We start from the raw sequence: 114401 nt of genomic DNA, 5'->3' as shown, positions 1-114401 counted from the left end.
CGTCCTGGCCGCTCAGGGCGAAGCCGCGCATGCCCGTTTCCATATTGGTGAGGGCTATCAGGGCGTCGCTGGACGCGTCCATCACCTGGTAGGTATGGATGGTCCAATTCACGCTTTTGTCAGCCTCGGAGAAGCCGTGGCGAGCCACCAGCACCAGACCGAGGATAATCAGGATGATCGCGCCGAACGCGGCGCTGAGCTTCTGGGTGAGCGAGAGGCGCGACAACATGGCAAGTCCTCAACGAACGGCCCCAAGGAGGATGGGGCACGCAGTACCGGTCGACAGAACCCGTGCCCTGGCACATAGGATTCGAGGCCGCCTAGTTGCCGGGCTCTGTCATGCCGGGATCATTTCTGATCGCGAATTTCCTTGATCACCGCGTTTTCGCGGTTGACCATCACATACTTTCCGCTGATCTCGACCCACTGGGCATTGTCCTCGGGCGCGGGCAGGCCTTTGGCTTTCCAGTCGCGAATCGCGGTGTCATCACGGGTATAGGGGTCTGGCGCCTTGTCGCCATGGGTGTAGCAGCGGCCGTGGCCGAGGAAGTCCGTCCAGACTGCGTCTGGCTTGCAGTCGCTTTTCTTTTCATCGGTGGCCTGGGCCAGCAAGGGGGTCAAGCACAACAGGGCAGCCAGGGCTGCCGCGGATGTTTTGTTTCGCATCGCTCACCTCTTTTTCAAGCGGGCCCACGGCCCGCGCTTCGGGGGCCCGAGCCTTATCCAGGCCCCTCAGGTTATGGAAGCCTGACAACCAGGAAAGTTTCCTTTATCCGTGTCGGTGGGCCGTTCGTAGCCTGGGTATATCGCCCCGCTTCCCCGCCCGCTAGAATTGCGGGTCGCCCGTCATTACAGCCATGCCCTACGCCATGAACGCTTCCATGCCCGGACCTGCCCTGAACGAGCTGAGTGACGAAGGCAGCCGCTACCGCCTGTTGCTCGACGCTGTCACCGATTACGCTATCTACATGCTCGGTCCCGGCGGCGAGGTGACCAGTTGGAACACCGGCGCCAAGCGCTTCAAGGGCTATGAGGAAGCGGAGATCCTTGGCCAGCATTTCTCCCGTTTCTACACTGAGGAAGACCGCGCCGCCGGCCTGCCCCAGCGAGCCCTGAACATCGCCGCCCAGGAAGGCCGCTTTGAAAACGAAGGCTGGCGCGTGCGCAAGGATGGCTCGCGCTTCTGGTGCCATGTGGTCATCGACCCCATCCTTTCGGGTGAAGGCGCTGTGCTCGGCTATGCCAAGGTCACCCGGGACCTGACCGAGCGACGCTTGGCCGAGCAGGAACTGCGCCGTACCGAGCAGCAGTTTCGCCTGCTTGTCCAGGGTGTGGTGGATTACGCCATCTACATGCTCGACCCCAACGGCATCATCACCAATTGGAACCAGGGTGCCCAGCGCATCAAGGGCTATACCCCCGCCGAGGTGATCGGGCAGCACTTCTCGATGTTCTACCCCGCGCCGGAGCGCGAGCGCGGCGATCCGGAACGTGGCCTGCGCACGGCCATGAGTGAGGGCCGCTTCGAAAACCAGGGCTGGCGGGTACGTCGGGACGGCACGACCTTCTGGGCCAACGTAGTGATTGACCCCATCCGCGACGATCAGGGCCAGTTGCTGGGATTCGCCAAGGTGACCCGGGACATCACCGAGGCGCGGGAAAAGGAGCTTGCCTTGGAACAGGCGCGGGAAGCCCTGTTTCAATCCCAGAAGATGGAGTCGCTCGGCCAGCTGACCGGAGGCATCGCCCATGACTTCAACAACCTGCTCATGGTGGTGCTCGGAAGTCTGGAGATCCTGCGCAAGCGCCTGCCCGGCGACCCCCGCATCACGCCCTTGCTCGACAATGCCCTCCAGGGCGCCCAGCGCGGCGCGTCCCTGACCCGCCGCATGCTGGCCTTCGCCCGGCGTCAAAAGCTCACGCTCGAGCGGGTGGACCTGAGTGGGGTGATCCGCGGGATGTCGGAGCTGTTGCAGAGCTCGCTCGGGGCCAAGGTCCACATCGAAACCCGCTTCCCCTTGCGCCTTCCTCCGGTAATGGCCGATACCAACCAGCTGGAGCTGGCCGTGCTCAACCTGGCCGTGAATGCACGGGACGCCATGCCCGAGGGCGGCACCTTGACCATAGAGGCGCGGGAGCATGAGTTGAACGCCAATGCGCTGAACCTTCCAGCCGGCGCCTACATTTGCCTCTCGCTGAAGGACTCCGGCGAAGGGATGGATGCGGCGACCCTGGCGCGGGCCGCCGAGCCTTTCTTCACGACCAAGGGCATAGGCAAGGGAACCGGCCTGGGCCTGTCCATGGTCCATGGCCTGGCGGAGCAGACCGGCGGCAAGTTCCACCTGCGTAGCAGCCGGCCCGGCGGCACCACGGCAGAGCTGTGGTTGCCCGTGGCCCAGGGTACCGCCAGCGGCTCGCCGTCGCAGGCGTTGACGGGCGCGGACCTGCATGCCCCGCCGGGACGGTCGCGCACCCTGCTGGTGGTGGATGATGACCCCCTGATCCTGCTCAGCACCCGGGCCATGCTCGAAGATCTTGGCTATGCAGTGCTCCAGGCCACCAGCGCGGAACAGGCCTTGAACTGCCTGGCCCAGCATCCTGGACGTATCGATGCACTGGTGACCGATAACGAACTGCCCGGCTTGTCGGGTATTGAATTGATCGGCCGCGCCCGGGAACAGCAGCCGGCCCTGGGTTTTGTGCTGGTCAGTGGCTTCGGTCATCAACCAGAAGCGCGCGGCCCGGCGCTGACGCGCATCGACAAGCCCTTCGATCAGCGGGTACTGGGCCAGGCTCTGCTCGACCTATGGAGCGAGTGCCGCTGAGGCCGGCGCCTGCGCGGAGGTGTCCACGCTGACGACTACCGACATGCCCGGGCGCAGCCTGGGCAGGTCAGGCTGGTCAGCGTCCAGGACGATCTTCACCGGAATGCGCTGGGCGATCTTGACGAAGTTGCCGGTCGCGTTGTCGGCCTGCAACAAGCTGAACTCCGAACCGGTGGCTGGGGCGATTTCCAGGACGTGGCCTCGCAACCTGGCATGGTTGAGCGCGTCCACGGTAAAGGTCGCCGACTGGCCAATACGCATGTGGGCCATCTGGGTTTCCTTGAAATTGGCAATCACCCATACCGTTTCCGGAACCAGGGCCATCAGTTGGGCCCCGGAGTTGACCCAGGCGCCAAGGCGCACGCCGATCTGCCCCAACTGTCCGTCCCTGGGCGCGACCACCCGTGTATTGGCCAGGTCGATGCGGGCCAGTTCCACTGACGCGGCGGCGTTATCGACCGCCGCTTCGAGCGCGGCCCGGTTGACATCGACGGTACGCACGTCTTCCTCGGCGATTCGCACCGCGGCCCTGGCCTGGGCCAGGCTGGCCTTCGCCTCGGCCGCCGCCGCCCGGCTCATATCCAGTTCGCTACGGGAAATCGAGCCGTCAGTGATCAATGCCTGGCTGCGCGCCAGGTCTGCCTCAGCCTTGCGCGCTTGGGCCTCGGCGCTGCCGATAGCGGCGCGGCGTTGTTCCAGGCTGGCCTGGGCGCTGCGTTTCTGCTGTCGATTGTTGGCCAGGTTCGCCCGCTGGGACGCCAGGTTCGCCTGGGCCTGGGCCAGGCGCTGGGTGTAGATTCGATCATCGAGCCGCACCAGCAGCTCTCCCGCCTTCACATACTGGAAATCTTGCACAGGCACTTCGAATACATAGCCGCTCAGCTGAGGGCTGATGACCGTGACCTGGCCGCGCACCAGAGCGTTCTCGGTACTTTCAACGGCGCTGGCGAAAGGTGGCAGTTGCCAAGCGTAGAGGACGATGAGCACTCCCAGCACCGCCAGCCCGCCGAAGGTCAACGCAGAAAAGAACTTGGCACGACCGCTACGGCCCTGGACGATGGGGTCGGCCGGCGGAGACTGCCCCTCAGGTGTGGCCGCGATCGCTGTGGTGGTGGTCTGGGTCGGTTCAGTCATCAGGGTTTGCCGGAAGTGGAATCTAGAGCCGCCTGGGCGCGGGCATTACTGGCCAGCCAGAGTACCCGCACCGCCATCCAGATGAAGGTCAGGATGGCGATAATGGCAATCAGCATGAATACATCGTTGTAGGCCATGACGTTGGCTTCCCGGGTCGCGGCGGTGGCCAGCGCCCGCAGCCCCTGTAGCGTGCGCGCCTGGGTGTCGGGAAGCAGGCTGCTGTAGTTGGCCGCGCCGTTGCTCAGCCGCGCGGCCACCCGAGGGTCGGCGCCCACCAGTTGTTCGACGATATGGCTGGAGTGGAATTTCTCCCGGATGACCTGCCAGGTACCCAGCAGGGCCGAGCCCAGCAACCCGCCCAGGTTCTGGGCAATACCGAACATGACGGAGAAACTCACCAGGTTGCGCGGGTTGGCAATGACGTTGCGGGTGCCGAGCACCATGGTGGGGCCCAGGAAGAACGTACTACCGAACGCGAGCAGGAACTGGCTCAGGTAAAGCTGCGGTGGCCGGGTCAGATTGCTGGAGAAACTGTCCATCAAGGCGCCCGCGGCCATCAGCGCTACCGAGAGCAACAATGGACGGAACAGATGTTCAGGGTCGATCGTCAAGGCGCTGACCAACAGCCCCGCCGCGCTGCCGATGAGCATCACCACATACAGGCTGAACAGTTGCTCGCTGCCCATGTTCAGGTACTGCATGAAGCCGACCGCGCCGGTGGACTGTTCGGACGTCACCATGCGAATCAACACCACCGCCAGGCCCAGGCGCAGGATCGGTCCGCTGCCCAGCCAGCGCGTCATCAGCAAGGGGTTGCGTCTGTTGTGCTCGATACACAGCCCGAGCGAGATCAATACGATGGCAGCGGCCAGGGCGATGCCGATCGAGGGCGCTTCCAGCCACCAGTCGATGCGTCCCAGGGACAGCACCGCCACCAGTAGGCCGACGCCTGGAGCGAGAATGGCAAAGGTCAGGAAATCCATCGGCTCGAAGGTGCGAAAGCGATCTCCAGGTGGAAGCTTCAGCCAGAGCACGCAACCCAGCGCGGTGATCGCCAGGCCGAGCTCGAACAGGTACAGCCCGCGCCATTCCGCGATCTGCAGGAGGTCTTCGGACACCAGGCGCGCCAAGGGCAAGGCCAGCTGTGCCGTACCCAGCCCCAATACCAATGCCTTGAGCCGCCACTTGGCCGGCAGCGCCTGGATCATGTAGTACAGCCCGAGAGAGCTGAGCGCGGCGCCCACCATGCCGTGGGCAGCGCGCACCGCGATGGCCGAACCGAGGTCGTTGACGAACAGGTGGGCCAGGGTCACCAGCACATAGAGGGCCAGGAATACCTCTGTGAAGGCACGCAGGCCGAACTGCTGGCGAAACTTGACCAGCAGCAGGTTCATGGTGACGTTGGTCATCACATAGGCCGCCGGCAGCCAGGCGATTTCGGCGCTGGTCACACCCAGCGCGCCCTGCAGATACACCAGATTGGCAGTGACCAACGCATTGCCCAGCCCGCCGGTGATGCCCACCAGTAACCCGGTGAGGGCATAGGCCACACGCCGGTGAGTGGGATGCAGGGGCGTGGAGGGCGATCCGGGGAGGTTCGGCCGCTCGTGGGGCTGCCAGTCGCGAGGGGCGTAGCGATCCATTCATTGACTCGTCTGCGGCGATTTGGCCGAGCCAGGCCGGGCGCTGTCGATACAGCCCGGCATGACATCTGTGCCTTAGTAGCAGCGCGGCGGCAAAAGTTTCTATGCACCCTCGATTCAAGGCTCGCTGCAACCGGAGCCGGGCTGGCAACCTGTTTATTCTTCGCTCGCGGCCCGAGAAAGAATTTTTCTCCGCCGAAGGCGGGCCGCGCTCTAGCAAAAGAGAAAAACTCTCCAGCGGGACAGGCCTAGAATCAGTATCGACAACTCCCCAATAAACACAAGATCGAGGGTTGTGACACGTGAACGCCCAAGAACCGCTTCGCCTGCATGTGCCGGAACCCACGGGCCGCCCGGGCTGCAAGACCGATTTCAGCTATCTGCAGCTGCTCCCCGCTGGCGCGGCTCGCAAGCCGCCCCTGGACATCGACCCTCGAGACACCGCCGACCTGGCCGTGGGTCTGGTGCGCGTGCTGGATGAGCAAGGCCAGGCCGTTGGCCCTTGGGCCGAGGCCATACCGCTCGAGCTTCTCCATCGTGGTCTGCGCACCATGGTCAAGACTCGGGTGTTCGACAGCCGCATGGTCAAGGCCCAACGCCAGAAGAAGATGTCCTTCTACGTACAGAGCCTGGGAGAGGAAGCCATAGGCACGGCCCATGCCCTGGCTCTGCGCGGCGATGACATGTGTTTCCCGACCTACCGCCAGCAGAGCATCCTCCTGGCCCGCCAGGTGCCGCTGTTCGAGATGATCTGCCAGCTGTTCTCCAACGAGTGCGACCCGCTCAAGGGCCGGCAGTTGCCGGTGATGTACTCCAACAAGGCTGCTGGCTTCTTCAGTATTTCCGGCAACCTGGCGACTCAGTTCGTACAGGGCGTGGGCTGGGCCATGGCCTCGGCCATCCGGGGCGATACCCGCATCGCCTCGGCCTGGATAGGTGACGGCTCCACAGCCGAAGCCGATTTCCACACGGCCCTCACGTTCGCTCATGTATACCGCGCGCCCGTCATCCTGAACGTGGTGAACAACCAGTGGGCGATCTCCAGCTTCCAGCATATCGCCGGGGGCGAGGCCACTACCTTCGCGGGGCGAGGCGTAGGCAGCGGCATTGCCTCGCTGCGGGTGGACGGCAACGATTTCCTGGCAGTCTATGCCGTCTCGCGCTGGGCCGCCGAGCGGGCCCGGGCCAACCTGGGGCCCACCTTGATCGAGTGGGTGACTTACCGGGCCGGCCCCCATTCCACCTCCGACGACCCTTCCAAATACCGCCCCGCCGATGATTGGGCCAATTTCCCCCTGGGGGATCCGATCGCTCGGCTCAAGCAGCATCTGATTGCCGAAGGGCACTGGTCCGAGGCACAACACGAGGCGCTGGTGGCCGAGCTCGAGCAGCAAGTACTGGAGGCGACCAAGCAGGCCGAAAGCCACGGGACCCTGGGTGGCAGCGCCTATGCCAGCGCGGCGACCATCTTCGAAGACGTCTATCACGAGATGCCCGCGCACCTGCGGCGTCAACGCCAGCAGATGGGGATCTGACCATGACTACCGCACACCAGATCCAGCCTTCGCAGGCTGTCGAAGCGACACGGGACATGACCATGGTGCAAGCCATTCGCTCAGCCCTGGACGTGATGCTGGAGCGAGACCCCAACGTAGTCACTTTCGGCGAGGACGTGGGCTATTTCGGCGGCGTGTTTCGCTGTACGGAGGGCCTCCAGGCCAAGTTCGGCAAGACCCGGGTTTTCGATACGCCGATCTCCGAGAGCGGCATCGTTGGGGTGGCCGTGGGCATGGGCGCCTATGGCTTGCGGCCGGTTGCCGAAATCCAGTTCGCTGACTACGTATACCCGGCGTACGACCAGCTCACTTCCGAAGCGGCGCGGCTACGCTTCCGCTCCGCCGGCGACTTTACCGCGCCGATCACGGTACGCATGCCCTGCGGCGGCGGAATCTACGGCGGGCAAACTCACAGCCAAAGCCCGGAGGCGATCTTCACCCAGGTTTGCGGCTTGCGCACGGTGATGCCATCGAACCCCTACGACGCCAAGGGCCTGCTGATCGCTGCCATCGAATGTGATGACCCGGTGATCTTCCTGGAGCCCAAGCGCTTGTACAACGGCCCCTTCGACGGGCATCACGATCGCCCCGTAACGCCTTGGGCGGGCCACCCCGACAGCCAGGTGCCGGAAGGCTATTACCGGGTACCGCTGGACAGCGCTGCCGTGGTGCGCGTAGGCAGCGATGTCACCGTGATCACGTACGGCACCACTGTCCACGTGGCCTTGGCCGCGGCCGCGGAAACAGGCGTGAATGCCGAAGTGATCGATTTGCGCAGCCTCTGGCCACTGGACCTGGACACTCTGGTGACATCGGTGAAGAAAACGCGGCGTTGCGTAATCGTGCACGAGGCCACCCAGACCTGCGGCCTGGGCGCCGAATTGCTCGCCCTGGTACAGGAGCATTGCTTCTATTGGCTAGAAGCCCCTATCGAGCGGGTAGCCGGGTGGGATACCCCTTACCCCCATGCCCAGGAATGGGCCTATTTCCCCGGCCCCGCCCGGGTCGGCGCTGCCTTGCGCCGTGTCTTGGAGGTGCGCTGATGGGCGAGCATGTGATCAGGATGCCCGATATCGGCGAAGGCATCGCTCAGGTGGAGCTGGTGGAATGGTTCGTCAAGGTGGGCGACACCGTCAGCGAAGATCAGGTACTGGCTGATGTCATGACTGACAAGGCAACAGTGGACATTCCCAGTCCGGTACAGGGTCGGGTGTTGGCCCTGGGCGCCTCGCCAGGGCAGACCGTAGCGGTGGGCAGCGAGCTCATTCGCCTGGAAGTCCAGGGCCAGGGCAATGAGAAACCGGTCGTCTCGTCCGCCAGCATGGAAGCAGACGCGCGGCCACCGGCACAGGAACAGATCACCGTGTCGCCGGCCGCCGCCATCACGGAGCCGAGGCTGGCGCCTGTGGCGTCCACCTCCGTCTGTGCCCCGGCGTCAGTTGACGAGTCAGGACGCCCGCTGGCCTCGCCCGCCGTGCGCAAGCGTGCCTGGGACAACGGACTGGACCTCGCTGCCATCGCCGGGAGCGGGCCGGCTGGCCGGATTCTCCAAGAGGATCTGGATCATGCCCTGGCCCGCGGCGCCCTTTCCCCGACCGCTGCTGGACCTGACGGGCGCCATGCTTGCCCCCTGGCCATCGAAGAAGTGCCAGTCATCGGCCTGCGTCGCAAGATTGCCGAGCGCATGCAGGAAGCCACCCGCCGTGCCGCGCATTTCAGCTATGTGGAAGAAATAGATGTCACCGCCCTGGAAGCGCTGCGTCAGCAGCTCAACAGCCAGTGGGGCGAGCATCGCGGCCGGCTTACGCTCTTGCCGCTGCTGGTCAGGGCGCTGGTAGTGGCCCTGCGAGACTTCCCGCAACTCAACGCGCGTTACGATGATGAGCGCCAGATCATCGAGCGGCACAGCGCGGTGCATATGGGCATCGCCACCCAGGGCAGCCAGGGGCTGCTGGTGCCCGTACTGCGTGACGCACAGGCCGGGGATCTCTGGAGCAACGCGCGAGAGATCGCTCGTATCGCCGAGGCGGCGCGGCAAGGCAAGGCCGAACGGGCGCTGCTTTCAGGCTCGACCATTACCTTGACCAGCCTGGGCGCGCTTGGCGGGATCGTTTCTACCCCTGTGCTGAACCTGCCCGAGGTAGCCATCGTCGGGGTCAATCGCATGGTCGAACGCCCGATGGTAGTCGACGGCCAGATCAGCATCCGCAGGATGATGAACCTTTCCAGCTCCTTCGACCACCGGGTGGTCGACGGCATGGACGCGGCCCGCTTCATCCAGGCCGTGCGTCAGTTGCTGGAGCAGCCTGCTACCCTCTTCATCGATTAAGGTCGGAACATGCAGAGTCTTGAAACGCAACTTCTTGTCCTCGGTGGTGGCCCAGGGGGCTACGTCACCGCCATCCGGGCAGGCCAGCTTGGCATCCCTACCGTGCTGGTAGAGGCCCAGACCCTGGGAGGCACGTGCCTGAACGTGGGCTGCATCCCGTCAAAAGCCCTGATCCATGTGGCGGAGCGCTTCCATCAGCTGAGCGAGCCCAACGAATTCGGGATCAGCGGCGGTCAGCCGCGACTGGACCTTGGCCAGGCAATCGCCTGGAAAGACCGGACCGTGGATCGGCTGACGTCCGGCGTGGGCGCGCTGCTGAAAAAGCACCGCGTGCAGGTCATTCATGGACATGGCCAGATCGTGGATGGCAAGACGGTACAGGTGGGCGATACCCGCATTCATTGCCAGCATCTGGTGCTGGCTACCGGCTCGCGAGGGATGAGCCTGCCGGGTCTGGCCATTGGCGGGCCGATCGTGGATTCCACCCAGGCCTTGTCCCCTGAAACGCTGCCGCGGCACTTGGCGGTGATCGGCGGGGGTTATATCGGCCTCGAGCTGGGCACCGCCTATCGCAAGTTGGGCGCTCAGGTGACCATCGTCGAAGCCCAGCCTCGCCTGCTGCCGGCCTATGACTCCGAGCTGACGGCCCCTGTGGTCACGCGCCTGCGGAATCTTGGCATAAAGGTGCTGACCGAAAACCGCGTCGAAGGTTACGACGCAGCCGGGCAGCGCTTGCGGCTACGCTCCGGCAGCGGCGATACCGCGAGTCTGGAGGTTGATCGCGTTTTGGTGGCCGTGGGGCGCACGCCCCATACCGGGGGCTATGGTCTGGAACGCCTGGACCTTGACAGCGCGGGCAAGGCCGTAAAGGTCGATGGGGGGTGTCGCACCAGCATGACCGGAGTGTGGGCTATCGGCGACCTCACGGGAGAGCCAATGCTCGCCCACCGAGCCATGGCTCAGGGGGAAATGGTGGCTGAGCTGATCGCTGGCAAGCGCCGAAGCTTCGCCCCCGCGGCTATCCCCGCCGTGTGCTATACCGACCCGGAAATTGTCGTTGCCGGGCTTACACCGGACCAGGCCGGCGCCGACGCCAAGGTGGCCAGCTTCCCCTTCGCGGCCAATGGGCGGGCCATGACCCTGGGGGATACCTCCGGCTTCGTACGGGTGGTCGCACGGCCAGGCGACCATCTAATCCTCGGCTGGCAAGCGGTGGGCCCAGGCGTCTCGGAACTGGCCGCGGCCTTCACCCAGTCATTGGAGATGGGTGCCCGCCTCGAGGACATTGCCGGGACCATCCACGCGCATCCGACGCTTGGTGAAGCGGTACAGGAAGCGGCCTTGCGGGCGCTGGGCCAGGCGCTGCACATCTGACCGGAAACGGGTTAAAGGCCCGGAGCCGGGACGCTCCGGGTGAACTATCAAAAGCATCGATTCCGGACAACAAAGCGTTCAATTTCTCGGACAGCGCGGTTAGCGGTTTACTGAACTCAACCAGAAACCCAACCCGCTGCAAACGAGGAATCCATCATGAAAGCTGCATTCGCCATCGCCGCCCTGACTGCTGTGTTCGCCACCGGTGCCTTCGCCCAGGACGGCGCCGACCGTGCCGTCACCAGTAACCTGCCGGTGGAAACCTACCATTACGGCATGAAGCTGGATGTACAGAAAATCATCTCCAGGACCGACGTGAGCACCAAGCGAGGTGTGGTACCGGTGACCATGGTGTACCAGGATAGCCAGGGCGCGCTGCACAAGCTGCAATTCCTGCAACTGGGTGGCTACGACGACAACGCCAACGGCTGATCCGGCCGTGACCTTGTCGAGCGAGGCGACTAGGCCTGGCAGGTCTGCTGCCGGGTCGCCTCGATGAATTCTCGCTTTCCTTTGCAAAGGTGTCACATGTCATCCGATCGCATCATGTGCGTAATAGGCAGCGCGGTACCCGAGCACCTTCGCGACCTTGGCTTGCTGGCCTGCTGGTACGTGGTTCGCGACGGCGAGCCGGTAAGCCCGCCCCTGCTTTCCCGCGCCGCGGCCCAAGACTATCGGCTCCGCGACTTCGCCGCCTGACCCCAGCCAGGCCAGGGCCTGCCGGGCCCGCCCTTATGGTCGTCGCTATGCCGCGCCATGCTACCGCCTCGCACCCATCAGCGACCTTGCCAGCTGACGGCCCAGGTACTCCTGGCCGCTCCTCCTGCACCTCCATTTGACGCCCTGCGCCCGACGTGCTTTGCTTGCGTCTTTCGTTCGGGTGCCCCTCACGGGGTGAAACGGGAAACCGGTGCGCCTTCGGGCCAGTCCGGTGCTGCCCCCGCAACGGTAAGCGAGCGTGCTTCCAGGCAAGGCCTGAACCACTGTGCACGGGCATGGGAAGGTATGAAGCGGATCGGTGGCCTGTATTGTCCGCCCCTCGCGAGCCCGGAGACCGGCCCGAGCGTTCTCGATGACACACCTGCGGTGGGCGGGCGGTCGGCCATGCCCTTCTAGGGGCGGTCCCCGCGCGCCTGCCTCATACACTGGAAGGAAGCGCCATGACCACCCACATCGCAAGTCAGACTCAGAGCCAGCCCGCCGTCACGCTCGGCGCGCGTATCACAACCGCCTGCGTGGCGGGCGTCCTGGGCATGGCACTGGTTTATCTCGCCGGCTTTTCTCATGTTCCCGCGGTTCATAACGCGGCACACGATACTCGGCATAGCGCTGCCTTCCCCTGCCACTGAGGGCTCACCATGTTCACTCGTATCGCCCGGACCGCGGGCTTCGCGGGGCTACTGGCCGCGCTGCTGCTGACGCTGATGCAAAGCATCTGGATCAGCCCCCTGATTGAACAGGCGGAAGTTTTCGAAAGTGCCGCCGCCGAGAATTTGCACCAGGATCATGCCGCGCCTGACGGCCATCACGAACATGAGGTCGCAGCCTGGGAGCCGGAGCCTGGTTGGCAGCGGCTGCTTTCGACCACCGGTGGCAACCTGGTCGTCGCCTTAGGCTTCGCCTTGATGCTGGCCGGCCTGTATACAGTGCAGGCGCCCAGTCGCACCGCGGCCGGCCTGCTCTGGGGGCTGGCGGGTTATGCAGTATTCACCTTGGCGCCTACCTTGGGACTTCCTCCGGAGTTGCCGGGCACAGCCGCCGCGGACCTCAGTTCCCGCCAACTGTGGTGGGTAGGCTCTGCCGCCAGTGCCGCCGTCGGCCTTGGGCTGATCGCGTTCGCCGGCTCCTGGCCCCTGAAGCTGGCTGGCGCCGCACTGATGGCCATCCCTCATGTGATAGGCGCGCCGCAACCCCCGGTGCATGAAAGCGTTGCGCCCGAGGCCTTGCAGGCGCAATTCCGCTGGGCAGCCCAGACGGTGAACCTGGCGTTCTGGCTGGTGCTTGGCCTGGTCAGCGCCTGGTTGTTCCGTCGTGCTTCCTGACGCTGCCGCACTCCAATCGCCACCCGCTTGCCTGGTGGCCGGCTTCGGCTGCCGCCAGGCTTGCAGCGACGCTGAATTGCGGGCACTCCTGGACAGAGCCCTGGCCGTGATAAAAGCGCGGCCGTGTCAGCTCCTCGGTCTCGCTACCCTGGACAGGCGCCTCGCCGTGCCAGGGTTACAGGCGCTGGCCCAGGAGCTCGGCCTGGCTCTGGCCGGTTATGACGCCCAGGGCCTGGGACATTATGATGGCGAACTCAGCCACCGCTCCGCTCTCACCTGGCGCTATACAGGCTGCCATGGTATCGCGGAGGCCAGCGCCCTCGCTCACTGCCGGGCACTCGTCGGCAGAACGCCACGCCTCTGCGTCAGCCGTCTTGCCAGCGCCAATGCCACGGTCGCTCTGGCCTGCCCTGCCCCGACTTGAAATCCCTTCACGCTCCGCCTCGAAAGGCCATTCAATGACTGTCTATTTTATCGGTGCCGGCCCCGGCGACCCCGACCTCATTACGGTCAAAGGGCAGCGGCTCATCCAGCGCTGTCCGGTGATCATCTATGCCGGTTCACTGGTACCCGCGGCGGTGCTGCAGCCCAACCAGGCCGAACGCGTGGTCAATAGTGCGCAGCTGCACCTGGAAGCGATCATCGAGGAAATGGTCACCGCCCACGAGGCCGGCCTGGACGTGGCTCGGGTACATTCAGGCGACCCTTCCCTGTATGGGGCCATCGGCGAGCAGATCCGCCGCCTGCGAGTACTGGGCATACCGTTCGAGATCGTGCCCGGGGTCACCGCGGTCGCCGCCTGCGCCGCCCTGCTCGAGTCCGAGCTGACCCTGCCTGGCGTGGCGCAGACGGTAATCCTTACACGCTATGGGCACAACAGTCCGATGCCTGAAGGTGAAGAACTGGCTGACCTGGCCAGGCACCGGACGACCCTCGCCATACATCTGGGGGTGGGCCATGTCGGCGCGATTGCCGCGCTGCTCCAGCCCCACTACGGCGCGGACTGCCCGGCGGCGGTGGTTCACCGCGCGAGCTGGCCGGACCAGGATTGGGTGTCAGGGACGCTGGAAAACATTGAAGCCAAGGTGGCCGCCAAAGGGTTCAGGCGCACCGCGCTCATCCTTGTAGGGCGGGTACTGGGAAACGAGCCCTTCGAGGATTCGACCTTGTATCGGGCCAGCCATGCTCACCTCTATCGGCCCGGCAGCGACTGAGGCCTGCCGTTCGCCGAGCTCGCGCCTGTTTTCAGTAATAGGCGTTCTCGCGGTTGGTATGGTCGGTCACGTCGCGGACACCCTTGAGTTCTGGAATCCGCTCCAGCAACGTGCGCTCGATGCCTTCCTTGAGGGTGACGTCGGCCTGGCCACAACCCTGGCAGCCTCCGCCGAACTGCAGGACAGCGATGCCCTCTTCCACCACATCGATCAGCGTCACCTGGCCACCGTGGCTGGCCAGGCCGGGATTGATCTCGGTCTGCAGGTAATAGTTGATGCGCTCGTTCAACGGGCTGTCTTCGTTGACCATCGGTACCTTGGCGTTGGGCGCCTTGATAGTCAATTGACCACCCATTCGATCAGTGGCGTAGTCCACCACCGCGGCGTCGAGGAACGGCTCGCTCACTGCGTCGATCCAGGCAGTGAAATGCTTGAGCCCCAGCGCGGTGTCGTCCGGTTTTTCCTCGCCTGGCTTGCAGTATGCGATGCAGGTTTCAGCGTATTGGGTACCCGGCTGGGTGATGAACACACGGATACCGATGCCGGGGGTATTCTGCTTGCTGAGCAGGTCGCCAAGGTAATCCTGGGCCGCGTCAGTTATGGTAATGGTGCTCATGGGGGCTCCTCACAGACTAGCGCGCAGTTTACGGCAAAGCTTGCCGGGGAGAAAGTCCTAGTAATTTTGTCGGGTTAAGCCGGAGTCGGGCCTCGCGCGAATCAGCGAAGCTTTCATGCGGTAGTAGAGCCGCTTTTCCAACAGTTCGTAGCTGAGCCAGGACATTGCCAGGATCGTGGGCACGCAGAAAAATGCGAACACCATATAGGCATTGATGCCCAGCCGCTCGGTGATGAACCAGCCGGCGTAAAGCACGAGCAGATGCACCAGGTAGACCGAGTAGGAACAGTCTCCCAGCGCCTTCAGCGCCCGGCTGTGGGCGAACCGTGCCTCCAATGCCAGGCACCCGGCCACGATACCGGCGCTGGGCAGGCCCCAGTTGAGCAGGCGATTGGTCGGTTCCAGGCGATAGATGATCGTCGAACAGACGGCTATCAGTGCCAAGGGCAACCACAGGCCGCTGCGCACCCAGCCCCGACGCCAGGCCACCCCCAGCGCGATACCCAGCAGGAATTCATAGACGATATTGTTGGCGTAGAAGCGCCCCGACCAGCCCAGACGGCTGAAGGCCTCGCTGCTGAGCAACAGTGCCCCGGCGACGAACAACGCCCGCCACGCCTTCGGCACGATGAAGGCCAGGGAGAATACCAGGTAGAAGAACATTTCGTAGTTCAGGGTCCAGCCCACGTTGAGTGTGGGGTACAACCCGTATCCTCCCGGGTTTTCCGCGGGGATGAATAGCAACGAGAGGATGAAGGTAGGCCAGTTCACCACGCCGTGGGGCATATGACTGCCTACTGTGTAGAGCAGCAGCCCCATGGCCATCGTATAGAACCAGTAGGCAGGAATGATGCGGATGGCTCGATTGAGCAGAAACTCTCGCGGCTGCAGGGGCTTGCCCCAGGTCGACAGGTAGATCACCAGGCCGCTGATGACGAAGAAGATGTCTACACCGACCGCGCCCCGTGCCGCGAAAAAGTGACCGATAAGCCCCCCGCCCTGGAAGTTGAAAAACACCTGCATGAAATGGTGGCATACCACCATCCACGCCGCCATGGCCCGCAAAGCCTGAATCGAGATCAGCATTCAAGGTTCCCGCGTTACGCTCTCACTACCGTGCCCAAGAGCACGAACTCATAAGTGGGACCGACCTCCCAAAGTTATGTTTCATGACAATGCCGTTCAGCTGTCAACATGAGCCGGATTCATGCAAAGCCGGGGCGGGGTATAAACCCGTTCAGCTTTGCTATCATCCTCGGCTTTCGCAGCCGCACCAGAGTGCCCTTCCATGACCGACCGCCTCGCTCGCCAGACCGCCCTACAAGAAGCTCTCGCTTCGCGCATCCTGATCCTCGACGGCGGAATGGGCACAATGATCCAGAGCTACAAGCTCGAAGAAGAAGACTATCGCGGCGAGCGTTTCGCGGACTGGCCCAGCGATGTAAAGGGCAACAACGATCTGCTGCTGCTGAGCCGGCCTGATGTCATCGCCGAGATCGAGGCAGCTTATCTGGACGCTGGCGCGGATATCCTGGAAACGAACACCTTCAACGCCACCCGAGTGTCCCAGGCCGACTACGGAATGGAGCACCTGGTCTACGAACTGAACCTGGAAGGCGCTCGGGTCGCGCGCCGAGTGGCCGATGCCAAGACCCTGCAGACGCCCGACCGTCCACGTTTCGTGGCGGGAGTGCTTGGGCCGACCAGCCGCACCTGTTCTCTGTCGCCAGACGTGAACAACCCTGGCTATCGCAACGTCACCTTCGACGAACTGGTGGAAAATTACACCGAGGCCACGCACGCCCTGATCGAGGGCGGCGCTGACCTGATCCTGATCGAAACCATCTTCGACACCCTGAATGCCAAGGCCGCCATCTTCGCGGTGCAGGGCGCCTTCGACGAATTGGGCTTTAGCCTGCCGATCATGATTTCCGGCACCATTACCGATGCCTCCGGACGGACACTGTCCGGCCAGACCACCGAGGCCTTCTGGAACTCCGTGCGCCATGCCAACCCGGTATCCGTGGGCTTGAACTGCGCGCTGGGCGCCAAGGAACTGCGGCCTTATCTGGAGGAGCTGGCGACCAAGGCCGATACCCATGTATCGGCCCACCCCAATGCGGGCCTGCCCAACGCCTTCGGTGAATACGACGAAAGCCCCGAGCAGATGGCCGAGACGGTAGAGGAATTCGCCCGTAGCGGCTTCCTGAATATCGTAGGGGGCTGCTGCGGTACCACGCCCGCGCATATCGCGGCCATCGCCAAGGCCGTGGCGCCCTACCCGCCGCGGCCTATCCCGGCGATTCCCAAGGCGTGCCGGCTGTCCGGCCTGGAGCCGTTCACGATAGACCGCCAGTCGCTGTTCGTGAACGTGGGCGAACGCACCAACATTACCGGCTCGGCCCGCTTCGCCCGGTTGATTCGTGAAGAAAACTACACCGAAGCCCTGGAAGTCGCGCTGCAGCAGGTCGAGGCCGGCGCTCAGGTGATCGACATCAACATGGACGAGGGGATGCTCGACTCCCGCAAGGCCATGGTCACCTTCCTCAACCTGATCGCGGGCGAGCCGGACATTTCCCGGGTACCGATCATGATCGACTCCTCCAAGTGGGAGGTGATCGAGGCGGGGCTCAAGTGCATCCAGGGCAAGGGTATCGTCAACTCCATCAGCATGAAGGAAGGCGTGGACGCTTTCATCCACCATGCCCGCCTGTGCAAGCGCTACGGCGCCGCCATCGTGGTCATGGCCTTCGATGAGCAGGGTCAGGCCGACACGGAGCAGCGCAAGGTCGAGATCTGCGCCCGCTCCTACGACATCCTGGTGAACCAGGTGGGCTTCCCGCCGGAAGACATCATCTTCGACCCGAACATCTTCGCCGTGGCGACCGGCATCGAAGAGCACAACAACTACGCTGTGGATTTCATCCGGGCCTGCGCCTGGATTCGTGACAACCTGCCCTATGCGCTGACGTCCGGCGGGGTATCCAACGTTTCCTTTTCCTTCCGGGGCAACAACCCGGTACGTGAAGCCATCCACTCGGTCTTCCTGCTCCACGCCATCCGCAATGGCTTGACCATGGGCATCGTCAATGCCGGGCAACTGGAGATCTACGACGAAATTCCGGCCGCGCTGCGCGACCGCGTCGAGGATGTGGTCCTGAACCGTAGTGCCGAAGCCACCGAGGCCCTGCTGGCCATCGCGGACCAATACCGTGGCGATGGCGCCGCCAAGGAGGCCGAAACCGAGGAATGGCGTGGCTGGGACGTGAACAAGCGCCTCGAGCATGCGCTGGTCAAGGGGATCACCACCTACATCGTCGAGGACACCGAGCTGTCCCGGCAAGGCTTCGCCCGGCCCATCGAGGTCATCGAGGGGCCGCTGATGGCAGGAATGAACGTGGTAGGTGACCTCTTCGGTGCCGGCAAGATGTTCCTGCCCCAGGTCGTCAAGTCCGCCCGGGTGATGAAGCAGGCCGTGGCGCATCTGATTCCCTTCATCGAAGCTGAAAAAGGTGACAAGCCGGAAGCCAAGGGCAAGATCCTCATGGCTACCGTCAAGGGCGACGTGCACGACATTGGCAAGAATATCGTCGGCGTGGTACTGGGCTGCAACGGTTATGACATCGTCGACCTTGGCGTGATGGTTCCGGCGGAGCGGATCCTGCAGGTGGCCCGCGAAGAGAAATGCGACATCATCGGCTTGTCCGGTCTGATCACCCCTTCTTTGGATGAAATGGTCCATGTCGCGAGGGAAATGCAACGCCAGGACTTTCATTTGCCCTTGATGATCGGTGGCGCGACCACCTCCAAGGCGCATACCGCCGTGAAAATCGAGCCGCGCTATAGCAACGACGCGGTGATCTATGTGACCGATGCCTCCCGCGCCGTGGGCGTAGCCACCCAGTTGCTGTCCAGGGAGCTCAAGCCAGGTTTCGTGGAGCGCACCCGTCAGGACTATGCCCAGGTGCGCGAGCGTACAGCCGCGCGAGGGAGCCGCAGCGAACGCCTGACCTACGCTCAGGCCGTGGCGGCCAAGCCCACCTGGCATTTCGAACCAGCCAAGCCGAGCTTCACCGGAGTGCGGGTGCTGGAAGATATCGACCTGAATGTGCTGGCCGACTTCATTGACTGGACGCCCTTCTTCATTGCCTGGGACCTGGCCGGCAAGTATCCCCGGATCCTGACCGACGAAGTGGTGGGGGAAGCGGCCACGGCACTGTTCAGCGATGCCCAGGTCATGCTGCGCAAGCTGATCGACGAAAAACTGATCAAGGCCAGGGCCGTGTTCGGGTTCTGGCCGGCCAATCAGGTCGCCGACGATGACATCGAAGTGTATGGGGATGATGGTCAACCCCTGGCTCGCCTGCACCACCTGCGTCAACAGACGATCAAGCCCGACGGCAAGCCGAACCTGAGTCTGGCGGACTTCGTGGCGCCCAAGGCCAGCGGCGTCATCGACTATATCGGCGGCTTCATCACGACCGCGGGCATCGGCGCCGAGGAAGTGGCCAAGGCCTATCAGGATGCTGGCGACGACTATAACTCGATCATGGTCAAGGCCCTTGCCGACCGCCTGGCCGAAGCCTGCGCCGAATGGCTGCACCAGCAGGTGCGCACTACCTATTGGGGCTACGCCCCTGATGAATCCCTAGACAACGAAGACCTGATCCGCGAGCAGTATCGCGGCATCCGACCGGCGCCAGGCTATCCAGCCTGCCCGGATCATACCGAGAAGGGCACCCTGTTCAGCCTGCTGGACCCGGAAGGGACCAGTGGGGTGACCCTGACGGAGCACTATGCGATGTTCCCGACCGCGGCCGTGAGCGGTTGGTATTTCGCGCATCCACAAGCGCAGTATTTCGCGGTCGGCAAGATCGATAGGGACCAGGTGGCCAGCTACTCCGAGCGCAAGGGCCAGGACCACAGCGTGACCGAGCGCTGGCTTTCGCCCAACCTCGGTTACGAGGCCTAGCTGAGTACTGTCTTTTCAACGGGTTGGATTCATCACCTCAACCTTTTTACAGCCCGCCCGCGTTGGACACTGGTATGGGAGTGATCTGGCTGGCCAAGGCTCGAGCGGCTGTTATCGAGAAAGCTTGATGACAGGGTTGATTCGCCCGCTTCGCAGCGGGCTTAACCCTAAATCCATTGGCACCAGCGAGTTGAAGGCCAAATCCCGACCAGCGCGGTCAGTGCGTGCTGGTCCAGAAGACCAGTGCGGCAATCACCAGAACCACCATGAAGGCGGTTGCCCAGGCATCGATGTGACGGGAAGGCTTACGGGTTTTCACGGATAGATGGCGCATGGTGCATACCTTTATTGTTGTAGGCGCGGCTTGGCCAACACACGGGTCCAATACCTTGGACGTTCGTGCCAGTAAAGCTCATGTTCGAGCACGCTGCCAATCCTCCTATCGGGCTTGGACTGGAAATCTCCATATATCGATTTTGGTTATTTCCTTATATAAAAACTTCGCTTCAGTGGATAAGGCAAAAGGGGTATCTTCCGTCGGCTGAAAATTAGAGTGCGCGACCGTGAGCGCAGACCAGCCTGAAGCAGGACACCTATGTACGTTTACGACGAGTACGATCAAAGGATCATCGAGGACCGCGTCAAGCAGTTCCGTGACCAGACCCGCCGCTACCTTGCCGGCGAGCTGAGCGAGGAAGAGTTCCGGCCGCTGCGCCTGCAGAATGGTCTCTACATCCAGCGCTTCGCCCCCATGCTGCGGGTAGCCGTGCCCTACGGCCAGCTGAGCTCACGTCAGGCCCGCATGCTCGCCCGGATCGCTCGCGACTATGACAAGGGCTACGCGCACATCAGCACCCGTCAGAACGTGCAGTTCAACTGGCCTGCCCTGGAGGACGTCCCAGACATTCTGGCGGAACTGGCGACGGTACAGATGCATGCCATCCAGACCAGCGGCAACTGCCTGCGGAATGTCACCACCGATCAATTCGCCGGCGTAGCCGCTGACGAGCTGGTCGACCCGCGCCCATGGTGCGAGATCGTGCGGCAATGGACCACCTTCCACCCCGAGTTCGCCTACCTGCCGCGCAAATTCAAGATCGCCGTCAACGGTGCGCGTAGCGATCGGGCTGCCATCGAGGTGCATGACATCGGCCTGGAGCCGGTGCGCAATGAAGCCGGCGAGCTGGGCTTCCGGGTACTGGTCGGCGGCGGCCTCGGGCGCACGCCCATCGTGGGCGCCTTCATCAATGAATTTCTCCCTTGGCGGGATCTCATCAGCTACCTGGATGCGATCTTGCGGGTGTACAACCGCTACGGCCGCCGAGACAACAAATACAAGGCGCGGATCAAGATCCTGGTCAAGGCCCTGACGCCGGAAGTGTTCGCCGAGAAAGTGGAGGCGGAGATGGCTCACTTGCGCGGCGGGCCGACTACCTTGACCGAAGCGGAAGTGGAACGCGTGGCCAAGCACTTCGTCGACCCCGCCTATGAAGCCTTGGAAGACATTCCGGCGGCACTGGCTCAGCTGGACGCCGAGCATCCAGGATTCGCCCGCTGGCGCCAGCGCAACGTGTTCGCCCACAAGCGGCCCGGGTACGCCGCGGTCACCTTGTCGCTCAAACCCACGGGCACCGCGCCCGGCGACCTCACCGACAAGCAGCTCGATATCATCGCTGACCTGGCCGACCGCTACAGCTTCGGCTTCCTGCGCACCTCCCACGAGCAGAACGTGATCCTGGCGGACGTCGAGCAGAGCCAGCTGCACGCCCTCTGGCTGGAGGCCCGGGAGGCCGGGTTCGCCACGCCTAACATCGGTCTGCTCACGGACATCATTTGCTGTCCGGGTGGCGACTTCTGCTCTCTGGCCAATGCCAAGTCCATCCCCATCGCCGAGTCGATCCAGCGTCGCTTCGACGACCTTGATTACCTTTTCGATATTGGGGAGATCGACTTGAACATCTCCGGCTGCATGAATGCCTGTGGCCACCACCACGTTGGCCACATCGGCATTCTGGGTGTAGACAAGAAGGGCGAGGAGTTCTACCAGGTCTCATTGGGCGGTAGCGCCAGCCGCGATGCCAGCGTCGGCAAGATCCTCGGCCCATCGTTCGCCCAGGACGACATGGCTGACGTGATCACTCGGCTCATCGATGTATATGTGGAAAAGCGCACCGAAGATGAGCGCTTCATCGATACCTACCAGCGTATCGGCATCGAACCCTTCAAGGAGCGCGTCTATGCAGCGAATCATTAAGAACAACGAAGTGGTGGACGAAACCTGGCATCTGCTGCCCAAGGAAGCGTCCTTCGATGAACTGACCAATTGTGATGACTACATCGTGCCACTGGCGCTATGGCGTGATCACGGTCACGCCTTGAAGGCTCGGGACGGCGGCCTGGGCGTATGGCTGGATTCCGATGAGGAAGCCGAGGAAATCGGCGATGACATTGCTCATTTCCAGGTCATTGCGCTCAACTTTCCGGCTTTCACCGATGGCCGCAGTTATTCCAACGCGCGCCTGCTGCGCGACCGTTACGGTTTCAAGGGAGAATTGCGTGCCATTGGCGACGTGTTGAGGGATCAGCTGTTCTACATGCGCCGTTGTGGTTTCGATGCCTTCGCCATCCGCGCCGATAAAGACCCCTATGAAGCACTGGAAGGCTTGAAGGACTTCTCGGTAGCCTACCAGGGGGCGAGCGACGAGCCGCGCCCCCTGTTCCGCCGCCGTTAAGTTTTCGGTGTCGCCGGCCGGGCCTGATCCAGCCCCAGTAGTTGCCGGGTCAGGCGCAGTGCCAGGGCGTCGAGGGATTCCTCTCGCCGACGGCTGACCCAGTCATAGGCGACCCGGGTCTGCTGGTCGTTGAGCGCAGGCAGCCGCTGGCTGTCCCAGTTCAATTCAGGCAATGCCTCCCGCAAGCCTTCCAGAGCCGAAGGGACCCGCCGGGAGGCGTCGGGCCGCGCATCGTCGTACAGGGCATCCGCCGCTGCCTGCCATCTGTCCTGCTCAGGCTCGAACTGAGCGGAATATGCGCGTTCCAGATACAGTCGGAAGCCAGGCTGGCGCGCCACCCATTGCGCGAAAGCCTCGTCGGTATCCCTCTGCAAGACCTGCGCGCCTACTCGATGCGCGGTGTTGCCGCTCACGCGCGCGTTATATTGCATGCCCCGACTGGGCGGCAGGCTCAAGCCACCTTCAAGTAGCTGGAACAGTCGAAAACGTACCTCTACCTCATCCAGCCCCTGTTCGAGCACCGCGTCCGATATGTCGTCCATCGCATGCAGGGAAGGCGGCGGCAAGTCATTGGCGAGCGCCGTATGCCTGGCAATGCGGCCGCGAACGATGGCCCGGGCGATCTCATCCACCAGGGCTCGTCGCCACAACCCGCGCTGATAGTCCAGCAGTGCACGCATCGGTGCCTCGCCGCCACCTTGGGCATCGATCATCCTGCGCCAGGCCTCGACCTCGAACTCCATTTCGTCCAGCGTAAGAGCGACCCCGTCGCCGCAGGTGCCCTGGGTATCCTGAGCCAATGAAAACAGCCGTTCGCGCAGTTGACTCAAGCCCGGCGGACTGTCTGTGCCTACCTGCAACCAGGTTTGCACGAGGGTCCACGCGCGTCTGCGAGTACTGCCCGGATCGGCGCGGTAATCCGCGGTGTGCACGATGCGGCTAAGCAACCCATAGAATTCCGCCGCCTCCTGTTCCCTGCGCTCGGCACGGATCGAAGCCGCCAACGCTTCAGGACACCCCGTGAGCCATTCGTCCGGGTGCGGGCCCAGGCCTTCATCATCGGAAGACGGGTCGGTGAAGAATTCGATGCTAGCCTGGCGCAGCATGTCGCGGCTTTCTTCGTCCAGCGGATTGCCGTCCAGATTGATCCCACTGCCGTAGTGCGGGGACTCGATATCATCCAGCGCCTGGCGAGCGATGTGGACGAAACGGGTTTCGGACAGGTCTGGCAAGTGAGTCAGCGAATTGGACGATAAATCGATTTCCAATATTCTCGGCGGTTCGCGATTCATCAAGTCGATGAGCCCGGGTGGAAACTCGGCGATCCCGGCGCTGCTCAGGTCCAGGCGGACCAGGCCCTGCATCTGACTCAGCTGGGGCGCCCGTTGCAGCGGGTTGCCGCTGAGATTGAGCTCTTCCAGCGCCGTCAACTGATTGAAAGCGCTGGCGGTAGCCTCATCCAGTGTGATGAGGTTGTAATCGAGTGCCAATGTTCGCAGGCGCGGCAGTTGCCCCAGCCGCTGAATGTCTTCCACAGTCAGGCTCAGACTATTGCCCGCCGCTTCAAGGTGCTCAAGGTCGGACGCCAGGGGCGCGACAGCATCGAGAATCTCGCTCATGGCGTTACGCCCCGTGGCATCGAGAGTGAGCCGCCTTAGCCGCGGGAACTGACCTATGTTGCTGGGCAAGCGGGTGAGTTCGTTGAAGCTCAGATCCAGCCACTGCACATTGGGGAAGCTGGCGAGGAACGCCTCACTGACCTCGCTCAGGTGAAGGTTGACCAAGGCAAGACGGTGCACGTGGTCGAGCCTGACACTCAAGATGGGCAGCTCACTGACGGGCCAGTTGCGCAGGTTCAGGCCATAGCCCGGCCAGCCCATGGCATAGGTGCTCTCGCGCCGTTGCCAGGCTCGCGTGATTTCCCGTGCGATGGCGGTTCTGTGCTCTCTCTCGATATCGGCCTGCTCCGAAGCGGAATCCAGGGCGCGGTTTACCCAGGTATCCAGGTCCAGGCGCAGCCTGGCGAGGTCCGCATTGAGCCGAGCCAAAGCCGTAGTGGCCGCCTCGCCATCACCGAGCGAGGCACGAATCTCCAGCAGCTCCACTTGGGAAACGTCCGGATACAGGCCACGAAGCGCCGCGAGGATCGGACTGATCGCGCCGAGGGGTGTCTCCAGGGAGCGCCCTCGCCCGCTAAGCTCATAACCCACTGCCCCATTGGCCTGGTGGCTCGGTGGGCGGAAGAACGGACGCCGGTCCGCGATCATTCCCAACTGAAGCCGCAGCGCCTCCCGATCAGCGACTGCCAGCTCTACCAGACGGTGACGCAAGCCATCCACGTCTGCGACGCGGACCTGGAATTCCGGTCGATAGGCATCCGGCACTGTCGCGAACAGGGCCTGTTCCAGCGAACCGACCGGGGACAGTTCCAGGCCCTGTGCATCCAGCGCCTGGTAGGCCCGGCCCTGACGGACGATCACCCAATGGGGCAAATCACTGCTTCCGGTGCTATTGAGCAGGGGGCCCGCAAAATGCCCTTCGCGTAGTTCAATGCGCATCGCTGCCGTACCTTCGACAAGATGGGGCCACAGGCCGAAGACCAGACGTTCGCGGTCGGGACTGAAACGCCCTTGCGCCAGCGCGTCGCAGACACGTGTCAGGCGCAATTGTCGCAGGCTCTCAGCCGCCAGCTCGGCGATGGGTAGCGGTACTCGCCCTTCAGCGAGCATCTGGTGCTGCGCTGCGGTTCGACCCGTGAGCAGCGCGTCGAGGGCTTCATCCACAAGGCCTGGAAAGTGACGCCTGAGGGTCTCGCGCGCACTGTCTGTTCCGGTCGACTCCAGCAGCCAACGGTCGATCAGCTGATCGCGAGCCTCCTCCATCGCCTTGGCCCAATGCTGGCCGAGCATCTGACGAACAGGCTCGGCGGGTACCAGCGAAGTGTTTTCCCCAAGCAGGCGTTCGGTGGCAGCAGAGCCCAAGTCTGACAGCACGCGCTGCGCCCAACTGCCATCCTCCATCCGTAGATCGCTGAGCCGTACCGGTCGGGCATCCTCGGTAGAGCCGAAGCGGTGCTCGGTTCCCTGATATTCATAGAGCAGCCCGCGATCCGTGGGCCATCCCGGGGCGGTGGCCAAGCGTTCTACGAATCGGGGTTCCAGCGTGCCAAGGCGCCTGTGGCTGCGCAGGGCCCGGACGGTGGCATCCAAACGCCCCTCCAGCATACGTCTTCTCAGCAAATGAGCGAGAGGGGCCGGCGCCGGCTGATGATCCAGATGAGCCTGGCGCAGTTGACCATCACTGATTCCAGCCAATCGCTGGGCTTGCAGCAAGACAGAGTCCGCGAGGGCCTCGTATGCCGGATCGAAACGCCGCAACAGGGCCGCCCCGGTCCAACGCAGCGGATCTTCATGAGCGAGGCGCCATCCCCCGCGACCATTCCCCTGCACCGTCGGCGCGAAGCCAACCTGTCGGTGGGCGATCAGCCGGGCATGACGAGGGCTGGCGTCGTGTTCAACCTCATGGAATCGCCCCTCGACTTTCACCCAGGCCCGCCCCCGGTGGCGGTAGCGACCGGCCTCATCTGCCCGGACATGTGCCGGCGGCTCCTCAAGGGCCTGATAATCTTCGGGCTCCGGGCGCCACAAGCGGACCTGACCATCCGCGCTGACGACCGGCAGCAGGCGTTCTGCGAATATCCTCGTTTCCGGGCTGGGTTCCGGGCGCTTGCCAAGACCGAGGAAGGTTGCGTTTTCCACGGCACCGAACAGATGGTCCAATGCCGCCTGGGAATCACCGGCGCGCCACGCCTGCACGCCTTCGTAGATGCTATAGATGCCCTGCGCCAGCATGATGCCATCCACTATCAGGTTCACCCCGGGAATGGCCGACCCCACCAGCATCGCCAGGGTAAGACCCAACTGCTCGCCCAGCGCGACCCAGTGGGCATAGCGATCGAGTGTATCGCGACGATCGAGCATGTCCGTGGGTACCGCGGCCCGTGCCGCTTGCGCCAGGCTTTGCTGAGCCCAGAGGCGGTAACAGTCGACGAAGGGGTCCCCGGCCAAGGGCACGGGTGTCCATCTGAGGTGGGGCGCCAGCCAATGGCCGCCCTTGAGTGAATCGTTCAGTCGCTCGACGAATTCAAGCCGGCGTGCCACCGGCACGAAAGTGGCGAAGCGCTTTACCTGCGCAGGGTCTCGCAGCTTTTGCCCAAGCGCCAGGGCCAGGGCCTGAGCGTTGGCGTATTCTGCTACCGGAGCGGTTGAATCGCCGGGGAAATAGACCACCACAGGCCCGATCTGGCCATCGTCCAGCGGCTGAAATACCAGCGGTCCGGCCAGAGGGAAATCCAACAGCTCCAGCCGACAGGCCTGGGCGGGCCTCGCCGGCCCGCTTACAAAGTTCCACCCCGCCAGCAGTGCCCGCCCCGCTGAGCGGAGCTGGCCCTTCAACAGAGCCGTATGGGCCTCCAGCATGAACGCCTTGCGCTGGGCGTCGAAGACGCGCCAACACAAGGACGGCTCGGCTTCCACTGGCTCTGCCCGGCTCGGTAGCGATGCCGGGATCTGTTCCAGAAGTTGCAGACGATAGCGGCCGCCGATGTCCAGTTCGCGGCAGCGCCGAGCGAAGGCGGCAGGCGTTAGCGCAAGCGGCTGAGCGGCATCAGGTTCACCCGTCGCCAAAACGCGAGCGAAGAGGCCGGACCCTGGTGCGTAGGCCGCCTCGTCAGCGTCAGAGGCATGGAAATTCAGTAGCGCGGCCTCAAGTAGCGAGCGCTGACTGGGCGAACGTTGGCCGGCGGGGTCTACCCAATGCAGCACCGCCTTCTCAAGATCGATGCCTGTGCTCAGTTCAGGCGCGAATTCGCTTCGTAATAGCGCCAAGGCGTACTGACGTAGCGTAGGGAGGCTTTCCTGGGCCTGTCGCAAGGCCTGGCGGGCTGAATCGGCGGCTAAGGCAAGACGGTGCCGTTCTTGACGCTGCTCCGGGCTGGCATTCAACAGCCAGTCGGGTAGCCGCGAGACAATGAATGCATGATGAGGGAGGGTGGGGGACGCATGGGTTTCGATCATCGAGGGGCCTCCTTGTGGAAGGCCCTATCCTAGGGCGCCGCGCCTGATGCCGGCGGTAGATAGCGCTTACCAGAACCGTGCGGCCGTCAGCTTGCTCCAGGCGCGGGCGAAGCCGTGTTCCAGCGCACCGCTCGCTGCCAGGCCTACCCGCTCCGGCAGGCTTTTGCGCTCGGCATAGTGCAGATGAAATACATCCGCGGCCCGGGCTCGTTCCGCCAGGTATTCATCGCTGGTCTTGATCTCGTCCACCAGCTTGCGTTCCAGGGCAGAAACGCCCAGCCAGACTTCGCCGGTAGCGACCTCATCGATGTTCAGCTGGGGTCGATAGTGAACGACGAAATTCTTGAACAGCTTATGGGTGACGTCCAGGTCCTCCTGGAATTTTTCACGGCCCTTCTCGGTGTTCTCTCCGAAGACAGTCAGGGTGCGCTTGTACTCCCCCGCGGTATGCAGTTCTACATCGACGTCATGGTTGCGCAGCAGGCGATGCAAGTTCGGCAATTGTGCCACCACCCCTATGGAACCAAGCACGGCGAAGGGGGCGCTGAGAATCTTTTCACCAATACAGGCCATCATGTAGCCGCCACTGGCGGCGACCTTGTCGACACACACGGTCAGCGGTACGCCAGCCTGGCGGATACGCGCCAACTGCGAACTGGCGAGGCCGTAGCTGTGGACCATTCCGCCGCCACTCTCCAGACGCAGCACCACTTCATCGCGCGGCGTGGCCAGGGTCAGCAAGGCAGTGACCTCATGACGCAGGCTCTCGTTGGCGGATGCCTTGATGTCGCCATCGAAGTCCAGAACATAAACCCGGCCCTTGGTCTCAGTCGTCTTGGCCTTTGCCCTTGCCTTACGTTTGGCCTTCTCGTCTCGGGACTGCTCCTTGCGCAGGCGTTTGAGCGCGTCCTTGTCGAATAATGCGCTTTCCAGGCGTTCGCGTAGGCCTTTGTAGAAATCGTTCAAGCGGGTGACCTGTAGCTGGCCACCACCCTTGCGCCGCCCCTTGGCGCGCAAGGAGGCGATGCCGGCCAGTACGATGAGAACAGCGACGACAAGGGTAGCGGTTCGGGCAAGAAAGCCCAGGTATTCGGAGAGAAACTCCACGATGACTCCTGCAGCGGATGGAAAACGTTCACCAGCATACCGATGCGCGTTGCCGGGGCATAGCAGGCTACAAGGGGGGAAGCCGCAGGGAATGAAACGCCCTTTTGAAACGGGCGTATGAAATCACGTTGACACCTGTCGAGATCGCCCCTAACCTGCCGAGCACTCGTTTTGCACGGCAGTGTCACCGCGGGGGACATTCAGCTTGGGAAACCTTTATCTGATTCGGCACGGTCAGGCGTCCTTCGGCGCCGCTGACTACGATGTATTGTCCACCGTGGGTCAACGTCAGGCGGAACTCCTGGGTGACTTCCTTGCACAGGCGGACATACAGCTTCATCGCTGTGTCAGCGGCGGTCTCAGGCGCCAGCAGGACACCGCGCGGCACGCCCTGGCCCGCCTTCCCTACCCTCCCCGATTGGAAACCGACCCCAGGTTCGATGAGTTCGACGCCCAGGGCCTGATTCGCGCCTTGTTACCCGGTTTACTGGATACTGAGCCCGAAGCCGGGCAGATCATGCGTAATGCCGCGCACCACCCCCGCGAGTTCCAGCGCCTTTTCGAGCGCCTGGTCTCCCAATGGCTCGAAGGCGACGTCCCAAGTGCCAGCGAGTCCTGGGGCGCGTTCCTGGCGCGAACCGTCGACGCCGTTACCAGCCTCCTGCGCGCCGCCGCGCCCGGGGAAAACATTGCCGTCTTCACCTCGGGCGGCGTGATAACCGCGCTGCTCCACCGCTATACCGGCCTGGCTCCCAGCGAGGCCTTTCGGCTGAACTGGCAGATCTACAACAGCTCCTTGAATCATCTGCGCTTCAAGGGCTGCGATGTAACCCTGGTGTCTTTCAACGGCCATGCCCATTTGCAACTGGCCCAGGCACCAGAATTGATAACCTGGCGCTAGCGCCATCCTCAGCACTCCTGACAGGACACCCCAATGAGCGACGCAACGAAAGCCATCGAAAGCATGAAAGCCAAGTTCAACCCGGCCGCCGCGCAGGGCCTTGATCTGGTCTTCGGATTCCGCATCGACGAGGACAAGCACTACAACCTGATCGTCAAGGATGGCACATGCGACATCCAGGAAGGCGAGAATCCCGATGCGAACGTTACCCTGGTGATGGACAGCGAAACCCTGGAAGGCATCGTCAGCGGTAACACCGACGGCATGCAGGCCTTCATGCAAGGCAAGCTGCGCGCCGAGGGCGATATGATGCTGGCCATGAAACTGAGCGAACTGTTCCCGGTTTGATGTACTGGCCCGGTCGAAACGCGCCTGAGACGCGTGGGCGTGTTTCGACCGGGGCACCTGGGTATCAGCGGTCAAGGGAATCGGCCCGCTCGACCAGGCGCCTTACGATGTGCAGGCGCAACGCAGCCACCGCAGTATTGCACGCTTCGGCCAGCCGATTGCTGAGGTCGTAAGCTTGTCGTTCGGTCAAGGCAGGATGCGGGGTTTCAGCACTGCGCCAGTCCATAGCGGGCTCCGCCGCTTCCAGCACGGTCGCGCCCTGGGCGCTCAAGGGTTCCTCGGGCTCTTGCGCAGCGGCACGTGCGAGCACATAGGCCAGCGCTTGGTCATAAGGCTCACGCGCGCGTTCGAAGCTGTCCGCGTAACGATGTTCCACCGCCTGCCGCAAGGTAGCTTGGTGGTTGACCAGCCATTGGGCGAAGGCCTCGTTCGAATCCAGCACCTGGACGCGGCTCGCCACCCGCTGCAGCGTCTCTTCCCCGATGATTGCGTCATACAGGCGCTCACTTACCGGTGGAAGGTCCAACCGCGCCTGCAGGCGCTGGCGAAGCAACAGCCGAAGCTCGACCTCATCTACGCTCATTTCAAGCAAGTGATCGGCGATGTCGTCATCCAAGTCAGTGGCTGAGTCTGTCGGTTCCGTTCGGTTGAGTCGCGCCTGTCGCGCGCGAATCAATCGCTGCGCCTGACCATCGAGCAGGGCCTGGCGGAATACCTGCCGCGCCGGACCCAGCGCGGCTATCAATGGCCCTTCTTCTGTCTGATCGGTGGAACGCGCGATGGCCTCCCAGACCCTGACTTCGCTTTCGAACTGGTCGAGCGTCAAGACCACGCCATCGCCACAGGTCGCCCGTGCGTCGGTGGCCATCTGGTAGAGACGCTCACGCAGTTCATCGAGGCCCGGCAGGGCATCCTCCGGCCTGAGGAGTCGCTCCGCCAAATGCCAGGCCCGCTCCCTGACCTCCAGACGTTGTGCCTCGTTGTCGGCTCGAAGGTAGGGCGCCGTGCGTACCACCTGACTCAAGACATCATAAAACGGCTGTGCGGCGCGCTCCTCCTGCGCGGTCAGGATCCGTTCGGCCAACTCCTGCGGACAGCCGTCGAGCCAGGAGGACCGCGCCGGCTCAAGCGCAGCGCCAGGCGCCTGGCGGCCTATGAAGCGAAAACCTGAGTCATGCAACAGGCTGACCGAGCGCGGGTCGAGCGGGTTTTCGTCCAAGATGAACTCCGGGGTACTGCCACTGGCGTCGGCCTGGGCTCGACGAAAAAACGTCGAATCGCGCAGGTCAGGCAGTTGGTGGATGTCATTGCCGCTGAGGTTCACGTAGGTCAGCCGCAGGTCATTGCGTTGCATCAAGGACACGAGCCCTGGGGGAAGCGCCTGCAAGCCGGAGCTCTGGATCGATAGCCAGTTGAGCTGGGTCATGCCTTCAAGGTCCGGAGCGAACGCTAACGGATTGCGGTTCAGTGAGAGCGCTTCCAGGTTTGGCAAACCACGAAAGACGCCCCGGGTCGCGGCGGTCAGTTCCAAGCCAATGCCGGTAAGCTCGAGCAGCCGCAACTGCTGAAACTGCTCGAGCCTGGCAAGCAGGATGTGGTTCGGTACAGCGGGGTTGGACGACAGATCGAGGCAGCGCAAGGTTCCAGCACTGGGCTGCAGCCAATCGAACACCTGCCCCGCTGCGTCCGGGCCAATGTCGCGCAGGTAGATTTCGCGAAGCTGGCCCAACCATGCCGGACCGTGGGGAAGCTCATGCAGGGGATTCTCTTCGATGCGCAGTATCCTGGCATTGGGAAAGCAGGCCAGGAACTCCGGATCGATGCGCTGCAGCCCCATGTCGCTCAGGGACAGCTCCAGGATGTGAGGAAAGCTGACGCTCAAACGCGGCAGCGAGCCGCCGGTATTGAGATAGCTCAGATTCAGGCCGTAACGCACGCCTCGGTCGGAGGGCATGGCGCGAGTGGAAGGAAAACGTCGCTGCCACGCCTGTACGATCAACCAGATGGCGATCTCGCGCGTGGGGGCGATTGCAAGCGCGCCCGCGGCGCCAGCTGAACCACGCCAGCTGTCCAATTCCGACCGCAGCCTGACCAGGTCGGCCTGGCGCCGCGCGAGTTCAGCGCTGGCCATCGGGCCGCTTCCGATTTCCAGACGCAGCCGGCGCAGCGTCTCGCCGTTGGCCTCGGGATAGAGCTCGCGTAGCAGCTGCCCGGTGAGGTCATCCTCGGTGATCGGGGCGCCTCGACCTCGGCCGCTCAGTGCGTAGCCTCGCCGACCATCCAGCAGCCGCGTCGGCGGCCTGAAGTAAGGTCGGGTGTCTGCCGTCATATTCAGGTATCGCCGAACGCGCCCAGAGTCGCTCATGGCAAGCTCAGATAGCTCCCCTCGAAGAGCCGCTGCGTCTTTCCAGGGCAGGCGAGCGCTCTGCCATTCACGACGGACGAGCGCCAGAACAGCCTCCTCCAAGCGATTGTCCACCGGGCCACGCCAATGGTCATGCACTGCCTGATAGCCGCCGGGACGGCGAACGACGATCAACGGCTCACTGCCTACGGCACCGACCCGGTGGACCAGCGGCCCGTCGGGCTGTGCCTCCCTAAGCTCCAGCGCCAGGTTGGCGGGCCACTGCGGGAGGTCGGCGAGGAACCCACACAGCAAGGCATCTCGGTCAGGCGTTACATAGCCTCGGTCGAGCGCTTCCCGCGCGCGGGCGATACGCAGATGCCGCAGCTGTTGCACTGCCTGTTCGGCCAAGGCCACCGGTACTCGGCCGAGCGCCAGACGCTCGCGCTGCGGCGTGGTGCAACCCTGGATCAGCGCTTGGACCATACTGCCCGGCAGCTTTGGGAATTGCCGGGCTAATGCTCCATGAGGCCCATCCTGCGCCCCTGGAGCCGCGGGCGGCTCACTCAACTCATCCAGCAATGCGGCGATGTCGCCAGAAAGCACATCGGCCCAGTGAGCGGCCAGCCGGTGTACACCGCTGTCGGCGTTGGCGCCCAAGCCCAGGCCGGCTATGTCTTGCGAGCTCATTTGCCTGAACAGTGACTCTACCCAGTCGCCGCGCGCCAGCGCCGATGCGCTGAGCTTCACCGAGCGCAGGCGCTCAGGATGCAGTTGCAGCAGGTCGCCGGCGGCAGACCGCAGCTCGATACCCAGCTGCGCGGGCCACCCGGGTACGTTCGCCAACAGACGTACCAGGCCAGGGTCGGCCTCGGGCAGGGAACCTTCCGAGCGCAAGCGACTGGCGAAGCGCTGGAGCCGCAGCGCGCACTGCCGCCGGCGCAATAGGTATCGGGACAGGGCCGGCAGGGGCTCACCCCTTATTACCAGACCCTGCAAAGCGGTATCTTCCAGACCGCTCAGGCGATGGACCAGGTCCAACGCCTCGTCGGGCAGATCCCGGGCAGGCCCCCAGGCCCGCCGGAGCAACTGGACGGGGGTCCATTGGCTGGGTCGCTCATAAGCGGCCCGCCAGCCGCCCTCGCCATTGCCCAACAAGCAAGGCATGTAGCCTCGCTGAGTGGCGGCGGTCAATGGCCGCGCAATATAGGCGGTCGCGTTCGGCCGTACCGGTACCGGCTGGTTATCGAGGTACACCCAGGCCTGGCCGCCCTCGCGCATGAGTCCATTGTCGGCCAGATGACCTGGCCCGAAGGGAATATGAGCGCTGCGCGGAAGATGCGGTGGCCAGAGGCGAACCTGCCCATCATCACAGGCTACCAGCTGCAGGCGAGCGAGAAAGGCTTCGTTCTCCGCTTCCGTCGTGCCGCCCGAAGCGGGCACCATGAATCGCGCATTCTCTGCCGCCCCGATCATGAGCGCGCGGATTCGCCGCTCATCATCGGCCGCCCAGGCCGCTGAAAGTTCGCAAAAACCGCGCACGGTCTGAACCATCGAATAGACAGCGACGATCTCCCCTACACCGGGGATAACCGAAAGGACCAATAGGCCCAACTGCTCAGCTGCATCGATCCATTTCTGGTGCCGCGCCAGGCTAGCCTGACGGTCGATGCGTTCGGTGGATACCGCGGTCACCTGCGCATCGTCCAGGGTCTGTCGAGCCCAGGCCGAATAGCGTTGAGTGAACACGTGCTCCAGGGGCGAGATTTCAATGTACATTTCATCGCGCGCAATGACCGGTTGCCTTTCGAGCAAGCGCTCGGCCAACTCCAGCGCTCGTAGCGGATTGGCGGGCAGGTCCCCATAGTGGTCAAGCAACGTGGTGGGGTCGCCTTCGATGGCCTTGATGAAGGCATCTTCGTACGCCAGGCCCACATAACCCGCGAGAAAGCGTACGTAAGCGGGATGCCCGAGGCGGCTGTCGAGCGCCTGCCACAGCGATGCCAGGTTGGGAAATTGCGCCAAGGGCGCGTAGGGGTCATTAGGAATGTAGAGCAGGCACGGATCGTTCGCCGTCTCGTTTGGTCTGGCGGTGATGACAAGCGCGCGGCTCACGCTGAATCCGCAAATGACCAAGCGCTGCGCCTTGGCCGGTAAAGGCGACTTGGGTCCCACGAAGATCCAGTTAGCCAATAGCTGTTCTCCGGCACCGTCGATACGCCCTTGGAGCTTGGCGATACAGGCTTCGGTCGTCAGGTTGGCTCGATCTGCCCGCATGAATGCATGGGCAAGACGGTCGGCCGGGCCCGCAGGCACGTCAAGCGGCAGTGCAGCGGCCAGAGCTTGGGCAAAGTGCTCGCCCACGTTGGCAACGCGGCAGGCCGCCGCGAAGGTGTGGGGGGCGATGCTCAATTGGCTGCCTGCAACGGGCTGCCCTTGCGCATCCACTCCCCGAAACAGTCCTGAGCCTGGCCCGAAAGCTTCTGCTTTCGCATCCTGCTCGCTGAAGTTTCTTAACACCGCCTGGACAAGGGTGCAAGTGCTCGGTGCGCGCGTACTATCGGGATCGACCCAGTGCAGCACAGCGGTCGCGGGATCAGCGGCGTGCTCGCCAAGATCCATAAGAATGGCGCGCAGACGCTCGGCGGCAAAAAGCTCGTATTGAGGCAAACCCTCCAAAGCCAGCTGCAGTGTTCTTCGCGCCTGCTCTGCTTCAGCATTCAGCGCCTCGAACCGCTCAAGCTCTGGAGCGCTGGCTGTGGCCAGCCAAGTTGGCAAACGCGATCTGATGAAATCCAGCTTTGCGGTGTGGTCCGCGGAACGGCTTAGGCTCATGGTCGGCTCCTGGTGGCTAATGAGCCGTTGAGCCTAATTGTTCCTTAACCCAAGAGAGCGTACATAAGGCAAAGCGGCGCCCGCCTGAAGGCGCCGCTGGAGACTCGTGTCAGAAATGGCGGGCTGGTTGAACGTGCCGATAGCGAGGCTCGACAGCGCTAGGCGTGGCCTGGCTATTCTCCAGACGGCCCCGCAGATCGGCGATCAGGGCGCAGATTTCGCGGCTGCTGGCGAAGCGGTCGGGCGATATGCCTTCAGCTGCCAGCATCAGTTTTCCGCTATGCAGGTCTTCGATGCGGATGTTGAATTCATCGTCGCCGGCGTGTTCGCAGGTGCAAGCGAGCGGTAAAAAGGCCTGCTCGACGATGCCACGGATTTCCAGCGGGCTTAAACCTATGGTTTTCATGAAGCGACCTCCTTGGGCAGTGGCCCGGGTCGCAAAGGCGCAGAAGCGGAATGGACGCATCAATTTTCCCAGGCTTACCTTTCATTTATAGACTTCGAGTCGCATCGCGGCAACGACCTCTAGCGGCGCGCTGCCATGCCGGGCGGCCGCATAGGGGACATGGATAGCGACTGCTCCACGAATTGCCCAGGCGGAAAGCTTTCAGCGACGCAATACCGAGGCCTTTGACAAGCGCATCCGCCCGTCGTATAAGCCGTCCGCCAAATGAAACAGAACGTTGCGCCCGGCTTCGACATGTTCAGTAGCCACTGAACAGGAGCCCATCATGGCAACCGGCAATCAGTACCAGATGCAAGACCCTCGCACTCAATACCCTACCCCCGAGTTCGAAGAACAGCCACAGCCAGCCCCTGGCCTTGACTCGAAAATGAAGCCCGAGCCAGACCACGGCGAAGCCACCTATGAAGGCGCCGGCCGGCTGAAAGGTCGTAAAGCGCTGGTGACCGGCGGCGACTCTGGCATCGGTCGCGCCACCGTCATCGCTTACGCCAGGGAGGGCGCCAGCCTGGTCATCAACTACCTCCCCGAGGAAGCCTCGGATGCCCAGGCCGTCATCGATCTGGTCAAGGCTGAAGGTGGTGAAATCGTCGGCATCCCGGGCGACCTCAAGGATGAAAGCTTCTGCCAGAGCCTGGTGCAAAAAGCCCATCAGGCCCTGGGCGGGCTGGATATCGTTGTCAACGTGGCCGGCAAGCAGACGGCCAGGAAGACCATCGCCGAGATCGATACCGAGCAATTCGACGCTACCCTCAAGACCAACCTTTACGCGCTGTTCTGGATCTGCAAGGCGGCGCTGCCGCTACTGCCTGCTGGCGCTGCCATCATCAACACAGCGTCGATTCAATCCTATCAACCATCGGCCACCCTGCTCGACTATGCCACCACCAAGGCGGGCATCGTCGGGTTCACCAAAGCCCTGGCCAAGCAAGCCATCGAACAGGGCGTCCGGGTGAATGCCGTGGCGCCGGGGCCGGTGTGGACGGTCCTGCAGCCCAGCGGCGGCCAGCCGCAGGAGAAGATCCCGCATTTCGGTGAACAGACTCCTTACAAGCGTCCAGGCCAGCCGGCCGAATGTGCGCCGCTCTATGTTTTCCTGGCTTCGCAAGAGTCTAGCTATATCACCGGCGAGATCTTTGGCGTAACCGGCGGCAATCCCCTGCCGTGACCCACTCGCTGCCAGGTCAGTCGCCGATCATGGCACCTGGCCTGGCAGCCTATCGTGCTGTACCTGCAGCGTGTCACTCAGGCCGAGCCGCTCCAGCAACGCTTGCGCGTCATAAGGCGCGTGCACCTTTACGTCGTTGTCGAAAAAGCAAAAGACATCCCGGCTCTTGCGCCTGCGCCCTTGTGCCGGGCTGAACGTGATAGGGTCCGGTACCTGCCTGCCTTGACTCCAGCATGCAATGCGGGCTTGCCAACGGTCGAGGGTTTCGCCGCCATACCCACTTTCATAAAGCTTGGCGTCTCCGTGCAAGCGAATGTAGACGAAATCGGCGGTCAGGTCCTCCGCGTAGGGCCACCTACCTGCCGTATCCGCCACCACCAGCGCGACGCCATGGCGGCGTAGCAGATCGATGAACGCTGGCGTGGCAAAGCTTTCATGACGAATTTCAACGGCATGACGCAGGCGAATGCGCTGGGGTATATCCAGGTAGCCTGGTTTGCGCAGGCGCTCCTCACCCTGCTCGGCCAGGGCTCGGGCTTGAGCCCCGGTGCGCGGTAAAAGGGTCAGGAAGGCTTCGAACAGCTTCGGCTCGAAGCGGAACGTGGCCGGGAACTGCCACAGGAAGGGCCCAAGCTTTTCCTTGAGTTGAAACATGCCTGAGGCGTAGAAGTTCGCCAACGGGCCTTCGATATCCTTCAAGCGCCGGGTGTGTGTGATATAGCGCGGCCCTTTGACGCTGAACATGAAACCTGGCGGCGTAGCGGTGTACCACTGCGCGTAGCGCGCCGGTGCTTGCAGGGCGTAGAAGGATCCATTGATCTCGATCGCCCGCACCGCTCGCGAGGCAAAGGCCAGCTCATCGGCCTGCACAAGCCCCTTGGGATAGAACTCCCCTCGCCAGGGCGCATAACGCCAGCCTGAGATACCAATGCGAATGTCACCCATGAGTGCCGTTCCCGCGTCGAGGACTGGTGATCGGACCAACGGGGTGGCGGGCGGTTCACTGCGGGGAACTTGCCGGCCTGGCGATAGCCTTTATTTGATCGACGAACAAGCGAGGCCGCCATGACCGCTCATTATGACTTGCAGCGTTTTCTGGATGCGCAGGCGCCAGTGTACGCCCGGGTAGTGGAAGAACTGCGCGCCGGCCAGAAGCGCAGCCACTGGATGTGGTTTGTGTTTCCTCAGCTGCAGGGGCTAGGTCGCAGCGAGACCGCCAGGTACTACGCCATCAGCAGCGTCGATGAGGCAGTTGCCTATCTGGCGCATCCGGAGCTCGGCCCGCGCTTGCGTCAATGCTGCCAGATGCTGCTACAGCTACAGTCGCGGTCGCCCGCCGAGATCTTTGGCGAGTTGGACGCGCTCAAGCTGCATTCCAGCATCACCCTCTTTCTGCGCGCTTCGAGCAATGACCCACTCCTTCAGGATGTGCTCGACCGGTTCTACTCGGGCGAACAAGACCCTCGCACGCTTGAGCTGCTGTCCAGCTAGCGCCCATTAGGCTCCGAGGCTCAGCTATCGCAGCCCTCGCCACAGCGCCGAGAGTTCCACGGTTGCGCCGACCGTTTCACACCGACGGCAAGACTTCCAGCCCGCTGGCGTTCACCCAGGGTTCGCGAAACCTAGAACAGCCAAGGGTGATGTTCCGGCAGTACTCCGGTTTCCAATGCGATCATCAATTGCTGCGGGTGGAATACCCACGCGTTACGGTCAAAAGCCTGCTGTAGCTCCCGCCAGCGCACCCGCATCCCGCAGCAACAGAATTCGAGTGCCTTCGACAGCTTGGGCAATACGTGCAAGCCTTTTTCCGCTGCGAGCAGCTCCAGTCGCAAGCGCTCCGAAGCGGTAAAGCCGAAGAAGAAAATGCGAGGGCTGAAGCCACCCGCGAGCCGCGCCAGTGGATCCGGCGCCGGCGGCACCTGTGCCTGGTTCAACCATTCCCCGCCTCCGTGCACCTGGACCATGCGAGCCTTGTGGAAGCTGGCGAAGGCACCGGTGTGCTCGCGGCCCTGCACGGCCAGGCTGTTTTCCTGCCAGTACAGCAGCGTATGTTCACTGATGGCGCCCTGGCGGCTGCGGTAAGTGAAACGAATAGGGGGCGCGCGATGGGTGTTGCGATAGCGAATGTCCATGCCAGCGTTCGGCATCCTTGAGAGGGGGTTTCCAAGGTATAGGCCCTAAGCCCGGGCTTTCCATAAAGCAGCGCCTTAAATGCTTGTAGGAAAAGTTACCTGGCTCACCTATCCGCGCCAAACGCAGCCTCTCACTGCCGGCAGCAGGACGAAATAGCCACTTGCCATCATCCGAGCGATAGGGCATAAAGGCGCCCGATTTCACCATGGATGGCCCCAATGCGTCGTGTCGCTCGCCTTAGCTTCGCCCTGCTCATCGCGCTTCTGCTCGCCCTGGCTGTGTTGCTGTATTACGTAGCCTGGCCGAATCTCCCCGCCTACCAGGCGCCCACGCAGGTGCGCTACCTCGATCAATGGAGCCCAGCGGACCGCCAGCTGTATTACTTCACGCCCCAGGGCACACAGGTCAAAGGCCTGCGCTATCAGTGGTTCACTGCCCTGGAGCAGCCCTTCTCGGCGACACCCTTTGCGTTGCAAAGCAACCTGGGGCGCTTCGGCTTTCTTTTCGAGCAGCCGGCTGCCGACGCCAACTCCGGTCGGTTGCCGGTGGGCTTCACCCAGCACTTGAACCCCGGCGATGGCCAACGCTACCTGGACATCACGTGTGCCGCCTGCCATACCGGGGAACTGCGCTATGGGGGAACGGCGGTGCGCATCGACGGCGGAACCGCGCAACACGTATTGCCCTCGAGCGTGCCGACCCTGCGTGGTGGCAGCTTCGGTCAGGCATTGGTTGCCAGCCTTGCCGCCACCACCTACCTGCCCTGGAAGTTCGACCGCTTCGCCCGCAAGGTGCTAGGCAATAGCTATCCCGAGGGTAAGGACGAGCTGCAGGTTGCCCTCAAGCAGTCGCTGTTCGCATTCGTGCGCGCGGCCTGGAACGACACCCACCGCGGGCTCTATCCTGTCGAGGAAGGACCCGGCCGCACCGACGCCTTCGGGCGTATCGCCAACGCGGCCTTCGGCGACGCCATCACGCCGGACAACTATCGAGCCGGCAACGCCCCCGTTGACTACCCGCAACTGTGGGACATCTGGAAATTCGACTGGGTCCAGTGGAACGGCTCGGCCCAGCAGCCAATGGCGCGCAATATCGGCGAATCCCTGGGCGTGGGGGCCACGCTGTCCTACTTCGACGTGGACGGCCAGCCTCGCATGGGGCTGGATCGCTATCCATCGAGCGTTCGCGTGAAGGACCTGCACCTGATCGAGGAAACCCTGCAGCGGTTACGCCCTCCGGCCTGGCCCGAGGACGTCTTCGGGCCTGTGGACCTGCCCCTGGCAGCGCAGGGCCGCGCGCTCTTCACGCAAAACTGCGCCCATTGCCACGAGCCCCGCGGCCGTGAAGCCAATGGACGGCTGGAACTGAAGCTGACCCTATGGCCCACGGCGCAGATCGGCACCGACCCGACTGCAGCGGACAACATTGCCAACCATCGCTTCGACTTATCCGCACTGGCCTGGTCACCCGAAGAGCTGCGCGCCCTGGACGTCCATCCCAAACCCGAGAAGATCGACCTGCATAGCGTCTCGGTGGCCATGGGCCTGGCCTGGGTCACGGCTTTCGTGGAGCAGCGCGCCTATGCGGACGCCGGTATACCCGCCGAACAACAGGGACGCATGAACGGCTTCGATTTGCCGATAGGCGTACGCGAAGAGGCCGCCTACAAGGCCCGTCCGCTGGCCGGCGTCTGGGCAACGCCACCATTCCTGCATAACGGCTCGGTCCCCAACCTCTACCAGTTGCTATCCCCGCAGGACGAGCGCGCCGTGACCTTTTATCGAGGCACATTCGAATACGACCCTCGTCACCTGGGCTATCAGACCGGTGCTTTCACGGGTGGCTTCCGCTTCGATACCCGCATCCCCGGAAACCGCAACGGGGGCCATGAATTCCGCGATGGCCCCCAGGGCAGCGGCGTGATCGGCCGCCTGTTGCAGCCCCAGGAGCGCTGGGCCCTGCTCGAATACCTCAAGGTGCTTGGCACACCACTGGAGTCTCGCCTGCCATGACTGAACGTACCCTATTCATTTCACGCAAGCGCGGCCCTGGCCGCGGTCGATGGGTGACCGCCTGGCAGATCCTCGGTCACTGGCTGGCGCGACTGGCCATCGGATTGACGATTCTAGGGTTGCTTGGCTGGGGCGGCGCCAGCCTCTGGTACGCCTGGCGCTTTTCGGGCGCGGTGGCGGCGGTGGAAGAGATACCCGAAGGCGAAGCCGCCATGACTCAGGACGTGATCCAGACCGCCATCCGTATCGTCGACCGTTTCCGCACCGATACTCGTTACCTGCGCGACGCCCACGCCAAGGCCCATGGCTGCGTGCGCGCCCAGCTAGAAGTGGCCAGCGACCTGCCCGCCCAGTGGCGCCAGGGCGTATTCAGCGAACCTGGCAAGACATGGGCGGCCTGGGTGCGTTTGTCCAACGGCAACGCTTACCCGCAATTCGACAAGCTTTCCGACGCTCGCGGCATGGCGATCAAACTGCTGGACGTTCCCGGCACGCAGTTGCTCGGCAGCCAGCAGGCCCGTCGCGAGCAGGACTTTGTCATGTTCAACCATCCCAATTTCTTCGTCAGCGACGTGGCGGAATACCGGCAGAATGTCGCCGCCCAAGCCGACGGCAAGCGGGCCCTGGCCTTCTTCCCCAGTTGGGACCCGCGTACCTGGCAGATACGCCACCTGCTCATTGCCTTCGCCACCTTGAGCAAGGCGCCGGATAGCCCTGTGGACGCCACTTATTACTCCGTGTCGCCTTACCGCTTCGGCCCTGAAAATGCCAAGTTCCGCGTGGTTCCCGAGCCCTCCGCCTGCCCAGCGTACACCTTGCCGAAGATGAACAGGGACCAGCCCAATTTTCTGCGCGATGCCCTGTTCCAGCAGCTTTCGGCGGATCGCCAGCCAGCCTGCTTCGCCTTGCAGGTCCAACTGCAGGACCCTAACCGCTACATGCCACTTGAAGACACCAGCGTGGCCTGGAAAGAGAGCGATTCGCCATTCCATACCGTGGCGCATCTGCGAGTCGCGCCCCAGGACTTCGACACGCCTGAACAGAACCTGGCCTGCGACGACATGCGCTTCAGCCCTTGGCATGGCCTGGAAGCCCACCGTCCACTGGGCGGGATCAATCGGTTGCGCAAGGCGGTGTACGAGGCGGTGGCCGATTACCGCCACGCCCGGAATGCTCAGGCGCAATAGCCTGGGCAAAGATTGCAGTCTTGTCAGGTGACAGCCAGAATGCTCTCACCTGATCGTCTCAACCGGTGCCCCATGTTCCAAGTTACGGAAGTCTCCATCGCCGAGCTGCGCGCCGCGCTCGAAGCCGGCACGCTCACCGCGGTCGACCTCGTTCGCGCCTACCTGGCCCGGATCGATGCCTTCGACCGCCTTGACACCGCCACCGCGCTCAACGCCGTGGTCGTGCGCAACCCCGCCGCATTGGAGGAAGCCGCCGCGTCAGACGCTCGTCGCGCGCGAGGCGAAACCCTGGGCCCGCTGGATGGCATCCCCTACACGGCCAAGGACAGCTACCTGGTCAAAGGCCTGACGGCGGCTTCGGGCAGCCCGGCTTTCGCTGAACTGGTCGCCCAGCGCGACGCCTTCACCATCGAGCGCTTGCGGGCCGCTGGCGCCATCTGCCTGGGCAAGACCAACATGCCGCCCATGGCCAACGGCGGCATGCAGCGCGGGGTCTATGGCCGCGCCGAAAGCCCCTATAACGCGGCCTACCTGACCGCCCCGTTCGCCTCCGGTTCATCCAACGGCGCCGGTACCGCCACCGCGGCCAGTTTCAGCGCTTTCGGGCTGGCCGAGGAAACCTGGTCCAGTGGACGGGGCCCGGCCTCCAACAATGGGCTGTGCGCCTATACCCCGTCGCGCGGGGTGATCTCGGTGCGCGGTAATTGGCCGCTGACCCCGACCATGGACGTGGTGGTGCCCTTCGCTCGCACCATGGCTGACCTGCTGGAAGTGCTGGACGTGATAGTGGCGCCGGACCCGGATCCTCGTGGCGACCTCTGGCGCCTGCAGCCCTGGGTCCCGATTCCCCCAGTGGCCTCGGTGCGCCCGGCGTCCTACCTGGCGCTGGCCGCGCCTGCCAGCAGCCTGGCCGGCACGCGTCTGGGGGTGCCACGCATGTATATCAATGCCGACCCCGAAGCAGGCACCTGTGAGCAGCCGGGTATCGGCGGCCCTACCGGGCAACGCATCCACACCCGCGCTTCGGTCATCGCGCTCTGGCAACAGGCGCGTCAAGCGCTGGAAGCCGCGGGCGCCGAGGTCATCGAGGTGGACTTCCCGCTGGTATCGAACTGCGAAGGCGACCGCCCCGGCGCGCCCACTGTCTACAACCGGGGGCTGGTGTCCAGGGAATTCCTCCATCACGAGTTGTGGGACCTGACCGCCTGGGCCTTCGACGATTTCCTTCAGGCCAATGGCGACCCCCGGCTGAACCGCCTGGCGGACGTGGACGGCCCGAAGATCTTCCCGCACGAACCCGGCACCCTGCCCAACCGCGAGGGCGACCTGGCCGCCGGCATGGATGAGTACGTCAACATGGCCAGGCGCGGCATCACGCCCTGGGACCAGCTGCCGACCCTGCCGGATGGCTTGCGTGGGCTGGAGCGTACACGGCGGCTGGACCTGGAAGACTGGATGACCGAGCGCGGCCTGGATGCTGTGATCTTTCCCACCGTGGCCGATGTAGCGCCGGCGGATGCGGACGTAAACCCTGCCTCGGCGGATATCGCCTGGAGCAACGGTGTCTGGGTGGCCAACGGCAACCTTGCGATACGGCATCTGGGCGTGCCGACCGTCACTGTTCCCATGGGGGTAATGGCGGACATTGGCATGCCGGTAGGGCTGACGTTCGCCGGTCGCGCCTACGACGACAATGCCTTGCTACGCCTGGCCGCAGCGTTCGAGGCCACTGGCCAGCGTCGCCAGATACCACCGCGCACGCCGCCCCTGCCGATCTGATCCGGTGGTGGCAATGAACAGCGAAGCTGGCCGAGGCTGCTTGGCGGGTCAACCGCGGCAACTTCGCTATTTCCTCCAGGCAGCTCACCCCCTGAGGGGTGCTGGGCTGCCGCTGAAACTCCATTCGCCCGCTTCCTGGGCGCCAGTACAGGCTCACTGCTAAAAGATGTCCGTTCCTACCTCTGATCCGAACGAGCCCTGGCATACCCGCCTGGGTGTATTCGTACGCGCGCTTTGGCCACAACCCCAGCCGATCAACCTGCGTGAGCGCTGGCGTGCCAGCACGGGAGCCGCAGTCGGCATCCTGTTGGTCGCCTTGTTGGCCGCGGGCTGGGTCGGCGGTTTCCTTGCCCACGATCACCAGGCCCTCGCCCTGGCCCTGGTCGCCCCCCTGGGGGCGAGCGCGGTACTGGTGTTCGGGGTGCCGTCCAGCCCGCTGGCCCAGCCCTGGTCGGTGGTAGGCGGCAATACCCTTTCAGCCCTCACGGGTATCGCCTGCGCCAAGTGGGTGCCGGACGCTTCCCTGGCGGCGGGCCTAGCGGTGGGCCTGGCGATTGCGGTGATGCTGGCCTTGCGCTGTCTGCATCCGCCCGGCGGCGCTTCAGCGCTGTTGATGGTACTCATGGGCTGCGAGCATTTCTCCTTCGCCGTCACCCCGGTGCTGCTTGATTCATTGCTGTTGGTGGCCGCCGGGCTGCTCTACAACAACCTTACCGGCCGGCCATGGCCACACCTGCAGCGGGCCGCGCCGGCCGCGGCGACCACACGCCTGCAACGCAGCGATCTGGACGCGGTACTGGCGCGACACAACGAAGTGCTGGACATCAGCCGGGACGACCTCGAAGCCCTGCTCGAGCAAGTGGAAGCGATGGCCTACCAGCGCACCATGGGCGAGGTACGCTGCGCGGATGTGATGACCCGGGACCCGCTCGCCGCGCGGGTGGAAATGCCTTTGAAGGAAGCCTGGGCCTTGATGCGCAAGCATCGGATCAAGGCGTTGCCCGTGGTGGACGGCCGCCGCCATCTGCTGGGAATCGTGACTGTGGCGGACTTCATGCGCCAGATCGACCTGGACGTCCACGAAGGCATGGCCTGGCGGCTGCGCTCCCTGCTACGGCCTCGTCCTTCCCAGGTCCAGGGCGTGGGGCGAATCATGACGCGCACCGTTCGGGTCGCCAGCCAGGACCGGCTGTTGATCGACCTGGTACCGGTGTTTTCGGAAAACGGCCATCGCCATATTCCCATCATCGACCAGGAACAACATCTGGTAGGCATCATTACTCAGTCAGACCTGATCAAGGCCTTGTATCGTGCCGTACACGGCTAAAGGCTGGTAACACCCTGGCGTGGTGCCCGACGGTGCATTGGTTTAGTATGCCGTCCGCCGGTTTCCGAGTGAAATCATGCAGCACCCATCAAGACAGCGCCGCCTCATGGTCGGAGCTGGCCCGCACCGCGTCGGCGGCGCACGGAGGCCGTGACTGCTTCTCCTCCACGCCGGGTGCTCTTCCATCGACATCAAGGATGCTCCATGCTCCCGTTCCGCTTTCTTGGCGTGGCTCTTGCCTGCCTCGCCGGCAACGCCTTCGCCGGCGCTCCGGAAACCGCCGTCGCCCTGGACAACTGCGGCCAGGCGCTCAGTTTCCGGGAGGCACCCGCGCGAGCGGTGACCATCGGCCAGGCTGCGACCGAAATGCTCTATGCGCTGGGCCTGGGCGATCGTCTGGCAGGCACTTCCCTGTGGTTCAACGCGGTAGACCCTCGCTACGCCGAGCAGAATGCCAAGGTGCCGCGACTGGCCAACAACGAGCCCGGCTTCGAGACTGTCATCGGCAAGCGCCCGGGCCTGGTGATCGCCCAGTTCGAATGGATGGTGGGCCCTCAGGGGGTGGTGGGTACGCGCGAGCAGTTCCACGACCTGGGCGTGCCAACCTACATCCTGCCTTCCGACTGCGAAGGCAAGGACAACCTGGTCGGGGCCGATGGGACTCGGCTTCGCCCCTTCCGCGTCGAGAGCGTCTATGAAAGCGTCGTTCAGCTGGCGGGGATCTTCGGCGTGCCGGAGCGCGGCAGCGCCCTGGTCGAGGACTACCGAAGCCGCCTGGCCGCCGCCACCGTCCAAGCACCGGGCAACCAGGCCAAGGATCTTTCCGCCGTCGTGTGGTTCTCCAGCGCCGACCTGGCCAGCGATCCCTACGTGGCTGGCCGCCAAGGGGTGGCCGACTTCCTCTTGACCAGCGTAGGCCTGCGCAACGTAGTGACCTCCACCGAGGAATGGCCTACCGTCGGCTGGGAGACCCTGGCCAAGGCCAACCCCAGCCTGATCGTGATCGCCCGGATGGACCGCCGTCGCTTCCCTGGGGATGACTACCAGGAAAAACTTCGCTTCCTGCGCGCCGACCCGGTTACCCGCAACATGGACGCGGTCAAGCATGACCGCATCGTTATCCTCGACGCCGAAGCCTTGCACGCCGGAAACCGGCTGTTCAACGGCATCGAAGAACTGGCCAGGGCTACCAGGGCATTGACGCCATGATCCAGTGGCGCTCTGGGCTAAGCTATCTGCTACCGCTGGGCATCGGCGGCGGCCTGCTGCTGATCGCCCTGTTGAGCGCCATCAGTCTGGGGGAAACCTCCCTGGCAATGCCGGTAGTACTCAAGGCCGTGGCCAATGCCCTTGGCGCCCAGTACCCGCTGGACCCGATCGACCAGGGCATCGTCTGGAACTACCGCCTGCCACGCAGCCTGGTGGCCGCCGCCTGTGGCGCGGGGCTGGCCCTGTGCGGGGTGATACTGCAGGCGCTGTTGCGCAACCCGCTGGCCGAGCCTTACCTGCTGGGTATTTCCGCCGGGGCATCCACCGGCGCTGTGCTCGTGGCCATTGTCGGCCTCGGCGGTGGGCTGCTTTCCCTGCCCCTGGGCGCCTTCAGCGGCGCCTTGCTGGCATTTGCCCTGGTCGCCTTGCTGGTCCGGGCGTCGCGCCTGCGCAGCAGTGCCGGGCTGATCATCCTTGCCGGCGTGGCCGGCTCGCAACTCTTCAATGCCCTGACCGCCCTGCTCATCGCCAAGTCCGCCAACGCCGAGCAGGCCCGCGGCATCCTCTTCTGGCTGCTGGGCAACCTGAGCGGGGTACGCTGGGGTGCCGTCTGGCTCACCTTGCCGGTGGTGGGCCTCGGCCTGGCCGTAAGCTGGTCGGAACGACGTACCCTCGATGCCTTCATCTTCGGCAGCGAGGCCGCGGCCTCCATGGGTATCGCGGTGCGACGTTCACAGATCGTGCTGATCGGCACCGCCGGGCTGGTCACTGCCGTACTGGTTTCACAGGTGGGCGCCATCGGCTTCGTTGGCCTGGTCATCCCGCATGCGTTGCGCTTGTGGGTAGGCAGCGGACACCGCCGGCTGGTGCCCTTGTCGGCACTGTGTGGCGCGCTCTTCCTGATCGCCGCCGACCTGTTCTCACGCACCCTGGTCAAGGGCCAGGTGCTACCGGTGGGTGTGATCACTGCCTTGGTAGGCGCCCCGGTGTTCGCGCTGCTTCTGATGCTGGGGGAGCGAGGCCGGTGAACGCAGCGTTGCCCTCGCTGGCCCTGAGCCCGCTTCCCTTGCGCTGTGAAAGATTGACCTGGCGGCGTCACGGGGCGACGCTGCTCGACGGCGTCACGCTCGATGTACACCCCGGTGAGAAACTGGGCATTGTCGGGCCGAACGGTTCGGGCAAGTCCAGCCTGCTGCGCCTGCTGGCCGGGCTGGTGGCCCCTAGCGCGGGCGCGGTCTGGCTGGGCGGTCGGCCAATGGGTGAGTTCACACGGCGGCAGGTTGCCCAGGCCATGGCACTGGTTCAGCAACATAGCCAGGCCACCGAGCGTATTCGCGTCTGCGACGCGGTAGCCCTGGGGCGTACTCCTTGGCTGTCTTCCCTTCGCCCCTGGAGCGTCGAGGACGACCAGGTAGTGGCGCAGGCCTTGGCGCAGGTAGGCATGGCTGGCTTCGCGCGACGCTGGTGGCATAGCCTCTCCGGCGGCGAACGCCAGCGGGTGCAACTGGCCAGGGCCCTGGCCCAGCAGCCACGGGTGCTGCTGCTCGATGAGCCGAGCAATCACCTGGACATCGCCCAGCAACTGTCGTTGCTCAAGCTGATAGGCAGACTGCCGGTCACCCTCCTGTTGGCCCTGCACGATCTCAACCATGCCCTGTATTGCGATCGCCTCGCGGTACTCGATCGCGGCCGCCTGGTGGCGCTGGGGCCTCCTCGACAGGTGCTTACCGAGCAGTGCCTGGCCAGTACCTTTGGGGTAGCCGGCCACTGGCTGCATGATCCGATGGAAGGGCGGGACGTACTGGTGTTCAAGCCTCTGTAGGCTTCTCCGGCCGACCCGGCCCAAGCAGGAAATTTCCGGGGCTCGGCTGCGTCTGATCCGGGGTGAGCAGCGGCACCTGGGCTTCATCCTTGAGCTGAACGCCCGACAGGCCCCGCTTGCAAGCTTCACGCATGAGATAGGCAAGCTTGTGCGCGGCCGTGGCATAGCTCAGCCCATCGGGCCGCACGTTGGAGATGCAATTGCGGGACGCGTCGGTGAGGCCCACCCGGGGCGCATAGGTAAAATACAACCCTAGACTGTCCGGTGAACTCAGCCCCGGGCGCTCGCCAATCAGGTTCACCAGCATTCGGGCATTCAGCCCCTGGGCCACTTCGTCAGCCACCGCTACCCGGCCTTGCTCGACGATCACCAGGGGGCCGACTGTCCATCCTTCCTCCCTGGCCAGCGCCTGTATGCGATCGACCATGGGCGCGGCGTGACGCTGAACCGCCAGCGACGAAAGCCCATCGGCAATCACGATGGCCAGGTCGAAGCCCCTGCCCTGGATTCGGCCATCACCGTTCAGGCGCGCAAGGCTGTCCTCGGACAACCGTCGCCCCAGGTCGGGACGTTGCAGATACACCAGCCGATCAGCGGCCGCGCTGTGCAGCGTCAGAATAGGCGCGTCGGTTTCTCCGAGCGCGGCCTTCAAGCCGGCAACGTTCAGGGGTAAATGAACGGCGTCCCGGGCCTGGGCGTGGGCGAACTGGAATGCCAGCTGCGCCTGGGTCGGCAGGCTGGTGCCAGCGCGGCCCAGGGCGATCCGTGCCGGCGTCAGCGCGCGCAGGGCCTGCCACGGGTCAGCCTGGGCGGGTTGTCGCGGCTTGCCCGCCGCGGGCTGTGCTTCCGGTTGGTCAGCGTGGCCTGGGGCATTCATAGCTGTGCCAGCGCCCCCGCGAAGGCGTCGGGCAGTTGGCTGCCCAGGCGCAATTGCGAGCCTTCTTGATTCAGGATACCCATGCGCGCCAGCCAGCCCTCGAACTCCGGGGCGGGCCGCAAGCCCAGCACCTTTCGCGCATAAAGGGCGTCGTGGAAGGAAGTGGTCTGGTAGTTGAGCATCACGTCGTCAGAACCTGGAATACCCATGATGAAGTTCACCCCTGCCGTACCGAGCAGGGTCAACAGGGTGTCCATGTCGTCCTGGTCGGCCTCGGCATGGTTGGTATAGCAAATATCGCAGCCCATGGGCACGCCCAGCAGCTTGCCGCAAAAATGGTCTTCCAGCCCGGCGCGGATGATCTGTTTGCCATTGTAGAGATATTCCGGCCCAATGAAGCCGACCACCGTATTGACAAGGAAAGGGCGATAGCGCCGGGCGACGGCATAGGCTCGAGCCTCGCAGGTCTGCTGGTCCACGCCGTGGTGAGCGTTGGCCGAAAGCGCGCTGCCCTGCCCGGTTTCGAAGTACATGAGGTTTTCCCCCAAGGTGCCGCGCTTCAGGCTCAGGCCGGCGTCATAGCCCTCCTGCAGAACGCTCAGGCTGACCCCGAACCCCGCATTGGCCGCTTCGGTTCCGGCGATGGACTGAAATACCAGATCCACGGGCGCGCCCCGCTCGATGGCCGCGATCGAAGAGGTAACGTGGGTTAGCACACAGGCCTGGGTGGGTATTTCGTAGCGCTGGATCACGCCATCGAGCATCTTCAGCAGCTCGATGATCGCCGGCAGGCTGTCACCGGCTGGATTGATACCGAACATGGCATCGCCGTTGCCGTAAAGCAGGCCGTCGAGCAGGCTCGCGGCAATGCCCGCCGGATCGTCCGTCGGATGATTAGGCTGCAGTCGCGTGGACAGCCGCCCAGGCAGGCCCAGGGTGCCGCGGAAGGCCGTCACTACCCTTACCTTGCGGGCGACCAGGATAAGGTCCTGGACGCGCATAAGCTTGGATACCGCCGCTACCATCTCAGGCGTCAGGCCCGGTGCCAGCGCCGCCAGCACCGGTCCGCTTGCCACCTCGCTGAGAAGCCAGTCGCGAAACCCTCCTACGGTCAGGTGCGCCACGGGCGCAAAAGCATCCGCCTCATGGGTATCGATGATCAGCCGGGTTACTTCATCGGTTTCGTACGGAATCACCGCTTCATCGATAAACTGCCGTAAAGGCACGTCGGCCAGCGCCATCTGCGCCGCTGCCCGCTCGGCATCGCTTTGCGCCGCGATACCTGCCAGCGTGTCTCCAGAGCGGGCTGGGCTGGCCTTGGCCAGCAACGTGCGCAGGCTATCGAACTCCCAGTGCAAGTGCCCTAGTGTCTGACGGTATCTGGCCATGCTTCAACCCTCGCTCACAGCCACGGACAAGCCCGACGCGCGCCCGCGTACTACCTTGGAAAACAGAGCGCCCATGACCATGAGCCCGACGAAGAGCGCGCCCACTTGGAAATTGAACCAGATCATCGCTACCAGGCAGACCACGGCCAGGCCCAAGGCGATGGCCGGTACCACGGGATAGCCAGGGGCGCGGAAACTGCGCTCCAGACCCGGTTCGCTGCGGCGCAGCTTGAACAGGCTGAGCATGCTCACGATATACATCACGATAGCGCCGAAAACCGACATGGTGATCATGGCGGCGGTCAGGCTCATGCCCTGGATATTGATCAGGCTGTCGCTGAAAATGGCCGCGATACCGATCAGGCCACCGGCGATGATTGCCCGGTGCGGCGTCTGGAACCGGGAAAGCTTGGCCAGGGCCGGCGGCAGGAAACCGGCTCGGGCCAGGGCAAAGAACTGCCGGGAGTACCCCAGGATGATGCCGTGGAAGCTGGCGACCAGCCCGAACAGGCCAATCCATACCAGCATGTGCATCCAGTTGGAGTCATTGCCCACGACTGCCTTCATGGCCTGGGGCAAGGGGTCGTTGATATTGGACAGCGCTCGCCAGTCCCCCACCCCGCCAGCGAAGATCATCACGCCGATGGCCAGGACTACCAGCGTAAGGATGCCGGCAATGTAGGCTCTGGGAATGGTGCGCCTGGGGTCCTTGGCCTCTTCGGCGGCCATGGCCGCGCCCTCGATGGCCAGGAAGAACCAGATGGCGAAGGGAATGGCGGCGAATATGCCAGCCAGGGCACCGGTGCTGAAGGTATCCTCGCCTGCCCAGCCACCCAGGGCAAAATTGGCGAAGCTGAAGCCTGGGGCTACGACGCCCATGAAGACCAACAGCTCGGCGACCGCCAGCACTGTGACCACCAGCTCGAAGGTGGCGGCGATGCTCACGCCTAGAATGTTCAGGGTCATGAATACCAGATAGGCGCCCACCGCTGCCCACTTGGGGTCCAGCCCAGGGAACTGGACGTTGAGATAGGCACCGATGGCCATGGCGATGGCTGGCGGAGCGAAAACGAATTCGATCAGGGTCGCCAGGCCGGCGATGGTACCGCCAGTAACACCGAAAGCGCGCAGACTGTAGGCGAAGGGGCCGCCTGCGTTGGGAATGGCGGTAGTGAGCTCGGTGAAACTGAAGATGAAACAGGTGTACATGACGGCCACCATCAAGGTAGTGACCAGGAAGCCCAGGGTACCTGCCGTGCCCCAGCCGTAGCTCCAGCCAAAATACTCGCCGGATATGACCAGCCCTACCGCAATACCCCAGAGGTGGATCGTGCCAAGTGTAGGTTTAAGGGTGTTAGCGCTCATCGATCACGCTCCAGTAGTTGGCCCGATAAGGTGCCCGGGGGTTTCTAGGGGAGCATAGACGTGGCCCGGCACTAAAACTTGACCGCAGCGCGTGGCGCCGGGCAACCCGAGGTCAAATCGTCCATGCTGCCCTGCTTTTGCGCGGCGTTCGTGATATCCGCACCGGCCTGGTTCACACTTGACGCCGAACATTCGGCGAGGCGGATACCAACCCCGTTCTCAAGCGGGAACGCCTTTTGCTAAGTAGCGATACTCCAGCTTGCCAAGGTAACCGTCCGTGACGTCCACCACTGCCAGCTTCGCCTCGCCCGGAAACGCGGCGCGTCCACATCTTGGCGTGCTGTCCGCGGCCGCCAGCGGCCTGGACAGATTCATCATCGAGCAAGGCGGTGACCTTGACCGGGTGTTCGGCCATGCAGGCATCGACCCCGAGCAACTTGCCCACCCGACCTTGAGCCTGGCGCTGCCCAACTACTGCCAGGTGCTCGAAATCGCCGCCCGGCAGACCGGTTGCGACACCTTCGGGCTGCGCTACGGCGAGCAGTTCATGCCCCAGGCGCTGGGCCTGCTTGGCTATGTGGGCCTGTGCTCCCCGACCTTGGAAACCGCTCTGATCAACTTCGCTGAAGCCTTTCCCTATCACCAGCACAGTACGCTGATTGAGCTGGTGGATGAGGGTGAGTGCTATCGATTCGACTATCAGGTTCGCCATGGGTCGATCGTCGAGAGGCGCCAGGACGCCGAATTGACCATGGGCATGGCGCTGAACCTGGTTCGCCACGCCCTCGGGCCAGGCTGGCATCCGCGGGAGGTGGGCTTCGAGCACAGTAGGCGCGCAGACGCTGACAGGCATCGGCAGGTATTCGGTGCGCCCGTTCACTTCGGGCGCGCTTGCAATTGGCTCCTGATCCCCAAGGCAGACATCGCCAACCGGCCAATGCCGGGAAGCGATCCCGTGCTGTTGATGCTGATCAAGGATGCCATTCGGCAACTCGGCGGCGCGGCCAGCGATGGACGACTGATGCCTAGGGTCGAGCGCGCTATCATCGAGCGGCTGCCGGAAGGCGAGCCCAGCCTGGAGGCGGTGGCACTGGCTGTGGACATGGGTGTCGGGACCTTGCAGCGCCGCTTGCGCGACCAGGGTTGTTGCTTCACCCAGCTGGTGGAACGCGTGCGCCAGCGGCTGGCGCAGCGTCTACTGCGTGAGGGCGTGACCTCGGTCACTGAGCTGGCAGGTCTGTTGGGCTATTCGGAAACCAGCGCCTTCTCCCGGGCCTTTCGCCGCTGGCATAACCTCAGCCCACGCCAGTGGCGTGCCCTGGAAGCGGGCCGCCAGGCCTGAGCAAAGGGCACTTCAGTTCGCGCGCAGATAACGCGCGCTCGCGCTGACGAACAGAAGCAGCAGGATAAGGCTACCCAACGCCCAGGAGAGGTTGGTCAGATGGGCCATCAGGCCGATGATGGCAGGGCCGAGCAGGATGCCTGCATAGCCAAGGGAAACCATCGCCGGAATGGCGGAGCTCTGCGGCATCCGTGTCTGCCGCCCGACGGCGGAAAACAGCACCGGGACGATGTTCGAGCATCCGGCACCCACCAGCGCAAAGCCCGCCAGCGCGGCTGGCCAGCCCGGGAGCAGCAGCGTCACGGCCAGGCCGGCCGCTGCGCAGGCGCCGCCGAACAAGACCACGCGAACCCCGCCCAGGCGATTCACCCAAGCGTCACCGGTCAATCGGCCGAGCGTCATGGCGGCCGCGAAGGCAGCGTAGCCGAGTCCGGCCGAAGCCGCTTCCATTTGCCGGGAGGACACCAGGAACACGGCACTCCAATCCAGCACGGCACCTTCGGTCAGGAACACGATGAAGCAGAGAGCGCCCAGGAACAGCACGATACCCCGAGGTACCGCGAACAGCGGTCCATCCCGTTCGCTACCATAGGGCAGCAAGGCCTTGCCAGCGTAGAACAGCCCCAGCACGACCAGGCCCGCCACTACCAGGGTCGCTGGCAGCGGCGCCAGGCCCAGGCTCAGTAGCCCGGCCATGCCCGCGGCACCTACGATACCGCCCAGGCTGTACATGCCATGAAAGCCGGACATGACGGCTTCTTCACCGGCTTTTTCTACGAGCACCGCCTGGATGTTCATGGCGCAGTCAAGCGTGCCCATGCAGGCACCGAAGAACGCCAGCGCAATGCCTAGGGTGACGGCATTCGGCGCCACGGCGAGGGTTGGCAACAACAGGCAAAGCGCCACGCTGGCGACCGTTATGGTCCAGCGGCAGCCACGGTGGGCAGTCAAGTAGCCAGCGAAGGGCATGGCCAGAATCGAACCGGCCCCCAAACCCAGCAACAGCAGACCCAGGGTGCCATCGTCGAGCCCCGCTCGGGCCTTGGCCATGGGCACCATGGGCGCCCAGGCGGCCATGACGAAACCGGCGATGAAAAAAGCCACGCGAGTGGACAGGCGCTGGGGAGCGCCCACAGCGGCGGTGGAAAGCAAGGATGGGGCGGTCATGGCAGGCGTTGGATCCTTGTTCAGGAAAGCGCCTACCTTGCCCATGGCCTTGAGCGAACGCAAGCCGAGCGCCGGGAACCACGAGAGTTCCCGAGCGCAGCATGCGCCTCAGGTGATAGGCGCTGGGTTGAACAGCACGATGTCATTATGCAACCTGTGACGCTCGGCCCAGGTCTGCTTGCGGCCACTGGCGACATCCAGGTAGTAGTGGAACAGCTCCCAGCCCAGCTCCTCGATGGTCGCACGGCCCGTGGCGACCACACCGGCATCCACGTCGATCAGGTCCGGCCAACGCTGCGCCAGTTCGGTGCGGGTGCTGACCTTGACCACCGGCGCCATGGCCAGGCCATAGGGGGTGCCGCGGCCGGTGGTGAATACGTGCAGGTTCATGCCCGCGGCCAACTGCAGGGTGCCGCATACGAAATCACTGGCCGGCGTGGCGCAGTAGATCAAGCCTTTGCCTGTCACCCGCTCGCCGGGGCCAACCACGCCATTGATGGCCGAGCTGCCGGACTTGACGATCGAACCCAGGGACTTCTCCACGATGTTGGACAGCCCACCTTTCTTGTTCCCCGGCGTGGTGTTGGCGCTACGGTCCGCCGCGCCGCGTTCCAGGTAATGGTCGTACCAGTCCATCTCGCGGACCAGCGCCTGCGCCACCTCCTGATCCTGGGCGCGCGACGTCAGCATATAGATAGCATCACGTACTTCAGTCACCTCCGAAAACATCACGGTGGCGCCAGCGCGGATCAGTAGGTCGGAAGCGAAGCCCAAGGCCGGGTTGGCGGTGATGCCGGAGAAGGCGTCACTGCCGCCGCACTGCATGCCGAGGATCAGTTCCGACGCCGGGACTGTTTCGCGGCGGCGCTGGTTGAGCTTTTCAAGCCGGGTTTCGGCCAGGGCCATGATCTGCTCGACCATCTCCACGAACCCATGGCTGGCATCCTGCAGACGATAAAGCCAGGGCTCGCTCAGGTCCACCGAGGGGTCGTCCTCATGCATGACCTGCCCGGCCTGGAGTTTTTCGCAGCCCAGGCTGATCACCAGGGCTTCGCCCCCCAGGTTGGGGTTGCGGGCCAGGTTACGCACCGTACGGATGGGAATGTAGGCATCCCGGGCGTTGATCGCCACGCCACAGCCATAGCTGTGGGTCAAGGCCACCACATCATCCACGTGGGGGTAGCGCGGCAGCAGTTCTTCGCGGATACGCTTGACCGCGTGATCGAGCACGCCGGTCACGCACTGCACAGTGGTGGTGATCCCCAGGATGTTGCGAGTACCCACGGTGCCATCGGCGTTGCGATAGCCTTCGAAGGTATAGCCTTCCAGTGGCGGCAGCGGCGGCGGTACCGCGTCTGACATCGGCAAGCTGTCCAGGGGTGGCGCGGACGGCATGGCCAACTGGGTCTCCTTGACCCAGCTGCCCTGGCGCAGGTCTTCGAGCGCGTAGCCAATGATCTGGCCATAGCGGCGGACCTCGCCCCCCTTGGGAATATTCACCAGGGCGACCTTGTGGCTCTGCGGAACGCCTTCGACGGTGGTCAGGCCATCCGGGAAGACGCTGCCTTCGGCAACGCCCTGGTCGTTGACCACCACCACCACGTTATCAGCCGGGTGTAGGCGCACGTAGCGCGGGGAATCGGAATGTTCGATCAACTGCATGGGGTTGGCCCCTTGTAATGTTATTCAGGCATGTACGGGTTGAGCGTCGGTCAGCAACTGGCCCTGGGCGTCGCGCAACTGCACGCGGCGGATGGGCCCGACGATGACCAGGTAGCTGAGCACCGCCACCAGGGCGTTGGCGCCAACGTAGACCAGGGCCCATTTGAATGAGCCGGTCGTCGAGATCAGGTAGCCGATCACGATTGGTGTGGTGATGGAGGCAACGTTGCCGAACATATTGAACAGGCCACCGCTGATGCCGGCGATCTGCCGCGGCGAGGTGTCCGACATGACCGCCCAGCCCAGCGCGCCTACCCCTTTGCCGAAGAAGGCCAGGGCCATCAGGCCGACCACCAGCCAGTCCAGCTGCACGTAGTTGCACAGCACCATGGTGGTGGAGAGCAGCAGGCCGCAAACGATCGGCAGCTTGCGGGCGAAGGTCAGCGAATGGCCGCGACGTAGCAGCCAGTCCGAAATCACGCCGCCGAGCACGCCGCCGATGAAGCCACAGATGGCAGGCAGCGAAGCGACGAAACCGGCCTTGAGAATAGTCATGCCCCGCTCCTGCACCAGATACACAGGGAACCAGGTCAGGAAGAAATAGGTGATGCCATTGATGCAGTACTGCCCCAGGTAGATGCCCAGCATCATCCGGCTGGTCAGCAGCTGGCGTACATAACCCCACTGCGGGCCGGCACGTTTCTGCCCAGGCTGATCCATGTCCACTACCCCGCCGTTGTCAGCGATATGACGGTATTCGGCTTCGCCTATCATTGGATGCTGGCCGGGGTTATGCAAGAACTTCATCCAGACGCCGGCGAAAACTACGCCCAGGGCGCCCATGACGATGAACACGTGCTCCCAACCCAGAGCATGAACGATCCAGCCCATCAAAGGGGCAAAAAGTACGGTCGCGAAATACTGGGCCGAGTTGAAAATGGCCGATGCCGTTCCGCGCTCCGCAGTAGGGAACCAGGCAGCGACGATGCGCGCATTGCCCGGGAAAGATGGCGCCTCGGCGAAGCCCACGAGGAAACGCAGGGTGAACAGCGCCATGACGGCCGTGGCCACCGGCATGAAGCCGACGAAGCCTTGCAAGAGCGTGAACACTGACCAGGTAAAGATGCTCAGTGCGTAGACTTTCTTGGAACCATAGCGGTCCAGCAGCCAACCGCCGGGAATCTGTCCTGCCACGTACGCCCAGCCAAACGCTGAGAAGATGAATCCAAGAGTCAGTGGGTCGATGCCCAGGTCTTTCTGGATGCTGGAACCGGCGATCGAAATGGTCGCGCGGTCGGCGTAGTTGATCGTGGTCACCACGAAGAGGAGGAAAAGAATCAGGTAACGCACATGCGTTTTCTTATTGGCATGCATCTGGAACACTCCCACTTTTTATCGTTATGCGGGCTGTCGTCAAGGCGGCGGCAGGCACTACTACGTTATCGTACAAGTTAAACCGCTGCTAGCTGTCTCCGGACTTTTTTTGACCGAAGGCGGGAATCCCTGTACGGGGTGGAGTCCCGAACAAAAGGACCGGTGGGAAAGGCGCAGCACCGTGACTCAAAGACCGCGCTCGATTCGGCGGACGAGTTGTCCGACATGAATGCCTTTAAGACGACGCAGACCCCCTGACCGCCTGGTCACGGATCGGCGCATGACCCTGGAATCCGTTCACGGTTCCATGGCGCTTCGCTGGACACCGACGTGCGGTAAGGATATGTTTCCGGGGTCGAACGGCGCCACGGAGGCGTCGCGGCGCAATTGGACTGCATCCGAGGTATCAACATGGGAACCAGGCACCTGCTGGCGCTCGTCGTGGGCTATGGATTACTGGGCGGATGCGCTCAGGGCCCCCTCCTGCACTACACTGCCTTTGGCGATGGCGGCCAGGTGCGCCAGGGAGATTATTCAGGCCTGACGAAATTTACCCTCGCCAAGACCCTGTTGCTGGTCCAGCAGGCCAAGGGTCACGCCAGCGTAACCTCCATCCCGGCCGAGGCCAGCGGCATAGGCACTGATTTTGGCATCTTGGCGAATGCGAGCGGCGGGCAGGCTAGCCTGCAACTGACCAAGATCGGCGATACCAACCTGGTGAACACCCTGGCATTGCGTCCGTCGGACCTGCCCGCCGCGCGCCCGGAGGTCGCGTCGCAGAGCGCTGCTCCCGCGACAGCCTCCATGAGCCAACTGAAAGACAGCACGGTATTGGCCATCGATGTGCAGGCGCTATTGGACAGTCCGCGCCCCGGCCCCTTGCCCGTGGCCGGCCTCGCCAGCGATGGCAACCGTGAACTGGCCTTCGAACTGGCATTCGAGGCCGTGCCTAGCGACGCCATCGAGACTCGCAAGCTCGACTTACAGCGTACCGGCAACCTGTACTTCTACTCGGCCTGCCGTACCGCCACCCTCACCTTCCTCAATCCACCCTTGGCTGGGCAACGCTTCACCCTCACCGTGGCCGATCCGAATTACGTGCAGACGGTGAGCATGGAACCGGGCCGCACGATAGCAACCCATCCAGGTTGCGGGGTCGATGTGCTCGTCGGCGACCCCCTGCAACGCGCCCCTGCCGCCGCGCAGGTGCAGCAGGTGGCACAGGCGCGTAGCCTGGCATCGTCCTGGACTACGAAAGCCCTGCCCGACCGGAAGGCCGCCCTGGCTGCGCTGAAGCCGGTAGCCCCGGCCAAGCCCACCCGGCGTAAAGGCAGTGTCGGCAAGGCCAGCGCGCCTCGAGTGGCGGACAAGCCCGCCACCACCACAGCGGAGGAAGCGTTGCGCAATACCGAAATACGCGTTCCACCGGCGCCGCGTCGAGAATCGTTCACCTTCTGAGCACGGTCAGGCGGGGTCTGTAAGGGCTTGGTCCGGCTGCGCATCTTCCTCAGGCTTGTCCTGGCCCGGGTCGCTACCGTACTCGTCATAATCGGCGGGCGTCTGGGTGGGTTTATCGGCATACGGCTCTTGCTCGGCCATCACGGGCTCCTTTCGCTGAGTTCTACAGATTCGAGGTGCCGAAATCGCGAATGTTCAGCCACGAAGCTCGCAACCTTCACTACACTGAACAGAATCCATAGCCGCCCGGGTAGAACTGGCCTGCGTGCAGTCTCCGTCAAGGCCCTGATCAGCTTGATATATCTGCGTCGCGCCCGCAGGGCCGCGCTGGGAGCGCGAATGAGCCAGAACCCTGATTCCACGGATGTGTCGCTCGACACCTTGTACCGAGACATCATTGCGGCCCACTCGGCCATACGCCCGGCCGTGGCGGTAACGCCGATGACCTACAGCGAGCGGTTTTCCAGGGCCACCGGCTGCGAGATCTTCTTCAAGTGCGAGCACCAGCAGCATACTGGGTCGTTCAAGTACCGCGGCGCCTACAACAAGATGCGCCTGCTTACGCCGCAGGAGCGCGCCCGGGGCGTGGTGGTCGCCACGTCGGGCAATCATGGCCAGGCCATGGCGTTGGCCGGTCGCCTGGCCGGCGTCGAGATCACCGTCTACACCCCGCAACGCACCTCGCCCTACAAGATCGAGGCCATGCGTGCCCTGGGCGCTACGGTGGTTACTGTGCCGGGCACCTCCCTGGACGCCGAGATCGAAGCCAGCCGGCAGGCGCAACTGCAGGGCAAGCCCTATGTATCGCCCTACAATGACCTGGCTGTGATCGCCGGTCAGGGTACGGTGGGCGTCGAGATGAATGAACAGCAGCCTGGCGTCGACGTGGTGTTCGCCGCGGTGGGCGGTGGCGGCCTGATTTCAGGTATCGGGGCCGCCTTGGCCCGGCTCAACCCTGGCGCCCGGCTCATCGGCTGCTGGCCTGAGCACGCTGCCAGCCTTTATCGAAGCCTTGAAGCCGGAGAAATCGTTTCCGTAGCCAACGAGCCTTCCATTGCCGAAGGCGTGGCCGGAGGCATATTCCCCGGCGCTGTCACCTTCGGCCTGTGCCAACAGCTGATCCACCAGAGCGTGCTGGTAAGCGAAGCGGAAATCCACGAAGCCATGCGCCTGGTGGCCGTCGACGAACACTGGATCATCGAGGGCGCGGCCGGAGCATCCCTGGCCGGGGCGCTTCGAATGGCCCGCGGCCTGGCCGGCAAGCGGGTAGCGGTCGTGCTTTGCGGACGCAATATCGATTGGCCCATATTCCTCAAGGCCGTTTCCTGATCCAGGCGGGCTTCAGAACAGCGCCTCTACCTGGGCGAGCACGGCGCGGTCCATCTGTCCGGTATGCACATGCAGGGTCACGTAGCTTTGCAGCATGTCCAGCTTGGCGTTGAGCAGGTCCCGGCGAGCCTCGAACAGGCGCTGCTGAGCATCGAGGATGTCCACGGTGGAGCGTACTCCCCCCTGGAAGCCTTTTTCCGTGGAAACCAGCGCGCGCTGGTTGGACTCCACCGCCCGTTGGGTCGCGCGGCACTTTGCGTAGCCGGCCACCACGCCCGCATAGGCGGTTTCAACGTCTTCGCTGAGTTGCTGACGCTGGGCGTCGGCGTCGGCCTGGGCCCCCGCAAGGGCTTCGGTCGCCTTGCGCACCGAGGCGCTGGTGGCCCCACCGCGGTAAAGGGGAATGTCCAGGGCAAGCCCCACGTAGTAGCTGTCTTGCCGGGGCGAAAGCTCCTCGTACTGAGAGTTGTCCCGGCGAGTCAACTGCGTAGTCAGCGACAATGTGGGATAATGCCCGGCCTTCTGCGCCTCGGCCTCGCTCTCGGCCACCTTGACCTCGGCCAGTCGAGCCGCCAGTTCAGGGCTGGCCTCGCGGGCCAGGCCCGTCCAGTAGCCCAAGTCGTGGCCATCGTTCAACGGGTTGTCCGGCGGGGCCTCACGCATTGGCACGATTTCCAGCAGCGGCAGGCTGCCCCGGCCAGACAGGGTACGCAAGGCGGCGATGCGCTGCGCCTGGTTCTCCGCCTCCTGGGCTTCGACCAGATCATAACGGGCGCGCGCTTCATCCACATCGGTAATCGCGCCCTGCCCTTTCTCGTAGAGGCGCTGACTCTGATCCACCAGCCCGGCGATCGCGGCCTTTTGCTGGGCGATCAGTTTCAGCTCGTTCTCCACCCTCGCCACCGCGAAATAGGCCTTGGCGACCCGATCGTAGAGCGCCTGGTCGGCTACCTGGTATTGCACTTCGCCCAGCTCTCCACGCGCCTTGCCCTGCTGGTAGGCCGCCCAGCGTCCCTTGTCGTAGATCGGCTGCTGGGCGATCAGCGATAGGCTGTTGGACTGATAGTCGTCACTGTCGACATAGCTGGCGTCAGTGCCGCCGTCGGTACGGCCGCCCTTGCCATAGCGCGAACTCAAGGACAACTGAGGCAATAGCCCGCCGCGGCCGATGGCTTCTTCGTTCTGCGCCGCCCGATGCGAGGAATCGGCCGAACGCATCACGGGATCGTTCAATCGGGAAGCGTCGTACAGCTGCAGCAGAGTCAGGCGATCAGGGTCTGGGCTCAATGCGTGGGCCTGGATAGACAGGCACAGCAGCGCAAGGGGTAGCCAGCGGTTATTCATTCATTCTTCCTTGAAGGCTGCGAGCAGGCGCTCGCGCAAGGGTTTCATCAGGTAATTGACAAGGGTTCGCTCACCCGTCACTACGGTCACGTCCGCCAGCATCCCGGGCTTGATTGGCAGCCCGGCCGCCTGCAGCTTGGGCAGTGTATCGGGCGGCAATTCCACCTTGGCGGAGAAATAGGGCTGGTGGGTCTGCTCATCGATGAGCTGGTCCGCTGAAACCGTCGCCACGGTTCCGGTCACCGTTGGCGTGTCTACCCGCTGCAAGGCGGTGAAATGTACCTGCACCGGCAGACCAGGCCGCAACTTGTTGGCGAGCATCGGCGGGAAGCGCGCGGTGATCCCCAAGGGCGTGCCGACCGGCACGACTTCCAGCAGTGCCTGCCCGGCCGTGGCTACCCCGCCGATGGTATGCACGGTCAGGTTGAGCACTTCCCCGGATACCGGCGCGCGTAGCGAGCCATTATCTACCTCGAAACGCAGGGCGCGGATCTGGTCGGCATACCCGGAGGCCTCGGCCGCCACGTCACTGAGCTGGCTTTCCGCGTCACGGCGAAACTCCTGCTCCTGCTGCATCGCCTTGAGCCTGCTCTCATTGATCGATTGTTCGGTCTTGCCGATATCACCGATGGACGAGGCGATCTGTCCAGACAGTTGCGCGGTATTGCGCTCAGCCTCGAACAGCTTGGCCCGGGGCACATAGCCATCTTGCGCCAGGTCACGCAGCCCATTGAGTTCTTCCTGCTGGAAGCTCATCTGCGCATCGTAATTGCTCTTTACCTGGCGATACGCGCGCAATTGCTGCGTAAGGGAAGCCACCTCGTGATCGACGATGCCCTGCCGGCTGGCCAGTTCGGCCTTGCGTGTCAGGAACAGATTTTCCTGCAGCGCCATGGCTGCCTTGGCGCGTGGGTCGGCGGCATGCTCGAGCAGATCCGCGGGCCACTCGATATGGTCCTGCCGGAGCCTTTCGGCGGTCAGTCGCGCCTCGGTGGCACGGGCACTCAACAGCTTGCCCAAGGTTACCTCCAACTGGGACTGGGCCTGGACCGTATTGAGCTGCACCAGCAATTGCCCTTGGCTGACCAGGTCGCCCTCGCTTACGAGGATCTTCTCGACAACACCGCCAACCAGCGGCTGCACTGTCTTGCGTTCGCCGGCCACCACCACGGTGCCTTGCCCGACCATGCCCTGGTCCAGGGGGGCCACGAAAGCCCAGAGCAGGAATCCACCGAAGGCGATCAGCAGAAACCAGAGGCCTTTGCGCGCCGTGCTGCCGGCATCGGCGTTGGCGGCCTCGTTCGAAATGGGAGTCACCGGCGCCAATGGCCGGCGTGCGGTTACGTCACGCATCGGAGCGCGCCTCCTTGACGGGGGGATTGGGGGCTACGGTGGGAGCGCTTGCCGGCGGCAATACCGCCTTGAGTACCTGGTCGCGGGAACCGAACAATTGCTGGCGGCCGTCGTTGAGGACCAGGATCTTGTCGACCACTCCCAGCACACTCGGCCGGTGGGTGATCATGATCACGGTACTGCCTGCGTTCTTGAGTGCCCGCAGTGCCTGCACCAGCGCCTGCTCGCCGGCTTCGTCCAGGTTGGAGTTGGGCTCGTCCAGCACGATCAGGGCCGGTTGGCCATACAGTGCCCGAGCCAGGCCGATGCGTTGCTTCTGTCCGCCAGACAGGCCCTGCCCACCGGGGCCGAGGACAGTGTCGTACCCTTGCGGGAAGCGCAGGATCATTTCATGGATACCGGCATGCCGAGCGGCCTGGATGATCGGCTCGGAGTCGAGCTCACCGAAGCGGGCGATGTTCTCGGCCACACTGCCATCGAACAGCTCGATATCCTGCGGTAGATAGCCCAGATGAGGCCCCAGCGCTTCGGGTGCCCATTGGTCCAGCGGCGCTCCATCCAGGCGCACGGCACCTTCCATCGCAGGCCAGATGCCCACCAGCGCGCGGGCCAGGGTGGATTTGCCCGAAGCGCTAGGGCCGATCACCGCCAGGATCTCGCCCTTGGCCAGCTGGAAATCCACACCCTTGATGATCGGGTCCTTCGCGCCGGGCGGCGCGGCCAGCAAACGCTCCACCTTGAGGGCGCCCGTTGGCGCCGGCAGTGCCATGGGCGCCACTGTTTCAGGCTCTTCAGCCAGCAGGTCGCTCAGGCGGCGGTAGCTCTGGCGAGCACCCACGAATTGTTTCCACGAGCCGATCGCGATTTCAACCGGCGCCAGGGCGCGTCCCAGCAGCAGGGACATGGCGATCATCATGCCTCCTGAGATCTGCCCTTCCAGCACCAACAACGCCCCCAGGCCTAGAGACAACGACTGCGCCGCGACGCGCACGAACTTGGTCATGGCGCTGATCCGCGCGCCTCGGTCGCTGGCCACGGCCTGGGCGGAGATCATGCCCTGTTGCAGCCAGCTCCAACGCTTGCGCAGCGCTGGCAGCATGCCCATCGCCTGGATCACCTCGGCATTATGCAAGCTGCTGTTCACATAAAGGTTGGCCTTCATGGAAAGGCCGTTGGCCTGGGCCAGACTGGGCCGGGTGGAAAGCTCCCCCCAAAGCGCCAAGGCGATCAAGACCAGGGCAACGCCCAGGGACAGGAAGCCGAACCAGGGGTGAAACAGGAACGCGATGACCATGAAGACCGGGAGCCAGGGCGCGTCGAGCATCGCCAACAGCCCCTGGCCGGTGATGAACTGGCGTACCTGGGTAAGATCGCCGAACACTTGAGCGGGATTGCTGTCCTGCTTGCGCAAGCTGCGGGTGAAAGCCGCGTCAAACAAGCGCTGCGCCAAGGTAGCGTCGATCCCCGCGCTCATGCGGATCATGACCTGGCCGCGTAGCCATTCGATCACGCCACTGAGCATGAACAGCCCCATGGCGATAAGGGTAAGCATGAGCAGGGTAGTTTCATTGCGACTGGTCAAAACCCGGTCATACACCTGCATCATGTAGAGCGAAGGTACCAGCACCAGCAGGTTGATGACGCCACTGAAAATAGCCAGCGCCCAGAAGACCCGACGGTAGCGTAACAGGGCGGCGTCGATGTCGTTGCGAGGATCAAGAGTCAAGCGCATGAACGTTACCGAATGTGAAAACCGAGTCTCTGACCGTGAAAGTTCGATTTCATTCCGCCATCACGGACGCCTGTAACAACTATTGCATGCTTCCTTGCCAATTCGGATACGCATGCTGCGCAGACTGTATGAAACCATGGCGGAGCGCAAGAAAAAGGCACAAGGGATTGGAATTCACGACGGAATATTGACGAAGCTCCGCGAGCGAACAAAAAAAACCCCGGACGTTTCAAAAACGCCCGGGGCAAAAAAAGCGCCGAGGATATCAATGGTGGGTGCCAAGCCCTCGGGAAAGATCAGTATCGCCCCCAGCATTGGGTCGGCCAACGTGAGCAGCGCTGTCATAGCCATTGCCACTGGCGTTGCCCTTGGACGAGCCGCGGGCATCGCTCTCGTTACCGCGAGCCTGCTCAACCACCGCGCCCGCTTCGCTCTTCACCGTTTCCTTGACTTCACGCGCCTTGCTCTTGACTTGCTCTGTCAGCCGGTCACTGGTCTTGCCCAGCAGTCGATTTTCATGGCGAGTGGAAGGCAAGGCAGCGCCAAAGGCAGCGCCGAGCGCCAAGCCAACCGCTGCCAGAACCAGCGGCTGCTCCTGAAGCAGATGCTCGAATTGGCCCTTGACCTGGACGCCGGTGGTCTTGGCCTGGTGCGTCAGATCGTGAGCGCCGTGATTGAGGCGTTCGCTCCCCTGGCTAAGGCGATCACTGGCGCCATCGCGCCAAGTCGTTGCCTTGTCCTTGACGCTGGACGCGCCCGAGGCGACCGAGTTTTTCACACTGGAAGCACTGGAAGTGACCGAGTCCTTGACCGCCGAAGCGCGGGTAGTCACCGAATCGGCGGCACCACGCAGTTGCTCCTTGGCCGAGTCCACCACCTGGCCGACCTTGCTTGCGGCGGCGCTGGCCCGATCCATCAGGCTGGGCCCTTCGTTAACTCGGCGCGGCGCGATGGGCCGGTTCTGGTTCATCGCCAACCAGGCCAGGCTCAGGCCGGCCAGCACAGTGGGGACCGGGTTGTTCTTCACAGTGGTGCCCAGGTTCTGGAAGAACTCACCGCCATTGCCACGGGTGTAGGCCAGGGCCTGGTCGAAGAGTTGGCCGGGGGTCAGCTTGCTCTCCAGAGCATCCACGATATTGCTGATATTGGCCCGTTGCTGGTCAATCTCATGCTCCAGCGTTTCCGGACTTTTATGGGACTGTGCGGTAATCGAGGAAGTCATGGCAGTTTACTCCGCAGTGCTTGCTGGTCTTTATCCATGGCATTGAGGGTACGGTCTGGCTTGAAGTGAGACGGCTCGAACTGTTTTTTGCCTGCCTGCAGCATGATGAAACCGATCACCATCACGACGCCGCCAACGATGAGCGCGGCCAGCCAAGGCTGCAGCACGGTGCTCAAGCCGTAGACCGCCGCCATCAACAACACGATGAAACCGCCCAGCAACACAATGGCTCCGCCGGCGACAGCCGCGACACCGGCCTTGAGGGTGGTGAGGCTCTTTTCCATTTCAGCCTTGGCCAAGGCCAATTCCTTGCTGAACAGGGCGGGCACTTCGTGGGTCAGCTGGCGCAACAGGCTGATAACGCTTGCATCACCCTCGGGCGTATGCACAGTGGTCTCGCGACGCACCTGCCCGGTGGCAGAGGTTTGCGTGGTGCGCGTCTCGACGTTCATACCAGGCCTCCTTTGTTCAGCGAATCGGCAGGCTTGTCCAGTGTTGGATAGGTGGCTGCCTCACCAAGGGGATCGGCAGCGGGCAGCGGGTCCACCGGCGGGCGGCTGCCTGGCATGGTGCTGCCCTCGGCGACAGTGCTCTGGTAGGGCGCGCTGGCGCCATAGGCTTCCTGCGGGGTAGGCGCCATCGCGCTCAGCCCGTCGTCCTCGCTGGAAGTACCCGATGGCGCTGAAGCGCGGAGGAAGCGAGACAAGGCAAAGCCCACTGCCACGGTGCCGGCCAGGAACAACAGCGGATTTTCCCGGGCCACGCGGGCGCCTTCCTGCAGAAGCTCTTCAGCGCTCTTGTGGCGCATGCGATCGGCAAAATCACCCAGGCTGGCGGCGACATCGGACAGCCCCTGAGCCAGCCCCAGTGTGTCGCGTCCTTCCATGGCCGACGCGGCCGATTGCACACCTTCGACCAGGCCCTCGAGCTGATCGGCGGCTTTATCGCGGTACTGCTCGAATTGCTGAGTACCTTGCTCTTTCAATTCATTGACCGCCGAGCTGGCTTCACTGGTGATAGTGTGCAAGTGGTCTTGTGCACGGTCCGCGCCCTTCGGCGTCGGTGACTGGTTTGGGATGGTCATCATGTCGCTCCTCAAAGGAAGTGGACTGTTGATGCGCGTTCGCCGGATTGCGATCCGCATCGCCCTACACTATTGAGGACGCCTTGACCAGAGGATGAGTTCAGTCTAATCGCACCGGTTCCGGTGACCGGTCATCAGCTTTCTCGCACGATCAACTCGAAGCCCAGGTCGCTGGGGCGCGTCGGCGCGCCCTTTCCATCGAGCTGGTCGAGCAGCATCAACGCGGCCTGGCGACCGATTTCAGCCCTCGGCGTGCGGATGGACGTCAGCCGGGGAACCATGTGTGCCGATGCTGGCAGGTCGTTGAAGCCCACTACGGCGACCTGGGCCGGAATGTTTATGCCCAGGCGCTGCGCCTCGAAGATCGCGCCCTGTGCCAGGTCATCGTTGCAAAAGAAGATTCCATCCACATCGGGGCGCGCACGCAGCAAGCGGCGGAACAGCTCGCCACCCAATCCGATGGAGGAAGGTTCAGGGCACATCACTTCGAGCGCCGGATCATGGCACCCCGCCTGGCTCAGCGCCTGACGAAAGCCCTCGGCACGCTGAAGGACCCGTGGGTCCAACTGAGCCGCGACATAAGCCAGGTGTCTGCGGCCCTGGCCAAGCAGGTGGGCAGCGGCCGCCGCGCCGGCCTGCTCTTGGGAGAAGCCCACGCAGGCAACCCCGGGAGCGCCACTGAGTTCCATCATATGGACACGAGGCAGCGACGCCTGGGCAAGCAGGCGAGTAGCGTGCTCGCTGCGAGTGACTCCCGTCAGCAACATTCCGCACGGCTGGTAGGCCAGATAGTTGCGGATAAGGTTTTCTTCTTCCTGTTCATCGTAGTGGTAGTTGCCGATGAGAACTTCCAGCCCCCTGGGTCGGAACACCTGATGGATAGCCTCCAGCGTGTCAATGAACAGGTGGTTGGACAGCGAGGGTATCAATACCACCACCGATTGACTTCGCGCAGACGCCAGGGCTCGGGCCGCCGGGTTGGCCACGTAGCCGAGGCTGGCGGCCGCCTCCTGTACTCGCTGGACCAGCTCCGGCGCGACCGTGGCAACCCCGCGCAAGGCCCGTGACGCGGTAATGGGGGATACGCCTGAGAGGCGGGCGACTTCATCGAGCGTAGGTCGGCCAGTGGTACGGGTGCCAGAACGAGCCATGTACTGAAGCATCTCTGTTTCACGGTAGCCGGCGAGTGTAGGAATTTTCGCTTGCCATGGGTAGGAATTTGGTTAAGGTAGCGCTGTCTCAAGCGGCGGGAAATGCAGTAGAGCCCAGTCGCCCGCGGTCGAATCCGTCATACCGCTTTGACATATACGAACAACAAGAAGGGTGTGGCGTTAGCGGCGTTGGCCTTCCATCGCCCAGACAGCGCTACCCCGCTGGAGGTAAAGATGGTTTCACCCTTGAGCGCGCTGGTCGTGATGGGCGTGTCCGGCTGCGGCAAAAGCAGCGTCGGCGCGGCTATCGTCGAGCGCAGTGGCGGCCGCCTGATCGAAGGCGATGCGTTCCACCCTGCCGCCAATATCGCCAAGATGAGCGCGGGCATCCCTCTGGATGACACTGACCGAGCGGGCTGGCTCCAGCGCCTTGGCGAGGAGATGGCCACCTGGGTTGCCCAGGGCCAGCGCCCGGTGCTGACCTGCTCGGCATTGAAACGCAAGTATCGCGACACGCTTCGAAACGCGGTGCCGGAGCTCGGCTTCGTGTTCCTGGAGCTGTCGCGTGAAGAAGCCGCGGACCGGGTCGCACACCGCCCCGGCCATTTCATGCCGGCCAGCCTGATCGATAGCCAATTCGCCGCGCTCGAGCCGCCAACAGGCGAATCCCACACCCTGGCCGTGGACGCCACCCTGCCAATCGTCGAACTCGCCCGGCAAGTGGACGGTTGGCTGCGTGAATCCGGTGCCGATGACCACAGCCAAGCCGTCGGCGACGCTGCCGGCACCCCCTTCTGCGCCATCAATAACAATACGAGGCCTTGACCATGCTGGGTTTGCCCCTTGATACCTTTCTGATGATCGATGCGCTGGTGACGATCATCGGCTTGATCCTGTTGATCACTAAGTTGAAGGTCCACCCCTTCGTGGCCCTTACCCTGGCCGCCGGCTTCCTCGGCTTGACCTCCGGGATGCCCGTGGCCAAGGTCATGAAGTCGTTCCAGGACGGCTTCGGCGGCGTGCTCGGTTTCGTCGGCATCGTGCTTGCCCTGGGCACCATGCTGGGCAAGTTGATGGCCGATTCCGGCGGCGCCGACCAGATCGCCCAGACCCTCATCCGCTGGTTCGGGGTGCGCTATGTTCACTGGGCGATGATGTTCTCGGCCTTCCTGGTAGGAATCCCGCTGTTCTTCGAAATCGGTTTCGTCCTGCTGATTCCGCTGGTGTTCATCGTGGCGCGACGCTCCGGCGTGTCGCTGGTGAAGATCGGCATCCCTCTGCTGGCGGGCCTTTCGGTGGTGCACGGCCTGGTGCCTCCCCATCCCGGTCCGTTGCTGGCCATCGGCGTGTTCGGCGCGGATATCGGCAAGACTATCTTCTACGGCCTGCTGGTGGGCCTGCCCACAGCGATGATCGCCGGACCGCTGTTCGGTGCGTTCATCTCTCGCTACGTACCGGGCAACCCCTCCCAGGAGCTGATGGACCAGATCGCCAAGGAATCGAGCGCCCGGGACCTGCCGAGCTTTACGGTGACCCTGGTCACTGTGCTTCTTCCTGTATTCCTGATGCTGCTCAAGACCTTCGCCGACGTAGTATTGCCGGCCGACCACGTGGTACGCGTATGGATGGACCTGATCGGCCATCCCATCACTGCCCTGCTCGCCGCCCTGCTCCTGGCTTTCTATACCTTTGGCTTCGCTCGCGGCTTTTCCCGCTCCCAGGTCATGAAGCTCCTGGATCAGAGCCTGGCGCCCACCGCCGCGATCATCCTGATCGTAGGCGCGGGCGGCGGTTTCAAGCAGATGTTGGTGGATACGGGCGTCGGTAACGTGATCGGCCAGATGGCCGTGCACGCTCAGATCAACCCGCTTTTGCTCGCCTGGCTGGTGGCCGCGGTGATTCGCATAGCGACCGGCTCGGCAACGGTAGCGACCATCACTGGCGCCGGTATAGTCGCCCCTGTGGTCACGCTGATTCCAGACGTCAACCGTGAGCTGTTGGTGCTTGCCACAGGCGCCGGTTCGGTGATTCTTTCCCACGTCAACGACGCAGGTTTCTGGCTGGTGAAGCAGTACTTCAACATGACCGTGGAAGAAACCTTCAAGACCTGGAGCATGATGGAAACCATTCTTTCAGTGGTAGGCATCGTCCTGATCCTGCTGTTGTCGCTGGTGGTATGACCCTGCCCAGCGCAGCGACGGAGTGAATACCACCCGTCGCTTCGCTGGCACTAAGCCTTGCGTTCGCCTGCCTCATGTCATGTGTCCTTCATCCTGGAGACGAACATGACCCGCAAATCCCTCGCTACCCTTTTCCTGGCCGCGACCCTTGGCGCCGGCAGCGCACTGGCCCTGGCTGATTCGAGCACTGGCACCACCGCGCCGGCCAACCCCGGTACCCTGCCTGCCGACAAGGGCGGCGCCACGGGCACCGGCACCGGCAGCCTGCCCAACCGCAATACCGACGGCTCCTCCGCCAGCAATCCCAAGCCGCATACCAACACCGACGTGTCCACGCCTCAGAGCAGCGATACTCGGCCAACCAACGGAAAAACCGGCATGGGTGGCACGGGCTCCGAAGGCACCGGCACTGACAAGTGAGCGGAGGCGATCATGACCAACCGCGCGCTAGATGAACCAGGCACTGCCCAGACGGAGGTCGATAGCCAGCCGCACGACCAAGGTACTACCGGCGCAGCCATAGGGCCCGGCGCGACGCCGGGCGAAGGTGACCCCTCCACCGCCGAAGGCAACAGCTATAGCCCTGACTTCGAGCCTGAACCCGGCGAGGAAAAGGTGTACAACCCCAAGGACGCCGACATCGATACCGACGGCGGTTGAGCTACCCAGACGGTTGTTCTGACCCCCGGCCTGCCCTGCTGCCCTCGTCACGCGAGGGCAGCGTCGTTTTGGCCGACGGGTTCGTGCGTCTGCCCGCTCAAGGCGCTATCGGCGGTACGTAGGCCAGGGTACCGCCCAGCCACCAGAGCAGGACCAGTACCAAAGGCGCGTGCACCAGCAACTGCACGAAAGAAAAACCAATCAGCTCCCGCGCCTTCAGTCCAAGCACCCCGAGCAGTGGCAGCATGTAGAAGGGGTTGATCAAGTTTGGCAGGGCTTCCGCCGCGTTGTAGATCTGGACGGCCCAACCCAGGTGATAGCCAAGGTCGTTGGCCACCTGCATTACGTAGGGCGCCTCAATGATCCACTTGCCGCCGCCGGAAGGGATGAAAAAACCCAGGACCGCGGAATAGACGCCCATCAACACGGCATAGGTGTCGTGGCTGGCAATCTGCACGAAGAAGGTGGAAATGTGATGGGCGACGGTTTGCCCATCCATGCCCTTGACGGTTGTCATGATCGCTGCGATGGAACCGTAGAGGGGGAACTGGATGAGCACCCCGGTGGTGGTTGGCACAGCCCGAGCCACGGCGTCGAGGAAGCTGCGGGGACGCCAGTGCAAGAGTGCGCCGAGCATGAGGAACAGGAAGTTGTAGGTGTTCAGACCGGAAATGGCCATTATCACTGGCTTGCTTGCGAACTCCTTGGCCAGCCAGCCACCGGCTAGCAGTACCAGGATGATCGTCAGTACCGGGCTGTACTCCAGCCATTCCCCTGGCCGCTCTCGCTTGCAAAGGGCAGGCGCGTTGAAGCTGGGGTCTACCCCGCAGGCCCGGGCATCTTTGGCGCTACCGGCGCCTGGGGCGGTAACGTAGGCCACTATCAGGGAAACCACCACCAAAGCCAGAAGAAGCACACCCGACTGCCAGAGGAAGATGGTCTGGGTGAAGGGGATCACACCGGTGATCGCCAGGATTGAAGGAGGGAGGCTCGCCGGATTGGCCTGTAGCTGGGCCGCCGAGGATGACAACCCCAGCGCCCAGACTGCGCCTAACCCCAGATAAGCAGCCGCCCCCGCCGCCCGATAATCCATGCGCAGCTCTTCGCGCCTGGCCAGGGCCCGCACCAGCAAGCCGGCGAATACCAGGGACAAGCCCCAATTGAGCAGCGATGCGAGCATGGATACCAGGGCCACCCAGGCCACGGCGGATCGGCCATTGCGCGGTACTCGCGCCAAGGCGGCGATCAGCCTGGCCGCGGGCGGGGAGCTGGCGACCACATAGCCGCCGATGACAACGAAGGCCATCTGCATGGTGAATGGGATCAGGCTCCAGAAACCGTCGCCAAAGGCCGCGGCGGTCGCCGTCGGGGTACCGCCAATGGCCATGGCGGCCAGGGCTACCACCACCACTGCCAGCGCGGCGAAGACATAGGAATCGGGAAACCAGCGTTCGGCGAAACCCGAACAGCGCAGGGCGAACCGGGCGAACCGGCTGTCTTCCAGGGAAGTGGACATAGTCAACCTTTTATTCTCGTTATCGGGCAAACCATCGCAAGCGCCCCGCGGCCCGGCGAGCCGCTCAGGGCCTGCCAAGGACGCAGGGGCGCGCGAACACTTCAGTGACGCTAGAACGTCATTTCAGGCACGTGATCCGGTACTACCAGACGGCCGGCGGTCTTGGCGACGATTTCCTCGACGCTCACGCCAGGGGCCCGCTCATGCAGGATGAAAGCGCCGTCGTCTATTTCCAGCCAGGCCAGGTCCGTGAGTACCTTGCGGATGCAGCCGGCGCCGGTAAGCGGCAGACTGCAACGAGGCAGCAATTTCGACTCACCGTCCTTGGAGGCATGGGTCATGGTAACGATGATGTTGTCCGCGCCAGCGACCAGGTCCATGGCGCCACCCATGCCCTTGACCAGCTTTCCAGGAATCATCCAGGAGGCGATATTCCCCTCCACGTCCACCTCGAAGGCGCCCAGCACGGTAAGGTCCACGTGGCCGCCACGGATCATGGCGAAGGACAGCGCCGAGTCGAAAATGGACGCGCCGATGCGGGCGGTCACCGTTTGCTTGCCGGCGTTGATCATGTCGGCATCCACGGTCGCCTCTGTGGGGAACTCGCCCATGCCGAGCAGGCCGTTCTCCGATTGAAGCATGACGTCCATGCCAGGCGGGACATAGTTGGCTACCAGGGTCGGAATGCCGATTCCCAGGTTGACGTAATACCCGTCGCGCAATTCACGCGCTACACGCTGGGCCATTTGTTCGCGGGTCAGAGCCATGTTCGAGATCCTCCGGTGAGCGGCGCTCACGCCTTCAATGTGCGTTTTTCGATGCGCTTTTCAAAGCTGCCCTGGATAACCCGGTCGACGAAGATCCCCGGGGTATGGATCTGGCTGGGCTCAAGACTGCCCGGCTCGACGATTTCTTCGACCTCCACCACGGTGATCCGGCCGGCGGTTGCCGCCAGTGGATTGAAGTTCTGGGCCGTATGGCGGTACACGACATTGCCGAAATGGTCGGCCTTCCAGCCCTTCACGATCGCAAAATCTCCGGTAATGGCCTGTTCAAGGATGTAATGGCGGCCATTGAAGACCCGGACCTCCTTGCCTTGCGCGATGGGAGTGCCATAGCCGGTCGCAGTATAGAATGCGGGGATGCCTGCGCCACCGGCGCGCATTTTTTCCGCCAGGGTCCCCTGGGGGGTCAGTTCCACTTCGAGTTCGCCGTCCAGCAGCTGCCGCTCGAATAAGGCGTTCTCGCCAACGTAGGAGGCGATCATCTTGCGAATCTGCCGCTCCTCGAGCAGCACCCCAAGGCCGAAGCCATCAACGCCGCAGTTGTTGGAGACCACCGTGAGCCCGCGCACACCCATGCGCTTGATCTGAGCGATAAGGTTTTCAGGGATGCCGCAGAGGCCGAACCCGCCGGCCAATATGGTCATGTTGTCGGTCAGCCCTGCGAGGGCCTCTTCGTAGGTGTATACCCGCTTGTCGAGTCCGGCCATGGTGAGTGCCTTTTTATCGTTATGAGGTCGCCCGAACGGGTTCCCCTAGGAGACATTCGGAGCGATGGGCTTATCTTCCGCCTGAAGCAGTCATTTGATAATTTTGTTTTTTTGATGGATTGATTTACTTCCCTTATGACCCCTCGCCAGCTTCGTGCCTTTGTCACAGTCGCCCAGACCCTGAATTTCGCCCAGGCCGGGGAACGTCTGCACTTGTCCCAGCCAGCCTTGAGCCTGACCATCAAGGCTCTTGAAGAAGACCTGGGCGGCCCTTTGTTGGTGCGGAGCACGCGCAGCGTGAGCCTCACCCCAGAGGGTGAGATTCTTCTGCCGCTTGCACGCCAGCTGTTGGCCGATTGGGATAACACTGAAGAGCGTCTGCGCCAGCATTTCACCCTGCAGTTGGGCAAGGTTTCCATCGCTGCCATGCCGTCGTTTGCGGCCAACCTGCTGCCAGACGCGCTGCGCCGCTTCAAAGACCAGCATCCCAAGGTCAATGTAGCCGTTCATGACGTGATAAACGAAGAAGTGGTTGAAATGGTTCGCCAGCGTCGGGTCGAATTGGGAATCGCCTTCGAACCGGAATCCGTCCGTTCGCTCTCCTTCGAGCCCTTGTTTCTCGACCGTTTCGTTGCCGTGGTGCCTCGGCAATCATCGTGGGCCAATGCGCCCAGTGTCACTTGGGCCCAATTGCTGGAGGCCGATTTCATCACCCTGCAGCGCCCGTCAGCGGTGCGCCTGTTGCTGGAAGCCGATTTGCGCGAGCGGCACGGGCGCCTGGCCGTGGCCCTGGAAAGCCATCAGTTGAGCACAGTGGGCCGGATGGTAGCCTGCGGCCTGGGCGTGAGTGCCGTCCCGGCGTTGTGTCGGCAACAGATGGAGGCCTCTGGTGCCCTTTGCCTTGCTCTGGAGGAACCTCGGATCGAACGCAGGATCGGATTGATGCGGCTTGCCGACCATCAGCTCTCAAGCGCCGCCCAGGCCTTGCACGATGTGCTGGTGCAGGTGCTGGCCAGGCCGCAGTCGTTGCGAACCTGATCGGGAGAAGCTGATGCGAAACCTACAACTGGCTGACAAGACCGTGCCCCTTATCGGTCAGGGTACCTGGCGCATGGGCGAGGACAGCCACGTGCGCCTGAACGCCCGTGCCGCCGCCCCGGAGCAGGACAGTGAAGGCCTGGCACGTCTCGATCAGGCCTTTCCCCCGCCCACTCGCAAGCAACGCTTGAAAATGGTGTAAGGGGCTGGCGCTCGTGTCAATCCCGGCCCTCTTCGTCCACCAACCCCCAATCAGGCCGACCACCCGCCGCCGTGCCCGGCGTCGTCGAAACGCCGGGGCGGCCTGGAGTCGGGTCGCGCTGCAGTTTCAGGCGCAGCCGGAGGTTGTTGACGGAATCGGCATTTTTCAAGGCTTCCTCTTCACTGATGGCGCCTTCGATCACCAGATCGAACAGCGCCATGTCGAAGGTTTTCATGCCAAGGTTTACCGACTTTTCCATGATGCCCTTCAATTCGCCGAATTCGCCACGGTGGATCAGATCGCGAATGGTCGCAGTACCCAGCATGACTTCCACCGCGGCACGACGCCTGCCATCCACGGTCTTGACCAGGCGCTGGGACACGAAGGCCTGCAGATTGTTGCCCAAGTCCTGGAGCAACTGAGCGCGGCGTTCCTCTGGAAAGAAATTGATGATCCGGTCCAGGGCCTGGTTGGCGTTGTTGGCGTGAAGCGTCGAAATGGCCAGGTGCCCGGTGTCGGCGAAGGCCAAGGCATGCTCCATGGTTTCGCGGTCACGGATCTCCCCGATGAGGATCACATCCGGCGCCTGGCGCAGGGTATTCTTCAGGGCAGCGCGGAAACTGCGCGTGTCTACTCCAACTTCTCGCTGGTTGACGATGCACTTCTTGTGACGATGGATATACTCCACCGGATCCTCGATGGTAATGATGTGGCCGCTGCTGCTGCGATTGCGATGATCGATGAGCGCGGCCAGTGAGGTTGACTTGCCGGACCCGGTGGCGCCGATGAACAGTACCAGGCCATGTTTGCGCATTACTACGTCGAGCAGAACCGGCGGTAGCTTGAGGTCTTCGAACAGAGGGATATCGAGCTTGATGTTTCGTGCTACCAGGGATACTTCGTTGCGCTGTTTGAAGATGTTGACTCGAAAACGCCCGACGCCAGGCAGCGAAAGCGCCAGGTTCATTTCCAGTTCCCGGTCAAAATCGGTCCGCTGCTCGGCATCCATGATGCTGGCGGCGATCTGGGCGACCTCGCCCGGTTTCAAGGCTTCGCTGCCCAAGGGGCGCAGCACGCCATTGAACTTGGCACAAGGAGGGGCGCCCGTGGAAAGGTACAGGTCCGAACCGTCCTGTGAGGCCAGAAGTTTGAGCAGCGCCGGTAGGTCCATGTGAAATCCGCCAGTATTACGTTGGAAACGGTGACATCGATTCGCTCCATAGCTTGGCTGCTAAGGGCATGGTGAAGCAACTCAAATGGCAAGCAAGGGATACGGGATGACAGCGATAAACCCGGCGGCGGTCGAGCCCGGCATCAGTGGCGCCGGCACAGGCAGCGAGACGCCGCTGCCATGGCCCGCGGTGTTGCATCAGGCGGCTCAGATGGTGAACCAGGCACCCGTGCCGATGGCCTTGTGCTGGGAAACGGGGCAGCATGCCGTTGCAAATCCCGAGTTTCTAACCCTGTTCGGCCTGGAAAAACGGCAACAGGGCCTGGCTTTGCTCAAGTGGTTCCCTGAGCACTCGCCGCAAGCCCGGTTCGTGATCGAACAGGCGACAGCGGGCAAGCCTTGCGACCTGCAGGATTTCGACCTGGCGTTCAATCCCTCGCTGCACGGCCAGGCGTCTCGTCACCTGGCTGCACGCTTCAGACCACTGAGGGATGAACAAGGTCGCCTCCTGGGCTTTTTCCTCTCAGTGCTACGCCAGGCGATGGAGCCTCTGGATGAGCGCACGCTTGCCTTGCGCCTGGCCGAAGAACAACGCGCCAAGGCCGCGTCCGAAGAGCGCCTGCGCCTGGCCCTGGACGCAACCCATGCCGTAGGCACCTGGGACTGGTACGTGCGCGAGGATCGCTTCATCGCCGACGCGCACTTCGCCCACATGCACAACATCGATCCTCACCAGGCCGGTCAGCGTCCGATTGGCGATTACCTGACAGCCGTCCACCCCCAGGACCGAGCCTACGTGGCTCGACGAATCAAGGCCTGCATGCACGGCAATGGGGAGTTCGCCGAGGAGTATCGGCTACGCCAGAGCGATGAAAGCTGGCGCTGGGTGTTCGCCCGGGGCCGCTGCTTCCGCGATGACCATGGGCGACCGGTGCGTTTCATCGGTTCATCCATCGATATCACCGAGCGCAAGCTGGCCGAGCAGGCCTTGCGAGAACTCAACGAAACCCTGGAGCAACGCGTCCAAGAGCGCACCCAGGCCTTGGCCGAGGCCAATCGCCGGCTACTGGCCGAGGCACAGGAACGCGAACGCGCCGAAGAGCTGCTGCGCCATGCCCAGAAGATGGAGGCCGTAGGGCAGCTCACCGGCGGAATCGCTCACGACTTCAACAACATGCTTACCGGCATCATGGGCAGCCTGGACCTGATGAACCGCTACATCGCCAAGGGACGCAGCGCCGAAATCGGCCGCTTCGCCGAGGCTGCCCTGGGCTCGGCGCAACGGGCGGCGGCATTGACTCATCGCCTGCTGGCATTCTCCAGGCGGCAATCGCTGGACCGTCAACGTATCGACCTCAATGCCCTGGTGACTTCGCTCGAGGATCTGCTAGGACGCACCACCGGTGAGCAGATCGATCTGCGGCTGGACCTGGCAACCAACGCCTGGCCGGTGTACACCGACCCCAACCAGCTTGAAAGCGCCCTGCTCAACCTGGTCATCAATGCTCGCGACGCCATGCCGAGCGGCGGGCGGTTGGTGATCACGACCTGCAACAGGGACCTGCCTCATGCCCAGCCGAACCCGCCCATGGAAGCAGTGCGGCCAGGGCAGTACGCGGTGCTTTGCGTGCGGGACAACGGCAGCGGCATGTCGCCCTCGACCCGTGCGAAAGCCTTCGACCCATTCTTCACTACCAAGCCCACTGGCCAGGGCACCGGGCTGGGACTTTCAATGATCTACGGTTTCATCCAGCAGAGTGGCGGGCATGTGACCCTGGACAGCGAGCCTGACGCGGGAACCGAAGTGAGTCTCTACCTGCCTCGCTATCTGGAACCTGAAGGCGATGCGGTTTTGCCTCAGGCCGAATGCGAAGCCCCGCTGGCCCAACAGGGTGAATGCGTGCTGGTGGTAGAGGACGACCCTGCGGTACGCATGCTGATCATCAATGTGCTCGATGAGCTTGGCTATCGAGGTTATCCCGCGGCGGATGCCGAGGTGGCGGTACCTTTGCTCGAGGCGCCGCTGCGCATCGATCTGCTGGTGACCGACGTAGGCCTGCCTGGCGTCAACGGACGCCAGCTGGCGGAAATCGCGAGGCGACAGCGGCCCGGCCTGAAGGTCCTGTTCATGACCGGCTACATCGACAAGGCGGCTGATCGGGAGTCTTACCTGGAAGAAGGCATGGACATCCTGGGCAAGCCCTTTACTTTGGAAACCCTGGCCAGCAAGATCCGCCAGATGATCGGCGATTGAAAGGGTAGGCGACAAGGCGCGCGGGCAGTAACATCGCGCCCCCTTTCAATTCACGCAGCAGTCACGGACGTATCGACCCATGAAAGCCCAGGCTAGACATATACTGGTGCGCACGGCGCAAGAAGCTGAAGCCCTGCGCCAACGCCTGGCCAAAGGCGAGGCTTTCGATGTCCTGGCGCGCAAACACTCCACCTGCCCCTCAGCCAAGCGTGGCGGCGACCTGGGGGAGGTTCGGCCGGGACAGATGGTGGCCGCGATCGATCAGGTGATTTTTCGCAAGCCGATCAAGCAGGTGCACGGGCCGATCAAAAGCCGATTCGGCTACCACCTGGTACAGGTGTTCTACCGGGACTGAGCTGATCAGGCGTTCATGCGCGCACGAAAACCCGCGCCGGAGCGGCCGCGGGTTTTATCGCCAGAGGGGATCAGAAGCCGGCGACGGCTTGCGAACGCTGCGCCATACCACGCTGGGCGCGCTGCGCGGACAGGTCGTGGCGCAGCCCCGCGATGAGATTGGATATGGCACGGCTACTGTTGAGCTGACGCGTGTCGATACCACTGACCATGAAGTCTGCCTGATCGGCGTGCCCCCCGAATACCTTGACCGTCAGCGAATGGTTCGGGCCCTGAGAGCATTGGCACCGCTGCGGCAAAAAGCTGCTTTCGATGATGTTACGCAGTTCAAGTGTGGACAGCATGGGGCATCTCCATTGGTATTGTATGTCCTGAACCTTCGCCTGATAGGGCTCCGACATGGGCCCACTACTAACAGGTGACCGACTCTTCATGATTCGGCGTCGCAGAACTTTTTTGTAATTAGCAGCTTGCATGCCCAAAGCATACCCGTTCGTCGGACTTTATAAATCAAAAGGTTATGCGCATCACCTAATGCAGACTCACAAAGCCAGCATGCACAATGCACGGCGCTTTAGGCGCCGGGCTTGCAAGGTGCACGGCAATGGCGCAGCGGCGGTTTCGTCTGAACTTCAGGATCTGGACGCTGGTCTTTCTGATATCTCCCCTATCAGCAGGTTCAGAGCCCATGCCCCGTGCAATCTGGAAAGGCGCTGTCAGCTTCGGCCTGGTTCATATCCCGGTGGCGCTGGTGTCGGCGACCGCTTCAAAGGGCGTCGATTTCGATTGGCTGGATAAACGCAGCATGGACCCGGTCGGCTACAAGCGCGTGAACAAGGTGACCGGCGAGGAAATGGATCGGGAAAATATCGTCAAGGGCGTGCAATACGAAAAAGGCCGCTACATAGTGCTGAGCGAGGACGAGATCCGTACCGCTCACCCGGTGTCTACGCAGACCATCGAGATCTTTTCCTTCGTGGACAGCGCGCAAATCCCCCTGCCGAATATCGATACGCCCTACTACCTTGCACCCGACCGTCGTGGCGAGAAGGTCTACGCCTTGCTTCGGGAAACCCTGCGGCAAACGAACAAGGTGGCGCTGGCTCTGGTAGTGCTTCACACTCGCCAGTACCTGTCGGCCCTGATGCCTTTGGACGATGCCCTTGTGCTGGTCAAGCTGCGCTGGCCCGCGGAGGTCCGTGGACTGGAAACGCTCGAACTCAGTGACGAGGCCAAGACGCCTGACCTGAAAAAAGGCGAACTGGACATGGCCAAGCGGCTGGTGGAGGACATGTCCGGTGCCTGGAGTCCTGAGGACTATACGGATCAGTTTGAAGCCAAGATCATGGAATTGGTACAGCGCAAAGCCAAGGAGGGCAAGATCGAGGAGGTTGAGTCACCGGACGAAGGTGGCAAGCAGGGAGCGGACGTCATCGACCTTACCGAATTGCTCAAGCGAAGCCTCGGCGGCAAAGGGAGTGGTTCATCCTCTTCCAAGGCTCCCAAGGCGCCTTCCAAGGCCGCCGAAGCCCGCCAATCCGGTAAATCGCGCACTGCGCGCAAGCGCAAGGCTTCTTGAGGTTACAACCGTGGCGAGCACTTGGCATGCCTTGTTATTCCAATTGTCGCCCGAACTTGCCAGACATTTCCGCCTTGCGGATGATGGCCACACGGCCAGACCCCGCCATCAGCACCTGCCAGTGACGCAATGGAGGCGTAGCACGCCATGAGCCTTGGCAAGCCCGAAGCAGCACTCAAGCGCGACCTCGAGGGAATCGCATCAGACCTGAAGTGGTCGGCGGTGGAACTCAAGCGCATCGCTCATCGCCTGGAGACTCCGGATCGCGAAGCCCTGCTTCGAATGGTGGAGACCTTTACCCAGTGCGAGGCTCGATTGAGCTATCATGCCGAAGAAGTCAGAGCCGGGCGCATCGTCTCTTCTTCCGGAGCACCCGCCCAGGGGACCAGCGTTTCGCTGGAAGAGTGACGCTGGCCGCCAGCCATCATTTCAGAGGTGCCAGGGAACCCTTTGTTTATTAACGGTCTTAGGCTTGCAGGTCGCCTGGCATTCCCCGCCTTGCGGGTCCCAGAGTGCCAGCGAAACCATCCTTAGCCCCGCCGGAGCCAGAGCAGTGACGCAAGTACCGTTGTCCGCAGAGCCTACCCGCATGAAGGTGCTCATCGCCGAGGATGATGAACTGCTTCGCTGGATCGCCGAAGAGGTCGTGGAGCAGTTGAATCTGGATGTGGTGAGTTTCCAGAGTGGTGATGAAGCCTACGCCTATATGCGGGCCAATCCTGACGAGGTCAGCATGGTGGTCACCGATTACCTGATGCCTGGCGAGCTTGACGGTTGGGAGTTCGCCAAGCTGGTGTGCAAGCGTTGGCCCGAGATCCCGGTGATCCTCACCACAGGTTCGGCGGGAGAAAGCGAAGGCAACATTCGTTTCCTGCAAAAGCCTTGGCAGATTGGCGAACTCAACCATTTGATCCGCACCGCGGTCGCCGCCATCGAGCGGCGGCAACCACGTTGACGTAAAACCGGGCTTAGCTTCAGTCTGCCGGGCCCGTCCATTGCGGACGGGTTCGAGGTCTTGGCCGTTTTATGCGACAATGGCGGCAGTGTCCGGTTTGCAACCACATTCACATCCATTGCTGGCTTTCGGTGGGTCCATTCCTGGCCTGCCAGCCGGCTTTGGATGACCCTCTCCCGGCCCGGCGCAGCGGAAACCAGAACCTCGCCAGGCCAGTTGCCCCACTCGCCCACCGTAAGCATCGAAGGTAAGGCCCTTGATCTCCACCGCTAACATCACCATGCAGTTCGGCCCCAAGCCGCTGTTCGAAAACGTTTCCGTCAAATTCAACAATGGCAACCGCTACGGCCTGATCGGGGCCAACGGCTGCGGCAAGTCGACCTTCATGAAGATCCTGGGTGGTGATCTCGAGCCCAGCGGCGGCCAGGTCATGCTCGAACCCAACGTTCGGCTGGGCAAGCTGCGCCAGGATCAATTCGCCTATGAAGCTTTCAGCGTCATCGACACGGTGATCATGGGGCATGAGCAGCTGTGGAAGGTAAAGGCCGAGCGTGACCGCATCTACGGCTTGCCGGAAATGACCGAGGCCGACGGCATGGCGGTGGCGGAACTGGAGACCGAGTTCGCGGAAATGGACGGCTATACCGCCGAATCCCGTGCCGGCGAGCTTCTGCTTGGCCTTGGCATCCCGCTTGAGCAGCACTTCGGCCCCATGAGCGAGGTCGCCCCAGGCTGGAAGCTGCGCGTGCTGCTGGCCCAGGCATTGTTCTCCGACCCGGACGTGCTGTTGCTGGACGAACCCACCAACCACCTGGATATCAACACCATTCGCTGGCTGGAAACCATACTCACCGCGCGTAACAGCACCATGGTGATCATTTCCCACGACCGACACTTCCTCAACAGCGTGTGCACGCACATGGCTGACCTTGACTACGGCGAGCTGCGCCTGTTCCCGGGCAACTATGATGAATACATGACGGCCGCCACGCAGTCGCGCGAGCAACTGCTGGCAGACAACGCCAAGAAAAAGGCCCAGATCGCTGAGCTGCAGACCTTCGTCAGCCGTTTCTCGGCGAACGCTTCCAAGGCCAAGCAGGCGACCTCCCGGGCCAAGCAGATCGACAAGATCCAGCTGGCCGAGGTCAAGCCCTCGAGCCGGGTCAGCCCCTTCATCCGCTTCGAGCAGAACAAGAAGCTGCACCGCCAGGCCGTGACCGTGGAGAACCTTGCCAAGGGGTTCGAAGACAAGCAGCTGTTCGAGCGCCTTGGGTTCCAGATCGAGGCGGGCGAGCGGGTGGCGATCATCGGGCCCAACGGGATCGGCAAGACCACTCTGCTGCGCCTGCTAATGAATGAGCTGACGCCAGACAAGGGCACCGTGAAATGGACCGACAGCGCCGAGCTGGGCTACTACGCTCAGGATCACGCGGCGGATTTCGAGCAGGACTCGACCCTGTTCGACTGGATGGGCCAATGGACCCAAGGTGGCGAACAACTGGTACGAGGCACCTTGGGCCGCATGCTGTTCTCCAGCGACGAAATCGGCAAGTCGGTGAAGGTAATCTCCGGTGGTGAGCAGGGCCGCATGCTGTTCGGCAAGTTGATCCTGCAGAAGCCCAATGTGCTCGTGATGGACGAGCCTACCAATCACTTGGACATGGAATCCATCGAGGCATTGAACCTGGCCCTGGAGAACTATCCAGGCACCCTGATTTTCGTCAGCCATGACCGGGAGTTCGTGTCTTCCCTGGCCACTCGCATTCTCGAGCTGAGCCCGTCGGGCATCGTCGACTTCAGTGGCACCTATGATGAGTACCTGCGTAGCCAAGGCGTGATCTGAGGCCGTGGGGCGAGGAAATCATTAGGCAGCTTTCAATTTTCTCGCCCGCTGGCGATCATAGGGATAGCCCACCACAGCGAGCGCCCCATGACTTCGCCATTCGCCTCCTCCCCCACGGCTCCCGGGGGAGTTACCCTGCAGATCCTGTCCATCGTCTTCTACACATTCATTGCGTTCTTCTGCATCGGCCTGCCGATCGCGGTGATTCCGGGATACGTCCACGATGTGCTGGGCTTCAACGCAGTGCTCGCGGGCGTCGTGATTGCCGCCCAGTATGTCGCCACCCTGCTCATCCGTCCCTTGGCGGGTCGGCTTGCCGATAGCTGGGGTGCCAAGCGCACCATTACCTACGGGCTTTACGCGGTCGCGGCCAGTGGCCTGCTGACGCTGATCGCCACCCTGAGTCATGGATGGCCTTCCCTCAGCCTGGGGGTACTGCTGGTGGCACGCCTGCTGCTGGGCGTGGGCCAAGGCATGATCGGGGTAGGCACTAGCAGTTGGGGCATTGGCCAGGTGGGGCCGGAGCACACCGCCAAGGTCATTTCCTGGAACGGGATCGCCTCATATGGCGCAATAGCCGTGGGTGCGCCCTTGGGCGTGGTCATGACCGAGGACCTGGGCTTTCACTCACTGGGCGGCGCCCTGCTGGTACTGGCCCTGTTCGCGCTCTGGCGGTTGCGCAAGCGGGAGTCCGTCCCCGTGGTGCGGGGCGAGCGCCTCCCATTCTGGTCAGCCTTCGGGCGCGTCGCGCCTTATGGCTTGGGGCTATGCCTGGCGTCCATCGGATATGGGGCCCTGACGACCTTTATCACGCTTTACTATCTGGAACAGGGCTGGGCAGGCGCCGCCTTCTGCCTGACAGCTTTCGGTGCCTGCTTCATTCTGTCTCGCCTGTTGTTCATCAATGCCATCAATCATTACGGCGGATACAGCGTTGCCTTTGCCTGCCTGAGCGTCGAGACCCTAGGCTTCCTGTTTCTATGGCTGGCGCCCTCCCCGGTCTTCGCGTTGATCGGCGCCGCCCTGGCAGGTTTCGGCCTGTCCCTGGTGTATCCGGCCCTGGGGGTGCTGGCCATCGCGCAGGTGCCGACCACCAGTCGCGGAGCCGGGCTAGGCGCCTTTGCCGTGTTCTTTGACATTGCCCTGGCCATCGCCGGGCCGCTCATGGGCGCCCTGGCCGCCAATGCTGGCTACGCTGCCATCTTCCTCTGCGCCGCCGGCCTTTCCGTGGTGGGGCTGGGCCTGATTGGCTGGCTCTCCCGGGACGCCAAACGGCCGCTTTAGCACAACGATCGGTAGAGAACTCGGCCCGGCAATATGATCACGACCGGCTAAGGCTGCTCCGGTTGACCGGCCGTCTGCCAGCCAGCCCGACTAGGCTTGCCAAGGGCCTGAGCAAAGAAACGCCCGGCTTCGTCGATCAGGTTCCGATGTATGCCTGCGCGATCCACCCCCTGGGCGTCCTTGCATAGGGCGGGCATCTCACGTTCCTGTTCGGCCGTGCAGGGGGCCATGAATACGAAGTGGCCCGCCCCAGGCAGCGCGTGGTAGCGGGCCTTCGACGGCAGCTTGCGCGCCAGCGCCTCGGCATTCTTGTCAACGGCCACCAATTGGTCGTTGTCCCCCGCGTAGATAAGGGTCGGTACCCTGACCGTGGCCAAGGCCTGCCGGCCAAACATCAGGCTCAAGGGCGCCATGAGCAGCAGCGCATGAACCCGGGCGTCGGCCTGGGGCGCCAGATCCTTGCGGTCCGCGACCAGCTCACCGTGGCGTTTGCAGGCATCGGCATCATGCGGCCGTTCCAGGCAGTACAACTTGAGCCGGGAAAGGTCGGGCTGGGCCCCGGATAGAATCAAGGCGGTTTCGCCGCCGGCGGAATAGCCGATCACCCCTACTTCGTTCGCGTTGAGGAAGGGCGACAGCATAGGCTCGTCAAGCGCCGCGGTGATCGCGGCCGAAATCTGCAAGGGCCTTCCATAGAGGTTGCTCAAGGTGCCCAGGCGGCTTTGGTCCAGATAGTTGTCCCCCGGGTGCAGCACCGCCACGACCACGAAACCTTTGCTGGCGATGGAGGTGATCAGGTCATGAAGGGCCAAGGGCGTGCCTGTATTGCCATGGGACAGCATCAACAAGGGAAACCGCCCTATGGCGATTGGCGCATCTGCCCCGGCAGCCACTTGGTAGCCGTCCAGGCGGGCGGGCTGAATGTCAGTTTCGGCGCTCGGGTAGAACGCGTATGCCCGCATAGGGCCGCCATCGAGCGGGTCCTTGAAGGTCAGGCGATGCACCCCCACCGTCCATTGGGTACGGGGCGCGGCATCCAGCTGCACCGAAAACAGGCTTACCGTGAGCAGCAGCCCCATCCATGCGCACAGACACTTCATGTACATGCCCTCGATCCTGTGGGCGCGATAGCAGGCAGCGCCCCTTGCCTCGGCCGGCTGGCGGGCCTGTGCCCCGGCACAACACCTTGCATAAGCAGGAAAAGGACCAGCATGCGGGGCCACCGATCAACGGCAGCCACATAGGGTGCCGTTGACAGCTTCGACCTAGGGGTTGCAGGCGGGTTCAGCCGATGTTCAGCCTCGGGCAGTGGCCCAATCGACCCAATTCATTTGCCAGGTCAGAAGGATGAGCAAGCCGAAGGCGATGCGATACCAGGCAAACACTGCGTAGCTGTGACGGGCAATGAAATCGAGCAACGCGCGGACCGCGATGATGGCGAACAGGAAGGACACGACGAAGCCGAGGGCGAAGATCGGTAGGTCGGCTGGCTGGAACAGGTGCCGGTACTTGTAACCGCTGTACACTGCCGCCCCTACCATGGTCGGCATGGCCAGGAAGAACGAGAACTCGGTGGCTGCGGTGCGCGACAGGCCAAACAGCAAGCCGCCGATAATGGTGGAGCCTGAGCGGGACGTGCCAGGGATCATGGCCAGACATTGGGCACAGCCGATCTTCAGGGCATCGGACCAGTGCAGGTCGTCCACGCGCTCGACCCGCACTACATGCTGTCGCTTTTCCGCCCAAAGCATGACCACGCCCCCAACGACCAGCGCTATCGCCACCGTGACTGGGTTGAACAGGTACCTATGGATCAGATCGGAGAAAAGCACGCCCAGTGCCACGGCCGGCAGGAAGGCGATGAGCAGGTTGAGCGTGAAGCGCCTGGCGCTGGGCTGGCTGGCCAGTCCAGCGGTAACACTGAGGATCTTGGCGCGAAACTCCCACATCACCGCAAGGATTGCACCAAGCTGAATGATGATATTGAAGGCCATGGCCCGTTCGCCGCCAAAATCCAGCAAGTCCGCCACTATGATCTGGTGCCCGGTACTGGAAATGGGCAGGAATTCCGTCAGCCCTTCCACAATACCTAGCACCATGGCCGACGCGGCCGTCCACATATCCATCCATTCCCCCCAGCGGTTCCGTTCTGCGACGGTCGTACCAGCATGTTTTGATAACGTTCTGCGAAGGTTTCTGAGTTTTTCTTGACTATTCAACACCAGAAGCCGTCGCGCCGGGATGATGCCCCAAGCGTTGGGGTAACGCCAGTGAGCGCCTTACGATCCGCCGATGCGCAAGGTATCATCAGCACTTTCCAGCAGTGGTCGCGGATGCGGCATCGGTAGAACCCGAGCCAGCGTAGTCAGTAGGCGTATTCATGAACGTGGTTGTAATCACCGGCCCGGAATCGGCCGGCAAAAGCGTCCTGGCCAGGGCCCTGCAGCAACGCTTCGGCGGCGTGCTCTGCACAGAGTACGTGCGCCGGTTCATCGACGAGCGACAACGCGATCCGGTGTATGCGGATATCTCCCTCATCGCCGAAGGCCAGCTGAGTGGCGAGGATGCGGCACGCGCCCAACAACCGTCGTGGTTGTGGCTTGATACCCATCTGCTGAGCAATATGCTGTGGAGCCAGGTACTGTTCGGTCCTCCGCCAGCCTGGGTCGAGGCAGCCCTTCTTGGTCGACGCTATGACCTGCACCTCCTGCTGAGTCCTGAGGGCGTGCCGTGGGTAGCCGACGGCCAACGCTGCCAGCCGGATGCGACCGATCGTCGCGCCTTTTTCGAAGCCTGCCGGACTTGGCTGGACAGCCATCAGCAGAACTACGTCGTTCTCGACGGTAGCTGGGAGCAGCGCCTGAGTCAGGCGCTGACCGCTCTGGCCCGGCATTTCGCCGCCCCAGCAGGTCCATAATTACAGCCCGGCGGTCGGGTTCAGGGAATTCGCTTTCGCCTGGCGAGTCATACGCGCAACGAGCGCGACGCGCCAACGGTCGAGATTTTCTAGCTCGTGTTGTGACTCGGCGGTCGCGTTCGGGCATCAGTACTGTACTGCCGCCGTGGGCGCGGCTACCCCCGATGTGCATTTGAGAGAGCAACCCTCATGGACGCAACGCTGCGTGTCAACGAAGCCCTTCTGATCGCCGGCCACGCTTTCGAACCCTTCCACTGTGTCGCCTGGACCCAGCCTGACGGCGACGGCGCCTTGAGCCTCACGGTGATCGACGATCACACCAGTCAGAACCTGTGCCGCACCCACCTGTCGGCCAGCGCCTACTCCGATCCCCGCCAGCTGGCCACCGCGCTGGAAGAAGTCCGCGCGGGGCTTTCTCGTCACGGCTACAGCCTGGAGCCCTGGACCATGCCGGCGCTGGGGCTTTGATCCGAAGTCGATGACTCTACGAGCGCCAGGCCCGGATCGCCCCTGGCCTGGTCATTGAACGGCAGTCGGCAGTCGTTCCAGGTGCAAGTAGTCCGCGCCAAGCCGTTGCGCAAGCCGGCGGGTGCGGCCTAGACGAATGTCGCCCAGTTCGATATCCAGGACCTGGGTTTCGCAACCCAGCGGGGCGACATTCTCCAGCCCGTCGATACGTCCGTCGGTGACGATCAGGCAGCGCAGCGGTTGCCAGGGGCTCTTGCGCTGCTGCTTGCGCAGCCAGTCCCGTGCCAGATCAATGCACTCGCGCAAAGGTGTACCACCCCCTGCGCCGAGACGTTCGAGCCAGGGCCCCAGCGCAGCCGAGGCCTTGAGCCCATGCCGCTGCCAGCTTGGACCGGTGCCGCTGGCGGTGAGCAAGGCGACACGGGCGCGCTGCCGGTAGGCCTGCTCGAACAGGGTCGCCAGGTAGCCCTTGGCCCGCCCCAGCGCGCCATGGCGGCGCGTGGACGCAGAGGCATCCACCATCACCAGCCAGACCGGCGGCTGGTGAAGTGGACCGTTGTGCCAACGCAGAGCGGCCTCGCTACGTGGCCGCCCCTGCGCCAGGGTCGGTACCCAGGCAATGCGTGTCTGGCACTTGGCGCTGGCTCTTCCTGTCCGGCCTTGCCCCATGACTGCGCTGCGCTTGGCCCCCGACTCGCCTAGAGGGGGGCCTAGGACTTTTTTGGCCAACCCGCCAGGCCCAGGCGGGGACCGGTGGCCACTGGCTGAGGTGGCAGTGCGCCCCAGTCCCCGCTGCTCTCGGAGTCGCCCAAGGTTTCACTACCACCCTGGGCGAGCGGCGGTACCTGGGTGCCGCCGGTATCCGGATGCCGCCGATGACGCAGGGCGAATTCGGCCACCGCCTCGATATCCTCTGCTTCGATGGCCGGCACTGCTCGCCAGGCGGCATGGGCGCGCGCAGCCCGCAGCCAGACCAGGTCGGCTCGCAAGCCGTCCACCCCGGCCTGGTAACAGGCCTGGGTGATCGCTTCGAGCGCCATGTCGTCCAGGGGGATGCCGGCCAGGGCGCCGCGGGCTTGCTGGCAGCGCTGGGCAAGCACGGCCTGTGCCTCGGCCCAGTGGGCAATGAAGCCCGCAGGGTCAGCATCGAAGGCCAGGCGTCGGGTGATGATTTCCCGTCTCTGGGCCGGATCCGGTCGCGAATCGAGTGCCACATTCAGGCCAAAGCGGTCGAGCAGCTGAGGGCGAAGCTCCCCCTCCTCCGGGTTCATGGTACCGATCAGCACGATGCGAGCGGGATGTTCGTGTGAGACGCCGTCGCGCTCTACCCGGTTCACGCCGCTGGCTGCCACGTCCAGCAGCAGGTCCACCAAGGGGTCTGGCAATAGATTGACTTCGTCTACGTAGAGAACGCCACCATCGGCCTTGGCCAGCAAGCCCGGCGCGAAGCGGACTTCCCCATGGGCCAGTACCGCGTCCAGGTTCAAGGAGCCGACCACGCGATCCTCCGAGGCTCCCAGGGGCAGCGTGACGAAAGGCGCTTGCTCCAGCAGGTCGGCCAACCCGCGGGCCAAAGTGCTCTTGGCCATGCCTCGCGGGCCTTCTATGAGTACGCCGCCGATGCCGGGATCGATGGCTGCGATACACAGCGCCAACTTCAGTCGCTCGGCGCCGACCACGGCGGCCAAAGGATAGTGGAACGCCATCTCAGCCCTCTTCACTGTCGATCAATAGGTTTTCCAAGGCTTGGCGATACGCGCCGGGGGCTTGCCACAGGCCTCGCTGCTGAGCCTCCAGCAGGCGCTCGGCCATGTCGCGCAAGGCATGGGGGTTGTGGGCATTGAGGAAGGCTCGATTCTCTTCGTCCAACAGGTAGGCGTCAGCCAGCATCGCGTACTGATGGTCTTGCACCAGCCCGGTGGTAGCGTCGAAGCCAAAGAGGTTGTCCAAGGTAGCGGCCATCTCGAAGGCGCCTTTGTAGCCATGGCGGCGGGCACCGGCGAGCCACTTGGGATTGACGGCGCGGGCGCGCACCACGCGATTCAAGGCTTCCTTGAGCGTGCTGACACGGGGCGCGTCCACTTGACTGTGATCCCCATGGTAACTGGCTGCCTCGCGGCCGGCCTGCTGATGGACGGCTGCCAGCATGCCGCCGTGAAACTGGTAATAGTCATTGGAGTCGAGCAGGTCGTGTTCGTGGTTGTCCTGGTTCTGCAATACCGCTTCCAGGCGGCCGAGGCGGTCGGCCAGCTCGGCCCTGGCCGGCGCACCATCATCGGCCCCGCCGTAGGCATAGCCGGAATGACTGAGATAGGCCTCGGCCAGGTCCTGGCGTTGTGTCCACTGCCGGCTCTCGACCACGCCTTGCACCCCGGCACCATAAGCACCGGGCTTGGCACCGAAGATGCGCCAGCCTGCCTGGCGGCGGGCCTGTTCAGGTTCGAGCCCGTCGGCGACCAGCCTGGCCTGCTCGCTGCGCACCCGCGCCGCCAGGGGGTTGAGGTCTTCAGGTTCATCCAAAGCGGCAACCGCCTGTACCGCCGCGTCGAACAACTTGATCAGGTTGCCGAAGGCGTCACGGAAAAAGCCCGAGACACGAAGGGTCACATCGACCCGCGGCCGATCCAGCAGGCTCAGCGGGAGGATTTCGAAGTCGTCCACCCGCTGGCTGCCGGTTGCCCATACGGGACGTACCCCGAGCAACGCCATGGCCTGGGCGATATCGTCGCCACCGGTGCGCATGGTGGCGGTGCCCCAGACCGAGAGCCCCAGGTGGCGTAGATGGTCGCCATGGTCCTGCAGGTGCCGCTCCAGCACCAGGTTGGCGGACGCGAAGCCCAGTCGCCACGCCGTGGGGGTGGGCAGGTTGCGTACATCCACGCTATAGAAGTTACGGCCTGTAGGCAGCACGTCCAGGCGGCCACGGCTCGGAGCGCCGCTGGGGCCTGGGGGCACGAAACGGCCGCCCAGGGCAGCCAGCAAATGGTCCATTTCAGCAGGACCACAGGCGTCCAATGCTGGCGCCACCTGATGCAGCAAGGCATGCACCAGGTCCGCAACCGGTCGCCAGCAGGGCTCCGGCGGGCAAACCCAATGGCCGTCCAGCGCCTGCCCGATGATGGAGGCGCCAAGCCGTTCCAGCCGCTCGCGGGTGTCGCCCTGGGTCCGCCAGGGGCCATTGTCCACTGCCTCCAAGGATGCGGGACGCGGCCCGGTCCAGGGTGCGCCGAAGTTGCAATCGAGAGGGTCGAAACCCAGCCGCAGCGCGGCGGCCAAGGCCCGCGGCAAGCTGGCATCGGTTCCTTCCCCGCTGCCGCGGGGCGCGCGCAGCAATGCCGCCAAGGTATCCAGGCGCAGCTGGCCGGCCGGCGACTCACCGAACACATGCAGGCCGTCGCGGATCTGGGATTCCTTCAGGTCGCAGAGGTAGGTATCCAGCCGCGGCAGCCAGGTGTCGGCATCCTTGAGCGCGGTTTCCTCCAGATCGAGTTCTCGGTCCAGGGCGGTGGCGCGCACCAGGGCCAGTATCTCGTTCTGCAACGCCAGGGCCCGGCGCCGATCCAGCAGTTGCGCTTCGTAGTATTCGTCGGCGAGCCGCTCCAGGTCACGCAGTGGGCCGTAGGTTTCCGCGCGGGTCAGCGGCGGCATCAGATGATCGATGATCACAGCCTGGGTACGCCGCTTGGCCTGGGCCCCTTCGCCGGGATCGTTCACGATGAAAGGGTAGATATGAGGCATGGGCCCGAGCAGCGCGTCGGGCCAGCAACTGGCAGACAACCCGACACCCTTGCCGGGCAGCCATTCCAGGTTCCCGTGCTTGCCGACATGAATGACCGCATGGGCGCGGTAGGCCTGTCGCAGCCAGAAGTAGAAGGCCAGGTAACCGTGAGGGGGCACCAGGTCCGGGTCGTGGTAGACCGCGCTGGGGTCCAGGTGATAACCCCGGGCCGGTTGAATGCCGACGAAGGTAGCGCCGAAGCGCAGCCCGGCGACCATCATGCGTCCGCTTCGGTACATGGGGTCTTGTTCGGGCGCGCCCCAGCGCTGAGTCACGGCGTCCCGGCACGCCTCGGGCAGGGCAGCGAAGGCCAGCCGATAGGCATCGAGGGCCAGGCTCTGGGCACAAGGCCGGGCGTCGAGCTGATCCAGGTCATTGCTGACATTGCCGAGCAAGGCCTGGATCAGTGCGGTACCGGTGGCCGGAAGCCCGGACACCGGGTAACCGGCCGCCGCCATGCCTCGGAGAATGTTCAACGCGGCGGCTGGCGTATCCAGGCCCACACCATTGCCGATACGTCCGTCCCGGGTCGGATAATTGGCCAGCACCAGCGCGACGCGCTTGTCGGCAGCCGGAGTGCGCGCCAGGGCGATCCAGTTGGCAGCCAGGCGCGCCACGAAGGCCATGCGCTCAGGATGGGCGCGATAGCATACCACATCGCTCTGGCTACGCTCGCTGCGCCAGGCCAGGTCCTTGAAGCTGATCGGGCGGCTGATGATTCGACCGTCCAACTCCGGTAGCGCCACATGCATGGCCAGGTCTCGGGGACCGAGCCCCTGGGCGCTTTGCGCCCACATGGGCTGATTATCCTGAGCACAGATGGCCTGGATGACCGGGATATCACGGCGCAGTGGACGCTGCCGGGGGGCCTGCGGGGAGGCCAGGGCGAAGCCGGTGGTGTTGAGCACCGCCGCGGCCGCGACCTCGTCCATCCAGGCCTGCAGTTGTTCCAGGCAGCCTGCCTCCTTGAGGCTGGCGACCGCCACCGGCAAGGGGTTCAAGCCGGCAGCGGCCAACTGGTCACAGAAGGCATCGATGAAACCGGTATTGGCCGCCTGCAGGTGCGAGCGATAGAACACCAGGGGTACCACCGGGGCGCCTGCCGTCCATACCGCTTGCCAGGCGCCAAGGCTGACCACGCCTTGTCCGGGCCGATAGAGGCTCACCCGTGGCAAGGCGGCCGGTGGCGCCCAAGGCAAGGGTTGGGCCAGGCGGCCAGTGAAGTAGGTCGCGGCGATATAACCGAACAGCGCCGATGCGTTGGCCATGCCGCCCTGGCGCAAATACTGCCAGACTGCCTCGCTGACCTCGGCGGGCTCGCTGCCAAGCGCACTCAGCTCCGGATCCGGCCGGTCATCCCCGGGGACCATTATTACCCGCGTGCCCTGCTCCACCAGGCGGCTCAGTTGCTCGACACCATAGCGCCAATAGCCCACGCCCCCATGGAGCGACAGCACGATCAACCTGGCATGACGAAGCACCTGATCGACATAGAGATCTACCGAGGCATGATTCTGCACCTGCATGGGATTGGCCAGGCGCAGGCTTGGAAAATCCCCGGGCAAGCGCTGGGCGGCCTCGGCCAGCAGCGCCAGATGCGAATCGCCACTGCAGAGGATCACCAGCTCGGCCGGCGTTTGCCCGAGGTCGGCGATGCTGTCGTCCGGAACGAAGCCTCCGGGTTGGGTACGCAGCAGATGCATTCGGCCTAGCCTTGCAGGGCGCGGGTCAGTTCGGCGGTCACCGTGGCGCCGTCGAGATCCTGTCCGATAAGCACCAGGCGGGTGAGCCTGGCCTCGTTGCCCTGCCATGGGCGGTCGAAGTGGCGATCGAAGCGGCTACCGACGCCTTGCAGCAACAGGCGCATCGGCTTGCCCGGGATGGCCGCGAAGCCCTTGACCCGCAGGATGGCATGCCGTTGCACCACGGCCTGCAATGCCGCCATCAGCGAAGCCTCGGACGCCTCGGGGAGCTCGACCCAGACGGAATCGAACGCATCGTGGTCATGGTCCGTCTCCTCGCCCTCATGGTGCTGGTCATGGTGGGTCTGACGGCCGTCGATATGAGCCTCGGCCTCAGCGCCAAGCCCGAGCAGCACACCCAGGGGAAGCTGGCCGGCGCGGGCTTCGACGATCTTCACCGCCGGCGGCAGCTCGGCGCTGACCTGGGCGCGCACCGCCTCCAGGCCCGCGTAATCGATCAGGTCGGTCTTGTTCAGCACCACAAGGTCCGCGCTGGCCAGTTGATCTTCGAACAGTTCGTGCAGCGGTGACTCGTGGTCCAGGTTCGGGTCCTGGCGTCGCTGAGCGTCCACTGCCTCCGGGTAGGCGGCGAAAGTGCCCGCGGCCACCGCCGGGGCATCGACCACCGTGACCACTGCGTCCACGGTGCAGGCGTTACGGATTTCGGGCCATTGGAAAGCCTGCACCAGCGGCTTGGGCAAGGCCAGGCCACTGGTTTCAATCAAAATGTGGTCCAGGGTGCCCCGACGCTCCACCAGCTCGCGCATGACCGGGAAGAATTCTTCCTGCACCGTGCAGCACAGGCAACCATTGGCCAGCTCGAACACCCGGCCCACGGCTTCTTCCTCGCTGCAACCGATGCTGCACTGGCGCAGCAGCTCGCCGTCGATGCCCAGCTCGCCGAATTCATTGACGATCACGGCGATGCGACGGCCCTGAGCATTGTCGAGGATATGCCGGAGCAAGGTGGTTTTGCCGGAACCGAGAAAGCCGGTGACGATGGTAACTGGGAGCTTGCTGAGCGTTTTCATGGGTGCCCCTGGCACTATGGCGGGCAGGCGCGGTACAGCACGGGCGATACCCGTTGCGGCTTCGCACCGGATCACCCCGCCCGGTTGAATGGAACTGACTGAACGAGGCAGGTTTCCTGGCTTACGGCATCAGCATTCGTGGCTGATGGCCCGCCGCCTTCCCGCACTCGCGCGCAGTGGCCATGGCAAGCATTACCGTTCACAGTTGCGGGGGCAGCCGCGGCCTGTTACCGCGTTCCCATTTTAACTCCCGCAGGCATGGCAGCCTGGGAGCACCTCGAAGTGGCAAGCCTACGCAGTGCCGGGCCCAAGGTCAATCAAGGCGCCGCCAGATACATTCGATGAGAGAAAGGCTGGCGCCTGTGCGATCCAAAGAATCGATTCCCGCAATCACTGAGAGTGATAGTCATCTTCGAACCATTCGATTCGTCGATGGTCCCGCGTCTCGCCAGAATCCGTTCATTCCTGATAATCAAGATGGGCGGGGCGTTCTATGGAGCAGTCATTCAAACCTTTGCGTTTTTCATTGGCGCTGATGGCGCTTTCGGTGTTGGTGGCCTGCGGCCGCGCGCCGGACACAGCCCTGGCGCCCCAGGCGCCGAAGGTCAGCGTGGCCCAGGTATTGGAGCAGCCGGTGAATGAGTGGGATGAATTCACCGGCCGCCTGGAGGCGCCGGAAACCGTGCTGGTACGGCCACGGGTGTCCGGGCAGATCGACCAGGTGGCGTTCACCGAGGGCGCCCTGGTGAAGAAGGGTGACCTGCTGTTCCAGATCGACCCACGCCCCTTCCAGGCCGAAGTCAATCGGCTGGAAGCACAGCTGCAGCAAGCGCGCGCCAATGCCGCCAACAGTGAAAACGAAGCCAGCCGTGGCGAACGGTTGCGCAGCGCCAACGCCATCTCCGCCGAGCTGGCCGACTCGCGTAACAGCGCCGCGCTGGCGGCACGGGCCGGCGTTGCCGCCATCCAGGCACAGCTGGATCTGGCGCGCCTGAACCTGAGCTTCACCCGGGTCACCTCGCCGATCAGCGGTCGCGTAGGTCGCGCTGAGATCACCGCGGGCAACCTGGTCAGCGCCGACAGCAGCCTGCTGACCCGGGTGGTCTCGACGGACAAGGTATATGCCTACTTTGACGCGGACGAGCGTGCCTTTCTCAAATACAGCCAGCTGACCCGCAGTGGTAGCGTCGGCACCGCCGCCCCCGTGTACATGGGCCTGTCCAACGAAGACGGCAATACCCACCTGGGCCAGCTCAACTTCCTCGACAACCAGGTCAACCCGCAGACCGGCACCATTCGCGGGCGGGCGGTGTTCGACAACCGCAACGGCGAATACACCCCTGGGCTGTACGCACGCCTCAAACTGGTGGGCAGCGGCGTCTACGACGCTGTGCTGATCAAGGACGAGGCCGTAGGCACCGACCTGGGCAAGAAGTTCGTGCTGGTGATGGACAAGGACAACAAGGCCACGTACCGCACGGTGGAACTGGGGCCCAAGCTCGAAGGGCTGCGCATCGTGCGCAGCGGCCTGGCCAAGGGCGACCGGATCGTGGTCAACGGTCTGCAGCGGGTACGCCCCGGCAGCACCGTCGACCCGCAGGCCGTGCCCATGGCCAGCGAACAGACCCTCGCGGCATTGGCCAGCCAACGCCACGCCCTCGAAGCGACCAGCCAGCAGGCGGGCCGTGCTCAAAGCGCGCCTGGCCAGCCCAAGCTGGCCGGCAATTCATCGCCACGCGGCTGAAGGACCTGAGCCATGACATTTTCCGGTTTTTTCATTAAACGGCCGATTTTCGCGGCTGTATTGTCCCTGATGATCCTCATCGGCGGCGCCATTTCCCTCTTCCAGCTGCCCATCAGCGAATACCCCGAGGTGGTGCCGCCCACCGTGGTAGTGCGCGCCAACTTCCCTGGCGCCAACCCCAAGGTGATCGGCGAAACGGTGGCCGCGCCCCTGGAACAGGCCATCACCGGCGTGGAGAACATGTTGTACATGTCCTCCCAGGCCACGGCCGATGGCAAGCTGACCTTGACCATCACGTTCGCCCTGGGCACCAACCTGGATACTGCCCAGGTCCAGGTGCAGAACCGGGTGACCCGCACCGAGCCGAAGCTGCCCGAAGAGGTGACCCGCATCGGCATCACGGTGGACAAGGCCTCCCCCGACCTGACCATGGTGGTGCACCTGACCTCCCCGGACCAGCGCTATGACATGCTGTACCTGTCCAACTACGCCGTGCTCAACATCAAGGATGAGCTGGCGCGACTGAACGGCGTGGGCGACGTGCAACTGTTCGGGATGGGGGACTATTCCCTGCGCGTCTGGCTGGACCCGAACAAGACGGCCTCGCGCAACCTGACCGCCACCGATGTGGTCAACGCCATCCGCGAGCAGAACCGCCAGGTCGCCGCCGGCCAGCTGGGCGCCCCGCCCGCCCCCGGCGACAGCAGCTTCCAGCTGTCGATCAACACCCAGGGGCGCCTGGTGACCGAAGAAGAGTTCCAGAACATCATCATCCGCGCCGGCGCCGATGGTCAGATCACCCGTCTGCGCGACATCGCCCGGGTAGAGCTGGGTTCCAGCCAGTATGCCCTGCGTTCGCTGTTGAACAACCAGCCCGCGGTCGCCATTCCGATCTTCCAGCGGCCGGGTTCCAATGCCATCGACATTTCCAACCAAGTGCGTGGCCGCATGGAAGAACTCAAGCAGGCCTTCCCCGAAGGCATGGACTACAGCATCGTCTACGACCCAACCATTTTCGTGCGCGGTTCCATCGAGGCCGTGGTGCATACCCTGTTCGAGGCCCTTGTGCTCGTCGTGCTGGTGGTGGTGCTGTTCCTGCAGACCTGGCGCGCCTCCATCATTCCGTTGGCCGCGGTACCGGTATCCTTGATCGGTACCTTCGCCGTGATGCATATGTTCGGTTTCTCGCTCAACGCGCTGTCGCTGTTCGGCCTGGTGCTGGCCATCGGCATCGTAGTGGACGACGCCATCGTGGTGGTGGAGAACGTGGAGCGCAACATCGAGCTGGGGCTGGAGCCCATGGCCGCCACTGAGCGGGCCATGACCGAGGTGACCGGGCCGATCATCGCCACTGCCCTGGTGCTGTGCGCCGTATTCGTGCCCGCGGCCTTCATCTCCGGCCTCACCGGACAGTTCTATAAGCAGTTCGCCTTGACCATTGCCATCTCCACGGTGATCTCGGCCTTCAATTCCCTGACCCTGTCGCCAGCGCTCGCGGCGGTATTGCTCAAGGGCCACCACGCGCCCAAGGACGCTTTCTCGCGCCTGCTCGACCGGCTGCTCGGGGGCTGGCTGTTCCGCCCCTTCAACCGCTTGTTCGAGCGCGCCAGCCATGGTTATGTCAGCACCGTGCGGCGGGTCATCCGTGGCAGCGGGATTGCCCTATTCCTCTATGCAGGCTTCATGGTGCTGACCTGGTTCGGCTTCGCCAACACGCCTACTGGCTTCGTGCCCCAGCAGGACAAGCAGTACCTGGTGGCCTTCGCCCAACTGCCGGACGCGGCCAGCCTGGACCGTACCGAAGAAGTGATCAAGCGCATGTCCGCCATGGCCATGGAGCAGCCCGGCGTGGCCAATGCCATCGCCTTCCCGGGGCTGTCGATCAACGGCTTCACCAACAGCCCCAACAGCGGCATTGTCTTCGTGGCTTTGAAGGACTTCGATGAACGCAAGGACGCTAGCGAATCGGCCAGCGCCATCGCGGCGGCCTTGAACGGCAAGTATGCAGGCATCCAGGAAGCCTACATGGCGATTTTCCCGCCGCCGCCCGTCCAGGGCCTAGGGACCATCGGCGGCTTCCGGGTACAGATCGAGGACAGGGGCAACCTGGGCTATGACGAACTCTACAAAGAAACGCAGAACGTCATTGCCAAAAGCCATCAGGTACCCGAACTGGCGGCCCTGTTCACCAGCTACACCGTGAACGTGCCTCAGGTCGACGCCGATATCGACCGGGACAAGGCCAAGACCCACGGCGTGGCCATCAGTGACATCTTCGACACCCTGCAGGTGTACCTGGGCTCGCTGTATGCCAATGACTTCAACCGCTTTGGCCGGACGTACCAGGTAAACGTGCAGGCTGACCAGCGCTTCCGCCTGAACGCTGAGCAGATCGGCCAGTTGAAGGTGCGCAACGACCGGGGCGACATGATTCCCCTGGCCACCTTGCTCAAGGTACAGGACAGCGCCGGCCCGGACCGGGTGATGCACTACAACGGTTTCGTGACCGCCGAGATCAATGGCGCGGCCGCCCCTGGGTACAGTTCCGGCCAGGCCCAGGCCGCCATGGAGAAACTGCTGCGCGACGAACTTCCCAACGGCATGAGCTACGAGTGGACCGAGCTGACCTATCAGCAGATCCTGGCTGGCAACACGGCGTTGTTCGTGTTCCCCTTGTGCGTGCTGCTGGCGTTCCTGGTGCTGGCCGCTCAGTACGAAAGCTGGAGCCTGCCTCTGGCGGTGATCCTGATCGTGCCCATGACACTGCTCTCGGCCATTGCCGGTGTGATCATCGCGGGTAGCGACAACAACATCTTCACCCAGATCGGCCTTATCGTGCTGGTCGGCCTCGCGTGCAAGAACGCCATCCTGATCGTGGAGTTCGCCAAGGACAAGCAGCTCGAAGGCCTCGACCCCCTGGCGGCTGTTCTGGAAGCCTGCCGCCTGCGGCTGCGCCCCATCCTGATGACCTCCTTCGCCTTCATCATGGGTGTGGTACCGCTGGTGACCTCCACCGGCGCGGGTGCTGAAATGCGCCACGCCATGGGCGTCGCAGTGTTTTCCGGCATGCTGGGGGTGACCTTCTTCGGGTTGCTGCTCACGCCCGTGTTCTTCTATTTGATCCGCAGCTTCGTCGAGCGCCGTCAGGCTGCTCGCGCGGCGGCCCATTCTTCCGCTCAGCTGGAGGCACATCCATGACCGCCCTGCTTCGCTTCGCTCCCGCCCTGCTGACTCTGGCCCTGGCAGGCTGCGTGGTCGGCCCGGACTACCGGCCGCCCTCGCCGGCGCCCGCCGCGCTGACCGAAGCCCAGGACGCCGGAGCCGCGCGCTATGACCGTTCCCGGTTCGAGGCGCTCTGGTGGCAGCAATTCGACGATCCGGCGCTGAACCAACTGGTGAAGCAGGCGCTGGACGGCAACCGCGACTTGCGAGTCGCTTTCGCCCGGGTCAAGGCGGCCCGCGCCATTCGCGATGACGTGGCCAACGATGACCTGCCGGTTGTCACCAGCCGGGCCAGCAGCGAAGTCGGTCGCGCCCAAGTGCCCGGTCAGACCGAGCATCGGGTGAACATCGAGCGCTATGACCTGGGCCTGGACATGGCCTGGGAATTGGACCTGTTCGGCCGCATCCAGCGCCAGCTGGAGGCAAGCGATGCGCAGCAGGAAGCGGCCCAGGCGCAGCTACAAGCCCTTCAAGTGAGCATGATCGCTGAATTGGTCGACGCTTACGGGCAACTGCGGGGCGCTCAGCTGCGTGAACGAATCGCCCGGGACAATCTGGAAAACCAGCGCGCCAGCCGGGGCATCACAGTGCAGCTGCGTGACCTGGGTGTCGGTGATGCCTTCGATGTGGTGCGTGCCGATGCTCGCCTCGCCGGGGTGGAAGCCAGCATTCCGCTGCTGCAGGCCGACCAGGCCAGGGCTCGGCACAGGATCGCCACCCTCCTCGGTCAACGTCCGGAGACGCTGAGCGTGGACCTGTCGCCAGAACCACTGCCAGCAATCGCCAAGGCTCTGCCCATCGGCGACCCCGCCGAGCTGCTGCGCCGTCGGCCGGATATCCGTGCCGCCGAGCGCCAGCTGGCGGCCTCGACCGCCAATGTGGGCGTGGCGACGGCGGACCTGTTCCCGCGGGTTAGCCTCAGTGGCTTCCTTGGCTTCACCGCCGCCCGCGGCTCGCAACTGGGCTCAGGCGCGGCACAAGCCTGGAGCCTGGGGCCGAACATCAGCTGGGCCGCGTTCGACCTGGGCAGTGTGCGGGCGCGGATCCGTGGCGCCAACGCCGACGCCGAAGGTGCCTTGGCCACTTATGAGCAGCAGGTGCTGCTTGCCCTGGAGGAGTCAGAGAACGCCTTCAGCGACTACGGCAAGCGCCAGCAGCGGCTACTGGCACTGATCCGCCAGAGCGAAGCCAGCCGCACCGCGGCTGACCTGGCGCGCATTCGTTACCGTGAAGGCAGTGTGGATTACCTGGTACTGCTCGACGCCGAGCGGGAGCGCCTGGCCGCCGAGGACGCGCAAGCCCAGGGTGAGGTCGACCTCTATCATGGGGTGGTGGCGATCTACAAAGCGCTAGGCGGTGGTTTGGGCGGCGCGGACCAGGCGGGGACGGTCGCCCTGCGCTGACGTCTCGGCGGGTGCCCGACGATGACGATAAGGCACCCGGCGTCGCCTGCTGTCAGATGGGGGTTGCCTGGTTATGGTCGTCCAGTGGGGCACCAGCCAGGCCGCCGGCGATGCGCTTGGCCTCGTCCACGGCGAACTTGAGTACATCCGCCGCCGGGCCTGGATCCTGCTCGCGCAGCTTGGGCGGCGGGCTCTTGAGCACGTTACCGTTGCCATCCGTGACGACGATGCGGCTTTCGTAGCGGTCCGGGCCTAGCTGCCGAACCGTGACCTGGATATGAGTCCCGTTTTTCAGGGTCTCCTGATGCTCCAGAGGCGAATGATCAGCGGGCACCCAATCTTCGTGTTCGTGTCCCATGCAAGCCCCCTATGACTTGGGTCTGGTTGTGTTTCCTTACAGACCCTGCAACCGCCGGTATGGTTCAGCCGGGCGAACCCAACGGAACGGGCGCGGCCAGGGCATGGCGAAGCTTGAGCGCCAGCTCTTCCTCGCGGAAGGGTTTCTGCACGATGGGGAACTGTCCCTCATCCAGGCCGCCTACTTCGGCGTATCCAGTGATGAACACCACCGGCAACTGAGCGAAACGGCGACGGGCCTCCCGCGCCAGCTCGGCGCCATTGGCGCCTGGCATGGCGAAGTCGGTCAGCAGCAGGTCGATGCTATCGTCCAGTCGTTGCAGGGCCTGGTTCGCGCCGTCAGCCTCCGTTACCTCATAACCCAAGGCATCAAGTAGCAACGCGGTCACCTGACGCACGTTCGGATCGTCGTCTACCAGCAACACCCGGTGACGCAGGCCATCGGGCGGGAGCAAGGCATCGTCGGCAGCACGCTCGACTAGGGGCAGGCTGGGTGTACGTACCCCTGGCAGGTAGACCTTTACCGCGGTGCCTTCCCCTACCATCGTTTCAATGGCTACGCCCCCGCCTGACTGTTTGGCAAAGCCGAATACCTGGGCCAGGCCCAACCCGGACCCCTTGCCCACTTCCTTGGTGGTGAAGAAAGGTTCGAATGCCTTGGCCAGGACCTCTGCGGGCATGCCGGAACCGGAATCGCGGATAGTCAGCACTACGTAGTCACCCGGCGCTGGGTCTTCCGGCCGACTTGGCCGGGCGGTAACGGTTTCGTTGGCGGTGGTCAGGCGCAAGGTGCCGCCGTCCGGCATGGCATCCCGGGCGTTGATCGCCAGGTTGAGAATGATCATCTCGGTCTGGGTAGCGTCGACCAAGGCATTCCACAGCGCCGGGTCCTTCTCGGTTTCGATCCAGATGCTTCCGCCCAGGGTGCGTTGGAGGAGGTCGAGCATGCCTGATACCGTATCGTTCAGACTGACCGGTGCCGGTTCAAGGCGCTGGCGACGCGAGAAGGCCAGCAACTGGCTGGTCAGGCGGGCGCCCCGCTCCGCGGCCTCCTGGATACTGTGCAGGCGGCTGTCGAAACGGGCGAAGTTGCCCTTGGCCAGGTCGCGCAGCAGGAAGTTCGCGCTGGCCAGGATCACCGTCAGCAGGTTGTTGAAGTCATGGGCCACACCAGCGGTGAGCTGGCCCACAGCCTCCAGGCGCTGCATCTGCTGCAGGGCAGCCTCGATCCGTTCGCGCTCGCGGATCTGCTCGCGCAGGCGCTCATTGGTCGCCGCCAGCTCGTCGAGCACGGCACGTTCGCTGGTGATGTCGCGGGCCACCGCGTACATCATTCCTTCATCCGGGACTATGGTCCACGACAGCCAGCGGTACTCGCCGTCAGCATGACGCATGCGGTTGACGAAGCGACTGGAGACGATGCCCACCGCCACGTTCTCTACCTCCCGCTGGGTCGAGATCAGGTCATCGGGATGCACCAGGCTCCACAGTTGCATCCCGGTCAGCTTCGAGCGTGGCCAACCCAGGGTGCTCTCCCAGGCCGGGTTGAGGGCGACAGGCGACATGTCGAAATGCAGCACCCCCAGCAGCTCTCGAGACAACTCCCAGGTACGATCGCGCTCGCGGGTTCGCTTTTGCACGCGGTCCCCAAGCAGGTCGTTCAGCCGCTCCAGGGCCTCGGTGGTTTCCTTCTGCTCGGTGATATCCTGCAGCACCCCACTGAAACGCACACAGCGCCCCCCGGCGAAACTGGAGCGGCCACTACTGGCGAACCAACGCTCCGAGCCGCTGGGCAAGCGCACCCGGTATTGCACCTGATAGGAATGGTCTGTACCCGAAGCCAGGGCGGCTTCGACGCGTTCCCGCACGGATGGCAGGTCTTCAGGGTGGATGGTGGAATAGAACAGGTCCAGGTTCACCACTGTATCGGCCGGCAATTCATACATCACCCGCATGCGCTCATCCCAGCTCGCCACGCCGGTTACCGGATTGAGCTCCCAGGTGCCCATGCGCGCGGCCTCGATGGCAATGCGCGCGCGCGACTCGGCTTCATGCAGGTTCCGCTCGGCCAGCTCGCGCTGGCGTCGTTCATGCACCTCGGCCAAGGCTCGCTTCACCGCGGCGGGCAGCAGCGGTAGGCTCTGCTTGAGTACATAGTCCGTGGCGCCCTGGCGCATCATCTTGACGGCGTGTTCCTCCCCGAACACGCCAGAGATGAAGATAAAGGGTGTTTTCGGCGCGAACTGGAGTGCGATCGCCAGCACTTGCTCCCCTGATGACCCAGGCAGTACCACATCACTGAGAATCAGGTCAAAGGCCTGCGCCTGCAGCAGGCTCGCCACGACGCTGTGATGGTGCGCCAGCTGGGGCTCGAGCCGCAACCCGCTGCGTTCCAGCGCGAAAAGCGTCAGTTCGGCGTCGCGGCTGCTGTCTTCGATCAGCAACAACTTGAGTGGCGCGGTATAGGGCACGGACAAAGCTCTCGGCGTGGCGGGCGGCGGGTCAGTTGGCGGTACGACGCTTCAGGCGCAGCGACCCAGGCGGCGGCTCATTGAGCACCGCCCAGAAGATGCCCAGATCGGAGATCGCAGACACGAACTCCTTGAATTCGACCGGTTTGACCACGTAGGCGTTCACACCCAGCTCGTAGGCACGCTGCAAGTCGGGTTCTTCCCGAGAGGAGGTCAGCATCACGGTAGGAATGCTGCGCAGGTTTTCATCTCCACGCACCGCCTTGAGCACTTCGAGACCATCCACCTTGGGCAGCTTCAGGTCCAGCAGCAGTACCGCCGGGTTACCCTCGACACGGGTGGCATAGCTACCCTTGCGCAGAAGGTAATCCAGCGCCTCGGCACCGTCGCGCATTACAATGACTTCATTGGCCAACTGGCTTCTTTCCAGCGCGACCAGGGTCAATTCCAGGTCACGGGGATTGTCTTCCACCAGGAGGATAGGTTTTAGCATGGAAACCTCAGTAAAAATTAGGAACGCCTGTCACTGCTGATCCGGTAGAGAGAAATAGAAGCTGGCGCCCTCTCCGATCACACTTTCCGCCCAGACACGTCCCTTGTGACGCTCGATGATGCGCCGCACACTGGCCAGGCCGATGCCGGTGCCCTCGAATTCTTCCATGCGGTGCAGCCGCTGGAACACACCAAACAGCTTGGAGGCGTAGGACATGTCGAACCCTACGCCGTTATCCTTGACGAACACCACGGTCTGGGCGAGCGAGTCGTCATGATAGGCCCCGACCTCGATCACTGCCGGAGTGCGCTCGCGACTGTACTTGAGCGCATTGGAAAGCAGATTGCGGAGCGCCAGATGCAGGAACGCGGCGTCGCCGATGACCGCTGGCAGGGGCGCGATCTTCCACTGCACCTCACGGCCTTCGTAATCGGGCGCCATCTCTTCCTGTATCGCCTCGACCAGAGCGTTGAGGTTCACGTCCGAATGTCGCAGCGCGGAACGGCCCATCTGCGAGAAGCTCAGCAGGTTGTCTACCAGCGTTCCGGCGAACCGGGCCGAATCGGCGATATGCTCCAGAAAACGCATGCCGCGGTCCGACAGCTTGTCGCCGTCGAAGTCGGTCAGCAATTCGGCGTAGCCGGCGATATGGCGCAACGGGGCGCGCAGGTCATGTGAAACGCTATAGGAGAAGGCTTCAAGCTCCTTGTTGGACTTTTTAAGCTCCCCCGCCAGCGCGGCCATCTCTTCGGCCTTGCGCAGCACGATGCCCAGTACCGCGTTGCGCAACTCCTCCACCGCATCCACCACCAGGCCGTCCCAGGGTTTTGAAAATCCGCGGATTTCCTCGCGCCATTTATCGAAGCTATTACGCGGATGTAGTGTACCTTCGGCCGCCACGTTTTTTTCTGGGCGCCCCGCCCAGTCGATGGTATGCGCGTGTTCCGGGCGGAACCAGAGCAGGTAGTGGTTATGCAGCTTCGAGATGGCGACCGCCAGCACTCCGGCGGCGTGGGCGGCGAGCCCACAGTGGACAGGTACGTCCCGACCGACATTGTCAGTGTGAAAGACGTCGCCGGCCTCCGCGCGCCCCAGCCATTGCACTAGGGCCTCGACAACCTGCGCGGGGGGCGTATGGCCGACCGACTCGCAGCGGCCTTCGCTGACGATACTGGCGCCCCCGGCGTCGGCGAAGCCGAGGAAGATCTCGGGTACAGACAGCAGGCCATCCGCCACGCTGTCCCGATCCGCCATGGCTGACAACAGGCGCACCACATGCTGACGCAAACCAAGCAGCCGCTGGGTGTCGGCGTGGGCTTCGCGGGCCTCGATCTGCAGCGACAGCACGCTGCCCAGCAACTCGCAGGCGGTACGCGCCTGGAAGCCCAACGGCCGAGGCTCGGCATTGTGGCAAGACACCAGCCCCCAGAGCCGGCCACGCACGACAATGGAAATGGACATTGACGCCAGGGTGCCCATGTTGCGCATGTATTGCAGGTGCACTGGCGATACGCTGCGCAGCGCCGAGTAGCTCAGGTCCAGGGGACGCTCGGTTTTCGGATTTTCAAGCGGAACCAGACGGGCCGGCCGGTAGTTGGCATCCTGGATCACACGGATGCGGTTGGCGCAATAGAGCGCCCGCGCCTGCGGCGGAATATCGCTGGCTGGAAAGCACATGCCTCGGTAGCTTGGGTAACCCGGATCGGCGTCTTCGGCCAGAACCAGCCCATCGCCCGCGGCGTCGAAACGGTACGCCTTGACGCGACCGAAGCCGGTGAGGCGCTTTACCTCAGCCACGGCGCGCCGGCAAAGCTCCTCTACCTCCTGGATATCCTGAAGCTCGGTAATGAAGGCGCGCACCAGGGGATATAGCCGTCCGTAGACCGCGACCACATCGGTAGCCGGCTCGAACTCGGCAATCAGCACCGAATCCCAGCGGTGCAGCAGTATGGCGTAGGCGCCTTTGGCGCCAGGCGTGACGAACCTGACATCCCCAAGGTGAAACGGATGGGGGTCATCGCCAGGAATGTCCGCCAGTCGCTGAACCAAGGCTTCCGGGTCCGTCACCAGTGTACCCAAGGCTTGGCCTAGCAGGCTGGGCGCGTCGAGTCCCAGCCATTGATCGACGTTCTCGCTGGCTTGAAGAATGGTGAGCGTGTGAGGGTCCAGCGCAAGCAGGAAGCCGTGGGGCTGAATGCTCCCTGGAATCTGAATAGGCTCGCGCGCGCATTGTTCGATGGCAGCGGCGAGGGCCTCGTCCGATTCGCGTATGGTCACTGCAGGCTCCGGGGTAACGCTAATAGTTGGACAATACTTTAACAGACTTGTACAGAAATCAGCAGAGCCTGGGAACGCATTTCCCTTGGATAGACAGAAATGAACGCGGCGTCGGCGCCTGCGCCAGAGCGTACTTCCCGGGCATACCTGGCGCCACGCTGACGGCAAGGCTAGACTTGGCCGCGATAGGAATCGTTGGATCCCACCAGGGACGCTATCCCCCACAAGGAAGAGGCACAGCGATGGAGCGCCATAAGCAGTATATGATCAGTTACCGATACAAGGGCCAGACCCGTGCCTTCGCCCAGGTGGATTCTCACATGACCAAAGCCGACGCCTGGTATTACGCCTCGCTTCACTGCGGCGCGGTCCAGCTGTACGGTGTCACCACGCTCGCTGGCGATACCCAGACTCTACGCCGCCGGGCCGAAGGTTGCGGCCTGAGCGATGTGGACTTTCTAGAGCTGCCTTGACGCTCAGTGCCTACCACGCACGCTGTATACCGCCCCATCGGCCAGGCAGGCTGCGCTGAGTTGGCCGCCCTTCACCGCGGCAGTATCCAGATACCACACATTGCCTGCCTGACGGACTCGCTTGCCAGGAGTATGTCCCACCATCAACGCCTCGAGCCCGAGTATGGGTTCGGTCGGCCGCTGGACTCGCTGGTAGATGGCCGTCTTGACCGCCGCAGGCTCACCTCGACGCAGGGCTTCCCTGAAGTCCCACCACTGGGGGCCTGCGCAGCCCGAGTGCACCACGGCGGCTATTCCCTTGGCCGTGGACACCTCGATGGCCAGTGGAAGCCTGGACAGTTGCAGGACGAACTCGAACTGCTCGTACACCGGTCGGCCCAAGAGCCAGGAAAAGTGCTCGCTCAGGCGCCACCATTGGGCTTCGTCCTGCGCGAAGGCTTCCACCAGGCGCTGCTCATGGTTGCCGCGCACCGAGAACATCCAGGGTTCGGCAAGCCAATCGAGCACCTCGTGGGACAGAGGCCCATGGTCGATAAGGTCGCCTACACAGAACAGGCGGTCATTTCGGGTATCGAAGTCGACCTTGCTCAGCAGCGCTTGCAGGCGATCGAAACATCCATGTACGTCACCGACGACAAAATCACGGCCATCGGTGTTGATGCCAAAGCTGAGTACTGCCGACATGATGCCTCCCTACAGGATCGGCTTGCCTCCGGTAACCCCGAAACGGGTGCCAGAGATGTAGCTGGACTCGTCCGAACCCAGCATGACGTAGATAGGCGCCACCTCCACCGGCTGGCCAGGACGCCCCAGTGGCGTCTGGGAGCCGAATTGGCTGGCTTGGTCTTCGGGCATGGTGGCCACGATCAATGGCGTCCAGATGGGCCCCGGCGCGACACTGTTGACGCGGATATTCTTCGGCCCGAGCATCTGGGCCAGCCCGGCGCTGAAGTTGGCGATGGCGCCCTTGGTCGAGGCGTAGGCCAGGAGCTGCGGCGTGGGGTTGTCGGAGTTCACCGACGACGTGTTGATGATAGAGCCGCCCGCGGGCATATGCGGCACCGCGGCCTGGCAGATCCGGAACATGGCGGTGATATTGACGTTGAACGTATGCACCCACTCTTCGTCCGGGATCTCCTCGAGGGCCTGATGAGTCATCTGGAAAGCGGCGTTGTTGACCAGTACATCGATGCGACCGAAGCGGTCGACCGTTTGCCTGACCAGATCCAGGCAGGTCTCGCGCTGAGCCAGGTCGCCGGGAACCAGCAGGCATTCACGACCTGCCTCCTTGACCAGGCGAGCGGTATCCTGAGCGTCTTCATGCTCGTTCAAATAGCCAAGCACCAGGTCAGCCCCTTCGCGCGCATAGGCGATAGCCACCGCGCGCCCGATGCCACTGTCGGCGCCTGTGATCAAGGCTACCTTGCCCGCCAGGCGGCCTGAGCCTTTATAGGAAGTTTCCCCACAGTCCGGGACCGGATCCATCTTTGCCTGGCTACCAGGCACTGGCTGCGGTTGCTTGGGGAAAGGCGGCACTGGGTACTGTTTCATGAAACGCTCCCGTAATTGAGTCAATGTAGATGCGACTCCCGGGCCCAGGGCAGGTTCAGTTCGATTCAGTGGCCTCCATCGAGCCTGTGGCCAGGTGCCTGGCCTGTCAGGGTTTCCCCTTGCCTCTGGCGGCCGAGCTGTATATATTCTTCAGCCGTCGTCGATAGTGCTTTGTGTTCAAGGGCTTATGGCGCAAGACACGCGACACCGCGCTACCGCCCGAATGGCGAAATTGGTAGACGCAAGGGACTTAAAATCCCTCGCCCCCTGGGCGTCCCGGTTCGACCCCGGGTTCGGGCACCATAGTGTTTTCGGGGGTTTCAAAGCCTTCGTGAGCGCCTGATGCGATTTGTTTCGGCCGGCAAAAAATCGTTTGTCCGCCATTCCTCTCTCGGCACCTCTAGCCGATGCCTTACCGTCCTGGGGCGGCGACGTAGATGCGCACGCGGTCGCTGCGGCACTCATAGGTGCGGAACACATAGCCCAGGCCATTCCCGGTGAAGAACACCAGGACAATTCAGACCATGAGCCGGGCCGTGCCCTTGGCTACCCTCATTCAGAAGGTCTCCGGACGCGAGGATCAACCGATTCGTCCTCGGCACGCCGGTGGTTTCCGCGTCGTTCACGTCCGTCGATCAACGCTCCGATGCGCCGGAAGAAGTACCCGGCATTGAATACGAACATCGCGCTCGGGGGGCGTCTTGGCTGTCAGCTTCCAAAGCTCATACACCCACATGAACGTGAAGGTCACACACAGCAGAACGCGATTGCCATCATGAAGGGGACTTCGCAGTTGTCAGCCTGGCGCCTGGGCCACGGCAACAGCGCGAACACCACACGATGGATGAGCACCAGCACGAAGCTGATCAGGGCCAGCATGGACACGATAAGCATCACGGGGGGCCCGCGCGGGTTGTAGTTCTCAACCCAGCCTTCACCTTGACCTTAAGTACTGCCAGGACCGGATACGCGAAAAAGCCGAGCAACATGATGTAGCCCGACTTGAACTGATTGTCTGCAGCGATGAATTCACCGGCGACCTTTCCCACGAAGAAGGCCAGGACTAGCTTGGAGATGAAGAAGCGCAGGGAGAACCGTGGCTCGGTGGACCCTTTGTAGAAGTAGCTCGCCACTCCCCCTACCACGCCGAGCAACCCGAACTGACTCCATGAGAGGGCAAGTTCAAGCATGGTAGGCACCGTGGCTTCTGCTCCTAGAGCGGGAGACTATTGAGGCCCTGCGGCCGGAGGGTGATCGGCGGGCGCCTGCCATACCCGGGCGATAGCCATAAGCATTAGAAGTATTATCGGATGAAACCCGAATAAAGCTTTGAAAATACTTATGGAAATACTTATAATGCCTCCCTGCACAGTGAGGCAAACATGAACAAGATCAACTGGACACGGAAAGCGCTCAAGCAACTCGGCAAGATCCACAAGGCCGAACAGGTCAGGATCTACGATGCAGCTCAAGCCCTTGCCTACATGCCGAACGTCCAGAACATCAAAAGCCTCACCAACCACCAGTACGGGTATCGGCTCCGGGTAGGCAACTACCGCGTGATGTTCGATTGGGACGGCGCCGTGAAGATCGTGAACATCGAAGAGGTAAAAAAGCGTGATGAACACACCTACTAACGTGCAGATCATCAACGGGCCGGACGGAGCGCCGGCCTTTGTGGTCATCCCTTACGCGGACTACGTCAAGGATCATCCGGAGAATGACCTGATCCCCAACGAAGTCGTCGGGTATATGGTGAAGGATGACCTGACCATCGTTGGCGCCTGGCGCAAGCATCTGGGCCTTTCTCAGGCCCAGGTGGCCGAACGTATCGGAATCAGCCAGTCGGCCTATGCCCAGCAAGAGCAGGCAGCAAAGCCACGCAAGGCCACGCGGGATAAGATCGCAGCGGCTTTGGGAATTGCGCCCTCATTGCTGGACGTGTGACGCGCAGGCGCGAAAAAACCTGATGGGTTGGGCTGGTTCTGGATTGTGGTGGTCTACCAACCCCGGACACTTTTTCAGGCGAACCTGATATCCCGAATGTGCATGATCGAGGGTTCAGCGTGGCATCACCCAACAAGGTCTGGTGCGGTGACATTACGTGCGTTTTGACCGAAGGTCGATGGCACTGCCTGGCAGCGGTTATCGATCTTTATGCGCGCCACGTCGTAGGCCGGCCGTTCTCAGCCAAGCCTGACGCTGACCTGGCCCTAGGGCCCCCGGTTCGACCCCGGGTTCGGGGATCATCCACCCCGCATTGGTCCTCTGGGTGACCGCTTAGGCTACGTCCCTTCCACTGTCAACCTTTCCCTCCCCAGGTCCGGGACCGCTAAGCACAGAAATGCTCGCCCACTCGCCTGGCGTCATCCGTCAATAGATTCATACTCGGTTGAACCGCGACCCGGAGGTATCGGTCGATGGCTTTGTAACAACTCGGAAACTTGCCATGGATTCGTTGAAGACCCTGCTCGGTCAATTAGATCCACCCCTGAAACATCGGGTCGAGATGCGCGGGGAAACCATGTTGCTCACCCTGAGCGACCCGTTGATTCCAGCGAAGGCCGAACGTTCATTACAGCCAAGGCAGTACCAGAACCCGGGGCTGCTTTATGTGGTACTACTGCACGCTATCAACGAGCTGCATGGCAAGGGTTCCCAAGCCCCTTTGCGAGTATTTCCGATCACAGGCCGTGACGCCCCTGAACAAACGTGTGGCTGACTCCGCAAGGGTTTGGGATTGGAGCACCCGGGCTTGGCCACGATTCGCTCAGACGAGGTCGGTATGGCTAGTTCCCATTCCGGAAGCCCGCTCTTTGTTCGACCATGCTGCAAAGGACATTGAGCGACCACGGCTTTTTCAGGAAGCAGGCGCTGGGTGGCAAAGCCTGGTCGAACTGCCGACAATAACCACTGGTAATGATCACGGGAAGTTCAGGCCGTGCCGCGTAGACCGCGGTCGCCAGGTCCCATCCGTTCAAGGATCCGGGAGTGATCACGTCGGTAATGACCAGGTCCAGCTCATGATGGTCATTGAAGGCCAACAGGCCGGCATCGGCGGTTCCAGCGGTGTAGACCACCCAGCCCATGTCATGGATCACTTCCGTCAGCAGCTCGCGCAGCACATCGTCGTCCTCTACGATCAAGGCCACGGGCTCAGAACGGGATGGAGCAGAAGTAAGTGTCGTCATGATGACTGTGACCGCGCGCTCGGCACTTTGCTCCACACCAATGACAAATTGCCACATGACGGTCAGCCCAGCTTCGTTGCCATGCATCACCATGACCGATCATGAAGCCAGGGTTGCCTCTGCGGCACACGCCAGCCAGGCGTCATTCCACGCCAGCCTGCCGCCAGGCTTTGAGCAGTGTGCTCAGGTCGGGCCACGACAGTTGCCCGCTGTCGAACTCACCACAAGGCAGCCCTTGAAGCGCGGCCAACATGTGATCATAGCCTTGCGCTGTTGACTGACGCGTGCTGCGCAAGCGCCCCGAGAACATCGGCCAGCGCTGCAGATCATTGACCAGCAGGCGGGCAATGACCTGCAGCCTGCCCTCCCGCTCCTTGCCGAAGCCTGGGAAAACCGGCTTGGCGGCAGTAAGACCAACCTCCCTTGCCAGGGCCACTTGCTCTTCCAGGTCCAGGGCCTCATAGGACAGTTCGATCCGCTCCCACATGGACAGCACCCGCATGACATAGGCAAGGTCTTCGGAGCCCGCTCCGCTTGGCGGGAACAGCTCCGGGTATTTCCACTCCAACGCCCATCCCTGGTCGCTGCCCACGGCCCTCTGTACCAGGAATGGGTCCAGCGCGCCGACCACCTTCAGGTGTGCGTAGATATCGGTCAGCAAGGTAACCAGCAGTTTTTCCTTGTTGTTGAATTCCATGGATCATTTCCTCCAGGCGCAGGCGATTGTGCTCATAGCGGCAACCTAGCAAGGAGAGGAAAGGATCGGAATGATTGACGTCAGTAAATGCGGGCTTGCCGAATGATTGGCCGGACGATGGCAGCGGCTTTGCCATGAAGACTTTTGCCAAGCCTGTGCCACGCAAGTGTGGCGTGAGGTTTGATGGCCCTGGCAAACAAGCTGCCCAATGAGATTCGAGCATAAAGAAAAACCCCGCAGACCATTGATCTACGGGGCTTTCAAGGATGGAGGCCGAGGTCGGAATCGAACCGGCGTAGGCGGATTTGCAATCCGCAGCATAACCACTTTGCTACTCGGCCTCAAAACACATGGCAGCGAACTGCCCTGCGTTAAAACTGGAGCGGGAAACGAGACTCGAACTCGCGACCCCGACCTTGGCAAGGTCGTGCTCTACCAACTGAGCTATTCCCGCGTCGTGTTGACGGGCGCCATTCTATCTAATCAACCGAGTCCGTCAAGCCTTTGATTCAAAAATAGTTTAATTTTTTACATCGGTGCTCAGATGGGGCAATGCCGCCCGCAGATAATTGACCATGGACCAAAGCGTCAACGCCGCGGCGATCAGCAGCAAGGCATAGCCCACCAGGACGATGAAGGTCAGTTGTGGGGGATTGCCCAGCAAGATGATCAGAGCGACCATCTGCGCCGCTGTTTTCCATTTGCCCAGGCTCGACACCGCCACCTGCGCCCGGGCGCCGAGCTCGGCCATCCATTCGCGCAAGGCCGATACCACGATCTCACGACCGATGATGACCGCGGCAGGCAAGGTAAGCCAGAGATTGGCATGGGCCTCCACCAGCAGTACCAAGGCTACCGCCACCATGAGCTTATCTGCCACAGGATCGAGGAAAGCACCGAAAGGGGTGCTTTGCTCCAGGCGGCGGGCCAGGTAGCCATCCAGCCAGTCGGTCGCGGCGGCGACGGCGAATACACTGCTGGCCGCCAGGTAGCTCCAGTGATACGGCAGATAGAACAGCAGGATGAAGATGGGAATCAGCGCGACGCGCAGGACTGTTAGGATATTGGGGATATTCATCGGCACGTCTGGCAGCGGGTTAGGCAGCCATTCTACTCGCTGTGCAGGTTGGCATAAATCGACTCCGCCAGCTTTTTGCTGATGCCTGGCGCCTTGGCGATTTCATCGATACTGGCGCGGGAAAGCTCCTGCAGTCCACCGAAATGCTTGAGCAGGTCGCGCCGCCGCTTGGGCCCGATACCTTCGATACCCTCGAGGGTAGAGGTGCGGCGAGCCTTTCCCCGCCGCGCCCTGTGGCCGGTGATAGCGAAACGGTGGGCCTCGTCGCGAATCTGCTGGATCAGGTGCAACGCCGGGGAGTCTGCCTTGAGGGTGAACTCATTGGCGATTTCGTTCAGGTAGAGGGTCTCGAAACCCGCCTTGCGGGTTACCCCCTTGGCGACTCCGATAAGGATCAGGTCAGTGATGCCAAGCTCCTGTAGCACATCGCGGGCCATGTTCAACTGGCCCTTGCCGCCGTCCACCAGCAACACATCCGGCAGCTTGCCTTCGCCGGCCTTGATCTTGCTGAAGCGCCGGGTCAGGGCCTGATGCATCGCGGCGTAGTCATCGCCAGGCGTAACGCCTTCGATGTTATAGCGTCGGTAGTCGGATTTGATCGGCCCTTCGGGACCGAATACCACGCAGGACGCCACGGTCGCTTCCCCGCTGGAGTGGCTGATGTCGTAGCATTCCAGACGCTGCGCAGGCTCATCCATCCCCAGTACATCCGCCAGGGCGTCAAAGCGCGCCGCCACATGCTGACGGTTCGCCAAGCGCGCGGCCAAGGCCTGCTCAGCGTTGGTGACCGCCAGCTGCTGCCAGCGCGCGCGGGTGCCGCGGACCCGGTGACTGACGCCCAAGTCTCGCCCGCGCAAGGTCGAGACGGCGTCGACCAGGGCCTCGATATCCTCGGGCAGGGTATTGACGATGAGTTCGCTGGGTAATTCGCGCTCGGAGCTGCCCAGGTAATACTGGGACAGGAACGCGGACATCACTTCGTCGA

At 63.3% G+C, this 114401-nt stretch carries 98 protein-coding genes, 3 tRNA genes, 2 pseudogenes and 2 riboswitches (2 of these 105 cut by a window edge); of the genes and pseudogenes, 52 read left to right on the top strand and 51 right to left on the bottom strand.

Annotation, left to right across the window (positions count from 1 at the left end; genetic code table 11):
• Both ACP691_RS07815 and ACP691_RS07810 read right to left on the bottom strand, forming a co-directional pair.
• Nucleotides 1-229, bottom strand: a pseudogene (locus ACP691_RS07815) (CHASE3 domain-containing protein); its annotated part reaches 548 nt to the left of the window's first position; the annotation flags it as partial.
• A gap of 119 nt (nucleotides 230-348) precedes the next feature.
• Nucleotides 349-666, bottom strand: coding sequence for an RcnB family protein (locus tag ACP691_RS07810; protein WP_426199172.1), 318 nt, complete (start codon nucleotides 664-666; stop codon nucleotides 349-351).
• Between the two features lie 215 nt (nucleotides 667-881).
• Between ACP691_RS07810 and ACP691_RS07805 the strand changes: the two genes are divergently transcribed.
• Nucleotides 882-2825 carry a PAS domain S-box protein gene (locus tag ACP691_RS07805; RefSeq protein WP_426199171.1) on the top strand — a complete coding sequence of 648 codons (1944 nt, stop codon included), beginning with the start codon at nucleotides 882-884 and terminating at the stop codon, nucleotides 2823-2825.
• Here ACP691_RS07805 and ACP691_RS07800 read toward each other — a convergent pair.
• Complete coding sequence (locus tag ACP691_RS07800) at nucleotides 2805-3959, bottom strand: HlyD family secretion protein (RefSeq protein WP_426199169.1); 1155 nt, start codon at nucleotides 3957-3959, stop codon at nucleotides 2805-2807. The genes ACP691_RS07805 and ACP691_RS07800 overlap by 21 nt on opposite strands.
• Nucleotides 3959-5602 carry an MFS transporter gene (locus ACP691_RS07795; RefSeq protein ID WP_426199167.1) on the bottom strand — a complete coding sequence of 548 codons (1644 nt, stop codon included), beginning with the start codon at nucleotides 5600-5602 and terminating at the stop codon, nucleotides 3959-3961. The genes ACP691_RS07800 and ACP691_RS07795 overlap by 1 nt, the downstream gene beginning before the upstream one ends.
• Before the next feature lie 302 nt (nucleotides 5603-5904).
• On the opposite strand from ACP691_RS07795, the gene ACP691_RS07790 reads away from it, so the two are divergent.
• From ACP691_RS07790 to cobM, 10 genes are all read left to right on the top strand, one after another.
• The gene (locus ACP691_RS07790) at nucleotides 5905-7137 is read left to right on the top strand and encodes a 3-methyl-2-oxobutanoate dehydrogenase (2-methylpropanoyl-transferring) subunit alpha (protein WP_426199165.1); all 1233 of its coding nucleotides are present in this window, start codon (nucleotides 5905-5907) and stop codon (nucleotides 7135-7137) included.
• 2 nt (nucleotides 7138-7139) lie between these two features.
• A complete protein-coding gene (locus ACP691_RS07785; protein ID WP_426199163.1) occupies nucleotides 7140-8201 on the top strand; it encodes an alpha-ketoacid dehydrogenase subunit beta in 1062 nt (353 codons plus the stop codon).
• Nucleotides 8201-9487, top strand: coding sequence for a dihydrolipoamide acetyltransferase family protein (locus ACP691_RS07780; RefSeq protein WP_426199161.1), 1287 nt, complete (start codon nucleotides 8201-8203; stop codon nucleotides 9485-9487). The genes ACP691_RS07785 and ACP691_RS07780 overlap by 1 nt, the downstream gene beginning before the upstream one ends.
• Nucleotides 9488-9496: 9 nt before the next feature.
• Nucleotides 9497-10861 carry a dihydrolipoyl dehydrogenase gene (gene lpdA, locus ACP691_RS07775; RefSeq protein WP_426199159.1) on the top strand — a complete coding sequence of 455 codons (1365 nt, stop codon included), beginning with the start codon at nucleotides 9497-9499 and terminating at the stop codon, nucleotides 10859-10861.
• A gap of 156 nt (nucleotides 10862-11017) precedes the next feature.
• Nucleotides 11018-11293 (top strand): DUF2790 domain-containing protein, encoded by a 276-nt coding sequence (locus ACP691_RS07770; RefSeq protein WP_040263094.1) that lies wholly within the window; start codon nucleotides 11018-11020, stop codon nucleotides 11291-11293.
• A 96-nt stretch (nucleotides 11294-11389) separates the two neighbouring features.
• A complete protein-coding gene (locus tag ACP691_RS07765) occupies nucleotides 11390-11560 on the top strand; it encodes a hypothetical protein (protein ID WP_040263092.1) in 171 nt (56 codons plus the stop codon).
• A 162-nt stretch (nucleotides 11561-11722) separates the two neighbouring features.
• Nucleotides 11723-11938: riboswitch (cobalamin riboswitch) on the top strand.
• Between the two features lie 83 nt (nucleotides 11939-12021).
• Nucleotides 12022-12210: a CbtB domain-containing protein gene (locus ACP691_RS07760; RefSeq protein ID WP_426199156.1), complete on the top strand. Its 189-nt coding sequence runs from the start codon at nucleotides 12022-12024 to the stop codon at nucleotides 12208-12210.
• Nucleotides 12211-12219: 9 nt separating this feature from the next.
• Entirely contained in the window at nucleotides 12220-12903 is a 684-nt protein-coding gene (locus ACP691_RS07755) for a CbtA family protein (RefSeq protein WP_426199154.1), read from the top strand.
• Nucleotides 12893-13327 (top strand): cobalamin biosynthesis protein, encoded by a 435-nt coding sequence (locus ACP691_RS07750; protein ID WP_426199152.1) that lies wholly within the window; start codon nucleotides 12893-12895, stop codon nucleotides 13325-13327. Before ACP691_RS07755 ends, ACP691_RS07750 begins: the two co-directional genes overlap by 11 nt.
• Nucleotides 13328-13361: 34 nt before the next feature.
• Nucleotides 13362-14117, top strand: coding sequence for a precorrin-4 C(11)-methyltransferase (gene cobM, locus ACP691_RS07745; RefSeq protein ID WP_426199150.1), 756 nt, complete (start codon nucleotides 13362-13364; stop codon nucleotides 14115-14117).
• Between the two features lie 31 nt (nucleotides 14118-14148).
• On the opposite strand, the gene nfuA is transcribed toward cobM, so the two are convergent.
• Together nfuA and ACP691_RS07735 are read right to left on the bottom strand one after the other, a co-directional pair.
• Entirely contained in the window at nucleotides 14149-14733 is a 585-nt protein-coding gene (gene nfuA, locus ACP691_RS07740) for a Fe-S biogenesis protein NfuA (RefSeq protein ID WP_426199149.1), read from the bottom strand.
• A 57-nt stretch (nucleotides 14734-14790) separates the two neighbouring features.
• Nucleotides 14791-15819: an acyltransferase family protein gene (locus ACP691_RS07735; RefSeq protein WP_426199147.1), complete on the bottom strand. Its 1029-nt coding sequence runs from the start codon at nucleotides 15817-15819 to the stop codon at nucleotides 14791-14793.
• 202 nt (nucleotides 15820-16021) lie between these two features.
• On the opposite strand from ACP691_RS07735, the gene metH reads away from it, so the two are divergent.
• The 3 genes from metH to ACP691_RS07720 all read left to right on the top strand — a co-directional run bounded on the left by metH (nucleotide 16022) and on the right by ACP691_RS07720 (nucleotide 22437).
• Nucleotides 16022-19705, top strand: coding sequence for a methionine synthase (metH, locus tag ACP691_RS07730; protein WP_426199145.1), 3684 nt, complete (start codon nucleotides 16022-16024; stop codon nucleotides 19703-19705).
• Between the two features lie 595 nt (nucleotides 19706-20300).
• Complete coding sequence (locus tag ACP691_RS07725; protein ID WP_426199144.1) at nucleotides 20301-21959, top strand: nitrite/sulfite reductase; 1659 nt, start codon at nucleotides 20301-20303, stop codon at nucleotides 21957-21959.
• Nucleotides 21943-22437, top strand: coding sequence for a DUF934 domain-containing protein (locus tag ACP691_RS07720; protein WP_426199142.1), 495 nt, complete (start codon nucleotides 21943-21945; stop codon nucleotides 22435-22437). Before ACP691_RS07725 ends, ACP691_RS07720 begins: the two co-directional genes overlap by 17 nt.
• Here the strand turns inward: ACP691_RS07720 and ACP691_RS07715 are convergent.
• Both ACP691_RS07715 and sohB read right to left on the bottom strand, forming a co-directional pair.
• Nucleotides 22434-27512, bottom strand: coding sequence for a dermonecrotic toxin domain-containing protein (locus tag ACP691_RS07715; RefSeq protein ID WP_426199140.1), 5079 nt, complete (start codon nucleotides 27510-27512; stop codon nucleotides 22434-22436). The two genes, ACP691_RS07720 and ACP691_RS07715, sit on opposite strands and share 4 nt — an antisense overlap.
• Before the next feature lie 66 nt (nucleotides 27513-27578).
• Nucleotides 27579-28619, bottom strand: a complete 1041-nt coding sequence (gene sohB, locus ACP691_RS07710; protein WP_426199138.1) for a protease SohB — start codon at nucleotides 28617-28619, stop codon at nucleotides 27579-27581.
• A 205-nt stretch (nucleotides 28620-28824) separates the two neighbouring features.
• On the opposite strand from sohB, the gene ACP691_RS07705 reads away from it, so the two are divergent.
• Both ACP691_RS07705 and ACP691_RS07700 read left to right on the top strand, forming a co-directional pair.
• Nucleotides 28825-29520 carry a histidine phosphatase family protein gene (locus tag ACP691_RS07705; protein WP_426199136.1) on the top strand — a complete coding sequence of 232 codons (696 nt, stop codon included), beginning with the start codon at nucleotides 28825-28827 and terminating at the stop codon, nucleotides 29518-29520.
• A 33-nt stretch (nucleotides 29521-29553) separates the two neighbouring features.
• A complete protein-coding gene (locus ACP691_RS07700; RefSeq protein WP_426199134.1) occupies nucleotides 29554-29868 on the top strand; it encodes an SCP2 sterol-binding domain-containing protein in 315 nt (104 codons plus the stop codon).
• Between the two features lie 64 nt (nucleotides 29869-29932).
• Here ACP691_RS07700 and ACP691_RS07695 read toward each other — a convergent pair whose 3' ends face one another.
• Nucleotides 29933-35047: a dermonecrotic toxin domain-containing protein gene (locus ACP691_RS07695; RefSeq protein WP_426199132.1), complete on the bottom strand. Its 5115-nt coding sequence runs from the start codon at nucleotides 35045-35047 to the stop codon at nucleotides 29933-29935.
• A gap of 109 nt (nucleotides 35048-35156) precedes the next feature.
• Nucleotides 35157-35453 carry a DUF1652 domain-containing protein gene (locus ACP691_RS07690; RefSeq protein WP_426199130.1) on the bottom strand — a complete coding sequence of 99 codons (297 nt, stop codon included), beginning with the start codon at nucleotides 35451-35453 and terminating at the stop codon, nucleotides 35157-35159.
• Between the two features lie 325 nt (nucleotides 35454-35778).
• Here ACP691_RS07690 and ACP691_RS07685 point away from each other — a divergent pair, with 325 nt between their 5' ends.
• Entirely contained in the window at nucleotides 35779-36678 is a 900-nt protein-coding gene (locus ACP691_RS07685; protein ID WP_426199127.1) for an SDR family oxidoreductase, read from the top strand.
• Nucleotides 36679-36705: 27 nt separating this feature from the next.
• Here ACP691_RS07685 and ACP691_RS07680 read toward each other — a convergent pair whose 3' ends face one another.
• Nucleotides 36706-37623 (bottom strand): DUF72 domain-containing protein, encoded by a 918-nt coding sequence (locus ACP691_RS07680; RefSeq protein ID WP_426199125.1) that lies wholly within the window; start codon nucleotides 37621-37623, stop codon nucleotides 36706-36708.
• A gap of 120 nt (nucleotides 37624-37743) precedes the next feature.
• On the opposite strand from ACP691_RS07680, the gene ACP691_RS07675 reads away from it, so the two are divergent.
• On the top strand, nucleotides 37744-38169 hold the full coding sequence (locus ACP691_RS07675) for a DUF1810 domain-containing protein (RefSeq protein WP_426199123.1): 426 nt from the start codon (nucleotides 37744-37746) through the stop codon (nucleotides 38167-38169).
• 131 nt (nucleotides 38170-38300) lie between these two features.
• Here the strand turns inward: ACP691_RS07675 and ACP691_RS07670 are convergent, their stop codons facing one another.
• Nucleotides 38301-38810, bottom strand: coding sequence for a hypothetical protein (locus tag ACP691_RS07670; protein ID WP_426199121.1), 510 nt, complete (start codon nucleotides 38808-38810; stop codon nucleotides 38301-38303).
• A 219-nt stretch (nucleotides 38811-39029) separates the two neighbouring features.
• On the opposite strand from ACP691_RS07670, the gene ACP691_RS07665 reads away from it, so the two are divergent.
• The 7 genes from ACP691_RS07665 (at nucleotide 39030) to ACP691_RS07635 (ending at nucleotide 48147) form a co-directional block, all read left to right on the top strand.
• Nucleotides 39030-40823: a di-heme-cytochrome C peroxidase gene (locus tag ACP691_RS07665; protein ID WP_426199119.1), complete on the top strand. Its 1794-nt coding sequence runs from the start codon at nucleotides 39030-39032 to the stop codon at nucleotides 40821-40823.
• Nucleotides 40820-42010, top strand: coding sequence for a catalase family protein (locus ACP691_RS07660; protein WP_426199117.1), 1191 nt, complete (start codon nucleotides 40820-40822; stop codon nucleotides 42008-42010). The genes ACP691_RS07665 and ACP691_RS07660 overlap by 4 nt, the downstream gene beginning before the upstream one ends.
• A gap of 72 nt (nucleotides 42011-42082) precedes the next feature.
• Nucleotides 42083-43789, top strand: a complete 1707-nt coding sequence (locus ACP691_RS07655; protein ID WP_426199115.1) for an amidase — start codon at nucleotides 42083-42085, stop codon at nucleotides 43787-43789.
• A 166-nt stretch (nucleotides 43790-43955) separates the two neighbouring features.
• Nucleotides 43956-45116, top strand: coding sequence for an HPP family protein (locus ACP691_RS07650; RefSeq protein WP_426199113.1), 1161 nt, complete (start codon nucleotides 43956-43958; stop codon nucleotides 45114-45116).
• A gap of 204 nt (nucleotides 45117-45320) precedes the next feature.
• Entirely contained in the window at nucleotides 45321-46325 is a 1005-nt protein-coding gene (locus ACP691_RS07645) for an ABC transporter substrate-binding protein (protein WP_426199111.1), read from the top strand.
• Nucleotides 46322-47353: a FecCD family ABC transporter permease gene (locus ACP691_RS07640; RefSeq protein ID WP_426199109.1), complete on the top strand. Its 1032-nt coding sequence runs from the start codon at nucleotides 46322-46324 to the stop codon at nucleotides 47351-47353. The genes ACP691_RS07645 and ACP691_RS07640 overlap by 4 nt, the downstream gene beginning before the upstream one ends.
• Complete coding sequence (locus tag ACP691_RS07635; protein WP_426199108.1) at nucleotides 47350-48147, top strand: ABC transporter ATP-binding protein; 798 nt, start codon at nucleotides 47350-47352, stop codon at nucleotides 48145-48147. Before ACP691_RS07640 ends, ACP691_RS07635 begins: the two co-directional genes overlap by 4 nt.
• Here the strand turns inward: ACP691_RS07635 and eutC are convergent.
• Genes eutC through eat form a run of 3 tightly spaced genes read right to left on the bottom strand, consistent with a single transcriptional unit; the run spans nucleotide 48134 to nucleotide 51777 of the window.
• Nucleotides 48134-49024: an ethanolamine ammonia-lyase subunit EutC gene (gene eutC, locus ACP691_RS07630; protein ID WP_426199106.1), complete on the bottom strand. Its 891-nt coding sequence runs from the start codon at nucleotides 49022-49024 to the stop codon at nucleotides 48134-48136. The two genes, ACP691_RS07635 and eutC, sit on opposite strands and share 14 nt — an antisense overlap.
• Entirely contained in the window at nucleotides 49021-50412 is a 1392-nt protein-coding gene (locus ACP691_RS07625) for an ethanolamine ammonia-lyase subunit EutB (RefSeq protein WP_426199104.1), read from the bottom strand. Before ACP691_RS07625 ends, eutC begins: the two co-directional genes overlap by 4 nt.
• Nucleotides 50413-50415: 3 nt before the next feature.
• A complete protein-coding gene (gene eat, locus ACP691_RS07620) occupies nucleotides 50416-51777 on the bottom strand; it encodes an ethanolamine permease (protein ID WP_426199102.1) in 1362 nt (453 codons plus the stop codon).
• Nucleotides 51778-52054: 277 nt separating this feature from the next.
• Here eat and qhpR point away from each other — a divergent pair, with 277 nt between their 5' ends.
• A complete protein-coding gene (gene qhpR / locus ACP691_RS07615; RefSeq protein WP_426199100.1) occupies nucleotides 52055-53119 on the top strand; it encodes an AraC-like transcriptional regulator QhpR in 1065 nt (354 codons plus the stop codon).
• Nucleotides 53120-53131: 12 nt separating this feature from the next.
• Here qhpR and ACP691_RS07610 read toward each other — a convergent pair whose 3' ends face one another.
• From ACP691_RS07610 to ACP691_RS07600, 3 genes are all read right to left on the bottom strand, one after another.
• Entirely contained in the window at nucleotides 53132-54286 is a 1155-nt protein-coding gene (locus tag ACP691_RS07610; RefSeq protein ID WP_426199635.1) for an MFS transporter, read from the bottom strand.
• Nucleotides 54287-54394: 108 nt separating this feature from the next.
• A complete protein-coding gene (garD, locus tag ACP691_RS07605; protein WP_426199099.1) occupies nucleotides 54395-55948 on the bottom strand; it encodes a galactarate dehydratase in 1554 nt (517 codons plus the stop codon).
• 24 nt (nucleotides 55949-55972) lie between these two features.
• The gene (locus ACP691_RS07600) at nucleotides 55973-57322 is read right to left on the bottom strand and encodes an MFS transporter (RefSeq protein ID WP_426199098.1); all 1350 of its coding nucleotides are present in this window, start codon (nucleotides 57320-57322) and stop codon (nucleotides 55973-55975) included.
• Nucleotides 57323-57733: 411 nt separating this feature from the next.
• Here ACP691_RS07600 and ACP691_RS07595 point away from each other — a divergent pair, with 411 nt between their 5' ends.
• Complete coding sequence (locus ACP691_RS07595) at nucleotides 57734-58780, top strand: hypothetical protein (protein WP_426199096.1); 1047 nt, start codon at nucleotides 57734-57736, stop codon at nucleotides 58778-58780.
• Between the two features lie 6 nt (nucleotides 58781-58786).
• On the opposite strand, the gene ACP691_RS07590 is transcribed toward ACP691_RS07595, so the two are convergent.
• Nucleotides 58787-58921, bottom strand: coding sequence for a hypothetical protein (locus tag ACP691_RS07590; RefSeq protein ID WP_426199094.1), 135 nt, complete (start codon nucleotides 58919-58921; stop codon nucleotides 58787-58789).
• 198 nt (nucleotides 58922-59119) lie between these two features.
• On the opposite strand from ACP691_RS07590, the gene ACP691_RS07585 reads away from it, so the two are divergent.
• Nucleotides 59120-60109, top strand: a complete 990-nt coding sequence (locus tag ACP691_RS07585; protein ID WP_426199092.1) for a threonine/serine dehydratase — start codon at nucleotides 59120-59122, stop codon at nucleotides 60107-60109.
• Nucleotides 60110-60121: 12 nt separating this feature from the next.
• On the opposite strand, the gene ACP691_RS07580 is transcribed toward ACP691_RS07585, so the two are convergent.
• From ACP691_RS07580 to ACP691_RS07550, 7 genes are all read right to left on the bottom strand, one after another.
• Nucleotides 60122-61453, bottom strand: a complete 1332-nt coding sequence (locus ACP691_RS07580; RefSeq protein ID WP_426199090.1) for a TolC family outer membrane protein — start codon at nucleotides 61451-61453, stop codon at nucleotides 60122-60124.
• Nucleotides 61454-62806, bottom strand: coding sequence for an HlyD family type I secretion periplasmic adaptor subunit (locus ACP691_RS07575; RefSeq protein ID WP_426199089.1), 1353 nt, complete (start codon nucleotides 62804-62806; stop codon nucleotides 61454-61456).
• Nucleotides 62799-64538, bottom strand: a complete 1740-nt coding sequence (locus tag ACP691_RS07570; protein WP_426199088.1) for a type I secretion system permease/ATPase — start codon at nucleotides 64536-64538, stop codon at nucleotides 62799-62801. The genes ACP691_RS07575 and ACP691_RS07570 overlap by 8 nt, the downstream gene beginning before the upstream one ends.
• Before the next feature lie 265 nt (nucleotides 64539-64803).
• Entirely contained in the window at nucleotides 64804-65760 is a 957-nt protein-coding gene (locus tag ACP691_RS07565) for a DUF3618 domain-containing protein (protein ID WP_426199086.1), read from the bottom strand.
• Nucleotides 65757-66212, bottom strand: coding sequence for a phage holin family protein (locus tag ACP691_RS07560; protein WP_426199084.1), 456 nt, complete (start codon nucleotides 66210-66212; stop codon nucleotides 65757-65759). Before ACP691_RS07560 ends, ACP691_RS07565 begins: the two co-directional genes overlap by 4 nt.
• Nucleotides 66209-66847 (bottom strand): hypothetical protein, encoded by a 639-nt coding sequence (locus ACP691_RS07555; RefSeq protein WP_426199083.1) that lies wholly within the window; start codon nucleotides 66845-66847, stop codon nucleotides 66209-66211. Before ACP691_RS07555 ends, ACP691_RS07560 begins: the two co-directional genes overlap by 4 nt.
• Nucleotides 66848-66978: 131 nt before the next feature.
• Complete coding sequence (locus ACP691_RS07550) at nucleotides 66979-67995, bottom strand: LacI family DNA-binding transcriptional regulator (protein ID WP_426199081.1); 1017 nt, start codon at nucleotides 67993-67995, stop codon at nucleotides 66979-66981.
• 234 nt (nucleotides 67996-68229) lie between these two features.
• On the opposite strand from ACP691_RS07550, the gene ACP691_RS07545 reads away from it, so the two are divergent.
• The 4 genes from ACP691_RS07545 (at nucleotide 68230) to ACP691_RS07530 (ending at nucleotide 70835) form a co-directional block, all read left to right on the top strand.
• Complete coding sequence (locus tag ACP691_RS07545) at nucleotides 68230-68820, top strand: gluconokinase (RefSeq protein ID WP_426199079.1); 591 nt, start codon at nucleotides 68230-68232, stop codon at nucleotides 68818-68820.
• Between the two features lie 2 nt (nucleotides 68821-68822).
• Entirely contained in the window at nucleotides 68823-70175 is a 1353-nt protein-coding gene (locus ACP691_RS07540) for a GntP family permease (protein ID WP_426199078.1), read from the top strand.
• Nucleotides 70176-70280: 105 nt separating this feature from the next.
• Nucleotides 70281-70595 (top strand): hypothetical protein, encoded by a 315-nt coding sequence (locus ACP691_RS07535; protein WP_426199076.1) that lies wholly within the window; start codon nucleotides 70281-70283, stop codon nucleotides 70593-70595.
• 12 nt (nucleotides 70596-70607) lie between these two features.
• A complete protein-coding gene (locus ACP691_RS07530) occupies nucleotides 70608-70835 on the top strand; it encodes a hypothetical protein (protein WP_426199075.1) in 228 nt (75 codons plus the stop codon).
• Between the two features lie 97 nt (nucleotides 70836-70932).
• Here the strand turns inward: ACP691_RS07530 and ACP691_RS07525 are convergent, their stop codons facing one another.
• From ACP691_RS07525 to ACP691_RS07515, 3 genes are all read right to left on the bottom strand, one after another.
• The gene (locus ACP691_RS07525; protein WP_426199073.1) at nucleotides 70933-72351 is read right to left on the bottom strand and encodes a short-chain fatty acid transporter; all 1419 of its coding nucleotides are present in this window, start codon (nucleotides 72349-72351) and stop codon (nucleotides 70933-70935) included.
• Nucleotides 72352-72461: 110 nt separating this feature from the next.
• Nucleotides 72462-73118, bottom strand: coding sequence for a CoA transferase subunit B (locus ACP691_RS07520; RefSeq protein ID WP_426199071.1), 657 nt, complete (start codon nucleotides 73116-73118; stop codon nucleotides 72462-72464).
• A gap of 26 nt (nucleotides 73119-73144) precedes the next feature.
• Nucleotides 73145-73843 carry a CoA transferase subunit A gene (locus ACP691_RS07515; RefSeq protein ID WP_426199069.1) on the bottom strand — a complete coding sequence of 233 codons (699 nt, stop codon included), beginning with the start codon at nucleotides 73841-73843 and terminating at the stop codon, nucleotides 73145-73147.
• A gap of 135 nt (nucleotides 73844-73978) precedes the next feature.
• On the opposite strand from ACP691_RS07515, the gene ACP691_RS07510 reads away from it, so the two are divergent.
• Complete coding sequence (locus tag ACP691_RS07510) at nucleotides 73979-74881, top strand: LysR family transcriptional regulator (protein WP_426199067.1); 903 nt, start codon at nucleotides 73979-73981, stop codon at nucleotides 74879-74881.
• Nucleotides 74882-74894: 13 nt separating this feature from the next.
• Nucleotides 74895-75083, top strand: a complete 189-nt coding sequence (locus ACP691_RS07505; protein WP_426199065.1) for a hypothetical protein — start codon at nucleotides 74895-74897, stop codon at nucleotides 75081-75083.
• A gap of 16 nt (nucleotides 75084-75099) precedes the next feature.
• On the opposite strand, the gene ACP691_RS07500 is transcribed toward ACP691_RS07505, so the two are convergent.
• Entirely contained in the window at nucleotides 75100-76254 is a 1155-nt protein-coding gene (locus ACP691_RS07500) for a PilT/PilU family type 4a pilus ATPase (protein ID WP_426199063.1), read from the bottom strand.
• Nucleotides 76255-76360: 106 nt separating this feature from the next.
• Between ACP691_RS07500 and ACP691_RS07495 the strand changes: the two genes are divergently transcribed.
• Entirely contained in the window at nucleotides 76361-78508 is a 2148-nt protein-coding gene (locus ACP691_RS07495; protein ID WP_426199062.1) for an ATP-binding protein, read from the top strand.
• A gap of 79 nt (nucleotides 78509-78587) precedes the next feature.
• The gene (locus ACP691_RS07490; RefSeq protein ID WP_426199060.1) at nucleotides 78588-78863 is read left to right on the top strand and encodes a peptidylprolyl isomerase; all 276 of its coding nucleotides are present in this window, start codon (nucleotides 78588-78590) and stop codon (nucleotides 78861-78863) included.
• 70 nt (nucleotides 78864-78933) lie between these two features.
• Here the strand turns inward: ACP691_RS07490 and ACP691_RS07485 are convergent, their stop codons facing one another.
• A complete protein-coding gene (locus tag ACP691_RS07485; RefSeq protein WP_426199058.1) occupies nucleotides 78934-79206 on the bottom strand; it encodes a DUF1652 domain-containing protein in 273 nt (90 codons plus the stop codon).
• A gap of 344 nt (nucleotides 79207-79550) precedes the next feature.
• On the opposite strand from ACP691_RS07485, the gene ACP691_RS07480 reads away from it, so the two are divergent.
• The 5 genes from ACP691_RS07480 (at nucleotide 79551) to ACP691_RS07460 (ending at nucleotide 84523) form a co-directional block, all read left to right on the top strand.
• The gene (locus ACP691_RS07480; protein WP_426199056.1) at nucleotides 79551-80441 is read left to right on the top strand and encodes a Ku protein; all 891 of its coding nucleotides are present in this window, start codon (nucleotides 79551-79553) and stop codon (nucleotides 80439-80441) included.
• A 147-nt stretch (nucleotides 80442-80588) separates the two neighbouring features.
• Nucleotides 80589-80849 carry a hypothetical protein gene (locus ACP691_RS07475; protein WP_426199054.1) on the top strand — a complete coding sequence of 87 codons (261 nt, stop codon included), beginning with the start codon at nucleotides 80589-80591 and terminating at the stop codon, nucleotides 80847-80849.
• A gap of 145 nt (nucleotides 80850-80994) precedes the next feature.
• Nucleotides 80995-81396: a response regulator gene (locus tag ACP691_RS07470; RefSeq protein WP_157395824.1), complete on the top strand. Its 402-nt coding sequence runs from the start codon at nucleotides 80995-80997 to the stop codon at nucleotides 81394-81396.
• A gap of 256 nt (nucleotides 81397-81652) precedes the next feature.
• Nucleotides 81653-83239 carry an ABC-F family ATPase gene (locus ACP691_RS07465; RefSeq protein WP_426199052.1) on the top strand — a complete coding sequence of 529 codons (1587 nt, stop codon included), beginning with the start codon at nucleotides 81653-81655 and terminating at the stop codon, nucleotides 83237-83239.
• 87 nt (nucleotides 83240-83326) lie between these two features.
• The gene (locus ACP691_RS07460; RefSeq protein ID WP_426199050.1) at nucleotides 83327-84523 is read left to right on the top strand and encodes an MFS transporter; all 1197 of its coding nucleotides are present in this window, start codon (nucleotides 83327-83329) and stop codon (nucleotides 84521-84523) included.
• Between the two features lie 47 nt (nucleotides 84524-84570).
• Here ACP691_RS07460 and ACP691_RS07455 read toward each other — a convergent pair whose 3' ends face one another.
• Nucleotides 84571-85623: an alpha/beta hydrolase family protein gene (locus tag ACP691_RS07455; RefSeq protein ID WP_426199633.1), complete on the bottom strand. Its 1053-nt coding sequence runs from the start codon at nucleotides 85621-85623 to the stop codon at nucleotides 84571-84573.
• Nucleotides 85624-85818: 195 nt separating this feature from the next.
• Nucleotides 85819-86649, bottom strand: a complete 831-nt coding sequence (locus tag ACP691_RS07450; protein WP_426199048.1) for an undecaprenyl-diphosphate phosphatase — start codon at nucleotides 86647-86649, stop codon at nucleotides 85819-85821.
• Nucleotides 86650-86903: 254 nt separating this feature from the next.
• Here ACP691_RS07450 and ACP691_RS07445 point away from each other — a divergent pair, with 254 nt between their 5' ends.
• On the top strand, nucleotides 86904-87440 hold the full coding sequence (locus ACP691_RS07445; protein WP_426199046.1) for an AAA family ATPase: 537 nt from the start codon (nucleotides 86904-86906) through the stop codon (nucleotides 87438-87440).
• Nucleotides 87441-87629: 189 nt separating this feature from the next.
• Nucleotides 87630-87908, top strand: coding sequence for a hypothetical protein (locus tag ACP691_RS07440; RefSeq protein ID WP_426199044.1), 279 nt, complete (start codon nucleotides 87630-87632; stop codon nucleotides 87906-87908).
• Nucleotides 87909-87959: 51 nt separating this feature from the next.
• Here the strand turns inward: ACP691_RS07440 and ACP691_RS07435 are convergent, their stop codons facing one another.
• Genes ACP691_RS07435 through cobW form a run of 4 tightly spaced genes read right to left on the bottom strand, consistent with a single transcriptional unit; the run spans nucleotide 87960 to nucleotide 94459 of the window.
• Nucleotides 87960-88577 carry a vWA domain-containing protein gene (locus tag ACP691_RS07435; protein ID WP_426199042.1) on the bottom strand — a complete coding sequence of 206 codons (618 nt, stop codon included), beginning with the start codon at nucleotides 88575-88577 and terminating at the stop codon, nucleotides 87960-87962.
• A 41-nt stretch (nucleotides 88578-88618) separates the two neighbouring features.
• The gene (locus ACP691_RS07430) at nucleotides 88619-89614 is read right to left on the bottom strand and encodes an ATP-binding protein (RefSeq protein ID WP_426199040.1); all 996 of its coding nucleotides are present in this window, start codon (nucleotides 89612-89614) and stop codon (nucleotides 88619-88621) included.
• Between the two features lies 1 nt (nucleotide 89615).
• Nucleotides 89616-93389, bottom strand: coding sequence for a cobaltochelatase subunit CobN (cobN, locus tag ACP691_RS07425; protein ID WP_426199038.1), 3774 nt, complete (start codon nucleotides 93387-93389; stop codon nucleotides 89616-89618).
• Between the two features lie 5 nt (nucleotides 93390-93394).
• Nucleotides 93395-94459, bottom strand: a complete 1065-nt coding sequence (gene cobW / locus ACP691_RS07420; protein WP_426199036.1) for a cobalamin biosynthesis protein CobW — start codon at nucleotides 94457-94459, stop codon at nucleotides 93395-93397.
• 89 nt (nucleotides 94460-94548) lie between these two features.
• Nucleotides 94549-94754, bottom strand: a riboswitch (cobalamin riboswitch).
• A 198-nt stretch (nucleotides 94755-94952) separates the two neighbouring features.
• On the opposite strand from cobW, the gene mexE reads away from it, so the two are divergent.
• The 3 genes from mexE to ACP691_RS07405 are packed head-to-tail and all read left to right on the top strand — an operon-like array spanning nucleotide 94953 to nucleotide 100828.
• Nucleotides 94953-96203, top strand: coding sequence for a multidrug efflux RND transporter periplasmic adaptor subunit MexE (gene mexE / locus ACP691_RS07415; RefSeq protein ID WP_426199034.1), 1251 nt, complete (start codon nucleotides 94953-94955; stop codon nucleotides 96201-96203).
• A 12-nt stretch (nucleotides 96204-96215) separates the two neighbouring features.
• Complete coding sequence (locus ACP691_RS07410; RefSeq protein ID WP_426199032.1) at nucleotides 96216-99401, top strand: efflux RND transporter permease subunit; 3186 nt, start codon at nucleotides 96216-96218, stop codon at nucleotides 99399-99401.
• A complete protein-coding gene (locus ACP691_RS07405; RefSeq protein WP_426199030.1) occupies nucleotides 99398-100828 on the top strand; it encodes an efflux transporter outer membrane subunit in 1431 nt (476 codons plus the stop codon). The genes ACP691_RS07410 and ACP691_RS07405 overlap by 4 nt, the downstream gene beginning before the upstream one ends.
• Nucleotides 100829-100880: 52 nt before the next feature.
• Here the strand turns inward: ACP691_RS07405 and ACP691_RS07400 are convergent, their stop codons facing one another.
• The 4 genes from ACP691_RS07400 to ACP691_RS07385 all read right to left on the bottom strand — a co-directional run bounded on the left by ACP691_RS07400 (nucleotide 100881) and on the right by ACP691_RS07385 (nucleotide 106420).
• Entirely contained in the window at nucleotides 100881-101186 is a 306-nt protein-coding gene (locus ACP691_RS07400) for a hypothetical protein (protein WP_426199028.1), read from the bottom strand.
• A gap of 64 nt (nucleotides 101187-101250) precedes the next feature.
• Complete coding sequence (locus ACP691_RS07395; protein ID WP_426199026.1) at nucleotides 101251-103656, bottom strand: response regulator; 2406 nt, start codon at nucleotides 103654-103656, stop codon at nucleotides 101251-101253.
• A 31-nt stretch (nucleotides 103657-103687) separates the two neighbouring features.
• Nucleotides 103688-104149, bottom strand: a complete 462-nt coding sequence (locus tag ACP691_RS07390) for a response regulator (protein ID WP_426199024.1) — start codon at nucleotides 104147-104149, stop codon at nucleotides 103688-103690.
• A 30-nt stretch (nucleotides 104150-104179) separates the two neighbouring features.
• A complete protein-coding gene (locus ACP691_RS07385) occupies nucleotides 104180-106420 on the bottom strand; it encodes an ATP-binding protein (protein ID WP_426199631.1) in 2241 nt (746 codons plus the stop codon).
• A gap of 248 nt (nucleotides 106421-106668) precedes the next feature.
• On the opposite strand from ACP691_RS07385, the gene ACP691_RS07380 reads away from it, so the two are divergent.
• Nucleotides 106669-106899 (top strand): DUF6555 family protein, encoded by a 231-nt coding sequence (locus ACP691_RS07380; RefSeq protein WP_426199022.1) that lies wholly within the window; start codon nucleotides 106669-106671, stop codon nucleotides 106897-106899.
• A gap of 3 nt (nucleotides 106900-106902) precedes the next feature.
• Here ACP691_RS07380 and ACP691_RS07375 read toward each other — a convergent pair whose 3' ends face one another.
• Complete coding sequence (locus ACP691_RS07375) at nucleotides 106903-107583, bottom strand: metallophosphoesterase (RefSeq protein WP_426199020.1); 681 nt, start codon at nucleotides 107581-107583, stop codon at nucleotides 106903-106905.
• A gap of 9 nt (nucleotides 107584-107592) precedes the next feature.
• Nucleotides 107593-108450: a glucose 1-dehydrogenase gene (locus ACP691_RS07370; protein WP_426199018.1), complete on the bottom strand. Its 858-nt coding sequence runs from the start codon at nucleotides 108448-108450 to the stop codon at nucleotides 107593-107595.
• Nucleotides 108451-108667: 217 nt separating this feature from the next.
• Here ACP691_RS07370 and ACP691_RS07365 point away from each other — a divergent pair.
• Nucleotides 108668-108753 (top strand) — tRNA-Leu (locus ACP691_RS07365).
• A gap of 444 nt (nucleotides 108754-109197) precedes the next feature.
• Here ACP691_RS07365 and ACP691_RS07360 read toward each other — a convergent pair.
• Nucleotides 109198-109344, bottom strand: coding sequence for a hypothetical protein (locus tag ACP691_RS07360; protein WP_426199016.1), 147 nt, complete (start codon nucleotides 109342-109344; stop codon nucleotides 109198-109200).
• Entirely contained in the window at nucleotides 109344-109640 is a 297-nt protein-coding gene (locus ACP691_RS07355; RefSeq protein ID WP_426199014.1) for a hypothetical protein, read from the bottom strand. The genes ACP691_RS07360 and ACP691_RS07355 overlap by 1 nt, the downstream gene beginning before the upstream one ends.
• A 192-nt stretch (nucleotides 109641-109832) precedes the next feature.
• On the opposite strand from ACP691_RS07355, the gene ACP691_RS07350 reads away from it, so the two are divergent.
• The 4 genes and pseudogenes from ACP691_RS07350 to ACP691_RS07335 all read left to right on the top strand — a co-directional run bounded on the left by ACP691_RS07350 (nucleotide 109833) and on the right by ACP691_RS07335 (nucleotide 111172).
• The gene (locus ACP691_RS07350) at nucleotides 109833-110087 is read left to right on the top strand and encodes a type II toxin-antitoxin system RelE family toxin (protein WP_426199012.1); all 255 of its coding nucleotides are present in this window, start codon (nucleotides 109833-109835) and stop codon (nucleotides 110085-110087) included.
• Nucleotides 110071-110397: a helix-turn-helix domain-containing protein gene (locus ACP691_RS07345; protein ID WP_426199010.1), complete on the top strand. Its 327-nt coding sequence runs from the start codon at nucleotides 110071-110073 to the stop codon at nucleotides 110395-110397. The genes ACP691_RS07350 and ACP691_RS07345 overlap by 17 nt, the downstream gene beginning before the upstream one ends.
• Before the next feature lie 83 nt (nucleotides 110398-110480).
• Nucleotides 110481-110666 (top strand): annotated as a pseudogene (locus ACP691_RS07340) (DDE-type integrase/transposase/recombinase); the annotation flags it as partial.
• Nucleotides 110667-110899: 233 nt separating this feature from the next.
• Entirely contained in the window at nucleotides 110900-111172 is a 273-nt protein-coding gene (locus tag ACP691_RS07335) for a hypothetical protein (RefSeq protein WP_426199009.1), read from the top strand.
• 67 nt (nucleotides 111173-111239) lie between these two features.
• On the opposite strand, the gene ACP691_RS07330 is transcribed toward ACP691_RS07335, so the two are convergent.
• The 6 genes from ACP691_RS07330 to uvrC form a co-directional block, all read right to left on the bottom strand.
• The gene (locus ACP691_RS07330; protein WP_426199007.1) at nucleotides 111240-111734 is read right to left on the bottom strand and encodes a response regulator; all 495 of its coding nucleotides are present in this window, start codon (nucleotides 111732-111734) and stop codon (nucleotides 111240-111242) included.
• A 49-nt stretch (nucleotides 111735-111783) separates the two neighbouring features.
• Nucleotides 111784-112338, bottom strand: coding sequence for a YfbU family protein (locus ACP691_RS07325; protein WP_426199005.1), 555 nt, complete (start codon nucleotides 112336-112338; stop codon nucleotides 111784-111786).
• A 267-nt stretch (nucleotides 112339-112605) separates the two neighbouring features.
• Nucleotides 112606-112679: transfer RNA gene (locus ACP691_RS07320), tRNA-Cys, on the bottom strand.
• 37 nt (nucleotides 112680-112716) lie between these two features.
• Nucleotides 112717-112792, bottom strand: a tRNA-Gly gene (locus tag ACP691_RS07315).
• Nucleotides 112793-112858: 66 nt separating this feature from the next.
• Nucleotides 112859-113416 carry a CDP-diacylglycerol--glycerol-3-phosphate 3-phosphatidyltransferase gene (pgsA, locus tag ACP691_RS07310; RefSeq protein ID WP_426199003.1) on the bottom strand — a complete coding sequence of 186 codons (558 nt, stop codon included), beginning with the start codon at nucleotides 113414-113416 and terminating at the stop codon, nucleotides 112859-112861.
• Between the two features lie 32 nt (nucleotides 113417-113448).
• Nucleotides 113449-114401: the 3' portion of an excinuclease ABC subunit UvrC gene (gene uvrC, locus ACP691_RS07305; RefSeq protein WP_426199001.1), read on the bottom strand. It continues 871 nt past the right edge of the window; 953 of the gene's 1824 nt are visible here — the last part of the coding sequence; the start codon falls outside the window, past its right edge; it ends in the stop codon at nucleotides 113449-113451.

It is taken from the genome of Pseudomonas sp. DC3200b2, assembly GCF_049895785.1.
Taxonomy (GTDB): Bacteria; Pseudomonadota; Gammaproteobacteria; order Pseudomonadales; family Pseudomonadaceae; genus Aquipseudomonas; species Aquipseudomonas massiliensis.
Note: the sequence above shows the minus strand (reverse complement) of the source record. Positions and strands in the feature narration are given on the sequence as shown.

Coding starts and splice junctions, on each gene's coding strand:
- ACP691_RS07810 (WP_426199172.1), bottom strand. CDS start 666: ATGCGAAACAAAACATCCGCGGCAGCCCTGGCTGCCCTGTTGTGCTTG.
- ACP691_RS07805 (WP_426199171.1), top strand. CDS start 882: ATGCCCGGACCTGCCCTGAACGAGCTGAGTGACGAAGGCAGCCGCTAC.
- ACP691_RS07800 (WP_426199169.1), bottom strand. CDS start 3,959: ATGACTGAACCGACCCAGACCACCACCACAGCGATCGCGGCCACACCT.
- ACP691_RS07795 (WP_426199167.1), bottom strand. CDS start 5,602: ATGGATCGCTACGCCCCTCGCGACTGGCAGCCCCACGAGCGGCCGAAC.
- ACP691_RS07785 (WP_426199163.1), top strand. CDS start 7,140: ATGACTACCGCACACCAGATCCAGCCTTCGCAGGCTGTCGAAGCGACA.
- ACP691_RS07780 (WP_426199161.1), top strand. CDS start 8,201: ATGGGCGAGCATGTGATCAGGATGCCCGATATCGGCGAAGGCATCGCT.
- lpdA (WP_426199159.1), top strand. CDS start 9,497: ATGCAGAGTCTTGAAACGCAACTTCTTGTCCTCGGTGGTGGCCCAGGG.
- ACP691_RS07770 (WP_040263094.1), top strand. CDS start 11,018: ATGAAAGCTGCATTCGCCATCGCCGCCCTGACTGCTGTGTTCGCCACC.
- ACP691_RS07765 (WP_040263092.1), top strand. CDS start 11,390: ATGTCATCCGATCGCATCATGTGCGTAATAGGCAGCGCGGTACCCGAG.
- ACP691_RS07760 (WP_426199156.1), top strand. CDS start 12,022: ATGACCACCCACATCGCAAGTCAGACTCAGAGCCAGCCCGCCGTCACG.
- ACP691_RS07755 (WP_426199154.1), top strand. CDS start 12,220: ATGTTCACTCGTATCGCCCGGACCGCGGGCTTCGCGGGGCTACTGGCC.
- cobM (WP_426199150.1), top strand. CDS start 13,362: ATGACTGTCTATTTTATCGGTGCCGGCCCCGGCGACCCCGACCTCATT.
- nfuA (WP_426199149.1), bottom strand. CDS start 14,733: ATGAGCACCATTACCATAACTGACGCGGCCCAGGATTACCTTGGCGAC.
- ACP691_RS07735 (WP_426199147.1), bottom strand. CDS start 15,819: ATGCTGATCTCGATTCAGGCTTTGCGGGCCATGGCGGCGTGGATGGTG.
- metH (WP_426199145.1), top strand. CDS start 16,022: ATGACCGACCGCCTCGCTCGCCAGACCGCCCTACAAGAAGCTCTCGCT.
- ACP691_RS07725 (WP_426199144.1), top strand. CDS start 20,301: ATGTACGTTTACGACGAGTACGATCAAAGGATCATCGAGGACCGCGTC.
- ACP691_RS07720 (WP_426199142.1), top strand. CDS start 21,943: ATGCAGCGAATCATTAAGAACAACGAAGTGGTGGACGAAACCTGGCAT.
- ACP691_RS07715 (WP_426199140.1), bottom strand. CDS start 27,512: ATGATCGAAACCCATGCGTCCCCCACCCTCCCTCATCATGCATTCATT.
- ACP691_RS07700 (WP_426199134.1), top strand. CDS start 29,554: ATGAGCGACGCAACGAAAGCCATCGAAAGCATGAAAGCCAAGTTCAAC.
- ACP691_RS07695 (WP_426199132.1), bottom strand. CDS start 35,047: ATGAGCCTAAGCCGTTCCGCGGACCACACCGCAAAGCTGGATTTCATC.
- ACP691_RS07690 (WP_426199130.1), bottom strand. CDS start 35,453: ATGAAAACCATAGGTTTAAGCCCGCTGGAAATCCGTGGCATCGTCGAG.
- ACP691_RS07685 (WP_426199127.1), top strand. CDS start 35,779: ATGGCAACCGGCAATCAGTACCAGATGCAAGACCCTCGCACTCAATAC.
- ACP691_RS07680 (WP_426199125.1), bottom strand. CDS start 37,623: ATGGGTGACATTCGCATTGGTATCTCAGGCTGGCGTTATGCGCCCTGG.
- ACP691_RS07675 (WP_426199123.1), top strand. CDS start 37,744: ATGACCGCTCATTATGACTTGCAGCGTTTTCTGGATGCGCAGGCGCCA.
- ACP691_RS07670 (WP_426199121.1), bottom strand. CDS start 38,810: ATGGACATTCGCTATCGCAACACCCATCGCGCGCCCCCTATTCGTTTC.
- ACP691_RS07665 (WP_426199119.1), top strand. CDS start 39,030: ATGCGTCGTGTCGCTCGCCTTAGCTTCGCCCTGCTCATCGCGCTTCTG.
- ACP691_RS07660 (WP_426199117.1), top strand. CDS start 40,820: ATGACTGAACGTACCCTATTCATTTCACGCAAGCGCGGCCCTGGCCGC.
- ACP691_RS07655 (WP_426199115.1), top strand. CDS start 42,083: ATGTTCCAAGTTACGGAAGTCTCCATCGCCGAGCTGCGCGCCGCGCTC.
- ACP691_RS07650 (WP_426199113.1), top strand. CDS start 43,956: ATGTCCGTTCCTACCTCTGATCCGAACGAGCCCTGGCATACCCGCCTG.
- ACP691_RS07645 (WP_426199111.1), top strand. CDS start 45,321: ATGCTCCCGTTCCGCTTTCTTGGCGTGGCTCTTGCCTGCCTCGCCGGC.
- ACP691_RS07640 (WP_426199109.1), top strand. CDS start 46,322: ATGATCCAGTGGCGCTCTGGGCTAAGCTATCTGCTACCGCTGGGCATC.
- eutC (WP_426199106.1), bottom strand. CDS start 49,024: ATGAATGCCCCAGGCCACGCTGACCAACCGGAAGCACAGCCCGCGGCG.
- ACP691_RS07625 (WP_426199104.1), bottom strand. CDS start 50,412: ATGGCCAGATACCGTCAGACACTAGGGCACTTGCACTGGGAGTTCGAT.
- eat (WP_426199102.1), bottom strand. CDS start 51,777: ATGAGCGCTAACACCCTTAAACCTACACTTGGCACGATCCACCTCTGG.
- ACP691_RS07610 (WP_426199635.1), bottom strand. CDS start 54,286: ATGACCGCCCCATCCTTGCTTTCCACCGCCGCTGTGGGCGCTCCCCAG.
- garD (WP_426199099.1), bottom strand. CDS start 55,948: ATGCAGTTGATCGAACATTCCGATTCCCCGCGCTACGTGCGCCTACAC.
- ACP691_RS07600 (WP_426199098.1), bottom strand. CDS start 57,322: ATGCATGCCAATAAGAAAACGCATGTGCGTTACCTGATTCTTTTCCTC.
- ACP691_RS07595 (WP_426199096.1), top strand. CDS start 57,734: ATGGGAACCAGGCACCTGCTGGCGCTCGTCGTGGGCTATGGATTACTG.
- ACP691_RS07590 (WP_426199094.1), bottom strand. CDS start 58,921: ATGGCCGAGCAAGAGCCGTATGCCGATAAACCCACCCAGACGCCCGCC.
- ACP691_RS07585 (WP_426199092.1), top strand. CDS start 59,120: ATGAGCCAGAACCCTGATTCCACGGATGTGTCGCTCGACACCTTGTAC.
- ACP691_RS07580 (WP_426199090.1), bottom strand. CDS start 61,453: ATGAATAACCGCTGGCTACCCCTTGCGCTGCTGTGCCTGTCTATCCAG.
- ACP691_RS07575 (WP_426199089.1), bottom strand. CDS start 62,806: ATGCGTGACGTAACCGCACGCCGGCCATTGGCGCCGGTGACTCCCATT.
- ACP691_RS07570 (WP_426199088.1), bottom strand. CDS start 64,538: ATGCGCTTGACTCTTGATCCTCGCAACGACATCGACGCCGCCCTGTTA.
- ACP691_RS07565 (WP_426199086.1), bottom strand. CDS start 65,760: ATGACTTCCTCGATTACCGCACAGTCCCATAAAAGTCCGGAAACGCTG.
- ACP691_RS07560 (WP_426199084.1), bottom strand. CDS start 66,212: ATGAACGTCGAGACGCGCACCACGCAAACCTCTGCCACCGGGCAGGTG.
- ACP691_RS07555 (WP_426199083.1), bottom strand. CDS start 66,847: ATGATGACCATCCCAAACCAGTCACCGACGCCGAAGGGCGCGGACCGT.
- ACP691_RS07550 (WP_426199081.1), bottom strand. CDS start 67,995: ATGGCTCGTTCTGGCACCCGTACCACTGGCCGACCTACGCTCGATGAA.
- ACP691_RS07545 (WP_426199079.1), top strand. CDS start 68,230: ATGGTTTCACCCTTGAGCGCGCTGGTCGTGATGGGCGTGTCCGGCTGC.
- ACP691_RS07540 (WP_426199078.1), top strand. CDS start 68,823: ATGCTGGGTTTGCCCCTTGATACCTTTCTGATGATCGATGCGCTGGTG.
- ACP691_RS07535 (WP_426199076.1), top strand. CDS start 70,281: ATGACCCGCAAATCCCTCGCTACCCTTTTCCTGGCCGCGACCCTTGGC.
- ACP691_RS07530 (WP_426199075.1), top strand. CDS start 70,608: ATGACCAACCGCGCGCTAGATGAACCAGGCACTGCCCAGACGGAGGTC.
- ACP691_RS07525 (WP_426199073.1), bottom strand. CDS start 72,351: ATGTCCACTTCCCTGGAAGACAGCCGGTTCGCCCGGTTCGCCCTGCGC.
- ACP691_RS07520 (WP_426199071.1), bottom strand. CDS start 73,118: ATGGCTCTGACCCGCGAACAAATGGCCCAGCGTGTAGCGCGTGAATTG.
- ACP691_RS07515 (WP_426199069.1), bottom strand. CDS start 73,843: ATGGCCGGACTCGACAAGCGGGTATACACCTACGAAGAGGCCCTCGCA.
- ACP691_RS07510 (WP_426199067.1), top strand. CDS start 73,979: ATGACCCCTCGCCAGCTTCGTGCCTTTGTCACAGTCGCCCAGACCCTG.
- ACP691_RS07505 (WP_426199065.1), top strand. CDS start 74,895: ATGCGAAACCTACAACTGGCTGACAAGACCGTGCCCCTTATCGGTCAG.
- ACP691_RS07500 (WP_426199063.1), bottom strand. CDS start 76,254: ATGGACCTACCGGCGCTGCTCAAACTTCTGGCCTCACAGGACGGTTCG.
- ACP691_RS07495 (WP_426199062.1), top strand. CDS start 76,361: ATGACAGCGATAAACCCGGCGGCGGTCGAGCCCGGCATCAGTGGCGCC.
- ACP691_RS07490 (WP_426199060.1), top strand. CDS start 78,588: ATGAAAGCCCAGGCTAGACATATACTGGTGCGCACGGCGCAAGAAGCT.
- ACP691_RS07485 (WP_426199058.1), bottom strand. CDS start 79,206: ATGCTGTCCACACTTGAACTGCGTAACATCATCGAAAGCAGCTTTTTG.
- ACP691_RS07480 (WP_426199056.1), top strand. CDS start 79,551: ATGCCCCGTGCAATCTGGAAAGGCGCTGTCAGCTTCGGCCTGGTTCAT.
- ACP691_RS07475 (WP_426199054.1), top strand. CDS start 80,589: ATGAGCCTTGGCAAGCCCGAAGCAGCACTCAAGCGCGACCTCGAGGGA.
- ACP691_RS07460 (WP_426199050.1), top strand. CDS start 83,327: ATGACTTCGCCATTCGCCTCCTCCCCCACGGCTCCCGGGGGAGTTACC.
- ACP691_RS07455 (WP_426199633.1), bottom strand. CDS start 85,623: ATGAAGTGTCTGTGCGCATGGATGGGGCTGCTGCTCACGGTAAGCCTG.
- ACP691_RS07450 (WP_426199048.1), bottom strand. CDS start 86,649: ATGGATATGTGGACGGCCGCGTCGGCCATGGTGCTAGGTATTGTGGAA.
- ACP691_RS07445 (WP_426199046.1), top strand. CDS start 86,904: ATGAACGTGGTTGTAATCACCGGCCCGGAATCGGCCGGCAAAAGCGTC.
- ACP691_RS07440 (WP_426199044.1), top strand. CDS start 87,630: ATGGACGCAACGCTGCGTGTCAACGAAGCCCTTCTGATCGCCGGCCAC.
- ACP691_RS07435 (WP_426199042.1), bottom strand. CDS start 88,577: ATGGGGCAAGGCCGGACAGGAAGAGCCAGCGCCAAGTGCCAGACACGC.
- ACP691_RS07430 (WP_426199040.1), bottom strand. CDS start 89,614: ATGGCGTTCCACTATCCTTTGGCCGCCGTGGTCGGCGCCGAGCGACTG.
- cobN (WP_426199038.1), bottom strand. CDS start 93,389: ATGCATCTGCTGCGTACCCAACCCGGAGGCTTCGTTCCGGACGACAGC.
- cobW (WP_426199036.1), bottom strand. CDS start 94,459: ATGAAAACGCTCAGCAAGCTCCCAGTTACCATCGTCACCGGCTTTCTC.
- mexE (WP_426199034.1), top strand. CDS start 94,953: ATGGAGCAGTCATTCAAACCTTTGCGTTTTTCATTGGCGCTGATGGCG.
- ACP691_RS07410 (WP_426199032.1), top strand. CDS start 96,216: ATGACATTTTCCGGTTTTTTCATTAAACGGCCGATTTTCGCGGCTGTA.
- ACP691_RS07405 (WP_426199030.1), top strand. CDS start 99,398: ATGACCGCCCTGCTTCGCTTCGCTCCCGCCCTGCTGACTCTGGCCCTG.
- ACP691_RS07400 (WP_426199028.1), bottom strand. CDS start 101,186: ATGGGACACGAACACGAAGATTGGGTGCCCGCTGATCATTCGCCTCTG.
- ACP691_RS07390 (WP_426199024.1), bottom strand. CDS start 104,149: ATGCTAAAACCTATCCTCCTGGTGGAAGACAATCCCCGTGACCTGGAA.
- ACP691_RS07380 (WP_426199022.1), top strand. CDS start 106,669: ATGGAGCGCCATAAGCAGTATATGATCAGTTACCGATACAAGGGCCAG.
- ACP691_RS07375 (WP_426199020.1), bottom strand. CDS start 107,583: ATGTCGGCAGTACTCAGCTTTGGCATCAACACCGATGGCCGTGATTTT.
- ACP691_RS07370 (WP_426199018.1), bottom strand. CDS start 108,450: ATGAAACAGTACCCAGTGCCGCCTTTCCCCAAGCAACCGCAGCCAGTG.
- ACP691_RS07360 (WP_426199016.1), bottom strand. CDS start 109,344: ATGCTTATCGTGTCCATGCTGGCCCTGATCAGCTTCGTGCTGGTGCTC.
- ACP691_RS07355 (WP_426199014.1), bottom strand. CDS start 109,640: ATGCTTGAACTTGCCCTCTCATGGAGTCAGTTCGGGTTGCTCGGCGTG.
- ACP691_RS07350 (WP_426199012.1), top strand. CDS start 109,833: ATGAACAAGATCAACTGGACACGGAAAGCGCTCAAGCAACTCGGCAAG.
- ACP691_RS07345 (WP_426199010.1), top strand. CDS start 110,071: ATGAACACACCTACTAACGTGCAGATCATCAACGGGCCGGACGGAGCG.
- ACP691_RS07335 (WP_426199009.1), top strand. CDS start 110,900: ATGGATTCGTTGAAGACCCTGCTCGGTCAATTAGATCCACCCCTGAAA.
- ACP691_RS07330 (WP_426199007.1), bottom strand. CDS start 111,734: ATGGTGATGCATGGCAACGAAGCTGGGCTGACCGTCATGTGGCAATTT.
- ACP691_RS07325 (WP_426199005.1), bottom strand. CDS start 112,338: ATGGAATTCAACAACAAGGAAAAACTGCTGGTTACCTTGCTGACCGAT.
- pgsA (WP_426199003.1), bottom strand. CDS start 113,416: ATGAATATCCCCAATATCCTAACAGTCCTGCGCGTCGCGCTGATTCCC.